Here is a 91,247-nt window from a genome sequence, read left to right as displayed (position 1 = left end):
CGGTTTTGGGGGGGTCGTTCTTGGTTCTGGCGTTTGTTTGGGGGCTACTCCCTCAGACTTGGTCGCTCAAACGAGGGCGGCGGGGCGGGCGCCGGCCAACCCGGCCCGGCGCGCGGCGATTCCTATCCGACTGACTGACCGGCCATCGATGGGGCGGCGGGTTTCCGGGCGGTGTCGGTGTGCGGGCTTAGGCTGAGCGAGTGTCGGTACTACCTCTGATCTTCACCGCGGGCTGGGCCAGCGGGATCAACGCGTACGCGGTGGTATTTCTGCTCGGGTTGTTCGGGCGCATCGGCTGGGCCGGTGACGTGCCGCCGGGGCTGCAACGCACCGATGTGCTCGTCGCCGCCGGTGTGTTGTTCCTGATCGAGGCGGTCGCGGACAAGATCCCGTACCTGGACTCGTTCTGGGATGCGGTGCACACGGTGGTGCGGCCCGCCTCCGGTGCGATCGTCTCGGCGCTGATCGCGGGCCAGGATGATTCGCTGCCGACGATGTTCGCGGCGGCAGTCGGCGGAACAACCGCGTTGCTCAGCCATATCGTCAAAGCGGGCACGCGGATGGCGATCAACACCTCCCCGGAACCGGTCACCAATATCGCGATGAGTACCGCCGAAGACGTCACTGTCGGCGGTGTCATCACCCTGGCGGTGTTCTTCCCGGTGCTGGCGGCGGTGATCGCCGCGGTCCTGTTGGCTATCGGCCTGTGGGTGGTCTACCTGTGCGCCAGCCGAATCCGCCGTTATCTCCGACGGCGGCGAGAAGGCCGCGCAGCGCGGACCACCGGCATCGACTCCAGCCTCCAATAGAACTCCGCCTGCCGTGAATCCTCACCGTACCTGCGGCGCCACCTTCGTCCCGAGCAGGTCGATGCTGTGCAGAACCTGCTCCGGCGGCAGTGTTCCCACGCTGGTGTGCAGCATGAAGCGGTCGAGGCCGAGGGTGTCGCGGACCTCGGCGATCTTGCCCGCCACGTAGTCGGGGGTGCCGACGAACAGCGAACCACGCTGCGAGCGCAGGGCGTCGAACTGTTCGTGTGTCATCGGACCCCAGCCGCGTTCCCGGCCGATGGTCGACATCGCCAGGGCGTACGGCTCGTAGAACTCGGCAACGGCGCGCGCGTCGGTGTCGGCGAGATAGCCGTGCGCGTGCACCGCCACCGGCTGCTTCTCGTGACCGCCCTCGGCGAGCGCCCGGTGATACAGCTCGACCAGCGGCTTGAACCGTGCGGGCTCACCGCCGATGATCGCGATGGCGAGCGGCAGACCGAGCAGGCCTGCGCGGATCACCGATTCGGGGCTGCCGCCGACCGCGATCCACACCGGCAGCGGGCGATCGTCGGTGCGCGGATACACCGTCGCGTCGCGCAGCGGCGCCCGGAATCGGCCCGTCCAAGTAACCGGACCTTCCTCGCGCACACGCAGCAGCAGTGCCAGCTTCTCCTCGAACAGCGCATCGTAATCGGCCAGGTCGTACCCGAACAGTGGAAATGATTCCGTGAACGACCCACGCCCTGCCATCAACTCCGCGCGCCCGTTCGACAACCCGTCCAGCGTCGCGAAGTCCTGGTACACCCGTACCGGATCGTCGGAGCTGAGCACCGTCACCGCGCTGGTCAACTGGATACGCTCGGTCCGCGCGGCAGTGGCGGCGAGCACGACCGCGGGGGAGGACGCGGCGAAATCCCGGCGATGATGTTCGCCGACGCCGTACACATCGAGCCCCGCCGCCTCGGTCGCGACGGCCTCGTCGACCACCTGGCGCAGCCGCTCGGCGGCGGTCGGCGCAGGCCGGTCGCCGGTGGGGTACAGCTCGGCGAAGGTGGTGAGCCCCAGTTCCATGTGAACCTCTCTTCGGGATGCGGTCCTCTTCTAAACGGACTGCAGTCCGATAACATTCCCCGGTTTATGGATGGATGCGGATTATCTATGACAAAACTATAGTGAGCGGTATGACCGCACTGGCGACGACGCGCACCGAACCCGACCTGTCCTTCCTGCTCGACCGCACCAGTCACGTCCTGCGCACGCAGATGGCCGCGGCGCTGGCCGAGATCGGGCTGACGGCCCGCATGCACTGCGTGCTGGTTCACGCACTGGAAGCCGAACGCACGCAGGCCCAGCTCGCCGAGCTCGGTGACATGGACAAGACGACCATGGTGGTCACCGTCGACGCGCTGGAGAAGGCCGGTCTGGCTGAACGTCAACCGTCGAGCACCGACCGCCGTGCTCGCATCATCTCCGTGACGCCCGCGGGCGCGGAGCTCGCCGCGCGCAGCACCGAAATCGTCGACGGCGTCCATCAGCGCGCGCTCGGTTCGCTTTCGAAGGCGGAGCGGGAATCTTTGGTGCGGGCGCTGAATCACCTGGCGGAGGGGCATTTGTCGACGGTGGTGGAAGCTGCGCCCGCGCGTCGCGCCAGGCAATAGTCCGTTATAGATTGTCTATTACGGAACTATCTAGTACGGTCTCTCTTGTTCGCTTCTAGCAGGAGATGACCCATGACCAAGTCCCAGCGCACCGCCCTCGCGGTGCTGTCGGCCGCCATGCTGATGACCATCCTCGACGGCAGCATCGTCACCGTCGCCATGCCGGCGATCCAAGAGGACCTCGGCTTCTCGCCCGCCGGTCTGAGCTGGACCGTGAACGCCTACCTGATCGCTTTCGGCGGTCTGCTCCTGCTGGCCGGCCGCCTCGGCGACCTGATCGGCCGCAAGACGATGTTCGTCACCGGCAATATCGTCTTCACCGCGGCCTCGGTGCTGGCAGGCGTGGCGACCACCCCCGCCGTGCTGGTCGCGGCCCGATTCCTGCAGGGCGTCGGCAGCGCGATCGCCGCTTCGGTGGTGCTCGGCATCCTGGTGACGATCTTCACCGAACCACGTCAGCGAGCCACGGCCATCGGTGTTTTCAGCTTCACCGGGGCCGCGGGCGCCTCCATCGGGCAGGTGCTCGGCGGCGTGCTCACCGACGCGCTGAACTGGCACTGGATCTTCCTGATCAATGTGCCGATCGGCGTGCTCACCGTGCTCGTCGCGAGCAAGGCGCTGCCCGCCGACCGTGGACTCGGCTGGTCCGCCGGTGCCGATGTGCTCGGCGCCGCCCTGGTCACCGCCGGTCTGATGCTGGGCATCTACACCGTCGTCGAGGTCGAACGCTACGGCTGGGTCTCGGCACACACCCTCGGCCTCGGCGCGCTGGCCGCCGCACTGCTCGCCGCCTTCGTCATCCGGCAGGCCACCGCGGCCGACCCGCTGTTGCCGCTGCGAATCTTCCGTTCCCGCACGGTCTCCGGCGCCAATGTGGTCCAGATGCTCACTCTGGCAGCCATGTTCGCCTTCCAGATCATCGTCGCGCTCTACTTGCAGAAGGTGCTGGGCTACAACGCATTGCAGACCGGCTTGGCCATGCTGCCTGCCGCCGTCGCCATCGGCGGGGTGTCACTGTTCGCCTCGGCTCGCCTGATCACCCGCTTCGGCGAGCGGACCGTGCTGATCGCCGGTCTCGCCCTGCTGCTGGCCGGGATGTCGTGGCTGATGCGGCTGCCCGTCGACGCCGGTTACCTCACCGATGTGCTGCCGGTGATGGTGGCCATCTCCGGTGGTGGGCTGGTGCTGCCCGCACTCACCGCGCTCGGCATGTCGGGTGCTGAGGCCGACGACGCGGGTCTGGCCTCGGGGCTGTTCAACACCACCCAGCAGGTCGGCATGGCGATCGGCGTCGCGGTCCTTTCCACCCTCGCCGCCGCGCGGACCGGTACCGAACTGGTGGCCGGTGCCTCCGATCCCGTTGCCCTGACCAGTGGTTATCGGCTGGCGTTCACCGTCGCGGCCGGCCTGCTCGCGGCGGCCCTGGTCATCAGCGCCACTGTGCTCCGCAAGCAGCACACGGTCAAGGACGTGCCGGTCGCGCAGGCGGTCCCGGCCCTCTGACGCGACGAATCGCCGGGAACTACCCCTGCGATTCACCCCCCGGGTGGATGTCCGCCCGGGGGGTTCGGTGGTGTCCTCGAAGGATGCTGACCGATCGCACGACGTTGACCAAATTCCTCATCGAAGAGCGCCGCCGCCATCCCGGTTCCAGCGGTGAACTCAATTCCCTGATCCTCGACGTCGCGCTGGCCTGCAAGGCGATCTCCAAGCGCATCGCCTCGGGTGCGCTCACCGGCGTCCTCGGTGGTGCCGGAGTGGTGAACGTGCAGGGTGAGCAGCAGCAGAAGCTCGATGTGGTCGCCAACGACCTCTTCCTCCGTGCCAACGAATGGGGCGGTCAATTGGCGGGCATGGTGTCGGAGGAACTCGACGACCCCTACCCGATCCCGCCGGACTACCCGCGCGGCAAATACCTTCTGGCCTTCGATCCCCTCGACGGCTCGTCCAATATCGACGTGAATGTCGCTGTGGGCAGCATCTTCTCGATCCTGCGCGCACCGAACCCCGGCGTGCACGCGACGACGGCGGACTTCCTCCAGCCCGGCACCGAGCAGGTCGCCGCGGGCTATGCGATCTACGGCCCCGCAACGCAACTCGTGCTCACCGTCGGTACCGGCGTGCACGCCTTCACCCTCGATCCCGAGCTCGGCGAGTTCTTCCTGACCGGACAGAACCTGCGGCTGCCGGAGTCCACGTCGGAGTACGCGGTCAACAGTTCCAACCGCCGCTTCTGGGAACCGGCCGTGCGGCGCTACATCGATGAATGCCTGGCGGGCGCGACGGGCCCGCGCGAGAAGGACTTCAACATGCGCTGGGTGGCGTCGCTGGTGGTCGAGACCCACCGCATTCTGACCCGCGGCGGCGTGTTCCTGTACCCGCGCGACTCGAAGGACCCGGCCAAAGCGGGCAGGTTGCGCCTGCTCTACGAGGCCAATCCCATCGCCTTCCTGATCGAGCAGGCCGGCGGGCTCGCCTCGACCGGCCGTGACCGGATCCTCGAGGTCGCCCCCACCGAGCTGCACCAGCGGATCGCGTTCATTTTCGGTTCTCGCGACGAGGTAGCCCGCATCGTGAGTTACCACGCCGAAGCGGCCGAGGAGCCCGACGGCCCGTGGAGTCCGCTGTTCGGTCTGCGCGGTCTCTACCGGTCCACCACCTGAGGAGGAGATTCATGTCCGCCAAGCACCCTGTCGTCGCCATCACCGGATCATCCGGTGCCGGAACAACTTCGGTGATGCGCACGTTCGATCAGATCTTCCGCAGGGAAGGCATCGATGCCGCGTACGTCGAAGGCGACAGCTTCCACAAGTTCGACCGGGTCGGCATGAAGGAGGAGCTGGCGCGGGCACTGTCGGACGGCGACCACACCTTCAGCCATTTCGGGCCGGAGGCGAACCTCTTCGAAGAGCTCGAGAAGCTGTTCCGTGGCTACGGCGAGACAGGAACGGGTCGGGTGCGAAAGTACCTGCACGACAAGGAAGAAGCCGCTCCCTACGATCAGGACCCCGGCACGTTCACGCCATGGGAGGAGATCCCTGCCGGCACCGACCTGCTGTTCTACGAGGGTCTACACGGCGCGGTGGCCAACGAGCAGGTCGACGTGGCGCAGTACGCCGACCTGCTCATCGGGGTGGTGCCGGTGATCAACCTCGAGTGGACCCAGAAGCTGCACCGCGACAAGGACAAACGCGGCTACTCCACCGAGGCGGTGACCGAGACGATCCTGCGTCGCATGCACGACTACGTGAACTTCATGTGCCCGCAGTTCTCCCGCACCCATGTGAACTTCCAGCGGGTGCCGGTGGTGGATACGTCGAATCCGTTCGTCGCCCGCACGATTCCCACCCCGGACGAATCGATGCTGGTGATCCGCTTCGCCGACCCGCACGGCATCGACTTCCCGTATCTGCTGTCGATGCTGCACGATTCGTTCATGTCCCGCCCGAACACGATCGTGTGCCCGGGTGGGAAGATGGACCTGGCGATGCAGCTGATCTTCACGCCGATGCTGTTGCGGCTCATGGAACGTCGCGGCCGCACACGCTGACCGGATTCGACGACCACCTCACGCGAAGTGGTCGTCGAACCATGTCACCAGCTCCGGATCGTCGAGCCCATCGGCGACGAGCACCGCCGCCGACAGGTCGTCGGTGCGCGTGTAGGCGTTCTGCGCGGCCACGCACCGCAGCCCGGCGGCCACCGCGGACCGCACGCCGTTCGCCGAATCTTCCACGGCCACTGCCTGATCGGCGGACAGGCCGGTTTGGATCAGCACGTCCAGGTACACCGCGGGGCTCGGTTTCAGCACGGGCACTTCGGTTCCGGTGGTCACGGTGTCGAACGGCTCGCCGAAAGCGTGCTTCAGCAGGGGTTCGACCCACGCACGGGTGCCGGTGGTCGCCACATGCAGGCGAACACCCCGCGATCGGAGCCGTTCGATCAGCTCCAGCGCGCCCGGACGGGCACGAATCTGCCCGTCCGAGGCCATCTGCCGCATGATGCGGGTCTTGCAGCGGTGCACCTTGTGCGCGAGTTCGCGCGCTTCCTCGGCGGGCACGGCGTGCTGTTCGAACCAGAACGCCAGCCGCTGCGCGCCACCGGCGACCTTCAGTAGCCGCCCGTATTCCTCGACATCCCAGCGGTCGGGGAGCCCCGCCTCGGCGAATGCCGTGTTGAAGGCCACCCGATGGCCGTCTCGCTCGCTGTCGACGAGGGTGCCGTCGACATCGAAGATCACCGCGTGGAGCTGAGTCATCGTGCGCCGTCGAGGTATTCGCGGATCCGGTCGAGCACGACGCCGACGGTGAACCCGTGCTGGGCCATGACCTCGCCGCCCGGGCCGCTGTGCCCGAACTCGTCGATACCGATCGCCAGGTCGACCAGCCCCGCCCAGCCCGCGGTACTGCCCGCCTCGATGCTGACGGTGTGCGCCGATGAGTCCGCCGTGAAGCGCGAACGATCCAGTGCCGATACCACCCGCACGTCGCAACCTTCGGCCCGCAACTGATCGGCGGCAGCTGCCGCCAGCGCTACTTCCGAACCGGTAGCGACGATTTCGATCATGCGTGCGGTGGCAGACGATGGTTCGCGCGCCGTCGCGCCGAGGGCTCGGGCTGCAGGGGTGGGGCGGGCCGCCGCGCCTTCGTCCCCGGTGGTTCGTGCGCCGTTGGCGTCCAACTGGGGGAGCGACTGCCGGGAGAGGATCAGTGCGGTCGGCCCATCGACGCGGGTCAGCGCGAGTTCCCAAGCGAGAACGGTCTCCACATCATTCGCCGGTCGCAACACCTGCACCCCGGGAATCACCCGCAGCGACTCGACATGCTCGACGGGCTGGTGAGTCGGCCCGTCCTCGCCGACCGCGATCGAATCATGAGTCAGCACATAGATCACCGGCTGCCCCATCAACGCCGACAATCGCAGCGCGGGCCGCAGATAGTCGGCGAACACCAGGAAGGTGCTGCCGAAAACCCGGAACCCACCGTGCAGGCTCATCCCGTTCAGAACGGCCGCCATCCCGAATTCGCGAACGCCGAAAGCGATAGCGCCTGCGCTGAAGTCGTCGCGCCTCACCACATCGCCACACAGGGTGCCGGTCGACCCGGCGAGGTCGGCAGACCCGCCGACCAATTCCGGCATCGTCGACAGAGCCGCGGTCAGACACGCCTGTGAGGACTGCCGAGTGGCCCGGGGTGCTTGCGCCGCAACTGCTTCCAGCGCCGAGGGCAATTCCGCAGGCAGCAGTCGCGCACGGGCACGCCGGAACTCGGCGGCACGCTCGGGCGCGACAGCGTCGAACGCCGCGAATTCCTCTAGCCAGGTCGCATGCTGCTCGCTACCGATCGCGGCAAGCACGGCACATGCCGCGCCGACCTGCTCCGGCACCGCGAACGGCGGAAGAGTCCACCCCGCGAGCTCTTTGGCCTGCGCGAGCCGTTGCGCACCCAGCGGCGAACCATGCGCCTTCGAGGTGCCGGCGACACCGGGCGCACCATGACCGATCACCGTGCGCACCGCGAGGAAACTCGGCCGAGGATCATCCTTCGCCCGGGTGAGCGCAGCGTCGATCGCCGCGATGTCGGTCCCGTCGGCCACCACCTCGGTATGCCACCCGTAGGCCGCGAACCGTGCCACCTGATCGTCACCGCACGAACGCCCGACGGCGCCGTCGATGGTGATCTCATTGTCGTCCCAGAGCACGACCAACCCGCCGAGCCCCAAATGTCCCGCGAACGAGGCGACTTCGTGACTGATGCCCTCCATCAAACATCCGTCGCCGACGATCGCGTACGTGCGATGCCCGGTGATCTCCGGGTACCGGGCGGCGGTCATCCGTTCGGCGAGGGCCATCCCCACGGCCATCGCCAGCCCCTGACCCAACGGCCCGGTGGTGCATTCCACGCCGGGCGTGTCACCGAACTCGGGATGACCCGGCGTCCGCGATCCCAACTGCCGGAACCGCCGCAACTCCTCGACGGGCAGGTCGTACCCGAACAGGTGCAACAGCCCGTACAGCAGCGCGGAGCCGTGCCCGGCCGAGAGTACGAACCGGTCCCGATCGGCCCACTCGGGGTCGGCCGGATCATGGCGAAGGTGTCTGCTCCACAGCGTCCACGCCATCGGCGCCGCCCCCATCGGCATGCCGGGGTGGCCCGACTGCGCGGCCTCCACCATGTCGGCCGCGAGGAAGCGCAGGGTATCGACGGCGAGCAGGTCGGTCTCCGCCGACGGCACGAAAGCCGGTGGCGCGAGGTCGGTCAGCAGGCTGCCGCTCGCTGAATCGGCGGGCATTATGAGCGGCCGACGAACTGAGAACTCCGGCATGGCGCGGCCTTTCTGATCGGGTCCGTTCATCGGACCGCATCAGTGCCCTCGCCGCACTCCCCCTCGGGGGTGGGGACCCGGGTGAGATCTCGTCAATGCCGGTAACCCGGGTGCGGGTCGCCGTAGGGTGGAGGGATGCCGGAGTTACCTCCGACCCCGTTGAGGCTTGCGCTCGTCGACGATCACGAGATGGTGCTGCACGGGCTCGACGCCATGCTCGGTCACTTTCCCGACGAGGTCGTGATCGTCGGCCAGTCCACCACCGACACCGCCGCGCTGCGGATGGTGGCCGAACATCGGCCCGATATCGTCCTGTGCGATGTGCGCATCGGCAAGGCCAGCGGCCTCGACCTGTGCCGTCAGATCACCCTGCAATATCCCGAGACCAAGGTCGTATTGCTCACCGTGTACGACGACGAGCACTATCTGTATCAGGCGTTGCGTGTCGGGGCGTCGGGTTACATTCTCAAGCGGGTCGACGGCCGTGAACTCGTCGCCCAGCTGCGCCGGGTTCGTGAGGGTGAGACGGTGGTCGACGCCGCACTGGCCGGGCGGGTGGCGCTGGCCGCGGCCAGGCTCAGCGCGGGCCAGTTCTGGTCCGGTGCGCACCTGGGACTGACCCAGCGTGAATCAGAAGTGCTGGGGTTGTTGGTATCCGGTCACTCCAATCGAGCGGTCGCGAGCAAGCTGGTGGTCAGCGAGGACACCGTGAAAACCCATATTCGCGGTCTGTATCGCAAGCTCGGGGTCTCCGATCGCAGCGCGGCGATCGCGGTCGCGTTGCGCGAGGGGCTGTTTCGATGAGCATCGCCGGCGGCGCGGTCCCCACGGCGGCGGAGCTCGCCCCACTGCTCGGCGCCGACGGTGTGCTGCTCTACGCCATCGACGGCCAGGATCTGAGCATCGCGGATATGTGGCCCGCGCATCCCTCGGCGAGCTCGCTGCGGCTACAGGTCGGTTTCGGGGTGACCGGGCTGGTCGCCCGCACCCGCAAACCGGTGCTGCTCGACAACGACTCGCCACGTAATGCCCTGCACCGCAGACTTTTACGCCTGGAGCCCCAGCAGACGGTCGCGCGGATGTGCCTGCCGCTGCCGGGACTGGAAGGCGACGTAGTCGGCGTGCTCGCCGCGCACCGTGCGCCACGGAACCCGTTCGGGCAGCTTGACCTCGACGACGCGCGACAGTACGCCGCCGTGCTCGGTCTGTGGCTGCACGCGCAGCGCTTGTTCCGCACCGTCAACCGGCAGCGCACCGAGCGGGATCGCCTGGTCGAGCAGGCGATCACCGCCCAGGAAGCCGAACGAAGGCGCATCGCCTTCGACCTGCACGACGGCGTCACCACCGCACTGGCCTCGATGTCGTTCCACCTGTCCGCCGCCGACCTCACCGTCTCCGAACTCCTCGCCCACATCGACGTCACCGACGAGGCCAGCCTGCGCGACCTCGCCAGGGCCCGCGCCGAACTCGTCAGCGCCCGCGAGCTGGCCGACTTCGCTTACAACGAGACCAGGGCGGCGATCTCGGGCCTGCACAGCCTCGTCCTCGACGACCTGGGCCTGGTCGCCGCGATCGAATCGTTGGTGCGCAGTGTGAGCGGCGACGGGCCGCCGGCGATCGAGTTCCTCGTCGACCACGCCGCCGCCATCGACGAGATCCCCGACCACGCCGCGGCCACCCTGTACCGAATCGCTCAGGAATCCCTGGCGAATGCCGTGAAACACGCTGGGGCGCAACGGATCGTGCTGTCGTTGCGCCGGGTCGGCGACTCGGTGATCCTCGGATGTTCCGATGACGGTGAGGGTTTCGACCCAGCGCAGCGTCGCGCCAACCGCGCCGCCGACACCGACGGCGAACAGCACTTCGGCCTCACCTCGATCGCCGAGCGCTGCGCCATCATCGAAGCGTCGCTGCGCGTGGAGTCGATGCAGGGCCGCGGAACCACCTTGCTGGTGGACCTACCGCTGAGGTAGCCGATGTCGGCGGGCACCGTCCAACGAACGCAGCAGCGGTGCCCGAGGGGTGGCGCCGCTGCTGCGCGTTGCCGCCGCGCTCACCGAGGCGCTGCCGAGTCCATCGCGCCTAGGCGGTGTGCTCGGTGGCATCGGCGGCGTTGCGGCAGTTCTCGAGCAGAACCTGTTGTGCTGCGGCAACTTCGGAGTCTGATCCACTCCAAGTGTGCAGTGCCGCGCTCACGAGCGCGCGCCCGAAGGAGAATGTCACAGGCCACGGCCGCTCGTCGATGGCGGCAAGGTCGCTCAGGAATGCGCACACCCGTGTAGTCGGATGCCCACCGGACAGGAACGCGATCCCCGCCACCTCGGCGGGCACCAGGTCACGCAATACCGCGAAGGTGGCGGCCGCGACCTCGGCGGGCGGGACGGCCGCGGCATCCAGGCCGGGGGTGACGAAGTTCGGCTTGAGCACGATGCCGGTGAGATCCACCCCGGCATCGACGAGTTCGGTGAACACCGCGCTCAGGGCCAGACGCGTCGCCTTCTCCGAGGCCGCCAGGTCGTGGTCACCAGTGCACAGCACCTCGGGCTCGACGATCGGGACGATGCCGTGCTGCTGACACAGCGCCGCGTAGCGGGCCAGCGCGTGTCCGTTGGCGTCGGCGGCGTAAGGGGTGATCGTGTGCACGTCGAACACCGCGCGCCACTTGGCGAACGCGGCACCGCGATCGGCATAGGCGGCCAGCCGCCCGCCGAGTCCGTCGAGCCCTTCGGTGATCAGCGCACCACCATGGCCGGGCAGCGCGGTGGTGCCGGTGTCGACCTTGATACCGGGCAGGATGCCGAGTTCGCGCGCCGCGATCGGGAACGAGCGCCCGTCGGCGAGATCCTGGCCGAAGGTCTCGTCGCACAGGATGATTCCGCTGATCCACTCCGACAGACCGTCGGCGGTGAGCAGCAGTTCGCGATAGTCGCGACGGCTGGTCGCGCTCGCGGGCACCCCTTCCTGTTCCAGACGCGATGACATGGTTTTGATCGACTCGTCGGCGGCGAGAATGCCGCGGCCGCCGCTGGTCAGCTGTCGGGCGACGTCGGCGAGGGCGGTGGCGGGGAGTGTCGTCATGACCAACAGCATGTGAGCACCCCGCACCGCCGTCCTCACCCCTTCGGGCGAGACCGGGTGTGAAATGCCGCCGCGCCCACCTGCTCCGGATCGCACAGGTGGGCCACGAACAACCGGGTCGCCGAGGTGGGTTCCTGGGTCGTGCAGACGTGCCACGGCCGGTCGAGAGGTGTGCCCGGCACGCCGTAGGAGACCAGTTCCCCCGTGGCGAGCTGTTCGCGCGCCGCTTCCTCGTGCACGAGGGTGACCCCGAGCCCTTCCCGTGCGGCGGCCACGGCGGCGCCCGAGGTGCCGAGGGTGAGCAGCGGCGGCGCGGCCTGCAACCGGCTCAGCAACGACAGGGTGGTATCGCGGGTGCCGGAGCCGATCCCGGTGAGTAGCCATGGCGTGGTGAGCGGGTCGGCGACCAGTCCAGGCCGTCCGACCAGCAGCAGCCGGTTCGCCCGCCCGGCGGCGGTGACCAGCCCGGACCCACGCGGTGGTCGACCGGCCAGGGCGATATCGAAGACGTGGTCGGCGGCTCGGGCGAACAGCTCGCCGCGCGTCAGGACCGACAGCGACAGTTCGACCTGCGGATGAGCTTGCGCGAACGTGGCCATCAGCACCGGGAGCACGTATTCACTGGCCGTCGCGACCGCGCCGATCCGCACCCGCCCACGGTCGGCATCGTGCACCGCCCCCGCCGCTTCGGCGAGCAACCCGAGCAATTTGCGCACATATCCGGCGAAGATCTCGCCCGAATCCGTCGCCACGATGCCACGGCCGGACTTCCCGAACAGCCGGGTACCAAGCGCGTCTTCCAGCGCGGCGAGCGCCGCCGACACCGCGGGCGGCGTCACGTGCAACGTCTCGGCCGCGGCCCGCACGCTGCCGGTCTCGTACACGGCGAGGAAGGTGCGCAGCCGACCCCAGGTGGCGGCGGCCGGCAGGTCGGGGCTGGCGAACATCGTTCAATTATGTCTTAACAATGCTCAGGAAAGATTCCATTGTCGTTGAACAGTTTTCGCCCACACACTGAGAGGGCTTCACAGGCGTGACCCGAAAGGAACGGCGATGACGACGATCGACAACGACGGCACGGCGACCAAAGAGCGTTGGGATCCGGGCGTACAGAGCTACGCCGGAATGGGTTACTGGAACCCCGATTACATCCCCAAGGACACCGACGTTCTCGCCGTCTTCCGGGTCACCCCACAGGACGGCGTCGATCCCATCGAGGCCGCGGCCGCCGTCGCGGGCGAATCGTCCACCGCCACCTGGACGGTCGTGTGGACCGACCGCCTCACCGCCAACAGCCACTACCAGGCCAAGGCGTACCAGGTCGACGAAGTTCCCGGCAGGCCAGGCGAGTACTTCGCCTACATCGCCTACGACATCGACCTTTTCGAGGAAGGCTCCATCGCGAACCTGACCTCCTCGATCATCGGCAACGTCTTCGGATTCAAGCCGCTCAAGGCACTGCGCCTGGAAGACATGCGCATCCCCGTCGCCTACACCAAGACCTTCCAGGGCCCCGCCCACGGCATCGTCATGGAACGGGAGATGCTCAACAAGTACGGTCGCCCGCTGCTCGGCGCCACCATCAAGCCCAAGCTGGGCCTGTCGGCCCGCAATTACGGCCGCGTGGTCTACGAGGCCTGTCGCGGCGGGCTGGACTTCACCAAGGACGACGAGAACATCAACTCCCAGCCGTTCATGCGCTGGCGTGACCGCTTCCTCTACGCGATGGAGGGGGTGAACCGGGCGATGGCCGAAACCGGCGAGATCAAGGGCCATTACCTCAATGTCACCGCGGGCACGATGGAGGAGATGTACCGGCGGGCGAACCTCGCCAAGGAAATCGGCAGCGTGGTGGTGATGGTCGACCTCACCATCGGCTACACCGCCATCCAGTCGATGGCGCACTGGGCCCGCGAGAACGGCGTCCTGCTGCACCTGCACCGTGCCGGGCACTCGACCTACACGCGGCAGAAGACGCATGGCGTGAGCTTCCGGGTGATCGGGAAGTGGTGCAGGCTGATGGGTGTGGACCACGTCCACGCGGGCACCGTCGTCGGCAAGCTGGAGGGTGACCCGGCCACCACTCGCGGTTTCTATGATTCGTTGCGCGAGAACACCGTTCCCAGGAACCTCGGCAACGGCATCTTCTTCGACCAGGACTGGATCTCGATGCCCGGCGTGATGCCGGTGGCCTCCGGTGGCATCCACGCCGGCCAGATGCACCAGCTGCTCGACCTTTTCGGCGATGACGTGATCCTGCAGTTCGGTGGCGGCACCATCGGTCACCCGTACGGCATCGCCGCGGGCGCCGAAGCCAATCGGGTGGCGCTCGAGGCAGTTGTCAAGGCGCGCAACGAAGGTCGCGATCTGCTGATCGAAGGACCCGACGTGCTGCGCAGGGCGGCCAAGCACTGCACACCCCTGGAAGCGGCCCTGAACACCTGGGGCGACGTCACCTTCGACTACACCAGCACCGACGCACCCGATGTGGTCGCGACGCCGGTGCCCTCGATCTGACCAGGAGCACCTGATGAAACTTCGCTACGGAACCTTCTCCTACCTGCCCGATCTCACCGACGACGAGATCGCGGCCCAGGTGAAATACGCCCTCGATCACGGCTGGCCGGTATCGCTGGAGTACACCGACGACCCGCACCCACGCAATGTCTACTGGGAGATGTGGGGGCTGCCGATGTTCGACCTGGTCGAACCCGACGGCGTGCTCGCCCAGCTAGCCGCCTGCCGGGCCACCTTCCCCCAGCACTACATCCGGCTGCTGGCCTACGACGCGACCCTGGGCAGGCAGTCCACCGCGATGTCGTTCCTCGTCCAGCGCCCGGCCGAAGAACCCGGGTTCCTGCTCGAACGCGTCGAGGGCCCCGACCGCACCCAGCGGTACTCGGTGAAGTCCTACGCCACCACCCGTCCGACCGGCGATCGGTACGCGGGCGAGTGAACTGATGGACACACCAAAGGGATTCGGGTTCCATCGGCCGTCGGCAGGCGGCTCGGCACAGACCACGGCCGTCGAGGAACAGACGCCCGAGCCCGCGATTCTCGGCGACGACGAGGTGCTCGATCTCTCGGCCGACGAGGCCGCGGCCAGGGTGAGCGACACCCTGGCCGCACTCGACGCCGAACTGGTCGGGCTGGCCGCGGTGAAGCGCCGTGTCCACGAGATCGCCTCGCTGCTCCAGGTCGACCGGGCGCGGCGCCGGTTCGGGCTCACCACCACCCGACCCACCTTGCACATGAGCTTCACCGGTGGCCCCGGCACCGGCAAGACCACGGTCGCCCTGCGGATGGCCGCGATCCTGCACGCGCTCGGCTATATCAGGGCGTCACGGGTGCACACCGTCACCCGCGACGACCTGGTCGGCCAGTTCATCGGCCACACCGCGCCCAAGACCAAGGAGGCGATCGCCCGCGCGGCCGGGGGAGTGCTGTTCATCGACGAGGCCTATTACCTGTTCCGGCCGGAGAACGAGCGGGACTACGGGCAGGAGGTCATCGAGATCCTGCTCACCGAGATGGAGAACGAGCGCGGTGATCTGGTGGTGATCTTCGCCGGCTACCCCGATCGGATGGCGACGTTCTTCGCCGCCAACCCGGGCCTCAGCTCCCGGGTGCCGCACCATCTCACCTTCGAGGACTACGACCACGCGGAGCTGACCCAGATCGCGGGCCTGATGGTGGAGTCGGAAGGGTTCGCTTTCGACGACGACGCCCACAAGGCGTTCGCCGAGTACCTCACGCTGCGCATGGACCAGCCCCGGTTCGCCAACGCCCGCAGCGTGCGCAACGCCATCGAACGCTGCCGGCTGCGGCAGGCCCGCCGATTGGTCGCGCTCGACCGGCCACTGGGCAAAACCGACCTCGTCACCCTCACCGCCGAGGACGTTTACGGCAGCAGCGTGTTCGAGCCGGACTGAGTCCTCGTAGGCCGACCAGGAGGCCCGATAACCGACATCTATCAGGTGATCGGGCTTCCTGCTTTGACAAGGGTGGACAATGTGGGAAGCCTTTTGTCAGATGTCGGCGCGCACGATGCCGCGGAACTGAGGAGAGCGGATACATGACCTCGATCCAGGACCCAGCAGATGATCTGAAGGTGACCCCGCCCAAGACCTGGGCGGTCGGCGTTCCCGCGGTGGTGCACGCGATCGAGTACTCGCTCTCGCAGAACTCCCCAGCGCGCACCGCGCTCACCTTGCTGAACATCAATCAGACGAAGGGCTTCGACTGCCCGGGGTGTGCGTGGCCGGAGCCGAAGCACCGGGTCATGAACGAGTACTGCGAAAACGGTGCCAAGCACATCAATGACGAGGCCACCACCCGCCGTGTGACCAGGCAGTTCTTCGCCGAGCACCCGGTCGCCGAACTCGACACCATGTCGGACTACTGGCTCAATCAGCAGGGCAGGCTCACCGAGCCGATGGTGAAGCGCCCCAGCGCCACCCACTACGAGCCCATCGCCTGGGACGATGCCTTCGATTTGATGGCACGCGAACTGCGCGGCCTGGCCACCCCCGACGAGGCCCTGTTCTACACCTCGGGGCGGCTCAACAACGAGGCCGCGTTCCTGCTGCAACTGTTCGCCCGCGCCTACGGCACCAACAACCTGCCCGACTGCTCGAACATGTGCCACGAGTCGAGCGGTTCCGCGCTGACCCAGACCATCGGCGTCGGCAAGGGCACCGTGTCGCTCGATGACATCTACGAAGCCGACCTGATCTTCGTCGTCGGTCAGAACCCGGGCACGAACCATCCGCGGATGCTGACGGCGCTGGAGCAGACCAAACGCAACGGCGGCAAGATCGTCGCGGTGAATCCGCTGCCCGAGGCCGGGCTGATCCGGTTCAAGAATCCGCAGAAGGCGCGCGGCGTGATCGGTCGCGGCACCGAGATCGCCGATATCTTCCTCAAGATCCGCCCCGGTGGCGACCTCGCCCTGTTCCAGATGCTGAACAAACTGCTCCTCGACGCCGAGGACGCGGCGCCGGGCACGGTGCTCGATCACGAGTTCATCGCCGCGCGGACCACCGGTTTCGACGCCTTCGCCGAGCATGCCAGGACGGTGAGCTGGGACCACACGCTCACCGCGACCGGGCTGGCGCGCGAGGAGATCGAGGCGGTTCACCGACAGGTGCTCGGGAGCAAGAAGATCATCGTGTGCTGGGCGATGGGGTTGACCCAGCACAAGCACGGCGTGCCGACCATTCGCGAGATCGTCGACTTCCTGCTGCTGCGCGGCAATCTCGGTCGCCGGGGAGCCGGGGTGTGCCCGGTGCGCGGGCACAGCAATGTCCAGGGCGACCGCACCATGGGTATCTGGGAGCGGATGCCGCAGTGGTTCATGGACGCGCTCGGTAAGGAATTCGATTTCACCCCGCCCGTCGAACACGGCCTCGACTCGGTCGGTTCCATCCGGGCCATGCGCGACGGCGAGGCGAAGGTATTCGTCGGTGTCGCAGGCAATTTCGCGCGTGCGACCCCCGACAGTGAGGTCACCGAGGCGGCGCTGCGTCAGTGCGCACTGACCGTGCAGATCTCCACCAAGCTCAATCGCTCCCACACGGTCTGCGGCGAGACGGCGCTGATCCTGCCGACCCTCGGCCGCAGCGATCGCGATATCCAGGCCACCGGCGAGCAGTTCTACACCGTCGAGGACTCGATGAGCGAAGTCCACGCCTCGCGCGGGCGCCTCGACCCGGCCTCACCCGACCTGCTGAGCGAGGTGGCGATCATCTCCCGGCTGGCGCGCGCCACGCTGGGGGCGGAGTCCGCGATTCCGTGGGAGGAGTTCATCGCCGACTACGGCACCGTGCGCGACCGCATCTCCCGGGTCGTGCCCGGTTTCGAGAACTTCAACGAACGCGTCGCCGAGCCGGGCGGGATGCTGCTGGTCAATCCGGTCAACCAGGGCATCTACCGCACCGCGAGCGGCAAAGCCGAGTTCACCCGCAACGACTTCGACATGATCGACGCACCGCCGGGATACCTTGTGCTGCAGTCGCTTCGGTCCCACGATCAGTGGAACACCATTCCCTACGCCGCCAACGACCGCTATCGGGGCATCCACAACGCGCGACGGGTGGTGATGGTGAACCCCGACGACCTGGCGGAGCGTGGGATCGCCGACGGTGATGTGGTCGACATCGTGAGCATCTGGCACGACGGCACCGAACGGCGGGCGGAGAAATTTGTCGCCGTCGGGTATCCGGCCAGCCGTGGGTCGGCGGCCGCGTACTACCCGGAGACCAATGTGCTGGTTCCGCTCGACAGCACTGCCGACATCAGCAACACGCCGACGTCGAAAGGCATCATCGTGCGTTTGGAGCCTGTGGTCTGACGCACAGCTGCTCCCCAGCAGGCGCGGTGCCCGCCGCGAGCACGGGCTGTGACGCACGGCAACGTGGGCGCATAGATACACTGCCCTTATGTCCGTGCGCACCCGTCAGCCACTAGTTCCCGGCACCCAGTCGCCGATCCGGGAAGTTCCCCGCTCCATCGAGCGTCCCGAATATGTGTGGAAGAAGACCGCGAACGAGGGCAACGAGCCCTGGGTGCAGACCGCCGAGACCATCGAGAAGATGCGGATCGCGGGCCGGATCGCGGCGCGGGCACTCGAAGAGGCGGGCAAGGCAGTCGTGCCCGGTGTCACCACCGACGAGCTCGACCGGATCGCCCACGAGTACATGTGCGACCACGGCGCCTACCCGTCGACGCTGGGCTACAAGGGTTTTCCCAAGTCCTGCTGCACCTCGCTCAACGAGGTCATCTGCCACGGCATCCCCGACTCGACGGTGGTCGAAGACGGTGACATCGTCAATATCGACGTCACCGCCTTCATTCACGGCGTGCACGGCGACACCAACAGGACCTTCCTCGCCGGTGATGTCGACGAGGAGGTGCGGCTGCTGGTCGAGCGCACCGAAGAGGCCACCAACCGGGCGATCAAGGCGGTCAAGCCGGGTCGCGCCCTGAACGTGGTCGGTCGTGTCATCGAGGCGTACGCCAACCGCTTCGGTTACGGCGTCGTGCGCGACTTCACCGGCCACGGCGTCGGCCCCACCTTCCACAGCGGTCTGGTGGTCCTGCACTACGACCAGCCCAATATCGAGTCGGTGATCGAGCCCGGCATGACCTTCACGATCGAGCCGATGATCAACCTCGGCGGCATCGACTACGACATCTGGGACGACGGCTGGACCGTGGTCACCCAGGACCGCAAATGGACCGCGCAGTTCGAACACACGCTGGTCGTCACCGAGACAGGCGCGGAAATCCTGACTCTGCCGTGAGTCCGGCGGGCACTCGCGCTGATCCGGCCGCTGTGGGTGGCGTGGCGCTGCGCGGGGCGCTGCTCATCGCGGGTACCACCTCCGACGCCGGGAAAAGCGTGGTCGTGGCGGGTATCTGCCGGATGCTGGCGCGGCGTGGGGTCCGGGTGGCGCCGTTCAAGGCGCAGAACATGTCGAACAACTCGGTCGTCACCCTCGACGGCGGGGAGATCGGGCGTGCGCAGGCTTTGCAGGCGCGGGCCTGCGGGCTCGAACCGAGTGTGCGGTTCAACCCGGTGCTGTTGAAGCCCGGCAGCGATCGCCGCTCGCAGTTGGTGGTTCGGGGCAAGGCTGTCGGAACTGTCGGCGCACGTGACTATTTCACGCGTCGGCAGGAATTGCGCGAAGTCGTCGCGGCCGAATTGGCCTCGTTACGTGACGAATTCGATGTGGTGATCTGTGAGGGGGCTGGCTCACCGGCCGAAATCAATCTCCGGGCCACCGATCTCGCGAATATGGGGTTGGCGCGTGCTGCCGATATCCCGGTCCTGGTGGTCGGCGACATCGACCGGGGTGGCGTCCTTGCTCACTTGTTCGGCACCGTCGCGGTCCTGGAACCCGAAGACCAGCAGCTCATCTCGGGATTCGTCATCAACAAGTTCCGCGGTGATGTGTCCCTGTTGCAACCCGGACTGGACCAACTCGTCTCCCTGACCGGCCGCCCCACCTTCGGTGTCATTCCGTTCGCCGAAGACCTCTGGCTGGACGCCGAAGACTCCCTCGGCACCATCTCCGGCGCCCCCGTGGGCCGACCGGCTCCACCCCACGGCACCGACTGGCTCACCGTAGCCGCCATCCGCCTTCCCCGAATCTCCAACTCCACCGACATCGAAGCCCTGGCCTGTGAACCCGGCGTAGCGGTCCGCTGGGCCGACAGCCCCCACCAACTGGCCACCGCCGACCTGGTGGTCGTGCCGGGTTCGAAAGCGACCGTCTCGGACCTGGAGTGGCTGCGCGCCAACGGAATAGGCGAAGCCCTGCGCGCCCGCGCCGCGGCGGGCCGCCCCATCCTCGGCATCTGCGGTGGCTACCAGATGCTCGGCCGACGCATTGTCGACGGCGTCGAGTACCGGGCCGTGGAATCACCGTCGCCCACCGGGGCACAGGATCACGCAGGTGTCGAGATCCCGGCGAGCGCGCGACCGTATGTGGTGGACGGCCTCGGTCTCCTCGACCTCGACATCGAATTCGCGGACCCGAAGATCGCCCGCCAGGTGACCGGCATCGCGGGCCCGATTCCTGTGCACGGCTACGAGATCCACCACGGCAGAGTCGCCCACACCGCCGATCCCGCCTGGCTGACCATCGATGGCACCCCTGAAGGTAGTGCGCGAGAAGCGATCTGGGGCACCCACGTCCACGGCCTGCTCGAATCCGACGGGTTCCGCCGCACCTGGCTCACCGAAGTCGCGGCCCGAGCCGGGCGCACCGGCTTCACCGTCGCCCCCGACATCTCGGTCGCGGCCGTCAGATCCGCACAGCTCGATCTGCTCGCCGACCTCATAGAGCAACACCTCGACCTCTCCGCGCTGGATGACCTGATCCGCGACGGTGCCCCGGCAGACATCCCGGTGATCCACACCGCCCGATGACCGGCAGGGCGGAGTCGCCGCCGATGGTGGGCGCCCGGTGATCACGTCGTGGCGCCGGTCGCTGCGGACACGGTGGTGTGCGGCCCGTCTCGCCTCACAGTTCGCGGTGCGCCGTTGTGACAGGTTCGGCAATTTCGGTGTCACCGGCAGTGAAAGCCCAGTACACGGAGGTAGGGCCATCGGCAGGGCGCGCCGGAACAGGCCGCGTTGTTCAGTCCGGCCGTGTACCGTAACCCGGCATGAAATCTCGGCAGATCACGGTCGGTGACCAGGCCTGGACGGTGCGGGTCGACGGGCCCTCCTCGCGGCACAATGTGCTGCTGCTTCCCGATGCGGACGACCCTGCCGATGTGTTCGACACGGTGTGCACGCGGCTGCACGAGTCCGATTTGCAGACCATCGTCGTGGAGTCGGTCGAGGGGCTCGATCCGGCGGGAGTGCTCACGATTCTCGACGAGCTCGAACTGCCCTACGTGAATGTCGCCGGGCGTGGGTCGGGCGCGGAGCTGGCGTGGCGGGTGTGCGCGGGCCGGTTCGGGCGGTTCATGAGCCTGGTCGTCGCCGACCATGGGCATCCGGCGGTTCCCGACGCCGACGGCAAGGTCCCCGACCCGTCCTGCCCGCCGCTGGAGTTGCCCGTCACCATGCTGGTCACCAAGAGCCTGCCCCGCGCCACCGCCGACGCCTCCGGCCGCTATGTCTACGGCGAATTCCGGGTCGTCCCATTGGAAGTCGACAACATCGCGACCGAGGCGGGCCACGAATTCGCCACTGAAATCGTCCTGCGCACCAGCCTCTGGTAGACGCGGATCGTTCACCAGGCTCTCACGCAGATCGCCACTCGCGATGGGTGCCCGAGAGCCTGGTGAACGTCGGTCGAAGATCAGGACTTGCGGTAGGCCGCCAACCAGTCGAGCCAGCTGTCGGTTTCCTGGAAAGCGTTGGCGCGCACGGCTTCCGAGGACAGGAACACGTCGTGGCGGGCGCCCTCGATCGGGACGATCGAGGTGCGCTCGCCCAGGCAGCCCGCCCAGCGCTGGATCTGCTTCACATCGAGCACGGCATCGGCCACGTCGACGGCGGGGGAGTGCTCGCGGGCGAACTTGGTGATCCGTGAGCGCAGGATCAGCGCGGGCACACCGATGGTCAGGCCCTGGTGCAGGCGCGCTTGTCCTCGGCGAATGGCGCGCAGCCAACCCAGCCGCACCGGTTCACCGCTGAGCGGCTTCCAGTCCAGGTTGTAATCCCACTCACCCGCGCGGCTGTTGTGCAGGCTGTCGCCGTAAGCGGTGCTGACACCGGCGGGCAGCTGGGCGAAGGCGCGGAACCGGCCGACCGTGTTGATGACGGGGGTGCCGACGGTGCGGTAGAACGACGGTCCCTGCAGGTCGAACCAGGGACTGTTGAGGACGACCCCGACCACACCCGCCGCCGCGCTGCCACCCGCCGCCTCGAGCCGGTCCAGCCACAGCGGCACGATCAGGCCACCGGTCGAATGCGCGACGATCAGCACATCGTTGCCGGTCTCCTCGCGCGCGATCCGCAGCGCCTCGCTCAGCTCATCGTCGTAGAAAGCCAGGTCGCTGACGTAGTGCGCGCTCTGCCCGGCCCGCCGCGAACGTCCGCATTTACGCAGGTCGAGCGCATAGAACCGGTGCCCGCGCGCCGCGAAGTGCTCGGCCAGGTGCTCCTGGAAGAAGTAGTCGGTGAACCCGTGCACATAGAGCACGGTCGGCTCGACGGCCGGTGCCGTGGCATCGGGCAGATAGCGCACGAGCGTGGCCACCACCTCGCCCTCACCGTCGGGGTCGATACCGAGTGGGAGGGTCCGCTGTTGATAGGCGGTCCCGAGAACATCGGGCTGCCACTGCTCGTCGGTCCGGTCGGCGAGGGTTTCGTTCGTCACACTGCTCAATCTATCCCGGGGTCGCGGTGACGTGCAGGCTTGGTTTTCATCACATTCGGGAGGTCCGTTGCAGAAGTGTGCTCGGCTGAGGTGCACAATTGGCATCAGGTGAACGACGGGTAACCTACCTCCCGGCGATTCACCGCGAGTCGCATGAACACCGCCAAAGCGCCCGCGCCAAGCGAACTCACCCGCCGGTGGGTAGCTGAGAAGGACAAGGAAGTCGATCTACCCGTGCCGAACGCTGCGAAGAGTGAAAAGACCGATGTAGTTCTCATCGGCGCAGGCATCATGAGTGCCACGCTGGGCGCGCTGCTGCGGCAGCTACAGCCGGACTGGACGATCTCGGTGTTCGAGCGGCTCGACGCCGCCGCCGCGGAGAGCAGCGACCCGTGGAACAACGCGGGTACCGGCCACTCGGCGCTGTGCGAGCTCAACTACAGCCCCCAGAACGCCGATGGCTCGGTCGACGTGAGCAAGGCCGTCGACATCAACGAGCGCTTCCAGGTCTCGCGCCAGTTCTGGGCCTCCGCCGTCGACACCGGCGTGCTGGACGACCCCGCGGGCTTCATCAACCCCATCCCGCACGTCAGCTTCGTGCACGGCGCCGACAACGTCGACTACCTGCGCAAGCGCTACGAGGCGCTGGCGCCGCACCCGCTGTTCCGCGGGATGGAGTACATCGACACCCCCGACGAGTTCGCCGCGCGCCTGCCGCTGATGGCCAAGGGCCGCGATTTCAGCGACCCGATCGCGCTGAACTGGTCCGACGGCGGCACCGATATCGACTTCGGCGCGCTCACCAAGCAGCTGCTCGCCTACATCGGCTACTCCGGCGGCGAGATCGCCTTCGGCACCGAGGTCCGCAATCTCGACAAGCAGTCCGACGGTTCCTGGAACGTCACCGTCCGCAACCTGCGCACCTACCAGTCGCGAACCATCAACGCGAAGTTCGTCTTCGTCGGCGCCGGTGGTGGCGCGCTGCCGCTGCTGCAGAAGGCCGGCATCAAAGAGGCCAAGGGCTTCGGTGGCTTCCCGATCAGCGGCCAGTTCCTGCGCTCCACCAACCCCGAGCTGATCGCCGCCCACGAGGCCAAGGTCTACGGCAAGGCCGCAGTCGGCGCGCCGCCCATGTCGGTGCCGCACCTCGACACCCGCGTGATCAACGGCAAGAAGGGCCTGCTGTTCGGCCCGTACGCCGGCTGGACCCCCAAGTTCCTCAAGGACGGCTCCAACGCCGACCTGTTCAAGTCGATCAAGCCGAACAACATCGGTTCGCTCGTCGGCGTCGGTCTCACCGAGCTGGGTCTGACCAAGTACCTGGTCGAAGAGCTGCTCAAGTCGCAGAACGGCAAGGTGGGCGTGCTCGGGGAGTTCCTGCCGCGCGCGCAGGGCCGCGACTGGGAGCTGATCACCGCCGGGCAGCGTGTGCAGGTCATCCGTCGCAAGGGCATCGGTGGCGTGCTCGAGTTCGGCACCGCGGTCATCTCCGCAGAGGACGGCTCCATCGCCGGTCTGCTCGGTGCGTCGCCGGGTGCGTCGACCTGTGTCACCGCCATGCTCGACGTGATGCAGCGTTGCTTCCCGCAGCAGTACGCGGGCTGGACGCCGCAGCTGCAGCAGATGATCCCCTCGCTCGGGCAGAAGCTGTCGGAGAACCAGGCCCTGTTCCAGGAAGTCTGGGACTGGACCAGCAAGTCGCTGAAGCTGGACGGCCACAACGCGCCCGCGCACGAGCAGATCGCGAGCTACGCGTAGGCGTGAGCGTCGAACTGAGACGGTCGTGGGCGGCGGATCTCGACGCCGCCACCCTCTACCGGCTGTTGCGACTTCGCGTTGATGTGTTCGTCGTCGAGCAGGAATGCGCCTATCCGGAGCTGGACGGGCGTGACCTGCTGGCGTCGACCCGGCATTTCTGGCTCGATGACGGCTCGGTTCTCGGCACCCTGCGCCTGCTCGAAGAGGTCGTCGACGGTGCGACGAGCTACCGCATCGGCCGGGTGTGTATCGCGCCGCTCGCTCGCAAACACGGGTACACCACCCGGCTGATGCGGGCCGCGCTGGCCGAAATCGGTTCGGCCACCGTGCGATTGGATGCCCAGTCGCACCTGGTCGATATGTACGCGAAGTTCGGTTTCGCCGTCGACGGGCCGGAGTACGACGACGACGGCATCATGCACACGCCGATGCGGCGCGGTTAGAACTCTTTCGCCGGGGTCGGCGTCCACGGGGTGCTGATGCCCGGGGGCAGGAGCCGATCACCGCCCGCATAGAGTTGGTGTGTGCCTGGTTTTGCTGATGTTGCCGCTGGTCCGCACACCGTCGCGCGTGCGGCGGGTGAGGCGGGGTTCCCGTTCTCCGCTGTGGTGGGGCAGGAGCGGCTGCAGCTGGCGTTGATCTTGTCGGCCGTGCACCCCGGGATCGGTGGGGTGCTGGTGCGGGGCGAGAAGGGCACGGCGAAGTCGACCGTGGTGCGCGCGCTCGCGCAGTTGCTGCCACCCGTGGTCGACGAGACCGGAGCCAGGCCCGCGCGGCTGGTGGAACTGCCGGTCGGCGCCACCGAGGACCGGGTCGTCGGCTCGCTGGATCTCGAGCGGGTGCTGCGCGACGGCGAACAGGCGTTCCGTCCGGGGTTGCTGGCCGCGGCCCATCACGGCGTGCTCTACGTGGACGAAGTGAACCTGCTGCACGACCATCTGGTGGACGTGCTGCTCGACGCGGCGGCGATGGGGCGGGTGCACGTCGAGCGTGACGGTGTCTCGCACTCGCATCCGGCGCGATTCGTTCTGGTCGGGACGATGAACCCCGAAGAGGGGGAGTTGCGGCCGCAGTTGCTCGACCGGTTCGGGCTCACCGTCGACGTGGCGGCCTCGCGCGAGGTCGACGTGCGGATGGCGGTGGTGCGCCGCCGCCTGGACTACGAGGCCGACCCCGCCGCGTTCGCCGCCCGCTATGTCGACGCCGATCAGGTGGTGGCCGAACGCATTCTGACCGCGCGGGACCGGTTGCCCGAGGTCGCGCTGGACAATTCGGAGCTACGTCGGATCGCGGCGCTGTGCGCGTCCTTCGATGTCGACGGGATGCGCGCCGACCTGGTGGTCGCCAGGACCGCCACCGCGCACGCGGCGTGGCGTGGACGGGATCGGGTCACCGAGGATGACGTACGGATCGCCGCGGAACTCGCACTGCCGCATCGTCGTCGGCGAGATCCGTTCGACGAGCCGGGGATCAGCGAGCAGCAGCTCGATGAAGCGATGGACGCCGCGGCCGCTGAGGTCGAAAAGGCTTCGGGGGACGACGAATTCGACGGTCCGCGCGGATCGGGCGATCAAGGCAACGGCCGCCGGGACGAGGACGAACTCCAGGCCGACGGCAGTGATTCGGGCCGCCAGGATGGGGTGGATCCCAGTGACCCGGATGATGAGAGGTCGCGGGGCAGTGGCGGCCCGGATGGCGAAGGTCCGGACGACGAGGGGCCTGATGGTGGCCCCGACGGCGATGGTCCCGGCGGCGGCCCGGACGGATCGGGCCCGGAAGGTGGGGGACCGAACGGTGCCGGTTCCGGCGACCGGTCGGACGGCTCCAGCCATGACGGCACCGGGAACGGTTCGCGACCCGGGCCCGAAAGGTTCTCGGGCACACCGACTTCGGCAGCCAAGCCTGCCCCACGCTGGGAGGTCCCCGGAATCGGCGAGGGTGCCCCCGGCCGACGTTCGCGCGCCCGGACCCGCACCGGCCGCACCGTCCGCCCCGACGCCGACCCGTCCACGGGCCTGCACCTGCTCGGCACGGTGTTCGCGGCCGCGCCGAAGCAGTTCGAGCGCGGCAGGTTCAGCGGCCCACTCGCCCTGGCGGCCGAAGACCTACGGGGCGCGTATCGCGAAGGCAGAGAAGGCAATCTGGTCGTTTTCGTCGTCGACGCGTCCGGCTCGATGGCCGCCCGTGACCGCCTCACAGCCGTGACCGGCGCCATCGTCACCCTGCTGCGCGACGCCTACCAGCGCCGCGACAAGGTGGCGGTGATCAGTGTCCGCGGCAGTGAAGCCGAACTCGTCCTGCCGCCCACCTCCTCGGTCGACATCGCCGTCCGTCGGTTGGCCGGGATGCGCACCGGCGGCAAAACACCGCTCGCCGCGGGCCTGCTGAAGGCGCGCGAGGTGATCGCCCGCGAACACGTCCGCGACCCCCGCCGCCGCCCCATGCTGGTCCTGCTCACCGACGGCCGCGCCACCGGCGGCATCGATCCCCTCCCGCGCGCCCGCACCGCCGCCGCACTGCTGGCCGCCGAAGGCCACACCGCGATGGTCATCGACTGCGAACGCGGCATGATCCGGCTCGGCCTGGCCGCCGAACTGGCCCGCGACCTGCGCGCCCGCTACCTGCGCTTGAACGAACTCACCGGCGAGACGGTGGCCGACGTAGTCCGGGCCACCGGCCTACCCGCCCGCGCGGCGTAGAGCGTGTGAGCGCCACGGGCGCACCCTGATAGAAATGGTGACGAACTGGCCCCGGGGCCACCGTGCGCCGCGAACACGCGCGTCAGTGCGAAAAATGACGAGGAGTGACCAGTGCCCAAAGGTGTTCCCGAGAGTGTGCCCGAGGACGGCATGACGACCCGTCAGCGGCGCAATCAGCCGGTCCTGGCCGTGCACACGGGACCGGGTAAGGGCAAGTCCACCGCGGCGTTCGGGATGGCGTTGCGAGCCTGGAATCAGGGCTTCGACGTGGCGGTCTTCCAGTTCGTGAAGAGCGCCAAGTGGAAGGTCGGCGAAGAAGCCGCGTTCCGCACCCTCGGCACCCTGCACGAGGAGACCGGCGTGGGTGGCGCGGTCGAGTGGCACAAGATGGGCGAGGGCTGGTCCTGGACCCGCAAGCACGGCACCGAGGAAGACCACGCGGCCGCCGCCCTGTCCGGCTGGCAGGAGATCTCCCGCCGCCTCGCCGCCGAACAGCACCGCTTCTACGTCCTCGACGAGTTCACCTACCCCCTCAAATGGGGCTGGGTCGACATCGACGAGGTCGTCGACACCCTCACCAATCGCCCCGGTAACCAGCACGTGGTCATCACCGGTCGCGACGCACCCCAGGCCCTGATCGAGGCCGCCGATCTCGTCACCGAGATGACGAAGGTGAAGCACCCCATGGACGCGGGCCGCAAGGGCCAGCGCGGTATCGAATGGTGAGCGCCCCCGCAGTGGTGATCGCTGCCCCGGCATCGGGAAGCGGGAAGACCACGCTGGCCACCGGGCTGATCGGTGCGCTGCGGCGGGCCGGGCATCAGGTGGCGCCGTTCAAGGTGGGGCCCGACTACATCGACCCCGGCTATCACGGGCTCGCGGCCGGGCGGCCCGGACGCAACCTCGATCCTGTTCTGGTGGGCGAGGATCGGGTCGTTCCGCTGTATCGGCACGGCGCGCAGGGCTGCGATATCGCGATCGTCGAGGGCGTGATGGGCCTGTTCGACGGCCGGATCGACGAGAACCGGAGCGACGCGATCGCCGAGGGTTCCACCGCACAGGTGGCCGGGCTGCTCGGGGCACCGGTGGTTCTGGTGGTCGACGCCCGCGGTCACTCCCAGAGTCTCGCAGCGCTCCTGCACGGTTTCGCCACCTACGACTCCTCGGTCCGCCTCGGCGGTGTGATCCTCAACCGCGTCGGCAGCGAACGCCACGAACAAGTCCTGCGCGCGGCCTGCGACCGCGTCGGCCTCCCTGTCCTCGGCGCCCTGCCCCGCATGGCCGAACTGGAAGTCCCCTCACGCCATCTCGGCCTCATCCCCGCCGTCGAACACGGCACCGCCGCCACCGCCGCCGTCGACGCGATGACCGAACTCGTTGCCGCACACGTGGATCTGCGCGCGATCGTTGCCCTGGCGGGTGGCTCGGTGCAGGGTCCCGCGTGGGACCCGCAGGTCGAACTCGCCGACGCCCACCATCAATCGATCTCGTTCGATACCGCGCCGGAATCCGCTGCCGAGTCGTCGACCGTGCGCCCAGATGTTGTCTCGGGCAGGGATCCATTGATCGCGATGGCGGGCGGTCCGGCATTCACCTTCGGCTATGCCGAGCATCGAGAACTCCTGGCCGCGGCCGGTGCCCGAGTGACAGTTTTCGATCCGCTCTCCGACGAACTCCCTTCAGACACAGCGGGATTGGTACTTCCCGGCGGCTTTCCGGAAGAGCATGCCGGGCAGCTTTCCGCCAACGAACGCCTGCGCACCGCAGTGGCCGACGGTGCCGCGAGGGGCCTGCCGATCCACGCCGAATGCGCGGGCCTGCTCTACCTCACCCGCTCCCTCGACGGCCACCAGATGGCAGGGGTCATCGATGCCGACGCCGAATTCGGCCCGCGCCTGACGCTCGGCTACCGCGACGCCGTCGCCCTGCACGACTCGGCACTGTGGCGTGCAGGGGACCGGGTGCGTGGTCACGAATTCCACCGCACCCGCCTGTCCCGCACCGGCGCGGAGAACGCTGCCTGGGGTTGGCGGACAACAAGTTCCATGACCGAAGGTGCCGTGATTCGCCAGGTGCACGCCTCCTACCTACACACCCATCCGGCGGGAAATCCCGCCGCCATCACCCGATTCGTCAGCGCCGCAAGACGATTCGACCGCTGACGGCACACGGCGACGATGACGACCTCCGACGGCGAGCGACAACCGACGACCGGTGACGCGCCGTCCGGTTCGGCGCCGGCCGTCGGCATCGGCGTACGGCCGGGAACCGAGGCGGAGCGGATCGTTCGCGCGGTGCGGGCGGTCGTCGGCGACACCACCATCGCCTGCTTGGCGACACTCGATCGGCGAGCGAGGGAACCCGGCATTCTTTCCGCCGCAGCGACTCTCGGTGTGGCAGTCGTGGCGTTCACCGCCGAGCAGTTGGCCGAAGTCGACACCGAGCACAGTTCGGACCGTGTATCGGCAGCGGTCGGCACCCCCAATGTCGCGGAAGCGGCGGCGCTGCTCGCGGGCGGCGGTGAACTCGTCCGAGGGAGAACAATCGTCGATGGGATAGTCGTCGCAGCGGCATCGCTATCGCGTCGACCCTGATGCCCGAATCACTTCGCTGGGCAAGATCGACCGACCGCAGTGCTCGATCCGCTGGGATCGAGCACGGCCGCGATCTGCGCGAAGCTCGCCGATCCGGCGCGGCTGCGCAAGGCTCGGGTGCACCCGGTGCGGCCGCGTAAGAAAATCGGAGCCGCCGCGACCTCGTTGTCGCGGCGGCGCCTTTTCTTCTCGCGCGAAAGTCCGTCAAGGGGCGACGGAGGACCAATCGGCGAAACCTGTGGGGTCGTGGCGGCCCATGGAGGCGTGTTCGAACAGGCCCCACCCTTCGGCGTCACCGCAGCGGGCGTGGCCGATGTGGTCGATCACGCCGTAGGGGGTGCGGCCCTTGATCGCGGGGTCGGTGAGGTCGTAGGCGCTCGACAGCGACCAGTTCTCGCCCATCCAGCGGCCGTGGGTCCAGTCGGGGTCGGCGCCGTAACCGCAGCCGACGTGCAGGGCGATGCCGGGACGGGATTCGACCTCGACCTCGAGCGGTTTCCCGTCGGGCGTGGTCATGTCGAGGCGCACCGACTTCGGGTGCCGGGTGCCCGGCTCGTAGGTCCAGTGCATGCGGGGCCAGCCGAGCTGTTCCTTGCGGCCGTCGTTCCAGATCCGGACGGCATTGTTGAGCGTGCGGGTGCCGTCGGGTTCTTCCTGCACGATCACCACGATCGAGAAGTCCTGGAACCGCAGCGGCGCGTACAGCCACCAGAAACCGTCCATGCCGGTCGGCCGACCGGCGGGTTCCGGCTCACCGGAGGGCCGGATGCCCCATGACCGGTCGCGACTGCCCGTCCAGACCGCCGGGTCGACCGTGTAGTCGATGCCGTCGACGGCGAGCGTGCCCTCCCACGAACCCAATTGGGCGAAGCGTGAGGCCTCGATGATCGGTCGCGTGCCGGACAGGATCAGGTGTGGCTGCTCCTGTACCGCGCGCTGCGCGCCGGTCCAGGTCAGGTCGAAACCGAGGTCGTCGTGCTCACAGACCACACGCAGTTTCTGCAGCGGCTCGATCACCTCGATCCGGTACCCACCGACGGCGGTGTTCAGATCCCGCGAGGTGAGCGCGTCGGAGAACCGCACGCTGCGCTGGGCGTCACCGTGGCGCACCGTCGCGAACGCGTCGACGACACCCAGATTCGGGTACACACCGAAACCGGTGATCAGCATCGCCTCGCCCGCGGGGTCGAAGGCGTTGAAGTAGTAGCGGTCGTAGAAGTTCCGGTCGCTGGTGGCCACCCTGGCCAGCGACAGCGGGGTCTGATGGACCGGGTATTCGTCCAGCGGGACGGGCATGATCGCGCTCATAGTCAGTCCCACTCGTAGGTGCCGTCGAGCAGCGCCTCGAGGCTGAGGCGATGCATCACGTAGTCGTCGAGGTCGTCGGGCACGGTGTCCTCACCGAAGTGGATCATCCGGCGCTTGATCCGTCCCATCACGATCGCGTGCCGCAGCGCGGCGTAGATGATGTAGAAGTCGAGATTCTGGACCGAATGCCCGGTCAGCTCCTCGTATTTCGCGACCACCGCGTCGCGGCGCAGGAAGTCGGGCAGGCCGGGCTGATCGAAGCGGGTGGCGATGTCCTGGAAGAAGCGGTGGATGAAGATCACCCAGCCCAGATCCAGCTCGCGCGGGCCGAAGGTGGCCATCTCCCAGTCCAGGACCGCGGCGGGGGTGAAGCCGTCGAACAGGATGTTGCCGGGGCGGGCGTCGCCCCAGTTGAGCACCTCGGGGCCGGTCTCGGCGGGCCAGTTCGCTTCCAGCCACTCGAAAGTCCGCTCGATCAGCGGGATCTCGACACCGTCGTCGGTGAGCGCCCACTTGTACCAGGCGCGCTGGGCCTCGAAATGCCTGCGCAGCGCGGAACCTTCGCCGTCGAGCGACGGGAACCGCGCGGCGATGTCGTCGATCGCGTGCACCTGCGCGATCACCTCGACGGTGGAGTCGGCGATCTGCTCGCGCTCGGCCACGGTCGCGTCGAAAACCCAGCCGAAGAACACGTACGGCGGATTGTCGGCAGGCACGCGGCCCTCGACCTTGTCCATCACGAAAAAAGGTGTGCCGAAGAGGGATTCGTCGAGTTCGAGCCAGCGCAGCGGCGGTACCGCGACATCCGACCCCGCGGCCACACCGGCCATCACCTGGTGCTGCAGCGACAGGTCATAGGACTGGAACACCGGGAACGAACCGTCCTCGGGAGCCATCCGCGCGACGAACGAACCGCTCTCGACCACACCGCCCACCGACCACTCGGCATCGAAGAGGATGGTGGTGCTCGACATGCCGCCGGTGGTCGGCTTGCTCAGGTCGGTGACCTTCGCGGGTGTGTCGGCGCCGACCCTGCCCGACAACCACTGCGACAACTGCTCGGCGAGCTCGTCGAGATCACGCTCGGTGACGGTGAGCGAGTGTTGCGCGGTGTGGTCCGGATCGTCGGACATAAGTGCGTTCCCCTTTTCGACGATTTATAACGCGTTGCAGTACTGGCGTACCGGAAGACCGTCCGGAATGTAAGCCTGGCGTCGGTGAGTGAGATTCAGGGTTGACAGGGTAAAGATCGGGGTTTTCCCGGAAGCGTCCGGAGAGGGCGCCGATTAGCTTCGGTATCAAACGATCTCGATGGGGAGGCACGAGTGTCCGCAGTGACCACGGAGCGTACGCACGACGAAATAGCGAGCGCACCGCCACCGGCCCCGACCTGGCATCCGGTCACCCGGCTCGCGTTCCGTTTCAGTGTCGCCTACCTCGGTCTGTTCTGTTTGTGGATGGCCCAGATCACCTTCGTCTTCCTCGGCGTCTTCGCGCTGTGGTTGCCAGAGGAGGTCATGCTCTGGCAGATGATCGCGCTCGAGCCGGTGAGCGGCTGGATCGGCGAGCACGTGTTCGGGGTGCAGGCCGAGCTGGCCATGAACGGCAGCGGTGACCAGGCGGCGATCTGGATTCAGTGCGGACTGCTCCTGGTGGTCGCGGTGCTGATCACGGTGGCGTGGTCGGTGCTGGACCGGCGCAGGCGCGCGTATCCACGGCTGCTGAGCTGGTTTCTCACCGCGATGAGGTTGTTCGCGGGCGGGCAGATGCTGTTCTACGGTTTCGCGAAGCTGATCCCGACGCAGATGCCGGAACCCTCGCTGATCGTCCTGCTCACTCGCGTCGGTGATCTGACACCGATGGCGATGTTGTGGACGCAAGTCGGATCCTCACCCGCCTACGAGATCGCCCTGGGCGCGGCCGAAGTACTCGCCGGGCTGCTGCTGTTCTGGCCGCGCACGGCGACGCTGGGCGCCATGCTGAGCGTGATCAGCATGGCGCAGGTGTTCCTGCTCAACCTCGCCTTCGACGTCCCGGTGAAGATGCTGGCCGGGCACCTGCTGCTGATCGGGCTGGTGCTGCTCGCCCCGCAAGCCCGCAGGCTGGCGAATGTTCTGGTGCTGGAACGAGATTCGGGACCTGCTGTGCAACCACCGCTGTTCTCGTCCCGGCGGGCGAACCGGTGGGCCGCCGTGGTGCAAGTCGCGGTCGGGCTGTGGATCACCGTGGGGATGATCTATGCCGGGACGGAGAGCTGGCGCGAATACGGCGGCGGCGCACCGAAACCCGAGCTCTACGGCATCTGGGAAGTCAGCGAGTTCAGCGTCGGAGGGGCCACGGTCCCGCCGCTCACCACCGATCCGGTGCGCTGGCAACGCCTCGTCATCGACGTGGGCTCGGCGGGCTACCAGCGGATGGACGACACCATCGTGCCGGTGCTGGCCACGACCGACCTGGCGGCGAACACGATGACGCTCGCCGCCGCACCCACCGGCCCCGATGAAACCCCCGCGCCCTACGCGACATTCACCATCGAGCGGGCCTCCGACGACATGCTGACCCTGCGCGGTGAACTCGACGGCCGCCCCGCCGCGGTCACCCTCACCCGTACCGATCTCGAGCGCTTCCCGTTGCGCGGCACGGAATTCCGCTGGGTACAGAACCAGCCGTACTTCGGATGATCTCGCGCCCGGGGTGTCAGCCGATGGTGATGGCGTCCAACCGGATACGCAGGAAATCGGCCGATACCACCGGCGGCCCCTGCTCCACCAGCCCGATCGGTGGGGCGAGCGGAGTCACCACCGCGTCGTGGTCGAGCTCGTAGAAGTAGATGAGCGAGACCAGGTCCTCCTCGGGTGCGTCGGGCTGCGGCGGCAGCACGCGATGGCGGCCCGACGGCCAGCGCGCACCGCTCCAATAGGCGAGCAGGTCACCGATATTCACGGTCAGCGCCGCCGGATCGTAGGGAGCGTCGGCCCACCCTTCGGCCTCGGTGTACACCTGCAACCCGCCCGCGCCGGGCTCGCGGTCCAGCACGGTGACGGTGCCGAAATCGGTGTGCGGGCCGATCCGGAACTGGCCGGGCTCCGGCGCGCCGACGTCGGTCAGCGGGGGATAGTGGTTGATATTGCAGGTCCAGGTCGGCAGTGCGGCCAGGTCGGCGAACGGGTTGGCCGGTAGGGTGAGTGCCGCGGCGAACAGGGCGAGCAGTTCGTCGGACAGGGTGCGCATGGCGGCGGTGTACTCGGTGAGCAGTGCGCGCAGCTCCACCACCTCGGCGGGCCAGACATTGGGCAGGAACCACATCCGGTCGACCGCCGGATCGCCCGTCGCGGTGTCGGCGCCGACGGCGAAGGTCTCCTTGAGATCGGGCGGGGTCTCGGTGCCCTCGGCGTAGCCGTTGGCCTCGCGCCCGGGACCGATCCAGCCGCGGCCGCCGACCGTCACCGCGTACCGCTGCTTCACCTCGTCTGGCAGCGCGAAGAACCGGCGTGCGGCCGCCCGGACCGCGCCGGGCAACGCGGGATCGATGCCGTGACCGTGGACCAGGAGGAACCCCGCCCGGCGCAGGCCTTCGTCGACCTCGTGTTCCACGGCCCGCGCCGCGTCGCCGCCCGCGCGCCAGCTGGCCAGATCGACCGAGGCGATGCCGCTCATGCGGGTGTCTCCTTCGTCGGTGCGACACCGATGTCCTCGAACCACAGGTCGGGGCGCTCGGCGATGAAGTCGGTCATCAGCGACACACAGCGCGGGTCGTCGAGGACGATCACCTTCACCCCGTGTTCGGCCAGCCAGTCGTGGCCGCCGTGGAAGGTCCGCGCCTCGCCGATGATCACGGTGCCGATCCCGAACTGGCGGACCAGCCCGCTGCAGTACCAGCACGGGGACAGCGTGGTGACCATGATCGTCGGCCGGTAGTCGCGGCGGCGGCCCGCGGCGCGGAAGGCATCGGTTTCGGCGTGCACGCTCGGGTCGTCGTTCTGGACGCGGCGATTGTGGCCGCGCCCGAGCAGGGTGCCGTCGGCGTCGAACAGGGCGGCGCCGATGGGGACACCACCCTCGGCCAGCCCGAGCAGGGCTTCGTCGTAGGCCACGTCCAGGAGTGCGTGCGGCTGGGTCATGGCCTCCACTGTCCTACCTGCCGGCACTGAGCGCACACCGCGCCGCGACACGATGGGCAGCAGCGGGGGCTCCACCGTCGATCCGCGATGTGTCTGTCGGCGGGTGCGTTCGGGCCGCGGCGAGCCAGGAACTAGGCTGGGACACTGTGCCGAACACCGCTGACACCGCATCGACCCCGCCCGCAGGCGACCCGAACTACCTGGTCGGGCTCGATCTTCGTGGACGCAGAGTAGTCGTGGTCGGCGGCGGCACCGTTGCCCAGCGCCGACTCGGGCTGCTCGTGGCCGCCGGTGCGGATGTGCACGTGATCAGCCGCGCGGTCACCCCGGCTGTCGAGGGCATGGCTACGGCGGGGCAACTCGGTGTCGAACTGCGCGCCTACGCCGACGGCGATCTCGACGGCGCCTGGTACGCGATGGCCTGCACCGACGAACCAGAGACCAACGCCGCCGTGGTTGCCGAAGCCACCGCAAAGCGCATCTTCTGCGTCCGCGCCGACATCGCCCGTGACGGCACCGCGGTCACCCCCGCGACCGCCCGCTACGACGGGCTGTCGCTGGGCGTGCTCGCCGGCGGCGCGCACCGTCGCTCGGCCGCGGTGCGCAACGGTCTGCTCGAAGCGCTGCAATCCGGTGTGGTGACCGATGATTCGGAACCGGTGCCCCCCGGCGTCGCGCTCGTCGGCGGCGGCCCCGGCGATCCCGACCTGATCACCGTGCGTGGTCGCAGGCTGCTCGCGCGCGCCGATCTGGTCGTCGCCGATCGGCTCGCCCCGCCGGAACTGCTCGCCGAACTCGGCCCGCACGTCGAGGTGATCGACGCCGCCAAGATCCCGTACGGCCGGTCGATGGCGCAGGAGGCGATCAATCTCGCGCTCGTGGAGGGTTTCAAGGCGGGCAAGTTCGTGGTCCGGCTCAAGGGCGGCGACCCGTATGTGTTCGGCCGTGGGTACGAGGAACTCGAGGCGTGCACCGCGGCCGGTATCCCGGTGACGGTGGTGCCCGGCGTGACCAGTCCGATCTCGGTCCCCGGCGCGGCCGGTATCCCGGTGACCCATCGCGGGGTGACCCACGAGTTCGTCGTCGTGAGCGGACACGTCGCCCCCGAGCACCCCGATTCGCTCGTCGACTGGTCGGCGCTGGCCAAACTGCGCGGCACCATCGTGCTGATGATGGCGGTCGAGCGGATCGACAAGTTCGCCGCCGCCCTGCTCGAAGGCGGTCGCCCGGCCGATACGCCTGCCGCAGTCATCCAGGAGGGCACACTGCGCACCCAACGGGTGGTGCGCGCCGACCTCGCCACGGTCGCCGACCGGGTCAAGGAAGAGGGCATCCGCCCGCCAGCGATCATCGTCATCGGCCCCACGGCGGGCTTCGGCCTCGACTAGCTTCACCGACGGCGCGCCCACTCGTTGCCGGTGCGCCAATTACACTGCCTGACTGTGCTCGATAAACCCGCTGCGACGATGCAGTATCCGGTGAAGCAGCGGGCGTTCGGCCTGGCCATCCTCGTGCTGAGCGGTCTGCAGTTCATGGTTGTGCTGGACGGCACCGTCGTGATCTTCGCGCTGCCGCGCCTGCAGCAGGACATGGGGCTGTCCAGTTCGGGTAGCGCTTGGACGGTGACTGCCTACGGCCTCACCTTCGCGGGGTTGATGCTGCTCGGCGGCAGGCTCGGCGACGCGTTCGGCCGCAAACGCATGCTGATCTACGGCGTCGGCCTGTTCACCGCGGCCTCGCTGGCGTGCGGTCTGGCCAACGGCGAGGCGATGCTGCTGATCTCGCGCGCCCTCCAGGGCGCGGGTGCCGCGATCGCGGCACCGACCGCGTTCGCACTGGTCGCGACGACATTCGCACCCGGACCCGCCAGGAATCAGGCGATCGCGATCGTCGGCTCGATGGCCGGCATCGGTTCGGTCGGTGGTCTCATCGTCGGTGGTGCGCTGACCGAGGTCGGGTGGCGTTGGATCTTCCTGATCAACGTCCCGATCGGCGCGCTCATCGTGCTCGGCGCGATCTACACGCTCACCGACACCGCCCACCACCGCACCCCGCTCGACATCAAGGGCGCGATCCTGGGCACCCTGGCCTGCGCGACGATCGTGTTCGGCGCTACCGAAGGCCCGGCCATGGGCTGGACGAGCCCACTGATCCTCGGTTCGCTGATCGGCGGTTTCGTCCTGCTGGTGGTCTTCGTCCTCGCCGAGCGCCGCGAATCCGATCCGCTGCTGCCGTGGTCGCTGTTCGACAGCCGCGACCGGGTCGCCACCTTTGTCCTGATCTTCCTGGCCGGTGCGGTGCTCGGTGCGATGACGTTCTTCGTCGCCCAACTGCTGCAGAACGTGCTCGGCTACAGCCCGCTGCTGGCCGGTGTCGCCTCGATCCCGTTCACCATCGGCATCGGCGTCGGCGGTGCCGTGGCGTCCAAGGCCGCCTTGGTGATCGCGCCGCGCTGGTTGCTCGCTGCCGCGGCGGTGGTGCTCGCCGCGGGCCTGCTGTTCGGGTCGACGCTGGACCGGCACGTGCAGTACCTGCCGACCCTGTTGCCGCTGCTGCTGGTGATCGGCTTCGGCGTCGGGGTGGCGATCGTGCTCGCTCCGCTCTGCGTGCTGGTCGGGGTTCCGCCGTCGAACATCGGCCCGCTCTCGGCGGTGGGCCAGATGTTCATGAGCTTGGCGACGCCGATCGCGATCGGTCTGCTCAGCCCGATCGCGGCGTCGCGCACGCTGTCTCTCGGTGGCAGCGACGCCCCCGGTGCGAACAAGACGCCCGCTCAGATCGAGGCCCTCAACAGCGGCTATACGCTGGTGCTGTTCATCTGCGCGGTCATCGCCGCCGCCGCCGCGCTCGTCGCACTCACCGTGCGCTACAGCCCACAACAGCTGGTGCAGGCGCAGCACGCGCAGGAAGAGGCCCAGCGGAGCTGACCTCCGCCGGGCGCGCGACTCACAAGCGTCCGGTGATCTTGGTCGGGGTGACGCGGATGACGACTCGTTCGGCATCGTTCACCGATGCCGGGTTGAACTCGCGATACGGCTTGCCGGTGTATTTGAGCGACATCTCGTCCGGCAGCGCCCGTTCGGGATCCGGTGTGGTGGTAGCGGTTCCGCGGACCTCGGCATAGAGGAACGGCCGTTCCGGCGGGTTCACCATCACGGTGATCCGCGGGTCGCGCACCAGGTTCTTGGCCTGCTGCCGCGAGACGGTGGTGGAGAACAGCAGATCATCGCCCTCGCGTTTGATCCAGACCACGGTCAGATGCGGATGCCCGTTGGGCCCGACCGTGGCGACGGTCGCGTAGACCTTCTCCTCGTCGAGGTAGGACTTCAGCTCGTCGGAAAGCACTGCGGTATCGGTCACGCTCTTCGACAACGCCTGGTCCGGTCCGGGAATTCCGGCGCCGATCCGATCCGGTAGCCCGGCGGCGTTTCTCGTTCAGGTGGGGGCGATGCCGACTTCCTCGGCGGCGCGGTGCCGGTGGGTCCGCGTCGTGGCGTGGTAGACGTTGCGGCCATGAGTCGCACGGTGGTGTGGGTACTGGAACTGGGGCTGACCGCCCTCGGCGTCGTCTGGCTGCTGCTGTTCTCGTGGACCAGCGGCGGGATCGGCCTGCTGCTGGTCTGGAATCTCTTCGCGGTGGCCTATGTCGCGGCAGGATGGCTGCTGCTGCACCGCGACCTACCCGACGACTCCGTCGAGTGGATCGGTCCACGCTGGTACACAACCACTTTCGCGATGGTGGCCAGCGGTGCCGGGCTGGCGGCGGGGATGATCATGATCGGTTCCCGCGACAGCGAGGCCGACAATGCTGTCGCGGCGGCCACGGTGCTGATGTCGTGGTTGCTCCTGCACACCGCGTTCGCGCAGATCTACGCGCAGGCCCAGTTCGCCGACGGGGGACTGCGGTTCCCGGAGTGCCCGGTGCCGCAGCTGGCGGAGTTCGTGTACTTCTCGTTCACGATCGGCACCTCGTTCGCGGTGTCGGATGTGACGGTGGTGAATCGGTCGATGCGCCGGCGCGTCACCGCCCACGCCGTGCTGAGCTTCTTCTTCAACGCTGCCGTCGTCGCCATCGCGATCGACTGGCTGAAGGGGTAGCGACGGGAATCACGCACGTGGCGGGCGCATTACGCCCGCCGCGTGCCGGGTCAGACTGTGTGCGCGTCGGCGACGGTGAGTGCCTGGTCGAGGATGGCGAGCCCTTCCTTGGTCTCGGCTTCGGTGATCACACAGGGCGGGACCACGTGCAGGCGGTTGAAGTTGACGAACGGCAGCAGGCCGCCTGCGCGGCAGGCGGCGACCAGTTCGTTCATCGCGGGGCTGGTGCCGCCGTAGGGGGCGAGCGGTTCGCGGGTGGTGCGGTCGCGGACCAGTTCCAGTGCCCAGAAGACGCCGAGCCCGCGGACTTCACCGATGCTCGGATGCCGTTGCGCCAGTTCGCGAAGGCCGGGTCCGATGACCTTCGCCCCGATGTCGGCGGCGTTCTCGACGATGCGCTCGTCGGTCATCGCGTTGATCGTCGCGACGGCCGCGGCGGTGGCGAGGGGATGGCCCGAGTAGGTGAGCCCGCCGGGATAGGCCCGGTTGGCGAAGGTCGCCGCGATGGCCGCGCTGATCGCCACGCCACCGAGCGGGACATAGCCGGAGTTCACACCCTTGGCGAAGGTGATCAGATCGGGCACGACATCGAAATTGTCGATGGCGAACCACTTTCCGGTCCGCCCGAAGCCCGACATCACCTCATCGGCGATGAACACGATGCCGTGCTTGTCGCACAGCTCGCGCACCCCACGCATGTACTCCGGGGTCGGCACCATGATGCCCGCGGTGCCCGGCACCGACTCCAGGACGATCGCGGCGATGGTGGCCGGACCCTCCATCTCGATGGTGCGCGAAAGGTGCTCCAGTGCGCGCTCGGTTTCCTGCGCCTCGTCGGTGGCATGGAATTCCGAGCGGTACAGGAACGGGCCGAAGAAGTGCACGGTGCCGGTGTTGCCGTGGTCGTTGGGCCAGCGGCGCGGGTCGCCGGTGAGGTTCACCGCGGTCTCGGTGCCGCCGTGGTAGGAGCGGTAACGCGAGAGCACCTTGTAGCGGCCGGTGTGCAGTCGCGCCATCCGGACGGCGTGCTCGACCGCGTCGGCGCCGCCGTTGGTGAAGAAGATCGTGTCGAGGTCACCGGGAGTGCGTTCGCTGATCAGGCGGGCCGCCTCGGAGCGCGCGTCGTTGGCGAAGTGCGGTGCGACAGTACACAGTGTGGCCGCCTGCTCCTGGATCGCGGCGACGACCTTCGGATGCTGGTGGCCGATATTGGTGTTCACCATCATCGAGGAGAAGTCGAGCAGGCGATTGCCCTCGCCGTCCCACACGTAGCAACCCTCGGCGGCGGTGAGCACCATCGGCGTGAGAGCCGCTTGCGCGGACCAGGAATGGAAGACATGGCGGCGGTCGAGTTCGTAGGCGCGAGCGGCCTCGTCGGAAAGCGTCATCGTGAGTCTCCTGTTTTCTTGGCGGCTGGCGCCGCAGTTCCCGACCCTGTAACCCCGACTCTTCCCTCCCTACGGGTACTCCTTCGTCGCACCCTCCGGTCAGTCCAGAGTCGGGGGCGGGTCGAGAACGGTTACTTGTTCTGCGGGAAGCCGAGTTCCAGCCCACCGTGGCTGGGGTCGAGCCAGCGGGCGGTGACCGCCTTGGTGCGGGTGAAGAAGTGCACGCCGTCGGTGCCGTGCGCGTGCGAGTCGCCGAACAGGGAGTTCTTCCAGCCGCCGAAACTGAAGTAGGCCATCGGCACCGGGATCGGGACGTTGATGCCGACCATACCCACCTCCACCTCGTGCTGGAACCGGCGTCCCGCGCCGCCGTCGTTGGTGAAGATGGCGGTGCCGTTGCCGTAGCGGTTCGCGTTGATCAGTGCCACCGCCTCCTCGTAGGTGCCGACCCGCACGACCGACAGCACGGGGCCGAAGATCTCGTCGGTGTAGACGCTCATGGTGGGCGTGACTTCGTCGAGAATCGTCGGGCCGAGCCAGAATCCGTCCGGCGCACCGTCGACGGTGAGGTTGCGACCGTCGAGAACCACACGGGCACCGGCGTTTTCGCCCGCGTCGATGTACTCGGCCACCCGGTCCCGGTGCGCGCGGGTGATCAGCGGGCCCATCTCGGCACCGCTGGTGCCGTCGCCGGTGACGATGCTCGCGGCCCGCTCACTGATCTTGGCGATCAGTTCGTCGGCCACCCCGCCGACAGCCACGACCACGCTGATCGCCATGCACCGCTCACCCGCCGATCCGAAACCGGCGTTCACGGCGGCGTCGGCGGCCAGGTCGAGATCGGCGTCGGGCAGCACCACCATGTGGTTCTTCGCGCCGCCGAGCGACTGCACCCGCTTACCCGCCACGGTGCCGCGCTGGTAGACGTACTTGGCGATCGGGGTAGAGCCGACGAACGACACCGCCTTGATCCCCGGGTTGTCCAGGAGTTCGTCGACGGCGACCTTGTCACCCTGCACGACGTTGAACACACCGTCGGGCAGCCCGGCCTCCTGCCACAGCCGCGCCAGCCACAGCGCCGCCGACGGATCCTTCTCGCTCGGCTTGAGCACCACCGTGTTGCCCGCGCCGATCGCGAGGGGGAAGAACCACATCGGCACCATGGCGGGGAAATTGAACGGCGTGATGATCGCGACCGGGCCGAGCGGCTGACGGATCGAGTAGATGTCGACCTCGGTCGAGGCGTTCTCGGTGAACCCGCCCTTGAGCAGATGCGGAATGCCACAGGCGAATTCGACGACCTCGAGACCGCGGGTCACCTCACCGAGCGCGTCGGCGGCCACTTTGCCGTGTTCGGCCGTGACAACCGCGGCCAGTTCCGTTCTGCGTTCGGCGAGCAGCTCACGGAACCGGAACAGCACCTGGGTGCGGCGCGTGAGCGAGGTGTCACGCCAGGACGCGAAGGCCACCGTCGCGGCGTCGATCGCGGCGCGGGTATCGGCCACATTCGCCAGCGCCAGCTCGCCGGTGACGACACCGGTGGCGGGATTGGTCACCGGCGCGGTGGACTCGCTGGTACCGCTCACCGATTTGCCGTCTATCCAATGGCCGATGGACTGCATGGATGCCTCGTTTCGCCGAGTGGTGTGATGCTTCCACCCTGGTCTATCCCGAGGTCGGTATGGGGCGACGATTTGTACACAATTATGGGATTCGTATTACGATTCGTAAGTGCTGTTGACCGTGTTCGATGTGCTCGCGACGCCGGTGATGCAAGCCGGGCAACCCGAGGTCATCTGTGCCGCGAACCTGGACCGGCCGGTGCGCTGGGTGCATGTCAGCGACCAGGCCTCGGTGGCCGACCTCCTGGTCGGCTCGGAGTTGATCCTGACCACCGGGCAGGCACTCGCCGCTCCCGAGCAGGCGCGGATCGCCTATCTGCGATCCCTGTCCGCCGCCGGTATCGCGGGGCTGGTCGTGGAACTCGGCAGCTATGTGAGTGAACTCGGTCCTGTCGTCGCCGCCACGGCCGCCGAACTCGGGCTGCCGGTGATCGTGCTGCACCGGGTGACCCGCTTCGTGGAGATCACCGAAGCCGTCCACCGGGCGATCGTCGCCGACCAGTACGCCGAACTCGAGTTCGCGCGCACGGTGCACGAGACCTTCACCGAGCTGAGTGTGCGCCGCGCCGCGCTGGCCGAGATCGTGCAGACCGCCGCGAGCATGCTCGACGCGTCGGTGGTGCTGGAAGACCTCTCGCATCGAGTGCTGGCAGCCACTGCCCGCCACATCAGTTCGGCTGCGCTGCTCGAGGATTGGGAGTCGATGTCGCGGATGCTGCCCGACGGGTCCGGCGTGGTCGGCGTCGGCCCGCACACACAGCGCTGGGGCAGGCTGATCCTGCGCACCGGCCGTGCCCATACCGCGCGGGTCGCCATGGTGCTCGAACGCGCCGCGCAAACCATCACCCTGCACCGGATGATCGACAAGGACCGCTTCGGGCTGCACCGGCAGGCCCAGACCGGCCTGATCGCCGACCTGGTGGAAGGGCGGGTCACCGACGAGCGCGACGCACAGGCGCGCGCTGCCGCCCTCGGGCTGCACCGGCGTGCCCGCTACGTGCCGTTGGCGATCGAGATCGACACCGAGTCGACGACGGATCCGGTGGCGGCGCAACGACGGAGCGAGTCGATCGTCGAAGCGGTGACGCACGCTCTCGGCCTGGCCGACGCGTCGGCGCTCAGCGCGGCCGAACACCGGCGAACGCGCGGTGGTACCGACGGGGAGCAGGTCACCGTCATCCTCGCGGTGTCGCGCGGCGGCGATGTCGATGATCGTCTGGTACCGGTGTGTTCCGCGGTACTGGCCGAGATCCGCCGGGTCGAGGGCGTGCGTCGTGCGGTCATCGGTGCCGGCGCCGATTCCGATTCTCTGCTCGATACCGCGGGCAGGCTCGCGCACGCGGCGGGTGTTGCCGAGGTGGCCAAGTCGATGACGACGGTGCCGAGCCGAATGTTCTTCCGCAGCGCCGATATTCGCCTGCGCGGCCTGCTCTCGTCGATCCGCGACGAGCCGGGCGTGCAGAGCTTCGCCGAGGCCGAACTCGGCGCGCTCCTGCGCTACGACATCCGCCACACCGCCGACCTCACCGGCACCCTGCGCCGCTTCCTCGATCTGGCAGGCAACAAGACCGAACTTGCCAAGGCGCTCGCGATCAGCCGACCCACTCTCTACGACCGCCTCGACCGCATCGAACGCATCCTCGCTGTCGACCTCGACGACGGTGAATCGCGCACCTCACTGCACGCGGCGCTGCTCGTGCGCGACCTCACCGCGGGCGGCGACAAACTCTAGGCCGCGAACCCGGGGCTCCGGGTCAGCGAGCGAGGACTCCATTCGATTCGACGGCGGCGACGATCAGGTCCGCGACGCCGCGCTGCCCGGCGAGGGTGGGGTGATAGGGGAGCAGGGTCTGATCGGCCAGAATCGGATCGAACCAGCGGGTCGCCGGATCGGCGCACATCCCGAACTCGCGCGAGGCGGCGACGGTATCGATGTACACGGCGCCGTGGGCGGCGGCCGCCCGCGCGACGACGGTGTTGAGGCGTTCGAACTTGGACTGGATGTAGGCGGCATCGGCGGGGAGCAGGCCCAGCATGGCCGGGCAGCTGGTGTTCGTGAGATAGGTGGGCCAGCCGTCGACGAAGACGGTCGCGTTGGGCGCGAGCCGGGTGATGTCGGCCAGTGCGGCGGCGTAGGCGGGCGCTATCGCGTCGATCTTGTTGTCCCACTCCGGATCCGCCTCGGCGGCGCACCCACCGCTGAGTGCTCCCGCATGACAATGGCCGAGGATGAACTCGGTCATGTCGGCATCGTTGGCGCCCATGTGCAGCGTGACGATCTCGGTGGCCGGACCGAGCGCGTCGAACTGCGGGGCGATCCCCGCGCCCTGCGAGGTGTACAGATCAGGAATCTTCGCCGAGCTGCAGGTCCGGTCGTCCAGCGCCAGCCCGAGCCTCTCGGCGACCAGTTTCGGTGCGTTGGACGTGGAACGGACGCAGCGCAGCGGTGCGGCGAGGTCGAGATCGACCGCACCCGTCGTGGCTGCCCCGGAATCACCGAGCGCGACGTAGACGGCACCCGGTCGCGGCTCGGCCTGCGCCACGGCGTGCGTCGACACCGAGAACATCAGCGCTACAGCACCGGCGAGCAGCAAGCTCTTCATCGAACATCCTGACGGTCGTAGTTCAGTCTTTGCGGCCGGTGAGAGCCAGCGACGTGCCGAGCCCGATCATAACCAGGCCACTGGTACCGCCGACGGCGGCGAGGCGGCGCGGTGACCGGGCGAACCAGGACCGCGCCGACCCCGCCACGAGCGCCCAGAGCGAGTCGAAGATCAGGCCGAACACCGGGATGCAGAGCCCGAGGATCAGCATCTGTTGTGGCACCGAACCGCGTGTGGTGTCCACGAACTGGGGGAGCAGCGCCGCCAGGAAGACAATGGTTTTCGGGTTGGCCGCGCCGACGATCAATCCGTCCCGGAACGCCGTCATCGGACTGTGGAAATCCACGTTCTGTTCGGCATGAAAGGCCGTCCGCAGCGCGCCGCGATGCCGAATCGCCTGCACACCGAGATAGACCAGATAGGCGGCCCCGACGAGTTTGATCGCGGTGAACACCGCCGCCGACGCGGCCACCACCGCGCCCAACCCGAACGCGACAGCGATGACCTGTCCGTACACCCCGACCGAATTGCCCAGTACGGTCATCAGCGCCGATCGTCGTCCGACGGTGAGCGCACGGCCGATCGTGAACAAGACGCTCGGCCCTGGCACGATCACCAGCAGAAACGCCAAACCCGCGAACGAGGCCAGATGAGCCGAAGACACCATCGCCCCACGTTATCCGGCGGCTCGAGCGGTGACAATGGTCCACCTGAGCCGGGAACAACCGTGCGGTGGTGGCGGTTGTTCCGCGCATGACGACACTCGGATTGATCGGTAGCGGACATATCGGTTCCACCGTGGCGCGGCTGGCGGTGGACGCGGGCTATGACGTGGTGCTCAGCAACTCGCGCGGACCGGAGACCTTGGCGGATCTGGTCGCCGAGCTGGGTCCGCGGGCACGGGCGGCCACCCCGGCCGAGGCGGCGGCCGCCGGTGATCTCGTGGTGGTGACCGTGCCGTTGAAGGCGTATCGGGAGGTGCCGGTCGCACCGCTCGCGGGCAAGGTCGTGGTCGACACCAACAACTACTATCCCGACCGCGACGGTGCGTTCCCTGATCTCGACGCCGACGAGACCACCACCAGCGAACTGCTGCAACAACACCTTCCCGAATCGAAGGTGGTCAAGGCGTTCAACAACATCGTCTACGCCAACCTCGCCGAACTCGCCCGGCCCGCGGGCGCCGCGGATCGCTCCGCCTTGCCCATCTTCGGCGACGACCCCGACGCCAAGAAGCTGGCAGGCGATGTCATCGACACCATCGGCTATGACGTGGTCGACGGTGGCTCCCTCGCCGAAAGCCGCCGCTCCCAACGGGATACACCGGTCTACATCCATCCCTACGCCGTCGCCGACGGCAACTGGCCGCCCGCCTCGAAGCGTGGCAGCGCCGAGGAGGTACGTGCGGCCCTCGCCGCTGCCGAGGTCTGAGCCCTTTCGGGTGCGTACCAGGTAGGAATCGGGGGTTGTGGGCGTCGGTGCCGACGACGAAACTTGTTGTATGAGTGCGTTGTCGCAGAACCTGATCGACCGGTGGATCGCGTTGGCCGGGGTCGGAGCCGAACAAATCGGTGCCGGGGTGGTGGGGCGCTACAGCGAGCCGCACCGCCGCTACCACACCGGCACGCACCTGGCGGTGATGCTCGCTGCCATCGACGAATTCGCCGGTGCCGCAGCTGATATCGATGCCGTGCGGTACGCGGCGTTCTTCCACGACGCGATCTACGCCGTCGCTCGGGCCGACAACGAGGAGCGCAGCGCCGACCTGGGTCGCGACATCCTCGAATCACTCGGTGCGACAACGGCATTGGTCGAGGAGGTGGTGCGGCTCGTGGTACTCACCCGTGGGCACAACCCACAGCCGGGCGATGCGAACGGCGCGGTGCTCTGTGATGCCGACCTGGTCGTTCTCGGTGGCACACCAGAGGAATACGCCGCCTACACCACCGCGATCCGTGCCGAATACGCCCACGTCCCCGACGACCTGTTCCGGGCAGGTCGCGCGTCGGTACTGCGCAATCTCGCCAACCAGCCCCGCCTGTTCCGCACCGACCTCGCCCACGACCGCTACGAGGCGATCGCCCGTGCCAACCTCGCGGCCGAACTCGCCGAACTCACCGCGGTGATCAGCTGAGGTAACCGGCCGGTCGGTACAGCCTGTGCGACTTGTCAGAGAGCGGTGAGCATTTCGGCGGCCAGTGGGCTCGCGGAGGCGGGGTTCTGACCGGTGTAGAGATTGCGGTCGACCTCGATGTGCGGGGCCCACGGTTCGCCTTCGCGGTAGTCGACACCCAGTGCGACCAGCCGGTCCTGGAGCAGCCACTTCGCCTTGTCGGCGAAGCCTGCCTGAGTCTCCTCCGCATTGCTGAACGCGGTGAGCCGGTAGCCGGCGAAGGGGGAGCTGCCCGACTCCGCGGTGGCGAGCAGCGCGGCGGGGGCGTGGCAGACGATGCCGAGCGGTTTGCCGGAGGCGAGGGCGTCGTTGAGGAGCGTGCCGGAGACCTGGTCGACGGCCAGATCTTGCATCGGGCCGTGACCGCCGGGGTAGAAGACGGCGTCGTAGTCGGCGAGGTCGACCTTGTCGAGGGCGAGCGGACTCCGCAATGCGGTGGCGCCGGCGATGATCTCGGCGACCGCTGCCGCGCCGTCGGCGCCACCGTTGACCTCAGGGGCCAGGCTGGCCTGGTCGACGGCCGCGATCACGCCGTCCGGGGTCGCCACGGTGACGGTGTGCCCCGCCCCGGTGAAGGCCGCATAGGGTGCGGTGAATTCCTCGGCCCAGTAGCCGGTGGGATGTTCGGTGCCGTCGGCCAGTGTCCAATGATCGGCGCCGGTGAGAACGAACAGGATGTTTGCCATGGGAACAACGCTAGGGTCGATGGCATCTCCTGACCAATAGGATTGTCTATATGAGACATAGGTCAGCCGATGGCTCGATGGATCTGGTGCAACTGCGGACCTTCCTGGCCGTCTTCCGCACCGGATCGCTCACCGCGGGCGCGGCCCAGGTGGGGCTGTCCCAGCCGACCGTGACCACGCAGATCCAGGCGCTCGAACGGCACCTCGGCAGGCCGCTGTTCGAACGACTGCCCCGCGGGGTGTCGCCGACTGCCGCCGGTCACGAGCTCGCGGCCAGGGTGAGCGGCCCACTCGAGGCGCTGGAAACGGTCGTGAGCGGTGCGACGGCCGACCGTGTGGCGCCGCCCGAGCCGCCGGTGCTGCTCGGCGGACCGGCGGAGATGCTCGCCGCCAAGGTCGTGCCCGCGCTCGCACCACTGGTCGCCGACGGTGTACGGCTCACCGTCAGCACCGGGCTCACCGACGACCTGCTCGCCCGATTACAGTCGGGCGCGCTGGATCTGGTGTTCGCCACCACGCGCCCGCGGGGGCGGACCGTGCTGGCCGAACCGCTCGTCGACGAGGAATTCCTCCTTGTCGCCGCACCCTCGATCGCCGACCGCATCGACACCGAACGCCTGCGCGCCGACGGCCCGATCGCGCTGGCTGGCATTCCGCTCGTCAGCTACGCCGCGGATCTGCCGATCCTGCGCCGCTACTGGCGCCACGTCTTCGAGACCCGCCTGGAAACCGAGCCGGCTCTGATCGTCGGCGACCTCCGCGCGGTGCTCGCCGCGATCGTCGCGGAGGCGGGGATCAGTGTGCTTCCGCACTACCTGTGCGGCCGGGAACTGGCCGACGGAACGCTGGTGACGCTGCTCGATCCCGTCGACCCGCCGATCAACACCGGATTCCTCGCTCGCCGGGTCGGCGCGCCGTCGCGACCACACGTCGACCTGGTTCACGCCCGATTGGTGGAGGCGGCCCGAGGGTGGCGGGCGGGGTGCGGCGCATGACAGGCAAGCCACTGCTTGCGCTTGACAGGCAAGTGTGGGCTTGCCTATGGTTCGAGGGGAGTGAACGGAGCGTGCTCAGTGACCGATATTTTCACCGCACTGGCGGACTCGACACGACGCGCGCTTCTCGACGAACTGGCCGATCGCGACGGGCAAACCCTGTTCGAACTGTGCGCCCGCCTCGTGAGCAAGCACGACATCAGCTCGTCCCGCCAGGCGATCACCCAGCACCTCGGCGTGCTCGAGGACGCCGGTCTCGTACATACCCGCCGACAAGGCCGATACAAGTTCCATCACGCCGATTTCACGCCGCTGCGGGCGGTGTCGGCGCGATGGCCGATCTCTCAGGAGGACCCATGATCCGCATCGGAGTGACCAGCGTCTTCGTCGACGACCAGGCCAAGGCCGAGGCCTTCTACACCGACGTGCTCGGCTTCCAGGTCAAAGACAAGGTCCCGGTCGGTGAATACGACTGGCTCACCCTCGTCTCGCCCGCCGACGTGGACGGCATCCAGCTGCTGCTCGAGCCCGACCAGCACCCGGCGGCCAAGGCCTACAAAACGGCACTGAGCGCCGAGGGCATCCCCGTCATCGTCTTCACCGTCGACGACCTCGACGCCGAATACCGCCGTCTGCTCGACCGCGGCGTCTTCTTCACCCAGGCCCCCGCCCCCATGGGCCCGGTCAGCACCGCGGTCTTCGACGACACCTGCGGCAACCTCATCCAGCTCATGGCCTCCGTCAGCCAGTGATGATCAGAAGTTCGGTGGGGGAGGCGATTTCGGCTCGCAGGCCCGCTTTGGTGGCTACCCGGGCGACGCCGCGGATGTCGGTGGGATCGGCGCGGGTGAGGACGAGGGCGCGGGCGAGCAGGCCCTTGTGATGCTTGTTGAAGTGGCTGACGACGGTACGTGAGCCGTCGGGGTGTTCGGTGAGGACATTGGCGGTGATGGCGTCGGGGACTCGGCCGAGCTGCTGGTAGGTGCCCGAGCGAAGGTCGATCACGAGCTCGCCCGCGGCTTCCGCGTAGAGGGCGTCGGGCAACACATCGCGCCATACCGCCGAAAGTGTCGGCAGTCCTGGGAGTTTGGTGCCGCCGGAGAGGCGGTAGGCGGGAATGGGGTCCGCCGCGCGGACTGCGCCGAACAGGGCCGAACCGATCCCCAGCCGCGCGTAGGCCTTGGCGCGCTGCACCTTGGTGAACGATGTCGCGTCCAGCGCGTCGTAGAGGACACCGGTGTAGCGCTCCAAGGCCGGGCGCGTCGCCGACGTGCGCAGGCTCGCGTTGCGGGCAACCTCGGCGTCCGCGCCCTTGCCCAATCCGAGTACGGCCGCCGACTGCGCGGGGTCGGCCGCCAGCTGCACCACTTCGGTGATCAATTTGTCGCGGACCGCGCTGAGCTGCGGCATCGCGAGATCGTCGAGGTTCAACGGCGCGCCCGATCCGCCGTCGGATTTGGTTTCGGAGGGAGGCAGCAGCACCAGCACGATCGTCAACGGTAATCGCCGGAGAAACTGCCACCTCGCCCCGCCCCGCCCTGGACCGAGCTGCCGCTGTCGGCAGCCTCGCCCAGGGCAGGCAGAGGCACCGGCACCCGCCTCGAGTTGTGTTCAGCTGCCGCCGAGTTCAGCGCACCGCCTCCAAGAACTTACGAGTGCGCTCGTTGGTCGGCGCCTCGAAGATCTGTTCCGGTGGCCCTTGCTCGATGATCCGGCCGGAGTCGAACATCAGCACCCGGTCCGACACCTCGCGGGCGAAGCGCATCTCGTGGGTGACGATCAGCATGGTGATATCGGTGGTCTCGGCGATCGTGCGCAACACGTCGAGGACGTCACCGACCAGTTCCGGGTCCAAAGCCGAAGTCACCTCGTCGAGCAGCATGACCTTCGGGTCCATCGCGCAACACCGCGCGATCGCGACCCGCTGCTGTTGCCCGCCCGACAGCTGCGAGGGATGCGCGTCGGCCTTGTCCGACAACCCGACCACGTCGAGCAGATGCCGAGCACGTTCGCGCGCTTCGTCTTTCGACTTGCCGAGCACATGAATCGGCGCCTCGGTGATGTTCTCCAGCACCGTCATATTCGGGAACAGGTTGAACTGCTGGAACACCATGCCGATCTTGGTGCGCACCGCGCGCAGGTGTTTCTCCTTGGCGGGCACCAGCTTTCCGCCGCGCTCGGTATGGGTGAGCGGTGCACCGTCGACCCAGATCACGCCGTCGGTGATCGTCTCCAGGGTCATCAGCAGCCGCAGGATGGTGGTCTTGCCGGACCCGGACGGCCCGATCAGGGTGACCTTCTCGCCGCGCCGGACGCTGAAATCGAGTTCGTCCAGCACGGTGAGCGCGCCGAAGCGTTTGACCACCTGATCGAATCGGATCATCTCGTCATCAGTAGTAGGCAAGGCGCTTCTCCAGTCTTCTGATCAGCACAGACGTCGGGTAGCTGGCGACGAGGAAGAACACCCCGGCCATCGTGATCGACTCCAGGTACGCGAAGTTGCGTGCTCCGAATTGCTGTGCGGCGGTCACCAATTCGACGACCGAGATGGCGAACAGGAACGGTGTGTCCTTGAACATCGAGACGGCGTTGGTGCCGAGCGCGGGCAGGCTCGCCCGGATCGCCTGCGGCAGCACCACCGCACCCCAGGTGCGTGCAGGCGGCAACGACAGCGCGCGCGCCGCCTCCCACTGCCCCTTCGGCACCGCCTCGATCCCGGCCCGGTACACCTCGGCCAGGTAGCTCGAGTAGTGGATGCCGAGCACGACGACGCCGATCTGCAACGCCGAGAACTGCGTGAGCAGCGTGTAGGCGAACAGCAACTGCACGACCAGCGGGGTGAGGCGGATGAACTCGCTCACCGCGTGCACCGGTGCGGCGATCGGGCGCGGCATCGTGCGCCGGATCATCGCGATCGCCAGCCCGAGCACCGCGGCCAGCGCGAAGCCGAGCACCGTCGCCAGCAGCGTGATCTGGAAGCCGTCCCAGAGCACCGGCAGCGCTTCGCGGGCGCGCTCCCAACTCCATTCCGCGGTCATGGCGCCACCTTCGTGTCATCGGGGGCGAGGCTCAGCACTTCTTTGAGCGAGGCCCCGCGACCCAGCTTGGTCTTGGCACGGGTTTCGAGCAGGTTCATGCCGAGGGTGAGCAGGTAGCCAAGGACGAAGTAGATGACCAGGCCGACACCGAAGGAGAACAGGGTGTCGCTGGTGGTCTTGCGCAGGTCACCGATCTCGTAGGTCAGGTCGTGCAGGGTGATGTAGGACGCCACCGCGGTGCCCTTGAGCAGGTGGACCAGCAGATTGGTCAACGAGGGCAGCATCAGCGCCCACGCCTGCGGGAACAGCACCCTGCGCATCCGCTGCCACGGACTGAAATTCAGCGCGACCGCCGCCTCGAACTGCGCGCGCGGCACCGCGTTGAGTGCGCCACGCACCACTTCGGCACCGTAGGCGCCGTAGTTCAGGCCAAGCGCCAGGATGCCGCAGAAGAGCGGGTCGAGCTTGTAGCCGAGTAGCGGCAGCACATAGAACAGCCAGAAGATCTGCACCAGAAGTGAAGTGCCGCGGAAGAATTCGATCATGACCCGGGCACTGCCGCGCGCCGCGAGATTGCGCACGCGGGCGGTGGTACCAAGGGCGAGGGCGAGGACGAACGCGAGGAGCGCGCCGCCGATGGTCAGCTCCAGCGTGACGACGATGCCCTTCCACAGCGCGGGAAGGGCATCGCGTACCGCGTCGAAATTGCTCATGCGTGGATCAGATTTCGCCCTTGCACAGCTTGGCCGTCGTGTACTTCGGATCCGGCAGCTCACGTTCGGTGAACCCGAACTTCCCGACGATCGACAGGTACTTGTCCTTGTCGCCGGTGATCTTGGTCAGCTCGGCGTTGTAGGCGGCGAGCAGATCGGGATCGGTGGTGCGGAACACGGTGCCACCGGCGCCGACCTGCGGCTTGCCGTCGATGACGGCCACGAACGACGGTGTCACGTCGACCGCGGCGTTGGGGGTGTGGCTCTTGAGCCAGTTCAGCGAGATCGCGGTGAGCGCGAACACGTCGGCGCGCCCGGAGGTGACCGCGTCCATGCCGTCCTGGGGGGTACCGACCTGGGTGGCGTCGATGCCGAGCGAGCTGGCGTAATCGGATTCGATGGCGCCGGTCATCGCGGCCATCTTCGCGCCGCTCGACTTGATCGATTGCATATCCGTCAAATTCATCGGATTACCGGGTTTCACCATCAGCGCGGTGGTGTACATGAATTCCGGTTCGCTGAAAGATGCCTGTTCACAGCGTTTCGGCAAGATCGACATACCGGCGCTGACCGCATCGAATCGATTGGCCTGCAAGCCGGGGATCAGGGCGCCGAACTCGGTCTGCACACCGTCGACGGTCTTGATGCCGAGGTTGGCGAAGATCTCCTTGTGCAGGGCCACGGTCGCGCCGGTGAGCTGGCCTCCGTCTTCGAACGAATAGGGCGCCTCACCGGCGAAACCCACGGTGATCGTGCCCTTGTCCTTCAGTGACTGCAGGAGCTGACCGCTCTCGGTGGTCTCGGTCTTGGTGCATCCGGCGAGGGCCGCGGCCACCAACGCGGCACCGGCGAACACTGCTGTACAGCGCTTCGACATGGATTTCGTCTCAGCCATTGTGACCTCTCGCAAGGGTAGCGTCGCCGCCACCAATTTTCTGTTGTAAGTGCGTAATTGACTTATCGGGAAAATCTAGTCATCTCGGAATTGCGATATGCGGTTACGTTATCAGGTTGTTATCTGATGATTGAAATAGATTCGTAATGGGTAACCTGATATGCGCTCAATTGCCGGAACCGCTTTTCGGGGTCTGGCGCAGCGCCCAGGTGGTAATCGGCTGTCGCCCGGCCCGGACCAGGGACTACCCTGTGCATCCGTGATCACCCGCCTCTCCCGCCTGTTCCTGCGCACCCTGCGAGACGATCCCGCCGACGCCGAGGTGCCCAGCCACAAACTGCTCGTTCGCGCCGGCTACGTCCGCCGGGTCGCCCCCGGCGTGTACTCGTGGCTGCCGCTCGGTCTGCGCACGCTGCGCAAGATCGAGGACGTGGTGCGCCAGGAGATGGACGCCACCGGCGCCCAGGAGATCTCGCTGCCCGCGCTGCTGCCGCGCGAGCCCTACGAGACCACCAACCGGTGGACCGAGTACGGCCCCGGCCTGTTCCGGCTCAAGGACCGCAAGGGCGGCGACTACCTGCTCGGGCCCACCCACGAGGAGCTCTTCGCGCTCACCGTGAAGGGTGAGTACAACTCCTACAAAGATCTGCCGGTCACCCTCTACCAGATCCAGACCAAGTACCGCGACGAGGAACGGCCCCGCGCGGGCATCCTGCGCGGCCGCGAGTTCGTGATGAAGGACTCCTACTCCTTCGACATCGACGACGACGGTCTGACCAACAGCTACGCCACCCACCGCAAGGCCTACGAGGCGATCTTCGAGCGGCTCGGGGTCGAGTACGTGATCGTGGCCGCCACCTCTGGTGCCATGGGCGGCAGCGCGTCCGAGGAGTTCCTCGCCGCCAGCCCCGTCGGTGAGGACACCTACGTGCGCTGCGTCGAGTCCGGCTACGCGGCGAACGTGGAAGCCGTGGTCACGCCCGCGCCCGCGCCGCTGCCCATCGAGGGCCAGGCCGACGCGGTCGAGTACGACACCCCGAACACCCCCACCATCGCGACGCTGGTCGACTGGGCCAACGAGGCGAAGGTCCTCGACCGCACCGTGACCGCCGCCGACACGTTGAAGAACGTGATGGTGAAGCTGCGCCACCCCGACGGCAAGACCGAGATCCTCGGCATCGGCGTCCCCGGCGACCGCGAGGTCGACGACAAGCGTCTCGGCGCCGCCGTCGAGCCCGCCGAGGTGGAAATGCTCACCGAGGCCGACTTCGTCGCCAACCCGTTCCTCGTGAAGGGCTACATCGGCCCGAAGGGCCTGGCCGCCAACGGTGTTCGCTACCTCGTCGACCCCCGCGTCGTCGACGGCACCGCGTGGATCACCGGCGCCGACGTCAACGGCAAGCACATGGTCGGCCTGGTCGCCGGTCGTGACTTCACCCCCGACGGCACCATCGAGGCCGCCGAGGTCCGCGACGGCGATCCCTCGCCCGACGGCGCCGGCCCGCTGGTGTCCGCGCGCGGCATCGAGATCGGTCACATCTTCCAGCTCGGCCGCAAGTACACCGACGCCTTCGACGTCGACGTGCTCGGCGAGAACGGCAAGCCGGTCCGCCTCACCATGGGCTCCTACGGCATCGGCGTGTCCCGCATGGTCGCGGTGATCGCCGAACAGCAGCACGACGAGAAGGGCCTGCGCTGGCCCGCCGAGGTCGCCCCGTTCGACGTGCACGTGGTGATCGCCAACAAGGACGCCGCCGCCCGCGACGGCGCCGAACACGTCGTCGCCGGCCTGGACGCCGAGGGCCTCGAGGTCCTCTTCGACGACCGCACCGCCTCACCCGGCGTGAAGTTCAAGGACGCCGAACTGCTCGGCATGCCCTGGATTCTCGTCATCGGCCGCGGCTGGGCCGAGGGCAAGGTAGAACTGCGCAACCGCTTCACCGGCGAAGCCGAGGAGATCCCGGCCGAAGACGCCGTCAGCGCGGTCACCGCCAAGATCCGCGGCTGAACTGATTTCACGAATCGCGCTGTCCCACTTCCTGTGGGGCAGCGCGATTTGCTGTCTCCGGCGCCGAGGTCAGCTGAAACTCGCTGGAACCGAACGGGTCTACGGCGCGTCTAATCCAGTGGACGGAGCCGAAAGAACGCCCTGAGATTTGCGTGGTGTGTGCTTCGTTGACAGAGTCTGGTCCGACAGTTCGTCGTTAGGGGGAGGTACAGATGGTCGGCTTCGATCCGAGCCGTGCAGCAGAGGAACTATCGCAGTTCGCAGCCGATTTGGAGCAGAAGGTCCAGCGGTACGAGGAGCTGCAGGGGCAGATGGCGATGACATCGGTGTCCGCGTCGAGCGCGGGCGGGCGCGTGAGCGTCACGGTGGACAGCACCGGGGTGCCGACGGCGATCGGCCTGGGACCGGGTACGCGGAGCATGGACCCCGACGCACTGTCGGCGGAGATCCTCTCGTGTATGCGCAAGGCGCAGGCGAAGATGCGGTCCGAGGTCGCCGATGTCGTGCATCGGGTTGTCGGCGAGGATGCGGCGGGCGCATCGATCCTTGACATTCTCGCCGAGCGATTCCCGGACGTCGAGTCAGAGCCTGCGGGCGAGCATGTTCCGCCCCAGCCCACGTATGCGCCCGCGCCGCCCAGTTCCGCGCCGTCGACGCAGTCGACATGGGAACCGCCTGCCCCTGGGACGTTCAGCCGGAAGCCGGATCGGAATCAGATCGTCACGCCTGACGAACCGGATGACGATGACGAGTACTTCAGCAAGAAGTCATGGCTGGAATGAGGACTTAGATGTGGAACAGCGATGATGTCGTCGTCAAACCCGAGAGCGTCCGTGCGCACGCCGGCGCGGTCGAATCGACGCTCGGGAGCGTCAGCGCAGCCAAGCAGGCCGCCGACTATCTAGCGAAGTTGGATGACGGCTACGGATTGTTGGTCGGGTTGTATGCGGATGCGATAATGAGCTCGCTGCACGATCGGATTACCGACGGCCTGCAGAAGATCGTCGAAACGACCGAGACGCTGCCGAAAACGCTGCGGCACTGCGCGGATACCTTCGAAAACCTCGATGCCGACCGCAAAGCCGCGATCGAGCGTCAGCAAAACCAGATCAAATAGGGGGAACTATGCCGTTCAATGACGCCGCGCCGCCTGCGGGTAATGACTTGATCGACAAGAAAGTCGACGACGACGAGGCTTATGGTTTCGATCAGAAGGCTCTACTCCCCAGGATAACCAGCGACGGTGCCGAATCAGGTCTGGCCAAAGGCACACCGGTCGGAGATGGCTGGGAAGCCGTTGGGCTCGTCAAGGAAGCGTTGAACGGGGAAGACCCGGTCAAGAATCTGTATGGCGCAGCCCTCAAAGCTTCTGCGGTTGCCGTCGCCGCGGCGGACGTGTTGGAGTACCAGAAGCGCATGGCCACAGGGGTTCCCCTGGCGAAGTTCGACCCGTTCAACATTGTGGGCGCGCTGCTGATGGGTTGGATGTTGGAGAATATCGAACCAATGCGCAAGACACTCGATTGGCTCATGGGTAACCCGGATATGGTCAAGGCGTATTCCGCTTCCTGGGAGAACATTTCCAAAGAACTGACCAAAGCCGCCGCGACCTGGAACACCGAACTCCAGAAAGATGTCAGCGAATGGGCCGGAGCCGCCGGCACGGCCTACAAAACCAAGGCTGATGCGTTCATGGCAGACATCGAGGCTAAGTCATCCCTCGCCTCCTCTCTGAGTAAAGTAAATGCAGCGCTCGGCGACATGGTCGAGGGGTTTCGCGGGATGCTGATCGAAGTCCTGAACTGGCTGGCCGGAGTGCTGGTCGAGGCTGCGGCGATCATCATCTGCACCGGGGGAACAGCATCTTTCGGGGCTGTCGCCCGCGCCAGTGTTGGCATTTCGGGCGCGGGTTCAAAGACGGCGCAGATCGTCCGCGCGGTCGTTCTGGAAGCGTCGTCGCTCCTCGGCATGGTGCCGAAACTCATTCAGGCGGTGGAGGGTGCAACGGAGGCCGGCATCAGATCCGCGACCGCGTAGGTCGATAAGATCGCAGAAGGAGATCTGATGGGTAGGTACCGGAGTACATCCGACTTGCCGTTACCGGCGGATTGGAAACGAAAGGCGTTCGGCGCGTACCGTTATATAGTGCTGCCGTTCGCGTGCGCGCTGGCCTTTTGGCCGATGGTGTTCAGCGCGATCTTGGTGATGGTGACGGAATCGGTGGCGGGCGGATTCTTCATACTCGCGCTGATCGGCCCACTGGCCGCCGCGTTGACCTGGTGGGGATTGTCGGAGCTGCCACGAACCGCTCCGGTGGCCGCTGACATTCGTGCCACCGATACGGGTCCCGCACTCGCGTTGCCCGTGGCGCGCCCGTCCTCGGCCGGACGTTTGGTGTGCGTAACGTACGGAGTGGTCGTTCTCGGGGCTGGGTTGTGGCACTTCATCGCATCGTTGAACGATGACTGGTCGATGGGAGCCGCGTACTTCTTCATGATTTCCTTGCCCGCATTGGTCGCTCTACTCATCGGCTTCGGCATCTACCAGCCCCCTCGAAAGACCCTCGGCAACGTCGGCATCGTGCTTACGCCGCAGGACATCGCGATCGACTACGGCAAGGGTCCGACCAGCGTTGCCTGGCAGGACGTCACGGCGGTCGGCGCCCAAAGCCGCAAGGAGTTCCGATTCGGCAGCGGCACCAACGTGATCACCCTTGTCACCGGAGATGCCGATACCGGCTACCGAACCATCGATATCGAACACACCGACCTCGAGACCGACCCGACCCGTCTCTATCACCTGTTCGTCTTCTACGTGCGCAACCCTGGGAGGCGAGGGGAGCTCGGGACCGAACTCGGGCTGGATCGCTTCCTGCGTGCCGGATATGTGGGCGAATACCCCACCCCGGCCACGCTGTGATCGCCCCAGCGCTGGGTGTCATCGAACAGGGCGCCGGGCGGTTCGAACTTACGGCTACGTAGGCGAAAGTGCTGGTAGCGGGTGCGAGGGTCGGCGTGGCGAGTGGGCGGCGCTGATAAGTTAACGGCATGACGAGTTCGCCCAGCCTGCTGTTCAACCCGGCCACCTACGACCCGCAGCATTTCGATGCCGAGACGCGGCGGCTGCTGCGCGCCACCATCGAGTGGTTCGAGTCCAAGGGCAAGGCGCAGCTGCTGGTCGAGGATCGCGACGCGGTGTGGACCTCGGAGTTCCTCGAGTTCGTGGGCAAGGAAAAGCTGTTCGCGACCTTCCTGACCCCGGCCGCCTACGCCGACGGCGACCCGAACAAGCGCTGGGACGCGGCACGCAACGCGGCCCTGGCGGAGATCTTCGGGTTCTACGGGCTGGCGTACTGGTACGCCGAGCAGGTCACCATCCTGGGCCTGGGCCCGATCTGGCAGAGCGACAACGAGATCGCCAAGCGCAAGGCCGCCGCCGACCTCGACGACGGTCAGGTGATGGCGTTCGCGCTGTCCGAGCGCGACCACGGCGCCGACATCTACAACACCGACCTCATCCTCACCCCGAGCGAGCCGGGCAGTGCCGACGCCGAGGCGGGCATCCTGTTCCGGGCGAGCGGCGAGAAGTACTACATCGGCAACGGCAACGTCGCCTCGATGGTGTCGGTGTTCTCCCGGCGCGGTGATGTCGAGGGTCCCGAAGGCTACGTCTGGTTCGCCGCCGACAGCCGCCACGACGACTACCACCTGATCGAGAGCGTCATCCACGGTCAGATGTATGTCAGCCACTTCCGGCTGGAGAACTACCCGGTGACCGCCGCCGACCTGCTCCACGAAGGGCCCGAGGCCTTCTCGGCCGCGCTCAACACCGTCAATGTCGGCAAGTTCAACCTCTGCCACGGCGGCATCGGCATGGTCGAGCACTCGTTCTTCGAGGCCATCACACACGCCAACAACCGCATCCTCTACGGCAACCCGGTCACCGACTTCGCCCATGTGCGAGGTAATTTCGTCGACGCGTACTCGCGGTTGATCGCGATGAAGCTGTTCAGCGACCGCGCCGTCGACTACTTCCGCAGCGCCTCGCTCGAGGACCGCCGCTACCTGCTGTTCAACCCGATGACCAAGTCCAAGGTCACCTCCGAGGCCGAGGTCGCGATGACCCTGCTGCTGGATGTGCTGGCGGCCAAGGGTTTCGAGAAGGCCACCTACTTCGCGCAGGCCTCGCGCTACATCAACCACCTGCCGCGCCTCGAGGGCACCGTGCACGTGAACGTGGGCCAGATCCTGAAGTTCATGCCGAACTACCTGCTCAACCCGAAGGAATACCCGGCGATCGGCACCAACCTCGAAGCCGGTGACCAGCCGTTCTTCTGGCAGCAGGGTCCGGCACGCGGCGCGGGCAAGGTGCAGTTCGCCGACTGGACCCCCGCCTACGAGCAGGCAGCCGAGGTCCCGAATGTCGGCCGGTTCTACGAGCAGGCTCGAGCGCTGCGCAGCCTGCTGCTCACCGCGGCCCCCGACGCGGCCCAGCAGAAGGACCTGGACTTCATGCTGACCATCGGCCACCTGTTCTCCACGGTGGTCTACGGCCAGCTGATCCTCGAGCAGGCCGAGCTCACCGGGCTCGACCGCGATGTGCTCGACCAGATCTTCGACTTCCAGATCCGCGACTTCAACACCCACGCCACGGCGGTGCTCGGCAAGCCGTCGGTCACCGAGGCTCAGCGTGCATGGGCGATCGGGGCACTGCGCAGCCCGGTCGCCGACGCCGAACGGTTCGACCGGGTGTGGCAGCAGGTGGCGGCCTACGACGGCGTGTACGCGATGCGCCCGTAGCAGGCGACCGGTCCCGGGTGGGTCGCTGGATCCACCCGGGACTTCTGTCCGATCCGGCGGACATCGATGAGCGGTGGCCGGGCGCCCGCGAGGGGAGCCGTCGCCTAGGCGCGGCCGGGGAAAGTGACCGTGACCGGCGTCGCCCCCAGAATCGTCTGCCAGCGGGCACGGCGGACAGCGGCTTCGGTGAGCGCTTCCGTCGCGGTGGCACGCACCGATTCGTCGGTCGCGTTCTCGACCACCGCGTACCACGCTGCGGCGCAATCGGATTCGACGCTCACCGCCAGATGTGCCGCCGGGATCGGGTCGTCGACCGGTGCGGGCGGGGTATAGGCGGCGCCGGGGGCGCCCGGTGCCGTGCCGTCAGCTTCGAGCAGCTCGACCGTGGCGTCGCGGCGTGCTCGATGCGCGGCGCTGAACTCCGCGACCAGGCGGGCCCGGTCGGAATTGGCGTACGCGGCGATCAGGCCGTAGGAGTAGACGGCGGCGTACTCGGCATCGAGCGCGTTCTGCAGGAACTTTCGCTGTTCGGTCATGTCAGCAGGACTCCTGCCTGGGTGGCGCAGGCCGCACTGATCGACGCGAGAAGTCCTGCGCGATAACCGGATTCGGTGCGGGCCAGGGTGGCGGCGGACTGTTGGGAGCGGACCAGCTGATCACGCAGCTGTGCGACGGTGGCAGGCTGCGCGGCCGCTGTCTCGACTTCCGAGGCGGGCACCGGGGAACCGTCGGGGCCGGGCACGGTCAGCGACCCCGTGCGATGGACGGGGGTGGTGCCGTCGCCGTAGACGCCGATCACCCGGTCGATTTCGGTGCGCAACGCGTCGGCATGGGCGGTGCGCTCGGTGGCGATCGTGCTCAGCGCGGCGTTCGACTGCGGCGCCAGCGCGATCGCGGCCGTCGCGGCGGCGGCATCGGCTCGGGCCAGAACCTCTTGCGCGGCAAGAGGATCCGGCGCGTGCACGGTATCGTCCTCGGCGCAGGCGGCCAGCGTGGCCACCGCGGGAATGCTGATCGCGCTCGCGCCGACCAGTCGGAGCAGTGTGCGGCGGCGCCAGGTCGACCGTGTGTCGGCCGGAGCGGGCGCCGATGATGAAAGCTGCTGCACCGGTGTGGGATGCGGCACTATGGCGGATAGGTGCGACGGGGTCGCGCCGGTGGGAGCCGGCGTCGACCCGGCGAGGTGCGCGGTGGCAGGCTCGACCCGCAAGTGCTGGGGTTCGTGCCGGTCGGAGCGCATGCCGGAAGGTCGCCCGGCTCTCGGCGGGACGGTATGGCGGTGGGGCACGTGCACCATCGTGCCAGATCGCGCGCGGGTAGCTCGCGCGCGCGGCGACACACCTCGGGCACGCCGAGCCGGACCGGTGCGCAGCGCCCAGCGCCTGGTCCTTTACACTCTCTGAGCGCGTTACGCTAGACCTTCGGCGTAGATATTTCCGATCGCGTCACAACTGAACCAGGAGCCGCCCATATGCCGATGCCCACCGAGGAAAGGGTGAGCCAGCTTGTCGCTGAGCTCGTCGCACGCCGGGGATTCGACCTCGAGGGCGTCGCGATCGTGGCTGCGGGCAACGGCGAGTTGGCTCCGGTTCGGGTGAAGGTCACCGTCGACAGCGACGGCACGGCGAACCTGGACGCCATCGCCGCGCTCAGCCGCGAGATGTCCGAACTTCTCGATGCCGCAGGCGATTTCGGCGAATCCGCCTATCTGCTCGAAGTGACGACGCCCGGCGTGGAGCGCCCGCTCACCACCGAACGGCACTGGCGGCGCGCACAGGGCCGCAAGGTCCGCGTCAAGCTGGCCGACGGTGCCGAGCGGATCGAGGGCAAGGCCCGTTTCGACGCGCGCGTCGGCCTGCTCGCCGACGACGCCACCACCATCGCACTCGTCATCGGCGGCAAGGCGAAGCCGCATCGCGTTCCTGTTCGGATCGCCGATATCGCCGAGGCTGTCGTCCAGGTCGAATTCAACGCACCGGGCGCCGCCGAACTCGAACTCGCCGGCGGCATCGCGCCGGGCCGCCCGGTACCGGGCGAAGAGCCCGCCGACCTGGCCGCGCCAGGACAACACCTTGACACTCCCACCGAAGGGGTTGCGGAATGAATATTGAAATCGAAGCCTTGCGGGCGATTGTCGCCGACAAAGGCATCTCGATCGAGACCGTGATCTCGGCGATCGAGTCGGCGCTGCTCACCGCCTACCGGCACACCGACGGCCACGAGGCCAACGCGCGCATCGACATCAACCAGAAGACCGGTGTGGTGCGGGTGATGGCGCGCGAACTCGACGCCGACGGCAACCTCGTGTCCGAATGGGACGACACCCCGGAGGGGTTCGGCCGCATCGCCGCGACCACCGCCCGCCAGGTGGTGCTGCAGCGGCTGCGTGACGCCGAGAACGAGAAGTCCTTCGGCGATTTCGCCACCCATGAGGGCGAGATCGTCGGCGGTGTGGTCCAGCGCGACGCCAGGGCCAATGCCCGCGGCATCGTGGTGGTTCGCATCGGCAGCGAGGCCAACGGCGCCGAGGGCCTGATCCCGCCCGCCGAACAGGTGCCGGGGGAGACCTACGAGCACGGCGACCGGATCAAGTGCTACGTCTACGGCGTCTCGCGCGGCCCGCGTGGCCCGCAGATCCAGCTCTCGCGCACCCACCCGAACCTGGTGCGGCGGCTGTTCTCGCTCGAGGTGCCCGAGATCGCCGACGGCTCCGTCGAGATCGTCGCGGTCGCCCGCGAGTCGGGACACCGTTCCAAGATCGCCGTGCAGTCCACCGTGCCCGGCGTGAACGCCAAGGGCGCGTGCATCGGCCCGATGGGCCAGCGCGTGCGCAATGTGATGAGCGAACTGGCGGGCGAGAAGATCGATATCATCGACTACGCCGAGGATCCGGCGACCTTCGTCGGCAATGCGCTCTCGCCGTCGAAGGTGGTATCGGTCACTGTCGTCGACCCCGACGCCAGGGCTGCCCGCGTGATCGTGCCGGACTTCCAGCTCTCCCTCGCCATCGGCAAGGAGGGCCAGAATGCCCGCCTGGCCGCCCGTCTGACGGGCTGGCGCATCGATATCCGCAGCGACGCGGCTCCGCAACCGGACGACTCCACCCGGCCGGAAGCGCACCGTAGTTGATCCAGGCACATCGAATCCCTGCCTGCGGATGACATGTTGGTAACTTCCGGAGGGGAGGGGTTCGTTGTTATGACCGGGTCACCGGTAGAGTGGGTACAGGACCGGCCCGCGCAATCCGTTCGCACCTGTATCGGATGCCGTCAGCGTGAGCCATCTGCCGACCTGTTGCGGATCGTTGCGCAGCATCGGAACACCGATGTCGCGATTGTTCCCGATCCGCGGCGCAGACTTCCCGGACGGGGTGCCTGGCTGCACCCCGTTTCAGCTTGTTTGCGTTCCGCAGAGCGGCGCCGAGCATTCGGCAGAGCCCTACGAGTGTCCGGAAATCTGGATATCTCAGCCCTGGAGCAGTACCTCGAGAACAGGCACGAGCACTCATGAGCACACCGTGAAGCACCAACGATGAACGTCCGTCGGAGATAACCCGAGGTCGTGCGGGCCCGCCTTACCTAGGCGGCGTCACTGCTCGGCCTCTCAGTGAGGAGAGCAGTGGCAGGCAAGGCCCGCGTGCACGAGTTGGCTAAAGAGCTCGGTGTCACAAGCAAGGAACTACTCGCGAAGCTCAAGGAGCAAGGCGAGTTCGTGAAGTCGGCGTCCTCGACGGTGGAAGCACCCGTCGCACGTCGTCTGCGCGAATCTCTGGCGTCGAAGTCCGCTCCGGCGGCCGATGCCAAGTCGGCGGCCCGTCCCGGCCCGTCGTCGGCAGCAGCAGCCCGTCCGGCTGCCAAGCCCACCCCCGGTGGCCCCCGCCCCGGTCCGCGTCCGGCTCCGGCCGCTCCCGCCCCGGCAGCTGCTGCTGCCGCGCCGGCTGCGCCGAAGGCCGAACCGGCCGCTCCGGTCGAGGCGAAGCCCGCTGCTCCGGCACCCGCGAGCCCCGCTCCGGCCGCCGCGCAGTCGGCTCCGGCCGCCAAGCCCGCAAGCGCCCCCGCGCCCGGTCCGCGTCCGGCTCCCGCCGCGCCGCGTCCGGCACAGGCTCCCGCCGCGGGTCAGACCCGTCCGGGTCAGGCAACCCCCGGTGCGGCCGCACCGGGTCCGCGGCCGGCAGGTCCCGGCCCGAAGCCGGGGCCCAAGGCTCCGCGCGTCGGCAACAACCCGTTCAGCTCGGCGCCCGATCGTGAGCGTCCGGCACCGCGTCCCGCCCCGCAGGGTGGTCCGCGGCCGACTCCGGGTCAGGGCGGTCCCCGTCCGGCTCCCGGTCAGGGTGGCCCGCGTCCGGCTCCCGGTCAGGGCGGTCCCCGCCCCGGTCAGGGTGGCGGCCAGGGTCAGCGTCCGGCCGCCGCGCAGGGCGGTGCCCCGCGTCCCGGTGGTCCCCGTCCCAACCCGGGTTCGATGCCTCCGCGTCCGAACCCCGGTGCCATGCCCGCGCGCTCCGCACGTCCCGGCCCCGCGGCCGGTGGCCGTCCGGGTCGTCCCGGTGGCGCTCCCGGCGGTGGCGGCGCAGGCCGTCCCGGTGGTGGCGGCGGTGGCGGCTACCGCGGTGGCGGTGGCGGTGCCCCCGGCGCTCCCGGCGCCGGTGCCGGTGCTCCCGCGGCCGGTGGTTTCCGTGGTCGTCCCGGTGGCGGCGGCGGTCGTCCCGGTGGTCCCGGTGGCCGTGGTGGCGCGGCAGGCGCGTTCGGTCGTCCCGGCGGCGCTGTCCGTCGTGGTCGCAAGTCGAAGCGGGCGAAGCGCGCCGAGTACGAGAACATGCAGGCTCCCGCCGTCGGTGGCGTGCGGCTGCCCCGCGGCAACGGCGAGATCATCCGTCTCGCCCGCGGCGCGTCGCTGTCGGACTTCGCCGAGAAGATCGACGCGAACCCCGCTGCTCTCGTGCAGGCACTGTTCAACCTCGGCGAGATGGTCACCGCGACCCAGTCGGTGAACGACGAGACCCTCGAGCTGCTCGGCGGCGAGATGAACTACGTCGTCCACGTGGTCAGCCCCGAGGACGAAGATCGCGAACTGCTGCAGTCGTTCGACCTCACCTACGGCGAGGACGCCGGCGGCGAGGACGACCTCGAACACCGTCCGCCGGTCGTGACCGTCATGGGTCACGTCGACCACGGTAAGACCCGACTGCTCGACACGATCCGTAAGGCCAACGTCGCTGAGGGCGAGGCCGGTGGCATCACCCAGCACATCGGTGCCTACCAGGTGCTCACCAACCTCAACGAGGAAGAGCGCCTGATCACCTTCATCGACACCCCGGGTCACGAGGCGTTCACCGCCATGCGTGCTCGTGGTGCGAAGGCCACCGATATCGCGATCCTCGTGGTCGCGGCCGACGACGGCGTCATGCCGCAGACGGTGGAAGCGATCAACCACGCGCAGGCCGCTGATGTGCCGATCGTCGTCGCGATCAACAAGATCGACAAAGAGGGTGCGAACCCGGACAAGATCAAGCAGCAGCTCACCGAGTACGGCCTGGTCACCGAGGAGTACGGCGGCGACACCATGTTCGTCAACATCTCGGCCAAGCAGGGCACCAACATCGATCAGCTGCTCGAAGCGGTGCTGTTGACCGCGGATGCCTCGCTCGACCTGCGGGCCAACCCGGACATGGACGCCCAGGGTGTCGCCATCGAGGCGCACCTCGACCGCGGCCGTGGCCCCGTGGCCACCGTGCTCATCCAGCGCGGCACGCTGCACGTCGGTGACTCGATCGTGGCGGGCGACGCCTACGGTCGCGTCCGTCGCATGGTCGACGAGCACGGCGAGGACGTCCACGCGGCGACCCCGTCGCGCCCGGTCCAGGTCATCGGTTTCACCTCCGTCCCCGGCGCTGGTGACAACCTGATCGTGGTCGAGGAAGACCGCATCGCCCGTCAGATCGCCGACCGCCGCAATGCGCGCAAGCGCAACGCGCTGGCCGCTCGCAGCCGCAAGCGGATCAGCCTGGAAGATCTGGATGCCGCCCTGAAGGAGACTTCGGAGCTCAACCTGATCCTCAAGGGCGACAACTCCGGTACCGTCGAGGCCCTCGAAGAGGCCCTGCTCGGTATCGAGATCGACGACGAGGTGCGTCTGCGCGTCATCGACCGCGGTGTCGGTGGCGTCACCGAGACCAACGTCAACCTGGCGTCGGCCTCCAACGCGATCATCATCGGCTTCAACGTCCGCGCGGAGGGCAAGGCCACTGAGCTGGCCAACCGCGAAGGCGTGGATATCCGGTACTACTCGGTGATCTACCAGGCGATCGACGAGATCGAGAAGGCCCTCAAGGGCATGCTCAAGCCGATCTACGAAGAGGTCGAGCTGGGCCGCGCCGAGATCCGCGCGATCTTCCGTTCGTCGAAGATCGGCAACATCGCCGGTTGCATGGTCACCTCCGGCTCGGTCAAGCGCAACGCCAAGGCGCGCCTGATCCGTGACGGTCGAGTGGTCGCGGAGACGATGACCATCTCCTCGCTCAAGCGGGAGAAGGACGACGCTCCTGAGGTTCGCGAAGGTTTCGAGTGCGGTATGACCGTCACCTACAGCGACATCAAGGACGGCGACATCATCGAGGCTTACGAGCTTCGTGAAAAGCCGCGCGACTGATCAACGCAATATCGCCGCACCCACGCCGCATCCGATTCCTCGGGTGCGGCGTGGGGTCTTGCGGTAACCCCATCTACCAGGAGGTGAGCACCGCTGTTCATCGGTGCGCTCGAATTCGATCTACTGCTCGGTGACGTGCATTCGCTCAAGGAGAAGCGGTCGGTGATCCGGCCGATCCTCGCTGAGCTGGGAAAGCGCTTCGGCGTGAATGCCGCCGAAGCCGGAGATCAGGACCTGCACCGCCGGGCACTGCTCGGGGTGGCCATGGTCAGTGCGGAAGCGGGACACCTGAACGAGGTGCTCGACAAGTGTGAGCGGCACGTTGCCGCGCGTCCGGAGATAGAGTTGCTGGCAGTACGCCGCCGGATCTTCGGACCCGAAGACTAGAGGCAGCGGCACGGGTGTCAAGGCCCGGAGGCGGAAGCCTGCGTAACCACGTAGGGCCTCACCCGTGCCGCCGAAGAGAGGAGCACTCCCATGGTGGATCAAGCCAGGGCACGCCGACTCGCCAAGCGGATTTCCGCGATCGTGGCTACCGCGATCGAATACGAGATCAAGGATCCGCGGTTGCGGTTCGTCACCGTCACCGATGCCAAGGTGACCGGCGATCTGCGCGAGGCGAACGTGTATTACACGGTGATGGGCGAGACCATCGACGCCGAACCCGACTACGTCGAAGCCGCCGCCGGGCTGGACGCGGCCAAGGGTGTATTGCGGTCCAAGGTGGGCGCGGGTACCGGAGTGAAGTTCACCCCGATCCTGTCTTTCACTCTCGATAAGGTGCCCGAGGTGGCTCGCGAGATGGAAGAGTTGCTCGCCAGGGCTCGCGCCATCGACGACGAGGTGGCCAAGGTCGCCGCCAACGCCAAGCACGCCGGCGAGGCCGACCCGTACAAGGCCGATCGCGACGACGAAGACGAGTAGGCAGGCATGTCCGGTCATCGCCCGGGGGCGGTAGCCCGAGTGACCACGCGGGGCGCCGAGTCCTGCCCGGCGGGCACCGCCGTGTCCGGCCGAGGACCGGCCGACGTGGACGCCGGATGACCAGCGTCCGAGATGGGATCGAACTGGGCGCAGCCGTCGCCGCTTTGGCGGCGGCGCGTTCGGTGACGATCCTGTGCCACGTGCAGCCCGATGCCGACACCGTCGGTAGCGGGCTCGCGCTGGCGTTGGCGCTGCACCGGCGCGACGTCCCGGTGTGCGTGTCCTTCGCCGAGCCCGCCGAGCTGCCCGCTTCGCTGCGCACGCTGCCCGGAGTGCGGCTGATCGTGCCACCGGCGCAGGTGCCGCACGAAGTAGACCTGCTGATCGTCGTCGACTGCGGCGCCCGCAACCGTCTCGGTGCTCTCGCGGACCGATTACCCGGTGCAGCAACCACATTGGTGATCGATCACCATCGCGCCAACGACGGGTTCGGCACCGTCGACCTGATCGACGAATCCGCGGCCTCGACCACCGAATTGGTGACCCGGCTACTCGATGCCTGGGGCGCGGAGATCGACGCCGATATCGCGCACTGTCTGTTCGCGGGCCTGGTCACCGATACCGGCTCGTTCCGCTGGGCCCGCCCCGGCAGCCACGCCATGGCCGAGCGCCTGCTCGCCACCGGCATCGATGGCACCGAGATCACCCGTGTCCTGCTCGACACCCACCCCTACGCCTGGCTCCCGATGCTGGCGAAGGTGCTGTCCACCGCCGTGGTCGTACCATCCGCCGCCGGTGTCGGACTCGTCTACGCGCTGGTCCGCGCCGCCGACACCCACGACGTGGGCCCCGAAGAGGTCGAAAGCGTCATCGACGTCATCCGCACCACCGCCGAAGCGGGCATCGCCGCGGTCTTCAAGGAAGCCCGCGGCCACAACGACCGCTGGACCGTCTCCCTGCGTTCGCGCGACTCCGCCCCCGGCCGCACCGACGGCGTCGACGTCGCCGCGGTCGCCAGCGGTTTCGGCGGTGGCGGCCACCGCTTCGCCGCCGGCTACACCACCTACGGCAATGCCGAAGACGTTGTGCGCGCGCTGATTACCGCGCTGGGCTGATCCTCGTGCCAGGTCGCGGCTCGTCGCGGCGTAGGCGCAGCGCGAGTGCGACGCCGAGGATCGTGGTGACGGCGCAGAGGGCGAAGGCCAGGGACGGGTGGTCTACGAGGACGCCGGTCAGGCCTGCCACGACGAGGCCGCCGAGGTTGCCGGTCATCCAGATGAGGCCCGCGGCGGTGCCGTCGGCGGCGCCGGTGTGGCGTTCGGCCATGGCCAGGACGATCGGGAGGGCGGGGAGCAGGGTCAGGCCGATGAGGACGAAGGCCAGGAAACCCGTTGCCAGGCCGGGAGCGAGGGCGACGAGCAGGCAGGCGGCGGCGCTGGCGGTGAGGCCCACCATCACGGCGGGCAGTTCGATGCCGCGGCGCAGGACCGCGACCGGTATCACCGCGCAGCCGACCACGCCGGCGAGAACATTCACCAGCAGCGCGATGCTCGCCGCGTCGGCGCTGACACCGGACGGTTCGAGCAAGGCCTGGCCGAAGGTCGCCAGCGCGACGAAAGTGCCGAAGGGGAAGAACACGGCGACGCAGAGTCGGCGCACATAGCGGTCGCCGACGGTCGCTCGCAGCGCGGTGAGCGAGGTCGAGGTGCTCGCCGCGGGCCCGGTGCCCGCGCGCATCAACTCGATGGTGAGCGCGATCGCGGCCAGCGCGGCGAAGATGGTGCCGACCGCGGTGAGTGTGGTGAGCTGGCTTTCCGCGGGGAGCGCGGCGCCGAGCACGAACGCCGCCGCCATACCGGCGAAGGTGCTCGCGGTACCGACCGCGATGCCGGTCGGCCGGTCCTTCTCGTCGAGATAGTGCCCGGAGATGCCGGTGATCGCGTTGAGCACCAGCGGTTGCGCGATCGCGACGACGGTCTGACCGATGAGCACGATCGCGAAACCACCGTCGAGCAGGCGCAGCGCGGCACCGATCGCGGTGAGTGCCGCGCCTGCGATCAAGCTGGGCCGGAACCAGCGATCCAGCGCGATCCCAGCGGGAACGGCCAGCACGACGTAGAGCAGCGGGAACATGTTCGCCAGCCACCCGACCGCGGACTCGGAGACACCGAAGTGCTCCGCCGCCACGGTCGTCACCGGCGCGTAGGTGAGCCACACCAGCTGGGTCGCCGCGCCGACCAGGGCGAACGCCGTGATCACCCGCCATCGCTGTACAAACACCATGGTCGATCCTGAGTTATTTCGGGCGAACCGTGCGTTCGCGGCGTGACATCGTCCACCGGAGCTGGGCGGACGACCAATATTGCCGCTCATCCTGCCCGCCGTCCACACTTCGGATCCGCGATTCATGCTGATCGGTTGGTGTGTCCGCGGTTCCGGCCGCCGGACGCCGACTTCGATGGGAAGTCGTGTGGTGGCGGCATGCCGAGAACTCGACTGCCGCGCGGCGATCATGCCCGGTGGTCGGCGAGATGGTCCTTGTGGCGATGCGCGCGATGGGCGATGTTGTCGGTGGCGTGTGCCACCATCGGCAGGTCGGCAGCGCGTTCGCGCCCAATTGTTCGTGGTGACCGTGGGAGGTCGGTGTGGGGTCCGCTGAACCGATGGATGAAGCCTTGACCGGCGAGGTCGACCGGGCCGGGCCACGGCGCATTCTCGGCATCGCCGTGCCCACACTGGGTGTGCTGGTTGCCGAGCCGTTGTATCTGCTCTTCGACATCGCCGTGGTCGGCAGGCTGGGGGCCCTGGCCCTGGCCGGGCTGGCGGTCGGCGCGGTGATCCTCGGAACGGTGAGTACCCAGCTGACGTTCCTGTCCTACGGGACGACCGCGCGCGCGGCCCGCAGACACGGTGCGGGGGACCGGACGGGCGCGGTCGAGGAAGGCGTGCAGGCCAGTTGGGTGGGTGTCGCGGTCGGTCTGGTGATCGTCGCGGTGATCCAGCTGTTCGCGGTGCCGTTGTGTTCGGTGCTGTCCGGCGGTGGTGAGATCGCCGACGAGGCGCTCAGCTGGGTACGGATCGCGCTGTTCGGCGTGCCGTTGATCCTGCTGTCGATGGCGGGCAACGGGTGGATGCGCGGCGTGCAGGACGTTCGCCGACCGCTGACCTATGTGGTTGTGGGACTGGCACTCTCGGCGGTGCTGTGTCCGGTCCTGGTGTACGGACTGCTCGGTGCGCCGCGGATGGAACTGGCCGGTTCCGCGGTGGCCAATCTCGTCGGCCAATCGGTCTCCGGCGTCCTGTTCGCCTATGCCCTGCTGCGTGAACATGTTTCGCTGCGCCCGCGACTCGCGGTGATGCGCGCTCAACTCGTGCTCGGCCGCGATCTCATCGTCCGCAGCCTGTCCTTCCAGATCTGCTTCGTCTCCGCCGCCGCGGTGGCCGCCCGTTTCGGCGCCGCGTCCGTCGCTGCCCACCAGTTGGTCCTGCAACTCTGGAATTTCCTTGCCCTGACCCTGGATTCGCTCGCCATCGCCGCCCAGACCCTGGTCGGCGCGGCCCTCGGGGCGGGAAACGCGCACGGCGCCAAGGGCATCGCGCGTCGGGTCACCGGCTGGTCGGAGATCTTCGCCCTGGTCCTTGCCGGAGCGTTCGCCGCGGGCTACGGAGTGATTCCGCTCCTGTTCACCGACGACCCGGAAGTCCTCGACCGCACCCACGTCATCTGGTGGTTCTTCGTCGCCATGATCCCGGTCGCGGGCGCGGTCTTCGCCCTCGACGGCGTTCTGCTCGGCGCGGGCGACGCCGCCTTCCTGCGCACCGCCACCCTCGTCGCCGCACTGGGCGGCTTCCTTCCTCTGATCTGGCTCTCCCTCGTCTTCGACTGGGGAGTGGCCGGGATCTGGTCGGGGCTGGTCGTCTTCATGCTGGCACGGCTGGTCGCGGTGGTCCTGCGAGCGCGGTCGGGGAAGTGGGCGCAGGTCGGGTCCGAGGTGCCCGGGAAACTGGCCTGACCGCTAGTCGGGATCCTTCTTCACCGAGCCGTAGATGATCGCGGCCCCGACCAGGGCGAGCGGGACGAAGCAGAAGAGCCCGAGGAAGTCGCCGCGCTCGTTGATATCCGCCTGTTCGTCCCGGGTATGGCGGAGTGTGTGGTCGGTGACGCAGACGTCGTCGGCATCCATCACCTCGGTGCCGCATTTGACCCCGGAGTCTCCGGACTCGGGGAGGCTGATGAGCGCGAGGGCACCGAAGAAAAGCAAGATCGCGAGACCCATCAGGACACCGGCGATCCGACTACCCGGACTCAGCGATTCGTCGCCGCCGGTCGGGGCGGGCGCGCCAGTTGGTCCAGGAGTACTCGGGCGGCCGAAGTCGGGTGCTGAACCCGTCGTCTCGTCGGCCGATCCATGGCCGGGGTCGGGCGGCGTCGGCAGCGAGAGTCCGATGTCGTGCGCGAGGCCGACGATCCCGTTCGCATAGCCTTCGCCGAGGTGTCGAATCTTCCATCGGTCCTGATGGCGATACAGCTCGACCGCCATGACCAGCGTCTCGGCGGAGAATCCACTGCTCACCGCGACGATCTCCTCGCCATCGTCGCGCACGACGGTCCGGATCTCGGTGCCCGCGAACCCGCGGTCACCCGCGCTGACGACGGCGACCACCCGTGCGATTCCGGGGTCGACCCGGGTGGGGTCGATCCGCACCGCACCATCCACGACCTCGACCGCGCCGTCGGCCGAGCGTTCGCTGGGGACGACCAGGTCGGGCCCTGCGCGCAGTCGACCGGTGTCGTCGAGGCACACCGCGAACAGCTGCGGAAGTGGGCCGTTCAGCAGGCCGAGGTGAACCTCGACCCGTCCGCCGGACAGCACACGATTGCCCCCTTTTGCCAGCAACACAAGATCCCCCGAAATTGAAGTGACGCAACGCTATCAGGAAAACCCTAACCGCTGCGTCGTGCCCTGGCACGGCGTGCGGTCGCCACCTCGTTCGCGGTGCTCGGCCGCCGCTGACCGACCGGAATGGACCGGCGGCGAACTGCCCGGCGGTGCGTGTGCCACTGTGGACAGGTGATTCCGAAGTTGATGGCGGTCAGCGATGTGCATGTGGGGCATCAGGGGAACAAACCTGTGGTGGAACAGATCGTTCCCGATTCGCCCGAGGACTGGTTGATCGTCGCCGGTGATGTGGGGGAGAAGGCCGAGGAGGTGCGGTGGGCGCTGGAGTTGTTGCGCGGCCGCTTCGCCAAGGTCATCTGGGTGCCGGGCAACCACGAGCTGTGGACCACGCCGAAGGACCCGGTGCAGATGCACGGCGCCGCCCGCTACGACTATCTGGTGGCGATGTGCCGTGACCTCGATGTCGTGACCCCGGAGGACCCGTTCCCGGTGTGGACGGGTTCGGGTGCCGAGAAATACGGCGGCCGGGTCACCCTGGCGCCGATGTTCCTGCTCTACGACTACTCGTGGCGACCGGCGGGCACGAAAACCAAGGCGGAGGGTTTGGCGCTGGCGCGCGAACGCAATGTCGTCGCCACCGACGAGTTCCTGCTGACCCCGGACCCGTACCTCACCCGCGATGCCTGGTGCCACGCCCGCGTCCAGTACACCCAGCGCCGCATCGACGCGCTGCCCCCGGGAACCCCGCTGGTGATGATCAACCACTTCCCCCTGGTCCGCCAGCCCACCGACATCCTGTTCTACCCGGAGTTCTCGCTGTGGTGCGGCACCGACCTGACCGCCGACTGGCACACCAGCTACAACGTGGTCTGCTCGGTCTACGGCCACCTCCACATCCCCCGCACCACCTACTACGACGGCGTCCGCTTCGAAGAGGTCTCCCTCGGCTACCCCCGCGAATGGAAACGCCGAGGCATGCCGAACCCGCTCCTGCGCCAGATCCTGCCCGACCCGGTCTACGCCGAAGGCGACCTGAACGCCTGGGGCGGCCACTTCAAGGTAACCCCGGAGATGGAAGCCGCAGCAGCGGAGATGCGCGAAAAAGCCGAACGCAGACGAGGCATCTAAAGGCAAATTTGCAAGAGATCGCTACGCCTGATTTCGTAAGAACATCGGTAACTCACCGGGCACGAGCAAACCGCCCATCCCGGTACCGCCAGACGCCAACGCTGACCGACCAGCGCCTAGATCTGGCCTAAATACGCGGAGAGGCGGAACAGCACTTGCTGGAGAGGATTTTGCCGAGGAGTGTGGCTTCGGCGGAGTTGCTGGTGTTTCCGGAGGACATGACGGCGCATCCCGCCGAGGAGCACCTCATCGCCAAATCCGTGGAGAAGCGCCGCCGCGATTTCATCGGTGCCCGGCACTGTGCTCGCCTCGCCCTCGAACAGCTCGGTGAGCCGCCCGTCGCGATCGGCAAGGGGGAGCGCGGAATGCCGCTGTTCCCGCGCGGCATCGTCGGCAGCCTCACCCATTGCGACGGCTATCGTGCCGCGGCGATGGCGCACGCGCTGCGTTTCCGTTCGGTCGGCATCGACGCCGAACCGCACGACACCCTGCCCGAAGGCGTGCTCGATTCGGTCAGTCTGCCCGCCGAACGCGAGTGGCTGTCCGACACGCCCGGCGAGGGCCTGCACCTGGATCGGCTGCTGTTCTGCGCCAAAGAGGCCACCTACAAGGCCTGGTTCCCGCTGACACTGCGCTGGCTCGGTTTCGAGGACGCGCATATCACCTTCGAGATCGATTCCCGCACAGACGATTCGGGCTCGGGTACCTTCCACACGAAGCTGCTCGTGCCCGGCCTGACGAACGACGGCGGCGCCGCGCTGACAGAGTTCGACGGCACCTGGCTGATCGCCGACGGGCTGATCCTGACCGCGATCGCGCACGTCTGATGGCGGCACGGGTGTCGCGGGTCGGCGAGCTCGGCGGTCTCGTGATCGTCGACAAGGACAGCGGGCTCACCAGCCACGATGTCGTGGCGCGCAGCCGGAAGCTGTTGCAGACCAAGAAGGTCGGCCACGCGGGCACGCTCGACCCGATGGCCACCGGTGTGCTGGTGCTCGGGGTGGAACGGGCCACCAAACTGCTCGGTCAGCTGCTCCTCACCACCAAGGCCTACACCGCGACGATCCGCCTCGGTCAGGCCACGAACACCGACGACGCCGAGGGTGACGTCATCGAGACCACCTCCGCGTCGCACGTCACCGACGACGAGATCGCGGCCGGTGTCGCGGCGCTGACCGGTGACATCGAGCAGGTTCCCGCCACGGTGAGCGCCATCAAGGTCGACGGTGAACGTGCCTACGCGCGCGTGCGTGCCGGCGAGGAGGTGCAACTGGCCGCCCGCCCGGTGACGGTGTCGCGCTTCGAGGTTCTCGCCCGCCGCGACATCACCGACGGCGAATTCGTCGACCTCGACGTCGCGGTCGAATGCACCTCCGGCACCTACATCCGCGCCCTGGCTCGCGATCTGGGCGCAGCCCTCGGTGTAGGTGGTCACCTGACAGCCTTGCGCCGCACCAGGGTTGGTCCCTTCACCCTCGAACACGCCCGCACCCTCGAAGAACTCGCGGCGGCCGCCGAAGCCGAGCAGCCCCTGCTGAGCCTCGATATCGACACCGCCGTCCGTACCGCCTTCCCCCTCCGCGACATCGACGAATCGCAGGCCACCGACCTGCGCACCGGCCGCTGGCTCGAACCTGTCGGCATCAAGGGCGTCTACGCCGCCATCGACCCACGGGGCCGGGCCATCGCACTCCTGGAGGAAAGCGGCAAACGCGCGGGCTCTGTCATGGTGGTGCGCCCGAGGGGAATCGGCGACTGACCGGTGAGCCTGTCGCCTGCCGATGCGGCGACGGGCGATGCCCGCTTCGGGCTACCGTGACCGGGCGCGGTCAGGGTCCTTGGCCGCGAATTCGCCGCTGGCAGAGGTCAGATGCTCATCGTCGCGGACGCTGCCTCTCGTCGGAGTTCCGGATTCCTTCGTCAGGTGCTCGGCCAGCATCGCCGCTTCGGCGGCGAGGCCGGGCGGATTCGTGGCGATGAACATCGAATCCGCTGCCAGGTTGCCGAGGACGTGCCAGGTGTCGGTGTGCAGTGCGCGGGTACGTGGTTCGGCGCGCAGGCCACCGGTGGGTGCGAATTCCGCTGTGCCGTCGTCGAGTAGGCGTGCCATCAGTGTTTCGGTGTCCTGTGGGGTGACGTAGGCGGGTGGGTTCACGGCGTTGATCACGACGTCTGCCGGCCAGGTGGATTCGTCGGTCACCGTGAACGCGGTGTTGTCCGCGGTGATCGTGGTGATTCCGGTTCGCAACCTGACCTGACCCGAATCCAGCAGGCGCAGCAGGATTTCCGCGTTGTGCGGGACCATCGGTGAGCTGAGGCTGCTGATCGTGCGGTGATGATCGGTGCGCAACATCATCCGGTCGCCCTCGGTCATGGCGGGCCACAGGATCGGGCCCATCGTGCGAATCGCCATGGTGAGCAGACGCCGGCCGAGCAGTGTGGAATCGACATCGGTGAGCTGGCGGCGCAGTCGGTGGGTCGGGTCCTCGGTGCCGGTGGCGCGGATCTCGGCGGCGAACTCGTCGAAATCCTCACCCAGGTCGGCCAGTTCGGCCCGCAGCAGCGCGACCACGTCGGCGAACTCGACCGGACCGCGTGCTGCCAGGTCGAGCGCGGCGGCCGGGGTGAGGTGCCGCGGTGTGAGTGGTCGTGGGCGTTGCTGGACGAACGGCAGGATGCCGCTGCGCGACAACAACGTGATCGGACCTCGATGGCCGTTCGCGCTCAGCGCCGCGGTGATGTCGACGGCGGTCAGGCCGCTGCCGATCACGGCGACCCGAGCCTCGGGGTCCACCTCGGTGAGGGTATGTGCCAGTGGATACGGCTCGTCGATGTAGCCGGGTGCGCCGGTCAGCCCGTACTGGTCACGGGGGCGGCCGCTGCCGACACAGAGCACCACGCGATCTACCGGATGCGTCGACCCGCCCTCGGTGCGCAATACCACCGGCTGCTCTGGGGCGAGGCCGCTCACCCGGTCGTTCACGACGCTGACCTGCCATCCGTCGCGGCGTAACCGGTCGATCGACGCCCGCGCCGATTGTTCCAGATACTCCCCGTACATCGCGCGGGGCACGATCGGCTGTCCCAGCCCATGGTCCAGGAAGCGCACCGCATCCGGGTGCTGCATCACCCACCGCTCGAAATGCCCACGATCGTTCGCCCGGACCGACATCAACCCCGGCGGGGCGTTCACCCGCACCGCGGGCACGTCGTGCTGGTAGGCACGGCCACGCCACAGCGCCGACGTCCCCTCGAACACCGTGATCGTGCCCGGTTCCCGGTCGGCGGACGCGAGCGCGTCGAGCAGTCCGACCGCGGCCACTCCCGCACCGATGATCCCGATTCGCATATCGACTCCTGACGTCAGACGGCATTGCCACACAAGCTCATTCGACGGCGTGACGACGGCTAGCCGATTGTCGTGCACGCTCCTCGATCAGCGTGGTCGTGCGCGGACCGCTGCGAAATCCCACGTTTGCGGGATGCGCCTACCGAATCCGCCGCTTCCCCCTCGATTGCGGGATGGTCCCGAGTGCGGAACCCGATGACAATGGGTGCATGACCGCCCCGGCTTCGCCCTCGATGACCGCCCTGCTCACCGGGATCGCCGCCGCGCCGGACGCGCACGAGTTGTTCGCGCAGACCTCTACCCGACTGCGCCGGACAGTGGGGTTCGACGCCGCGGTGTGGGTGGCCACCGATCCGGTCAATGGGCTCACCACCGCGCCGGTGCGGGTGGAGAACCTGCACGAGGGTGGCTGCGGGATCTACTGGGAGTCGGAGCTGTTCGCCGAGCACGTCAACTTGTTCCGCGATCTCGCGCTGGCACCGGTACCGGTCGCCGGATTGCGCGCGGTGACAGGCGACCGGCCGACACTGAGCCCGCTGTATCGAAACTTCATGCGGCCGCGTGGTTTCGGTGACGAGTTGCGGGCCGTGCTCCGGGTGGACGGGCAAGGCTGGGGGCAGGTGAGTCTGTTCCGGGAACGCGGCAGGAAGGCATTCGCCGCCGCCGATATCGCTGTGCTGCGAGCACTGTCGGTCCCGATGGCGCGTCGGCTGCGCGGCTTCGCGCGACCGGCGACCGCGGGCTCGGACGGCATCCACGCGCCCGGCCTGCTGCTGTTCGGCGCCGACGGCGCATTGCTCTCGGTCAACGACGAAGCACGTGCCCTGCTCGCGCTGATGCCGCCCGGCCCGGCGACGACGACCGACTCGGGCCTCGAATTGCCGTTGCCTGTCTGGATTCTCAGCACGGCGGGCCGCGCGCGGCTCACCGGCGACAGCGCCCGCATCCGCATTCGCACGCTGACCGGGCAGTGGCTCGTCTGCCACGCCTCGTGCCTGCGTGACTCGAACGGCGAACCGAGTACGACGGCGCTGGTGATCGAACACGCGACCCCGTCGGACGTCGCCGCCCTCGTCGTCGCGGCCTATGAACTGACCCGGCGCGAACTCGAGGTCACCGAACTCATCGCGGCGGGACTGTCCACGGCCGCCATCGCCCGGCACCTGCTGGTCTCCGCCCACACCGTGCGCGACCATGTGAAGTCCATCTTCGACAAGACGGGCGTCACCAGTCGTGGTGAGCTCGTCGCTGCCCTGTTCACCGAATTCCGGCAACCGGTGGCCGAATCGGTCACGCTGCGTGTGCTCGACGGGCACGCGAGCTGAGCCGCGCCCACCGAATCCGTGGAGTCGTCGGTGACGCCGGCTGTCAGTGGCACTGGACGCGCGGCTAACGCCCTGTCCGAAACAGGCGATAGCGAAGATATACAGCTTTCGCGGCGGAGGGGCAGACCATGACTGCGATCAGGAAGACCTGGATCGGTGTCGTCGCCGGTGTGACGGTGGTGCTCGCGGGCTGTGGCAGCGGTGATCCGCAGGGGCAGGGATCGCCGCGTCCGACGACCACGATCGCCGCGCCGAAATCGCTCGCCACTCCCAGCGCCGCTCCAGCGGTCACCCAGGCCGGGCCGCCGGTCGCCGCTTCTCCGGCCGGACCGTCGAATTCCGTGGGTGCCTCCACTGCCCCCGCGGTGACCGCGAGGCCACCCGAACCCGCGACCGGCACTGTCGTCCTGCGCACCGTGACCCTGTCCGGCATCCCCGTTCCCGGTGTGCCGGTTCACCTTTCGCTGCAGCAGCCGTGCGATCCGTCGAGCAACGACATCCCTGTCGGAGAAACGGTGGAAACGGTGCGCCGCGACGGTGTCACCGACGAGCAGGGCCGGGCGGCCTTCATCACCGAAATCGGTTGCTATCGCTTCGGGATGACGGCGCCCTCGGGAACGAATCCGGTCCCCGAGGGGATGCACACGCTGTTCCTGGTCACCCCGGGTGGCACGGCCACCGGCCAACTGCGCTTCCAGGACACTGCACCCGAACCAGCCCCTGCCTGCGCCGAATCCACCATCGAATCCGAACTCGGCGTCGATCCAGGACCCACCGCGACCATCCCGGACTGCGACGGCCGGTGGGCTGTCATCCGCTGGGATACCCCCGGCGACAACCAGCGCGTCATCACCCGCACATCAGGAACCTGGACCACCTACGTCAGGTTCCCCCATGACACCTGCTGGTCCAGGGCCTCCGCCGACGGCGTACCGGACCGCCTCCGCACCTACTTCAACTGCTGATCCAGGGAACTACGCGGTCAGCCAAATGGCTTCGGCGGCAAGGGTTCCCAGCTCGGTCGGGGTTTCGGCCGAGGCGATGCGGACGGCGATGGTGCCGGCGAAATCGCGGCGTTCGGCTACCTCGATGGTGGTGTCGAGGGCGATGCCGACGGAGTCGAAATAGCGCAGCATGGCGGGGTCGGAATCGGAGATGCGGGCCACCCGGCCGACTTCGCCCGCGGCGAAGTCGCTGAGCTGGCGGGCGGGGGGAGTGGGGACGGCGCCGTCGGCGGAGGGGATGGGGTCGCCGTGTGGGTCGCGGTCGGGGTAGCCGAGTTTCGCGTCGATGCGGGTCATGAGCAGGTCCGAGACGGCGTGTTCGAGGACCTCGGCCTCGTCGTGCACCTCGTCCCAGCCGTAGCCGAGTTCGTTCACCAGGAACGTCTCGATCAGGCGGTGCCTGCGCACCATCGCGACCGCGGCGCGACGGCCGTGTTCGGTCAGGGTGATCGCGCCGTAGCGGGCGTGTTCGACCAGACCCTGATCGGTGAGCTTGCGCACCGCCTCCGACACCGTCGAAGCCGACACGCCGATCCGCTCGGCCAGCAGCTTGGTCGACACCTTCTCCTGCGACCACTCCTGGGCGGTCCAGATGACCTTCAGATAATCCTGTGCCACCGCCGATAAGTCGGGCGCGATGGTGGCGGCGAGTTCGGCCTGCTCGGCGGGCTGCGTCAGCGCGCTACGGGTCGCGACATCTCGTTTAGCTGGCACATCACCAATGTTAGGCATCCCTGGCCGGAATGACACATCGGCGAACCGGCACGGCGCGCACCGGTGATCCGGTCAGACCGGAATTCTGTTCGGGCACCGCTTTGCGTAGGCTTCGCTCTGTGCAGAGATGGCGAAGTCTCGACGACGTGCCCGCGGACTGGGGGCGTTGCGTTCTCACGATCGGCGTGTTCGACGGGGTACATCGGGGGCACGCGCAGCTGATCAGCCGCGCGGTCGCCGCGGCGGGCAAGCGTGGGGTTCCTTCGGTTCTGATGACCTTCGATCCGCACCCGATGGAAGTGGTGCGACCCGGTTCGCATCCCGCACAGCTCACCACGCTGACCCGCCGCGCGGAGCTGGCCGCCGAACTCGGGATCGACGTGTTCTGCGTGATGCCGTTCACGCAGGATTTCATGAAGCTCACCCCGTCCGAATACGTGCACGACCTGCTGGTCGAACGTCTGCATGTCACCGAGGTCGTGGTCGGCGACAACTTCACCTTCGGCAAGAAGGCCGCGGGCACCGTCGACACGATGCGCGACCTCGGTGCGCGGTTCGGCTTCGAGGTCGACGGAGTGACCCTGCTCGGCGAACACGCCGTCACTTTCTCCTCCACCTATATCCGCGCCTGTGTCGACGCGGGCGATATGGCCGCGGCGGCCGAGGCGCTCGGACGCCCGCATCGTGTCGAGGGTGTCGTCGTGCACGGCGACGGCCGTGGTCGCGGGCTCGGCTTCCCGACCGCCAACGTCGCCCCGCCGATGCACGCCGCGATCCCGGCAGACGGGGTGTACGCGGGCTGGTTCACCGTGCTCGGGTCAGGTCCGACCATCGGTCGGGCCGCACCCGGCGAGCGCGCGATGGCCGCGATCTCGGTCGGCACCAACCCCACGTTCTCCGGCCGCTCCCGCACCGTCGAAGCGTTCGTCCTCGACGGTGAGGCCGACCTCTACGGCCAGCACGTCGGTGTCGATTTCGTCGAACAATTGCGCGGGATGCGCAAATTCGACTCCATCGACGATCTGGTCGAGGCCATGGGCCGCGATGTCGAGGCCGCGCGCAAAATCCTCACCGCCGCGGACGCCTGAGCCCGATTTACCTCGGCTGTTAAGAGTCAAGTAGAGTGGCTCCTCGGGTTTGCTGCGGTCCGCGGTGGCGCCCATCCCGGGTAACCGGACCTTCGAGCGCGGAACTGAAAATAGGAGTCGAGCCACATGGCGCTGACCACTGAGCAGAAGTCGGCAATTCTCGCCGAATACGGCCTGCACCCCACCGACACCGGCTCGCCGGAGGCGCAGATCGCGCTGCTGTCGAAGCGGATCTCGGACCTGACCGAGCACCTGAAGCAGCACAAGCACGATCACCACACCCGTCACGGCCTGCTGGCCCTGATCGGTCGTCGTCGCCGCCTGTCGAAGTACCTGCAGGCCAACGACATCAACCGCTACCGTTCGCTCATCGAGCGTCTCGGCCTGCGCCGCTGATCTGCTTCGACACGCCTCCTCGCTGAGGCGGTCGCCACGACGCCAACGGGAAGAAGTACACTTCTTCTCGTTGGCTATTCGTGTATTCGGGGACCATCGGGTTCCCGGCTGCATTACAACATGTGACAGCCGTATGCATTCGTCCGCGTGGCGTCGGTCTTCGGTAGTGGCCTTTCGGCAGGCGTTTGTCTCGCCGCCGTCGGGCTTCGATCGATGACCGCCTCCGCGTCGCCGCTTCCAAGGGGATACGGCCGGGTGCTGCGCGTGGACGCCAGGAGGGTTTCCACGTGTCCGTGTCCGGTACGGCTGACGACAGCTGGGTTCGCGCCCACCAGGGGACAAAGTACGCCTGGAAACGGCAGCGCGACCAGCGAGACGAGAGGTCGAGAGAAGAGAATATGACGCAGACAACTGAACGCCCTTCGACTGCGGTCGAGGTCGAGCCCGGAGTTTTCGAGTCGGTCGCGCTGATCGACAACGGTAGCTTCGGCACCCGCACCATCCGCTTCGAGACCGGCCGTCTGGCCAAGCAGGCCGCGGGTTCCGTCGCCGCCTACCTCGACGACGAGACCATGCTGCTGTCGGCGACCACCGCAGGCAAGTACCCCAAGGACCAGTTCGACTTCTTCCCGCTGACGGTCGATGTCGAAGAGCGCATGTACGCCGCGGGTCGCATCCCCGGCTCGTTCTTCCGTCGTGAGGGCCGCCCCTCCACCGACGCGATCCTGACCTGCCGCCTGATCGACCGGCCGCTGCGCCCGACCTTCATCGACGGTCTGCGCAACGAGATCCAGGTCGTCGTCACGGTCCTGAGCCTCAACCCGGCCGACCTCTACGACGTGGTGGCCATCAACGCCGCCTCGGCGTCGACTCAGCTGTCCGGCATCCCGTTCTCCGGCCCGATCGGTGGCGTCCGCGTCGCCCTCATCGGTGGCCAGTGGGTCGCGTTCCCGACCGTCGAGCAGCTCGAAGGCGCCGTGTTCGACATGGTCGTCGCGGGCCGCGTCACCGACACCGGCGACGTCGCCATCATGATGGTCGAGGCCGAGGCCACCGACAAGGTCATCGCGCTGATCGAAGACGGTGCGCAGGCCCCGACCGAGGCCGTGGTGGCCGAGGGTCTCGAAGCCGCCAAGCCGTTCATCGCGCGTCTGGTCCGCGCCCAGGCCGACCTGGCCGCGCTGGCCGCCAAGCCGACCCAGGAGTTCCCGCTCTTCCCGCCGTACGGCCCCGACGTGTTCGAGGCTGTCGAGGGTACCTCGAAGGTCGAGCTGAACCAGGCGCTGAGCATCGCCGACAAGCAGGCCCGCGAGGCCCGCATCGACGAGATCAAGGCCGAGGTGCTCGCCCGTCTGGGTGATGACTTCACCGGTCGCGAGAAGGAACTGGGTGCCGCGTTCCGCTCGGTCACCAAGAAGCTGGTTCGCCAGCGCATCCTCACCGACGGTTTCCGCATCGACGGCCGCGGCCTGGCCGACATCCGTCAGCTCTCCGCCGAGGTCGACGTGATCCCGCGCGCCCACGGTTCGGCGATCTTCGAGCGTGGCGAGACCCAGATCATGGGTGTCACCACTCTCGACATGGTGAAGATGGCGCAGCAGGTCGACTCGCTCGGCCCGGAGACCTCCAAGCGCTACATGCACCACTACAACTTCCCGCCGTTCTCCACCGGCGAGACCGGTCGCGTCGGTTCGCCGAAGCGTCGCGAGATCGGCCACGGCGCGCTCGCCGAGCGTGCGCTGATGCCCGTGCTGCCTTCGCAGGAGGAGTTCCCCTACGCCATCCGTCAGGTCTCGGAGGCGCTGAGCTCCAACGGCTCCACCTCGATGGGTTCGGTCTGTGCCTCGACCCTGTCGCTGCTCAACGCCGGTGTGCCGCTGAAGGCGCCGGTCGCGGGTATCGCCATGGGCCTGGTCTCCGACACCATCACCAACGACAAGGGTGAGGACGAGGTCCGCTACGTCGCGCTCACCGACATCCTCGGTGCCGAGGATGCCTTCGGCGACATGGACTTCAAGGTCGCGGGTACCCGTGACTTCGTCACCGCCCTGCAGCTCGACACCAAGCTCGACGGCATCCCCTCGCAGGTGCTCGCCGGTGCGCTGAACCAGGCGCACGACGCCCGCACCACCATCCTGGATGTGATGGCCGAGGCCATCACCGATCCGGACGAGATGAGCCCCTACGCCCCGCGCGTGACGGCCATCAAGATCCCGGTCGACAAGATCGGCGAGGTCATCGGGCCCAAGGGCAAGATGATCAACCAGATCACCGAGGAAACCGGCGCCAACATCTCCATCGAGGATGACGGCACCGTGTTCGTCGGTGCGACCGATGGGCCGTCGGCCCAGGCCGCGATCGACATGATCAACGCCATCGCCAACCCGCAGCTGCCCAAGGTCGGCGAGCGCTTCCTCGGCACGGTCGTCAAGACCACCGCCTTCGGTGCGTTCGTCTCGCTCCTGCCGGGCCGCGACGGTCTGGTGCACATCTCCAAGCTGGGCAGCGGCAAGCGCGTCGCCAAGGTCGAAGACGTGGTCAACGTCGGCGACAAGCTGCGCGTGGAGATCGCCGATATCGACAACCGCGGCAAGATCTCGCTGATCCCGGTCGAGGACGAGGCCGCTGCCGCCGAGCCGGCCGCCGTCGAGGAGACCACCGAAGCCGAGTAGGCCTCGCTCCAGCTGACTGACGAAACCCCCGCCGTTGTACGGCGGGGGTTTTGTCGTTTCCGGCGCCGAACGTGTTCGTGATCTGGATCACGATGATGCAACGGTGATGCAACGTTGTCTCGCTTAGTGTGTCCGGACACAGTAAGAATCTGTGTCGACAGCCGTGACGCCGCCCATCGGGAGCTGCGCGCCGACCGCTGTCGGCTCGGCGTACGCGGTCGGATCGCTGGACCGTTCTCAGCGTCGAAAAGTGGGTCGCCCAGCCGTGATTTTGACTGAATCTGGTCCGGTTTATTATTGAAACGAATACGCTTCTCCTCGTGTTCGGACGCGTGTTTCAGGTGTCGTGGTTGACGATGGAGGTCGGGAGATAACCGAGTCATTGCTGGTTGCGTGGCGGCGAGCCGGATTGCCGCGATCGTGTCATAGCCGATCGCACTGAATCCGGTGTGAGCGGGTGGATTTCGGGCAGGGTGCCCGAGGTTGGCCACCCCCGCGCCGATCCACCTCACCCCAGGTGCGAGCCGGGGAGTTCCGAGAGTTTGTTGCGGCCGCGTGGCGTTACCCGCGGCCGGTAATGGAAGGCAGTGTGCGATGACCAACCCCACTCCGGCGCGCGCGGAAACAGAACAGCTGGCAGCGCTGGTGGCGACGGTCGCGGCGATGGATCCGGCGCGGATCGCGGTCGAGTTCGACGGCACCGCGGTGTCCTATGCCGATCTCGATGCCCAGCTCACGCTGATGGCCGAGCTCACCGGTGGGGCACTGGACGCGGACACGCTCGTGCAGGTGGTGCTCGCCGAGCTGTTCCCCGGCGTGGTCGATGCCGCCGAGGGGACCTTCGGTGTGCTGCTGGATTCGCTGGCCGGTGATGCGATGGCCGCGTTGGGGATGGAGGTGGTGGCCGCCGCGACACTGGTCGATCGGTTCGCCGCGCAGGTGGCTCGGACGCCCGATCGGGTCGCGGTGCAGTTCGTTGACGATGTGCTGACCTACGCGGAATTCGATGCCAGGGTGCGGGTATTGGCGGCGCGGCTGGTCGAGTTGGGTGTCGGTCCCGAGACGCTGGTCGGACTGGCGCTGCGACGCAGCGTCGAATTGATCGTCGCGGTGCACGCGATCGTGCGGGCGGGTGGTGCGTATGTGCCGTTGGATCCCGATCATCCGGTGGACCGGCTGCGCTATGTGCTCGAGGTGGCGCGGCCGGTGGTGGTCGTGACGCGTGCCCGCGATGAACCGGATCTGAACGGCGCGCCGGTTCTGCGCACCGATGACATCGACTGGGACGCGGCGCCCGGCACAGTGGTTTCCGGGGTGCGCGCCGGCAATACGGCCTACGTCATCTTCACCTCCGGTTCCACGGGCCGTCCGAAGGGCGTGGCGGTGACCCACGCGGCGATCGTGGCGAACCTGGATTGGCGGCAGCGCTGCTACGGCATGACCGATGCCGACGTGGTGTTGCAGAAGACGCCCTACACCTTCGATGTGTCGGTGTGGGAACTGTTCTGGCCCTTGCAGATCGGCGCTCGGCTCGTTGTCGCCGAACCGGGTCGTCACGGTGATCCCGCGTATCTGGCGTCGTTGATCGCGGCGCATGGCGTCACTGTGACTCACTTCGTGCCGTCCATGCTGGCCGCGTTCGTCGGTGAACTGGGTCCCGAGGTGGATCTGTCGTCGTTGCGGATGGTGTTCGCCTCGGGCGAGGCGCTGCCCGCTGCCACCGCCGCGCGGCTGCGCAAGCTGTCGTCGACCGCGCTGCACAACCTGTACGGGCCCACCGAGGCGGCGGTCGACGTCACCGCGCACGAGGTGACCGCGCTCGACGAGGTGTCGGTGCCGATCGGTGGCCCGGCCGATGACACCGGGCTGCTGGTGCTCGACGAGAACCTCGATCGGGTGCCCGTCGGGGTTGTCGGCGAGCTGTACCTGTCGGGTGTTCAGCTGGCGCGCGGTTATGTGGCGCGGCCGGGCCTGACCGCGGACCGGTTCGTCGCCAACCCTTACGGTGTGGCCGGTGAGCGCATGTATCGCACCGGTGACCTGGTGCGTGAGTCGCGTGGTGAGCTGGAGTATCTGGGGCGCACCGACTTTCAGGTGAAACTGCGTGGTCTGCGGATCGAGCTGGGGGAAATCGAGGCCGTGTTGGCCGCCCATCCGCGGGTCGGCAATGCCGCGGTGGTGCTGCATCAGCACGCCGCGGGGGAGGCGCTGGTCGGCTATGTGGTGAGCGTCGACGGTGCGGCCATCGACGAGGCCGAGTTGATCGCGCACGCCAAGGCGTCGATGCCGGAGTACATGGTGCCGTCGCTGCTGGTGCGGCTGGACGCGATGCCGATCAATGCCAGCGGAAAGCTGGACCGGAAAGCGTTGCCGGAACCCGACTTCCGGGTTGCCGCCGCGGCATTCCGGGAGCCCCGCACCGCGACCGAACGTTCGGTCGCCGCGTTGTTCGCCGAGCTGCTCGGGGTGCAGACCATCGGATTGGACGACGACTTCTTCCGCCTCGGCGGCAACTCGCTGATCGCCACCAGGGCCATCGGCCGGTTGCAGGCGAATTTCGGTGTGCGTGTGGATGTTCGCGACTTCTTCGACAGCCCGACCGTCGCGGTACTCGCGAAGCTGGTCGAGGGTGGCGTGGTCGACGACCGGCCCGCGCTCGTCGCGGGCCCGCGACCTGATGTGGTGCCGCTCTCGCCTGCTCAGCAGCGGATGTGGTTCCTGAACCGGTTCGATACCGAGGCCGGTGCCTACAACATCCCGATCGCGGTGCGGTTGTCGGGTGTACTGGATCAGGCGGCGTTGCGGGCGGCGGTCGGGGATCTGATCGCTCGGCACGAGGTGCTGCGCACGGTGTATCCCGAGGTCGATGGTGTGGGCACGCAGCAGGTGCTCACTTCCGCTGACGCACTCGAAATGCTTGTCGCCGAGTCGAACTCGGAGCTCTTTGCGACCGACGCCGGTGAGGCGGTCGGCGCGGGTGGTGGAATCCGCGCTGCTGGCACGGGGGGCTTCGATGGTGAGGCAAACCTGCTGGTCAACGGTGTGGCGAGGTACCTGGCCCCGGTCAGTGTCGGTGCTCGAGAACTTCCGGGTGTGCTGGCCGCCGTGATCCTGCGCGGATTCGACGTCACTGCCGCACCGCCGATTCGGGCCAGGTTGTTCGAGGTCGACGGTGATCACGTATTGGTGCTGGTGGTGCATCACATCGCCTCCGACGGTTGGTCGGCCGGTCCGCTGGTGCGTGACACGATGGCTGCCTACTACGCGCGTACCGAAGGCGCGGCGCCGCAGTGGGCGCCGTTGCCGGTGCAGTACGCCGACTACACCCTGTGGCAGCGTGCTGTCCTCGGCGAGGAAGGCGATGCCGACTCGCGGGCCGGGCGGGAGATCGCGTTCTGGCGTGAGGCGCTGGCCGGGTTGCCGGACGAGTCGAGCCTGCCGACCGACCGGCCTCGCCCCACCGTCGCGTCGATGCACGGGCGCCGGGTCGAGTTCGAGCTCGACGCCGAGGTGGTCACCGCGCTGAATGCTGTTGCGGCCGAACACGGTGCGACGCTGTTCATGGTGCTGCACGCGGCGCTGTCGGTGCTGATCGCCCGGCTGTCGGGCAATGCCGATGTGGCGATCGGCAGTCCGGTTGCCGGACGCGGTGCGGCGGAACTCGACGATGTCATCGGTATGTTCGTCAACACCGCTGTGCTGCGCACCCAGGTGCGCGGCGCGGAACCGTTCGCCGAACTGCTCGGCCGCATTCGCGCCGGGGATCTGGCCGCGTTCGACCACACCAGCCTGCCGTTCGAGCGGCTCGTCGAGGTGCTCACGCCGTCGCGTTCCGCTGGTCGCCATCCGCTGTTCCAGGTCGCGCTGTCGCTACAGAACCTGCCGTCGACGACCTTCGAACTGCCCGGTCTGCGCGCCGCCGCGGTCGACATGCCTTATGACATCGAGAAGTTCGATCTTTCGGTGACAGTGCGTGATTCCGCGGCCAACGGGCTGTCCGGCGAATTCTCCTACGCCACAGATCTATTCGACGAGCCGACCGTCATCGCTATGGTGCGCCGCTTCACCGGTTTGCTCGCCGCGATCGCCACCGCCCCGCAGACTCCCGTCGCCGATCTGCCCTTGCTGATCGACACCGAGCTCGATGAGCTGACCACCCGCTCCGGCGGCCCGTCGACGCCAGCCCCCTTGCTGCCGGAAGTGCTGTCTCGCGCCGCCGCCGACCCCACCGCTATCGCGATCCGTGACGGCGCCCGCACCCTGACCTACGGCGAGCTCGACGCCGTTTCCACACGTCTGGCCGCCCGCCTCACCGATCTCGGCATCGGCGCCGGTGACCTTGTCGCCGTGAGTATTCCGCGTTCCGCCGACTCGGTCACCGCTGTCTGGGCTGTCGTGAAGTCCGGCGCGGGGTTCCTTCCGGTCGACCCGAACTACCCTGCTGACCGCATCGCGCACATGCTCGCCGATTCCGGCGCGGCGGCGGGCATCACCATCGATGCGGTGGTGGCGGATCTGCCCACCACGGTGAACTGGCTCGTGGTCGATCCGCTGGCGCCCACTGCCGCGATCGCTCGTGGTGAAGCGGCCGAACAGGGTGTCGGAGCCGGTCATTCGACAGCCTCGGATAGCACCGATGCCGATGCAGCTGTCGGCGATCGTCTCGGTGGCGTCGACGACGCGATCTCGCCAGGTGATGACACCGTCTCGAACGGCGTGGCGGGTGGACGTGCGGTGGATCCGCTCGATCCGGCATATGTCATCTACACCTCCGGAACCACCGGTCTGCCCAAGGGTGTCGTGATTCCGCACGGTGCGGTCGCGGCATATCTGCCGGTGCAGGCGGGGCGGTATCTGGCGTCGGCGGATTCGCGAGTGCTGCATGTGGCGTCGCCGTCGTTCGACATCTCCGTAGCCGAGCTGCTGCTGACGGTGACCGAAGGGGCGACGATGGTTGTCGCGCCCGCCGGCGTGTTCGGTGGGGCGGAGCTGGGTGAACTGCTGCGGGTCGAGCGGGTGACCCACGTGGTCATCACGCCCTCGGCGCTGGCGACGGTGAACCCGGAGGGGCTCGACGAGCTGCGGGTGGTGGTGGTCGGTGGTGAGGCGTGCCCCGTGGAACTGGTGGCACGCTGGACCGCCGCGATTCCGGGGCTGACCTTCCGCAACGGATACGGTCCGACCGAGACGACCATCGTCACCAATATCAGCGAACCACTCAGCGCAGCAACACCTGTCACCCTCGGCGTGCCCGTGGAGGGCACCACCGAACTGGTGCTCGACGAGCGGCTGCGACCGGTGCCGGTCGGCGTCGTCGGCGAGCTGTACATCGCCGGTGCGCAGCTCGCGCGCGGCTACCACCGCAGGCCCGCGCTCACGGCGGGCCGGTTCGTCACGAATCCCTTCGGTGCGCCCGGTGATCGGATGTACCGCACGGGCGACACCGTGCGCTGGGTGCGCCGTGATGGTTCGTTCGACCTGGAATACCTGGGCCGCAACGACTTCCAGGTGAAGGTGCGCGGTTTCCGGATCGAGCTCGGCGAGATCGACGCGATTCTCGCCCGCCACCGGGCCGTCGATTTCGCCGCGACCATCGGCCATCGCACCGATGCGGGCGCGACCCTGCTGGTGTCGTACGTGGTCCCCGTCGCCGGAGCCACGATCGACACCGCGACCCTCATCGCGCACACCGCCGCGCACCTGCCCGCGCACATGGTGCCCGCCGCGATCGTCGCCCTCGACGCCGTGCCGTTGACCCCGGTGGGCAAGCTCGACCGGTCCGCACTGCCCGCGCCGATCTTCGAGGCCGCCGTCTACCGCGCGCCCGAAACCGGCGCGGAGCAGGTCGTTGCGGCGGCCTTCGCCGAGGTACTCGGCCTGGACCGGGTCGGTCGCGACGACGACTTCTTCGACCTGGGCGGCAACTCGCTGCTCGCCACCCGGTTGATGGCACGCATCGGCACCGACCTCGACATCCGCATCCCGATCCGCCAGCTCTTCGATACCACGACCGTGCTGACCCTCGCCGCGGCGGCCGACCGTCTGCGTGGAACGGGCACCGGCCCCGCGCTGGTGGCAGGACGCCGCCCGGATCCGCTTCCGCTCTCGCCCGCCCAGCAGCGCATGTGGTTCCTGAACCGCTTCGACCCCGGCTCGGCCACCGACAACATCCCGATGGCCGTCCGACTCACCGGCACCCTCGACATCGCCGCACTCCAGGCGGCGATCGTCGACGTGCTGGACCGGCACGAGGTCCTGCGCACCCGCTACCCGGAGCGCGACGGCAGCGCCATCGCCGAGATCCTCCCCGCGACCGGCCTCCTCCCCGAGGTTCACCCCCACATCGTGGGCGCGGCCGAGCTGTCCGACGCCGTACGCACCTTCGCCGCCACCGGCTTCGACCTCACCGTCGATGCCCCGACCCGCGCGACCTTGCTCCGCGTCGCCGCGAACACAGTGGCAACACATGCTGATTCAGCGGGGAATGCGGCTGCGGAGTATGTGCTGGTCATCGTGTTGCATCACATCGCGGCCGATGGGTTCTCGTTCGGACCGTTGATCCGGGACGTGCTCACGGCCTACAGCACGCGAGCCGTCGGTGAGGTCCCGAGTTGGGTGCCGTTGGAGGTGCAGTACGCCGACTACGCCGTGTGGCAGCATGCCGTGCTCGGCGATGCGGCCGATCCGGAATCGGTGGCGGCGAAGCAGCTCTCGTTCTGGCGTGACGCGCTGGCCGGGGTGCCCGAGCAGTTGGAATTGCCCACCGACCGGACCCGGCCTGCGGTCGCTTCCCGGCGCGGTGCGATGCACGGCGTCGAGATCGATGTCGCGACCCATCGGGCACTGGCGGAATTCGCTCGTGCGCAGGGGATCACGGTGTTCATGGCCGCGCACGCGGTGTTCGCGGTGCTGCTGGCACGGCTGTCGGCGAC

General features: G+C 67.8%; 80 protein-coding genes. 53 read left to right on the top strand and 27 right to left on the bottom strand.

Features of this window, described 5'->3' with window-relative positions:
• The first annotated feature begins 200 nt into the window (after nucleotides 1-200).
• On the top strand, nucleotides 201-809 hold the full coding sequence (locus tag ACFWPK_RS00400) for a DUF4126 domain-containing protein (RefSeq protein ID WP_378912356.1): 609 nt from the start codon (nucleotides 201-203) through the stop codon (nucleotides 807-809).
• Nucleotides 810-830: 21 nt separating this feature from the next.
• On the opposite strand, the gene ACFWPK_RS00395 is transcribed toward ACFWPK_RS00400, so the two are convergent.
• A complete protein-coding gene (locus ACFWPK_RS00395) occupies nucleotides 831-1,841 on the bottom strand; it encodes an LLM class flavin-dependent oxidoreductase (protein WP_378912355.1) in 1,011 nt (336 codons plus the stop codon).
• Nucleotides 1,842-1,951: 110 nt separating this feature from the next.
• On the opposite strand from ACFWPK_RS00395, the gene ACFWPK_RS00390 reads away from it, so the two are divergent.
• The 4 genes from ACFWPK_RS00390 (at nucleotide 1,952) to ACFWPK_RS00375 (ending at nucleotide 5,978) form a co-directional block, all read left to right on the top strand.
• The gene (locus tag ACFWPK_RS00390; protein WP_378912354.1) at nucleotides 1,952-2,428 is read left to right on the top strand and encodes a MarR family winged helix-turn-helix transcriptional regulator; all 477 of its coding nucleotides are present in this window, start codon (nucleotides 1,952-1,954) and stop codon (nucleotides 2,426-2,428) included.
• Between the two features lie 72 nt (nucleotides 2,429-2,500).
• Entirely contained in the window at nucleotides 2,501-3,931 is a 1,431-nt protein-coding gene (locus ACFWPK_RS00385; protein WP_378912353.1) for an MFS transporter, read from the top strand.
• Nucleotides 3,932-4,014: 83 nt separating this feature from the next.
• On the top strand, nucleotides 4,015-5,091 hold the full coding sequence (locus ACFWPK_RS00380; protein ID WP_378912352.1) for a class 1 fructose-bisphosphatase: 1,077 nt from the start codon (nucleotides 4,015-4,017) through the stop codon (nucleotides 5,089-5,091).
• An 11-nt stretch (nucleotides 5,092-5,102) separates the two neighbouring features.
• Nucleotides 5,103-5,978, top strand: coding sequence for a phosphoribulokinase (locus ACFWPK_RS00375; RefSeq protein WP_378912351.1), 876 nt, complete (start codon nucleotides 5,103-5,105; stop codon nucleotides 5,976-5,978).
• An 18-nt stretch (nucleotides 5,979-5,996) separates the two neighbouring features.
• Here ACFWPK_RS00375 and ACFWPK_RS00370 read toward each other — a convergent pair whose 3' ends face one another.
• Entirely contained in the window at nucleotides 5,997-6,686 is a 690-nt protein-coding gene (locus tag ACFWPK_RS00370) for an HAD-IA family hydrolase (RefSeq protein ID WP_378912350.1), read from the bottom strand.
• On the bottom strand, nucleotides 6,683-8,782 hold the full coding sequence (gene tkt / locus ACFWPK_RS00365) for a transketolase (RefSeq protein WP_378912348.1): 2,100 nt from the start codon (nucleotides 8,780-8,782) through the stop codon (nucleotides 6,683-6,685). Before tkt ends, ACFWPK_RS00370 begins: the two co-directional genes overlap by 4 nt.
• 105 nt (nucleotides 8,783-8,887) lie before the next feature.
• Here tkt and ACFWPK_RS00360 point away from each other — a divergent pair, with 105 nt between their 5' ends.
• Nucleotides 8,888-9,556 carry a response regulator gene (locus tag ACFWPK_RS00360; protein ID WP_378912347.1) on the top strand — a complete coding sequence of 223 codons (669 nt, stop codon included), beginning with the start codon at nucleotides 8,888-8,890 and terminating at the stop codon, nucleotides 9,554-9,556.
• Nucleotides 9,553-10,725, top strand: coding sequence for a GAF domain-containing sensor histidine kinase (locus tag ACFWPK_RS00355; protein ID WP_378912346.1), 1,173 nt, complete (start codon nucleotides 9,553-9,555; stop codon nucleotides 10,723-10,725). Before ACFWPK_RS00360 ends, ACFWPK_RS00355 begins: the two co-directional genes overlap by 4 nt.
• A gap of 109 nt (nucleotides 10,726-10,834) precedes the next feature.
• Here the strand turns inward: ACFWPK_RS00355 and ACFWPK_RS00350 are convergent, their stop codons facing one another.
• Both ACFWPK_RS00350 and ACFWPK_RS00345 read right to left on the bottom strand, forming a co-directional pair.
• Complete coding sequence (locus ACFWPK_RS00350; protein WP_378912345.1) at nucleotides 10,835-11,830, bottom strand: class I fructose-bisphosphate aldolase; 996 nt, start codon at nucleotides 11,828-11,830, stop codon at nucleotides 10,835-10,837.
• A gap of 35 nt (nucleotides 11,831-11,865) precedes the next feature.
• The gene (locus ACFWPK_RS00345) at nucleotides 11,866-12,777 is read right to left on the bottom strand and encodes a LysR family transcriptional regulator (RefSeq protein ID WP_378912344.1); all 912 of its coding nucleotides are present in this window, start codon (nucleotides 12,775-12,777) and stop codon (nucleotides 11,866-11,868) included.
• Nucleotides 12,778-12,883: 106 nt separating this feature from the next.
• Between ACFWPK_RS00345 and ACFWPK_RS00340 the strand changes: the two genes are divergently transcribed.
• The 7 genes from ACFWPK_RS00340 to ACFWPK_RS00310 all read left to right on the top strand — a co-directional run bounded on the left by ACFWPK_RS00340 (nucleotide 12,884) and on the right by ACFWPK_RS00310 (nucleotide 21,568).
• Nucleotides 12,884-14,347, top strand: coding sequence for a form I ribulose bisphosphate carboxylase large subunit (locus ACFWPK_RS00340; RefSeq protein ID WP_378912343.1), 1,464 nt, complete (start codon nucleotides 12,884-12,886; stop codon nucleotides 14,345-14,347).
• Between the two features lie 13 nt (nucleotides 14,348-14,360).
• Nucleotides 14,361-14,786, top strand: a complete 426-nt coding sequence (locus ACFWPK_RS00335) for a ribulose bisphosphate carboxylase small subunit (protein ID WP_378912342.1) — start codon at nucleotides 14,361-14,363, stop codon at nucleotides 14,784-14,786.
• Nucleotides 14,787-14,790: 4 nt separating this feature from the next.
• The gene (locus ACFWPK_RS00330; protein WP_378912341.1) at nucleotides 14,791-15,762 is read left to right on the top strand and encodes an AAA family ATPase; all 972 of its coding nucleotides are present in this window, start codon (nucleotides 14,791-14,793) and stop codon (nucleotides 15,760-15,762) included.
• A gap of 143 nt (nucleotides 15,763-15,905) precedes the next feature.
• Entirely contained in the window at nucleotides 15,906-18,182 is a 2,277-nt protein-coding gene (locus tag ACFWPK_RS00325) for an FdhF/YdeP family oxidoreductase (RefSeq protein ID WP_378912340.1), read from the top strand.
• A gap of 88 nt (nucleotides 18,183-18,270) precedes the next feature.
• Nucleotides 18,271-19,134 (top strand): type I methionyl aminopeptidase, encoded by an 864-nt coding sequence (map, locus tag ACFWPK_RS00320; protein WP_378912339.1) that lies wholly within the window; start codon nucleotides 18,271-18,273, stop codon nucleotides 19,132-19,134.
• A 47-nt stretch (nucleotides 19,135-19,181) separates the two neighbouring features.
• Nucleotides 19,182-20,765, top strand: a complete 1,584-nt coding sequence (locus ACFWPK_RS00315) for a cobyric acid synthase (protein ID WP_378912738.1) — start codon at nucleotides 19,182-19,184, stop codon at nucleotides 20,763-20,765.
• A 239-nt stretch (nucleotides 20,766-21,004) separates the two neighbouring features.
• Nucleotides 21,005-21,568, top strand: a complete 564-nt coding sequence (locus ACFWPK_RS00310) for an alpha/beta hydrolase (RefSeq protein WP_378912338.1) — start codon at nucleotides 21,005-21,007, stop codon at nucleotides 21,566-21,568.
• An 80-nt stretch (nucleotides 21,569-21,648) separates the two neighbouring features.
• On the opposite strand, the gene ACFWPK_RS00305 is transcribed toward ACFWPK_RS00310, so the two are convergent.
• Nucleotides 21,649-22,671, bottom strand: a complete 1,023-nt coding sequence (locus ACFWPK_RS00305) for an alpha/beta hydrolase (protein ID WP_378912337.1) — start codon at nucleotides 22,669-22,671, stop codon at nucleotides 21,649-21,651.
• 153 nt (nucleotides 22,672-22,824) lie between these two features.
• On the opposite strand from ACFWPK_RS00305, the gene mqo reads away from it, so the two are divergent.
• The 6 genes from mqo (at nucleotide 22,825) to ACFWPK_RS00275 (ending at nucleotide 29,722) form a co-directional block, all read left to right on the top strand.
• Nucleotides 22,825-24,429 (top strand): malate dehydrogenase (quinone), encoded by a 1,605-nt coding sequence (mqo, locus tag ACFWPK_RS00300; protein ID WP_378912336.1) that lies wholly within the window; start codon nucleotides 22,825-22,827, stop codon nucleotides 24,427-24,429.
• Between the two features lie 2 nt (nucleotides 24,430-24,431).
• Entirely contained in the window at nucleotides 24,432-24,872 is a 441-nt protein-coding gene (locus tag ACFWPK_RS00295; protein ID WP_378912335.1) for a GNAT family N-acetyltransferase, read from the top strand.
• Nucleotides 24,873-25,034: 162 nt separating this feature from the next.
• Nucleotides 25,035-27,128 carry a VWA domain-containing protein gene (locus ACFWPK_RS00290; RefSeq protein WP_378912737.1) on the top strand — a complete coding sequence of 698 codons (2,094 nt, stop codon included), beginning with the start codon at nucleotides 25,035-25,037 and terminating at the stop codon, nucleotides 27,126-27,128.
• 111 nt (nucleotides 27,129-27,239) lie between these two features.
• A complete protein-coding gene (gene cobO / locus ACFWPK_RS00285; protein WP_378912334.1) occupies nucleotides 27,240-27,854 on the top strand; it encodes a cob(I)yrinic acid a,c-diamide adenosyltransferase in 615 nt (204 codons plus the stop codon).
• Nucleotides 27,848-29,290 (top strand): cobyrinate a,c-diamide synthase, encoded by a 1,443-nt coding sequence (locus tag ACFWPK_RS00280; protein WP_378912333.1) that lies wholly within the window; start codon nucleotides 27,848-27,850, stop codon nucleotides 29,288-29,290. Before cobO ends, ACFWPK_RS00280 begins: the two co-directional genes overlap by 7 nt.
• A 15-nt stretch (nucleotides 29,291-29,305) precedes the next feature.
• Nucleotides 29,306-29,722: a cobalamin biosynthesis protein gene (locus ACFWPK_RS00275; protein ID WP_378912332.1), complete on the top strand. Its 417-nt coding sequence runs from the start codon at nucleotides 29,306-29,308 to the stop codon at nucleotides 29,720-29,722.
• 204 nt (nucleotides 29,723-29,926) lie between these two features.
• On the opposite strand, the gene ACFWPK_RS00270 is transcribed toward ACFWPK_RS00275, so the two are convergent.
• On the bottom strand, nucleotides 29,927-31,030 hold the full coding sequence (locus ACFWPK_RS00270) for a hypothetical protein (protein ID WP_378912331.1): 1,104 nt from the start codon (nucleotides 31,028-31,030) through the stop codon (nucleotides 29,927-29,929).
• 2 nt (nucleotides 31,031-31,032) lie between these two features.
• A complete protein-coding gene (locus ACFWPK_RS00265) occupies nucleotides 31,033-32,163 on the bottom strand; it encodes a phosphotransferase family protein (protein ID WP_378912330.1) in 1,131 nt (376 codons plus the stop codon).
• A 201-nt stretch (nucleotides 32,164-32,364) separates the two neighbouring features.
• Between ACFWPK_RS00265 and ACFWPK_RS00260 the strand changes: the two genes are divergently transcribed.
• The gene (locus ACFWPK_RS00260) at nucleotides 32,365-33,711 is read left to right on the top strand and encodes a DoxX family protein (RefSeq protein ID WP_378912329.1); all 1,347 of its coding nucleotides are present in this window, start codon (nucleotides 32,365-32,367) and stop codon (nucleotides 33,709-33,711) included.
• Nucleotides 33,712-33,727: 16 nt separating this feature from the next.
• Here ACFWPK_RS00260 and ACFWPK_RS00255 read toward each other — a convergent pair whose 3' ends face one another.
• Together ACFWPK_RS00255 and ACFWPK_RS00250 are read right to left on the bottom strand one after the other, a co-directional pair.
• Complete coding sequence (locus ACFWPK_RS00255; protein WP_378912328.1) at nucleotides 33,728-34,687, bottom strand: isopenicillin N synthase family dioxygenase; 960 nt, start codon at nucleotides 34,685-34,687, stop codon at nucleotides 33,728-33,730.
• Nucleotides 34,684-35,151, bottom strand: a complete 468-nt coding sequence (locus tag ACFWPK_RS00250; RefSeq protein ID WP_378912327.1) for a nucleoside deaminase — start codon at nucleotides 35,149-35,151, stop codon at nucleotides 34,684-34,686. The genes ACFWPK_RS00255 and ACFWPK_RS00250 overlap by 4 nt, the downstream gene beginning before the upstream one ends.
• Nucleotides 35,152-35,297: 146 nt before the next feature.
• Between ACFWPK_RS00250 and cobA the strand changes: the two genes are divergently transcribed.
• Both cobA and ACFWPK_RS00240 read left to right on the top strand, forming a co-directional pair.
• Nucleotides 35,298-36,539, top strand: a complete 1,242-nt coding sequence (cobA, locus tag ACFWPK_RS00245; RefSeq protein ID WP_378912326.1) for a uroporphyrinogen-III C-methyltransferase — start codon at nucleotides 35,298-35,300, stop codon at nucleotides 36,537-36,539.
• Between the two features lie 78 nt (nucleotides 36,540-36,617).
• A complete protein-coding gene (locus tag ACFWPK_RS00240) occupies nucleotides 36,618-38,078 on the top strand; it encodes an MFS transporter (RefSeq protein ID WP_378912736.1) in 1,461 nt (486 codons plus the stop codon).
• A gap of 19 nt (nucleotides 38,079-38,097) precedes the next feature.
• Here the strand turns inward: ACFWPK_RS00240 and ACFWPK_RS00235 are convergent, their stop codons facing one another.
• Nucleotides 38,098-38,511 carry a PPOX class F420-dependent oxidoreductase gene (locus ACFWPK_RS00235; RefSeq protein ID WP_378912325.1) on the bottom strand — a complete coding sequence of 138 codons (414 nt, stop codon included), beginning with the start codon at nucleotides 38,509-38,511 and terminating at the stop codon, nucleotides 38,098-38,100.
• A gap of 153 nt (nucleotides 38,512-38,664) precedes the next feature.
• On the opposite strand from ACFWPK_RS00235, the gene ACFWPK_RS00230 reads away from it, so the two are divergent.
• Nucleotides 38,665-39,249 carry a DUF1345 domain-containing protein gene (locus ACFWPK_RS00230; RefSeq protein WP_378912324.1) on the top strand — a complete coding sequence of 195 codons (585 nt, stop codon included), beginning with the start codon at nucleotides 38,665-38,667 and terminating at the stop codon, nucleotides 39,247-39,249.
• A 50-nt stretch (nucleotides 39,250-39,299) separates the two neighbouring features.
• Here ACFWPK_RS00230 and ACFWPK_RS00225 read toward each other — a convergent pair whose 3' ends face one another.
• Nucleotides 39,300-40,637: an aspartate aminotransferase family protein gene (locus ACFWPK_RS00225; protein ID WP_378912323.1), complete on the bottom strand. Its 1,338-nt coding sequence runs from the start codon at nucleotides 40,635-40,637 to the stop codon at nucleotides 39,300-39,302.
• A gap of 131 nt (nucleotides 40,638-40,768) precedes the next feature.
• Nucleotides 40,769-42,259, bottom strand: a complete 1,491-nt coding sequence (locus ACFWPK_RS00220) for a CoA-acylating methylmalonate-semialdehyde dehydrogenase (RefSeq protein ID WP_378912322.1) — start codon at nucleotides 42,257-42,259, stop codon at nucleotides 40,769-40,771.
• A 109-nt stretch (nucleotides 42,260-42,368) separates the two neighbouring features.
• Here ACFWPK_RS00220 and ACFWPK_RS00215 point away from each other — a divergent pair, with 109 nt between their 5' ends.
• The gene (locus tag ACFWPK_RS00215; RefSeq protein ID WP_378912321.1) at nucleotides 42,369-43,991 is read left to right on the top strand and encodes a PucR family transcriptional regulator; all 1,623 of its coding nucleotides are present in this window, start codon (nucleotides 42,369-42,371) and stop codon (nucleotides 43,989-43,991) included.
• A 22-nt stretch (nucleotides 43,992-44,013) separates the two neighbouring features.
• Here the strand turns inward: ACFWPK_RS00215 and ACFWPK_RS00210 are convergent, their stop codons facing one another.
• Both ACFWPK_RS00210 and ACFWPK_RS00205 read right to left on the bottom strand, forming a co-directional pair.
• Nucleotides 44,014-44,862: an SGNH/GDSL hydrolase family protein gene (locus tag ACFWPK_RS00210; RefSeq protein ID WP_378912320.1), complete on the bottom strand. Its 849-nt coding sequence runs from the start codon at nucleotides 44,860-44,862 to the stop codon at nucleotides 44,014-44,016.
• A gap of 22 nt (nucleotides 44,863-44,884) precedes the next feature.
• Complete coding sequence (locus tag ACFWPK_RS00205; protein WP_378912319.1) at nucleotides 44,885-45,529, bottom strand: LysE family translocator; 645 nt, start codon at nucleotides 45,527-45,529, stop codon at nucleotides 44,885-44,887.
• An 86-nt stretch (nucleotides 45,530-45,615) separates the two neighbouring features.
• Between ACFWPK_RS00205 and ACFWPK_RS00200 the strand changes: the two genes are divergently transcribed.
• The gene (locus ACFWPK_RS00200; RefSeq protein WP_378912318.1) at nucleotides 45,616-46,293 is read left to right on the top strand and encodes an NADPH-dependent F420 reductase; all 678 of its coding nucleotides are present in this window, start codon (nucleotides 45,616-45,618) and stop codon (nucleotides 46,291-46,293) included.
• Between the two features lie 70 nt (nucleotides 46,294-46,363).
• The gene (locus ACFWPK_RS00195; RefSeq protein WP_378912317.1) at nucleotides 46,364-46,996 is read left to right on the top strand and encodes a metal-dependent phosphohydrolase; all 633 of its coding nucleotides are present in this window, start codon (nucleotides 46,364-46,366) and stop codon (nucleotides 46,994-46,996) included.
• Nucleotides 46,997-47,031: 35 nt separating this feature from the next.
• Here ACFWPK_RS00195 and ACFWPK_RS00190 read toward each other — a convergent pair whose 3' ends face one another.
• On the bottom strand, nucleotides 47,032-47,721 hold the full coding sequence (locus tag ACFWPK_RS00190) for a type 1 glutamine amidotransferase domain-containing protein (protein WP_378912316.1): 690 nt from the start codon (nucleotides 47,719-47,721) through the stop codon (nucleotides 47,032-47,034).
• Between the two features lie 50 nt (nucleotides 47,722-47,771).
• On the opposite strand from ACFWPK_RS00190, the gene ACFWPK_RS00185 reads away from it, so the two are divergent.
• From ACFWPK_RS00185 to ACFWPK_RS00175, 3 genes are all read left to right on the top strand, one after another.
• Nucleotides 47,772-48,716, top strand: a complete 945-nt coding sequence (locus tag ACFWPK_RS00185; RefSeq protein ID WP_378912315.1) for a LysR family transcriptional regulator — start codon at nucleotides 47,772-47,774, stop codon at nucleotides 48,714-48,716.
• A 78-nt stretch (nucleotides 48,717-48,794) separates the two neighbouring features.
• Nucleotides 48,795-49,076 carry an ArsR/SmtB family transcription factor gene (locus ACFWPK_RS00180; RefSeq protein ID WP_378912314.1) on the top strand — a complete coding sequence of 94 codons (282 nt, stop codon included), beginning with the start codon at nucleotides 48,795-48,797 and terminating at the stop codon, nucleotides 49,074-49,076.
• The gene (locus tag ACFWPK_RS00175) at nucleotides 49,076-49,468 is read left to right on the top strand and encodes a VOC family protein (protein WP_378912735.1); all 393 of its coding nucleotides are present in this window, start codon (nucleotides 49,076-49,078) and stop codon (nucleotides 49,466-49,468) included. Before ACFWPK_RS00180 ends, ACFWPK_RS00175 begins: the two co-directional genes overlap by 1 nt.
• On the opposite strand, the gene yaaA is transcribed toward ACFWPK_RS00175, so the two are convergent.
• From yaaA to ehuB, 5 genes are all read right to left on the bottom strand, one after another.
• Nucleotides 49,458-50,204, bottom strand: a complete 747-nt coding sequence (gene yaaA, locus ACFWPK_RS00170) for a peroxide stress protein YaaA (protein WP_378912313.1) — start codon at nucleotides 50,202-50,204, stop codon at nucleotides 49,458-49,460. The two genes, ACFWPK_RS00175 and yaaA, sit on opposite strands and share 11 nt — an antisense overlap.
• A 139-nt stretch (nucleotides 50,205-50,343) precedes the next feature.
• A complete protein-coding gene (gene ehuA, locus ACFWPK_RS00165; RefSeq protein ID WP_378912312.1) occupies nucleotides 50,344-51,099 on the bottom strand; it encodes an ectoine/hydroxyectoine ABC transporter ATP-binding protein EhuA in 756 nt (251 codons plus the stop codon).
• 7 nt (nucleotides 51,100-51,106) lie between these two features.
• The gene (gene ehuD / locus ACFWPK_RS00160; protein WP_378912311.1) at nucleotides 51,107-51,754 is read right to left on the bottom strand and encodes an ectoine/hydroxyectoine ABC transporter permease subunit EhuD; all 648 of its coding nucleotides are present in this window, start codon (nucleotides 51,752-51,754) and stop codon (nucleotides 51,107-51,109) included.
• The gene (gene ehuC / locus ACFWPK_RS00155) at nucleotides 51,751-52,467 is read right to left on the bottom strand and encodes an ectoine/hydroxyectoine ABC transporter permease subunit EhuC (protein WP_378912310.1); all 717 of its coding nucleotides are present in this window, start codon (nucleotides 52,465-52,467) and stop codon (nucleotides 51,751-51,753) included. Before ehuC ends, ehuD begins: the two co-directional genes overlap by 4 nt.
• 7 nt (nucleotides 52,468-52,474) lie before the next feature.
• Nucleotides 52,475-53,362, bottom strand: a complete 888-nt coding sequence (gene ehuB / locus ACFWPK_RS00150; RefSeq protein ID WP_378912309.1) for an ectoine/hydroxyectoine ABC transporter substrate-binding protein EhuB — start codon at nucleotides 53,360-53,362, stop codon at nucleotides 52,475-52,477.
• A gap of 259 nt (nucleotides 53,363-53,621) precedes the next feature.
• On the opposite strand from ehuB, the gene ACFWPK_RS00145 reads away from it, so the two are divergent.
• From ACFWPK_RS00145 to ACFWPK_RS00120, 6 genes are all read left to right on the top strand, one after another.
• A complete protein-coding gene (locus ACFWPK_RS00145) occupies nucleotides 53,622-55,370 on the top strand; it encodes a proline--tRNA ligase (RefSeq protein ID WP_378912308.1) in 1,749 nt (582 codons plus the stop codon).
• Nucleotides 55,371-55,582: 212 nt separating this feature from the next.
• On the top strand, nucleotides 55,583-56,152 hold the full coding sequence (locus ACFWPK_RS00140) for a YbaB/EbfC family nucleoid-associated protein (protein WP_378912307.1): 570 nt from the start codon (nucleotides 55,583-55,585) through the stop codon (nucleotides 56,150-56,152).
• A gap of 8 nt (nucleotides 56,153-56,160) precedes the next feature.
• The gene (locus ACFWPK_RS00135; RefSeq protein WP_378912306.1) at nucleotides 56,161-56,487 is read left to right on the top strand and encodes a type VII secretion target; all 327 of its coding nucleotides are present in this window, start codon (nucleotides 56,161-56,163) and stop codon (nucleotides 56,485-56,487) included.
• Between the two features lie 8 nt (nucleotides 56,488-56,495).
• Nucleotides 56,496-57,407, top strand: coding sequence for a hypothetical protein (locus ACFWPK_RS00130; protein WP_378912305.1), 912 nt, complete (start codon nucleotides 56,496-56,498; stop codon nucleotides 57,405-57,407).
• A 108-nt stretch (nucleotides 57,408-57,515) separates the two neighbouring features.
• Nucleotides 57,516-58,289 (top strand): hypothetical protein, encoded by a 774-nt coding sequence (locus ACFWPK_RS00125; protein WP_378912304.1) that lies wholly within the window; start codon nucleotides 57,516-57,518, stop codon nucleotides 58,287-58,289.
• A gap of 128 nt (nucleotides 58,290-58,417) precedes the next feature.
• On the top strand, nucleotides 58,418-60,169 hold the full coding sequence (locus ACFWPK_RS00120; RefSeq protein ID WP_378912303.1) for an acyl-CoA dehydrogenase family protein: 1,752 nt from the start codon (nucleotides 58,418-58,420) through the stop codon (nucleotides 60,167-60,169).
• Between the two features lie 104 nt (nucleotides 60,170-60,273).
• On the opposite strand, the gene ACFWPK_RS00115 is transcribed toward ACFWPK_RS00120, so the two are convergent.
• The gene (locus tag ACFWPK_RS00115) at nucleotides 60,274-60,705 is read right to left on the bottom strand and encodes a ferritin-like domain-containing protein (RefSeq protein ID WP_378912302.1); all 432 of its coding nucleotides are present in this window, start codon (nucleotides 60,703-60,705) and stop codon (nucleotides 60,274-60,276) included.
• Nucleotides 60,702-61,457, bottom strand: coding sequence for a hypothetical protein (locus tag ACFWPK_RS00110; RefSeq protein ID WP_378912301.1), 756 nt, complete (start codon nucleotides 61,455-61,457; stop codon nucleotides 60,702-60,704). The genes ACFWPK_RS00115 and ACFWPK_RS00110 overlap by 4 nt, the downstream gene beginning before the upstream one ends.
• Nucleotides 61,458-61,640: 183 nt before the next feature.
• Between ACFWPK_RS00110 and rimP the strand changes: the two genes are divergently transcribed.
• The 7 genes from rimP (at nucleotide 61,641) to ACFWPK_RS00075 (ending at nucleotide 68,853) form a co-directional block, all read left to right on the top strand.
• The gene (gene rimP / locus ACFWPK_RS00105) at nucleotides 61,641-62,273 is read left to right on the top strand and encodes a ribosome maturation factor RimP (RefSeq protein ID WP_378912300.1); all 633 of its coding nucleotides are present in this window, start codon (nucleotides 61,641-61,643) and stop codon (nucleotides 62,271-62,273) included.
• Nucleotides 62,270-63,298: a transcription termination factor NusA gene (gene nusA, locus ACFWPK_RS00100; protein WP_378912299.1), complete on the top strand. Its 1,029-nt coding sequence runs from the start codon at nucleotides 62,270-62,272 to the stop codon at nucleotides 63,296-63,298. The genes rimP and nusA overlap by 4 nt, the downstream gene beginning before the upstream one ends.
• Nucleotides 63,299-63,367: 69 nt before the next feature.
• Nucleotides 63,368-63,679 carry a YlxR family protein gene (locus ACFWPK_RS00095; protein WP_378912298.1) on the top strand — a complete coding sequence of 104 codons (312 nt, stop codon included), beginning with the start codon at nucleotides 63,368-63,370 and terminating at the stop codon, nucleotides 63,677-63,679.
• A 108-nt stretch (nucleotides 63,680-63,787) separates the two neighbouring features.
• The gene (infB, locus tag ACFWPK_RS00090; RefSeq protein WP_378912297.1) at nucleotides 63,788-66,814 is read left to right on the top strand and encodes a translation initiation factor IF-2; all 3,027 of its coding nucleotides are present in this window, start codon (nucleotides 63,788-63,790) and stop codon (nucleotides 66,812-66,814) included.
• A 93-nt stretch (nucleotides 66,815-66,907) separates the two neighbouring features.
• A complete protein-coding gene (locus ACFWPK_RS00085; protein WP_358105906.1) occupies nucleotides 66,908-67,201 on the top strand; it encodes a DUF503 domain-containing protein in 294 nt (97 codons plus the stop codon).
• 90 nt (nucleotides 67,202-67,291) lie between these two features.
• On the top strand, nucleotides 67,292-67,738 hold the full coding sequence (rbfA, locus tag ACFWPK_RS00080; protein ID WP_378912296.1) for a 30S ribosome-binding factor RbfA: 447 nt from the start codon (nucleotides 67,292-67,294) through the stop codon (nucleotides 67,736-67,738).
• Nucleotides 67,739-67,854: 116 nt separating this feature from the next.
• Nucleotides 67,855-68,853 carry a bifunctional oligoribonuclease/PAP phosphatase NrnA gene (locus ACFWPK_RS00075; RefSeq protein WP_378912295.1) on the top strand — a complete coding sequence of 333 codons (999 nt, stop codon included), beginning with the start codon at nucleotides 67,855-67,857 and terminating at the stop codon, nucleotides 68,851-68,853.
• On the opposite strand, the gene ACFWPK_RS00070 is transcribed toward ACFWPK_RS00075, so the two are convergent.
• Nucleotides 68,837-70,021 (bottom strand): MFS transporter, encoded by a 1,185-nt coding sequence (locus ACFWPK_RS00070; protein ID WP_378912294.1) that lies wholly within the window; start codon nucleotides 70,019-70,021, stop codon nucleotides 68,837-68,839. The two genes, ACFWPK_RS00075 and ACFWPK_RS00070, sit on opposite strands and share 17 nt — an antisense overlap.
• A 380-nt stretch (nucleotides 70,022-70,401) precedes the next feature.
• Between ACFWPK_RS00070 and ACFWPK_RS00065 the strand changes: the two genes are divergently transcribed.
• Nucleotides 70,402-71,751, top strand: coding sequence for an MATE family efflux transporter (locus tag ACFWPK_RS00065; RefSeq protein WP_378912293.1), 1,350 nt, complete (start codon nucleotides 70,402-70,404; stop codon nucleotides 71,749-71,751).
• Nucleotides 71,752-71,754: 3 nt separating this feature from the next.
• Here the strand turns inward: ACFWPK_RS00065 and ACFWPK_RS00060 are convergent, their stop codons facing one another.
• Nucleotides 71,755-72,636: a TerD family protein gene (locus tag ACFWPK_RS00060; RefSeq protein WP_378912292.1), complete on the bottom strand. Its 882-nt coding sequence runs from the start codon at nucleotides 72,634-72,636 to the stop codon at nucleotides 71,755-71,757.
• Between the two features lie 174 nt (nucleotides 72,637-72,810).
• Here ACFWPK_RS00060 and ACFWPK_RS00055 point away from each other — a divergent pair, with 174 nt between their 5' ends.
• The 3 genes from ACFWPK_RS00055 to truB all read left to right on the top strand — a co-directional run bounded on the left by ACFWPK_RS00055 (nucleotide 72,811) and on the right by truB (nucleotide 75,526).
• Entirely contained in the window at nucleotides 72,811-73,767 is a 957-nt protein-coding gene (locus tag ACFWPK_RS00055) for a metallophosphoesterase family protein (protein WP_378912291.1), read from the top strand.
• Nucleotides 73,768-73,922: 155 nt separating this feature from the next.
• Nucleotides 73,923-74,594 carry a 4'-phosphopantetheinyl transferase Npt gene (npt, locus tag ACFWPK_RS00050; RefSeq protein WP_378912290.1) on the top strand — a complete coding sequence of 224 codons (672 nt, stop codon included), beginning with the start codon at nucleotides 73,923-73,925 and terminating at the stop codon, nucleotides 74,592-74,594.
• Complete coding sequence (gene truB, locus ACFWPK_RS00045; protein ID WP_378912289.1) at nucleotides 74,594-75,526, top strand: tRNA pseudouridine(55) synthase TruB; 933 nt, start codon at nucleotides 74,594-74,596, stop codon at nucleotides 75,524-75,526. The genes npt and truB overlap by 1 nt, the downstream gene beginning before the upstream one ends.
• A gap of 51 nt (nucleotides 75,527-75,577) precedes the next feature.
• Here truB and ACFWPK_RS00040 read toward each other — a convergent pair whose 3' ends face one another.
• Entirely contained in the window at nucleotides 75,578-77,116 is a 1,539-nt protein-coding gene (locus ACFWPK_RS00040; RefSeq protein WP_378912288.1) for an FAD/NAD(P)-binding protein, read from the bottom strand.
• Nucleotides 77,117-77,325: 209 nt separating this feature from the next.
• On the opposite strand from ACFWPK_RS00040, the gene ACFWPK_RS00035 reads away from it, so the two are divergent.
• Nucleotides 77,326-78,441 carry a LuxR C-terminal-related transcriptional regulator gene (locus ACFWPK_RS00035; RefSeq protein ID WP_378912287.1) on the top strand — a complete coding sequence of 372 codons (1,116 nt, stop codon included), beginning with the start codon at nucleotides 77,326-77,328 and terminating at the stop codon, nucleotides 78,439-78,441.
• Between the two features lie 128 nt (nucleotides 78,442-78,569).
• The gene (locus ACFWPK_RS00030) at nucleotides 78,570-79,406 is read left to right on the top strand and encodes a hypothetical protein (protein ID WP_378912286.1); all 837 of its coding nucleotides are present in this window, start codon (nucleotides 78,570-78,572) and stop codon (nucleotides 79,404-79,406) included.
• A 9-nt stretch (nucleotides 79,407-79,415) separates the two neighbouring features.
• Here ACFWPK_RS00030 and ACFWPK_RS00025 read toward each other — a convergent pair whose 3' ends face one another.
• The gene (locus tag ACFWPK_RS00025) at nucleotides 79,416-80,177 is read right to left on the bottom strand and encodes a metal-dependent transcriptional regulator (protein WP_378912285.1); all 762 of its coding nucleotides are present in this window, start codon (nucleotides 80,175-80,177) and stop codon (nucleotides 79,416-79,418) included.
• Nucleotides 80,178-80,278: 101 nt separating this feature from the next.
• On the opposite strand from ACFWPK_RS00025, the gene ACFWPK_RS00020 reads away from it, so the two are divergent.
• From ACFWPK_RS00020 to ACFWPK_RS00005, 4 genes are all read left to right on the top strand, one after another.
• Nucleotides 80,279-81,247, top strand: coding sequence for a bifunctional riboflavin kinase/FAD synthetase (locus tag ACFWPK_RS00020; protein ID WP_378912284.1), 969 nt, complete (start codon nucleotides 80,279-80,281; stop codon nucleotides 81,245-81,247).
• Nucleotides 81,248-81,373: 126 nt separating this feature from the next.
• Nucleotides 81,374-81,643 carry a 30S ribosomal protein S15 gene (gene rpsO / locus ACFWPK_RS00015; RefSeq protein ID WP_056811493.1) on the top strand — a complete coding sequence of 90 codons (270 nt, stop codon included), beginning with the start codon at nucleotides 81,374-81,376 and terminating at the stop codon, nucleotides 81,641-81,643.
• Nucleotides 81,644-82,041: 398 nt separating this feature from the next.
• Nucleotides 82,042-84,315, top strand: a complete 2,274-nt coding sequence (locus ACFWPK_RS00010; RefSeq protein WP_378912283.1) for a polyribonucleotide nucleotidyltransferase — start codon at nucleotides 82,042-82,044, stop codon at nucleotides 84,313-84,315.
• A gap of 594 nt (nucleotides 84,316-84,909) precedes the next feature.
• Nucleotides 84,910-91,247 (top strand): amino acid adenylation domain-containing protein (locus tag ACFWPK_RS00005; RefSeq protein WP_378912282.1); only part of this gene is annotated, 6,338 nt, incomplete at its 3' end.

This window comes from Nocardia sp. NPDC058519 (assembly GCF_042719755.1).
Lineage (GTDB): Bacteria > Actinomycetota > Actinomycetes > Mycobacteriales > Mycobacteriaceae > Nocardia.
This window is presented reverse-complemented; position numbering and strand designations above follow the sequence as displayed.

Excerpts from the sequence above, each read along its gene's own strand:
- ACFWPK_RS00210 (WP_378912320.1), bottom strand. The coding sequence starts at position 44,862 with ATGAAGAGCTTGCTGCTCGCCGGTGCTGTAGCGCTGATGTTCTCGGTG.
- ACFWPK_RS00255 (WP_378912328.1), bottom strand. The coding sequence starts at position 34,687 with ATGAGCGGCATCGCCTCGGTCGATCTGGCCAGCTGGCGCGCGGGCGGC.
- ACFWPK_RS00380 (WP_378912352.1), top strand. The coding sequence starts at position 4,015 with ATGCTGACCGATCGCACGACGTTGACCAAATTCCTCATCGAAGAGCGC.
- ACFWPK_RS00350 (WP_378912345.1), bottom strand. The coding sequence starts at position 11,830 with ATGACGACACTCCCCGCCACCGCCCTCGCCGACGTCGCCCGACAGCTG.
- ACFWPK_RS00135 (WP_378912306.1), top strand. The coding sequence starts at position 56,161 with ATGTGGAACAGCGATGATGTCGTCGTCAAACCCGAGAGCGTCCGTGCG.
- tkt (WP_378912348.1), bottom strand. The coding sequence starts at position 8,782 with ATGAACGGACCCGATCAGAAAGGCCGCGCCATGCCGGAGTTCTCAGTT.
- ACFWPK_RS00030 (WP_378912286.1), top strand. The coding sequence starts at position 78,570 with ATGACTGCGATCAGGAAGACCTGGATCGGTGTCGTCGCCGGTGTGACG.
- ACFWPK_RS00195 (WP_378912317.1), top strand. The coding sequence starts at position 46,364 with ATGAGTGCGTTGTCGCAGAACCTGATCGACCGGTGGATCGCGTTGGCC.
- ACFWPK_RS00240 (WP_378912736.1), top strand. The coding sequence starts at position 36,618 with ATGCAGTATCCGGTGAAGCAGCGGGCGTTCGGCCTGGCCATCCTCGTG.
- ACFWPK_RS00385 (WP_378912353.1), top strand. The coding sequence starts at position 2,501 with ATGACCAAGTCCCAGCGCACCGCCCTCGCGGTGCTGTCGGCCGCCATG.
- ACFWPK_RS00225 (WP_378912323.1), bottom strand. The coding sequence starts at position 40,637 with ATGACGCTTTCCGACGAGGCCGCTCGCGCCTACGAACTCGACCGCCGC.
- map (WP_378912339.1), top strand. The coding sequence starts at position 18,271 with ATGTCCGTGCGCACCCGTCAGCCACTAGTTCCCGGCACCCAGTCGCCG.
- ACFWPK_RS00390 (WP_378912354.1), top strand. The coding sequence starts at position 1,952 with ATGACCGCACTGGCGACGACGCGCACCGAACCCGACCTGTCCTTCCTG.
- ACFWPK_RS00075 (WP_378912295.1), top strand. The coding sequence starts at position 67,855 with ATGACCAGCGTCCGAGATGGGATCGAACTGGGCGCAGCCGTCGCCGCT.
- ACFWPK_RS00335 (WP_378912342.1), top strand. The coding sequence starts at position 14,361 with ATGAAACTTCGCTACGGAACCTTCTCCTACCTGCCCGATCTCACCGAC.
- ACFWPK_RS00115 (WP_378912302.1), bottom strand. The coding sequence starts at position 60,705 with ATGACCGAACAGCGAAAGTTCCTGCAGAACGCGCTCGATGCCGAGTAC.
- ACFWPK_RS00355 (WP_378912346.1), top strand. The coding sequence starts at position 9,553 with ATGAGCATCGCCGGCGGCGCGGTCCCCACGGCGGCGGAGCTCGCCCCA.
- ACFWPK_RS00010 (WP_378912283.1), top strand. The coding sequence starts at position 82,042 with ATGACGCAGACAACTGAACGCCCTTCGACTGCGGTCGAGGTCGAGCCC.
- ACFWPK_RS00095 (WP_378912298.1), top strand. The coding sequence starts at position 63,368 with ATGACCGGGTCACCGGTAGAGTGGGTACAGGACCGGCCCGCGCAATCC.
- rpsO (WP_056811493.1), top strand. The coding sequence starts at position 81,374 with ATGGCGCTGACCACTGAGCAGAAGTCGGCAATTCTCGCCGAATACGGC.
- ehuC (WP_378912310.1), bottom strand. The coding sequence starts at position 52,467 with ATGAGCAATTTCGACGCGGTACGCGATGCCCTTCCCGCGCTGTGGAAG.
- ehuD (WP_378912311.1), bottom strand. The coding sequence starts at position 51,754 with ATGACCGCGGAATGGAGTTGGGAGCGCGCCCGCGAAGCGCTGCCGGTG.
- ACFWPK_RS00340 (WP_378912343.1), top strand. The coding sequence starts at position 12,884 with ATGACGACGATCGACAACGACGGCACGGCGACCAAAGAGCGTTGGGAT.
- ACFWPK_RS00205 (WP_378912319.1), bottom strand. The coding sequence starts at position 45,529 with ATGGTGTCTTCGGCTCATCTGGCCTCGTTCGCGGGTTTGGCGTTTCTG.
- mqo (WP_378912336.1), top strand. The coding sequence starts at position 22,825 with ATGAACACCGCCAAAGCGCCCGCGCCAAGCGAACTCACCCGCCGGTGG.
- rimP (WP_378912300.1), top strand. The coding sequence starts at position 61,641 with ATGCCGATGCCCACCGAGGAAAGGGTGAGCCAGCTTGTCGCTGAGCTC.
- ACFWPK_RS00035 (WP_378912287.1), top strand. The coding sequence starts at position 77,326 with ATGACCGCCCCGGCTTCGCCCTCGATGACCGCCCTGCTCACCGGGATC.
- ACFWPK_RS00345 (WP_378912344.1), bottom strand. The coding sequence starts at position 12,777 with ATGTTCGCCAGCCCCGACCTGCCGGCCGCCGCCACCTGGGGTCGGCTG.
- ACFWPK_RS00310 (WP_378912338.1), top strand. The coding sequence starts at position 21,005 with ATGAAATCTCGGCAGATCACGGTCGGTGACCAGGCCTGGACGGTGCGG.
- ACFWPK_RS00375 (WP_378912351.1), top strand. The coding sequence starts at position 5,103 with ATGTCCGCCAAGCACCCTGTCGTCGCCATCACCGGATCATCCGGTGCC.
- ACFWPK_RS00120 (WP_378912303.1), top strand. The coding sequence starts at position 58,418 with ATGACGAGTTCGCCCAGCCTGCTGTTCAACCCGGCCACCTACGACCCG.
- ACFWPK_RS00040 (WP_378912288.1), bottom strand. The coding sequence starts at position 77,116 with ATGCGAATCGGGATCATCGGTGCGGGAGTGGCCGCGGTCGGACTGCTC.
- truB (WP_378912289.1), top strand. The coding sequence starts at position 74,594 with ATGGCGGCACGGGTGTCGCGGGTCGGCGAGCTCGGCGGTCTCGTGATC.
- ehuB (WP_378912309.1), bottom strand. The coding sequence starts at position 53,362 with ATGGCTGAGACGAAATCCATGTCGAAGCGCTGTACAGCAGTGTTCGCC.
- ACFWPK_RS00275 (WP_378912332.1), top strand. The coding sequence starts at position 29,306 with ATGACGACCTCCGACGGCGAGCGACAACCGACGACCGGTGACGCGCCG.
- ACFWPK_RS00270 (WP_378912331.1), bottom strand. The coding sequence starts at position 31,030 with ATGAGCGCGATCATGCCCGTCCCGCTGGACGAATACCCGGTCCATCAG.
- ACFWPK_RS00360 (WP_378912347.1), top strand. The coding sequence starts at position 8,888 with ATGCCGGAGTTACCTCCGACCCCGTTGAGGCTTGCGCTCGTCGACGAT.
- ehuA (WP_378912312.1), bottom strand. The coding sequence starts at position 51,099 with ATGATCCGATTCGATCAGGTGGTCAAACGCTTCGGCGCGCTCACCGTG.
- ACFWPK_RS00185 (WP_378912315.1), top strand. The coding sequence starts at position 47,772 with ATGAGACATAGGTCAGCCGATGGCTCGATGGATCTGGTGCAACTGCGG.
- ACFWPK_RS00330 (WP_378912341.1), top strand. The coding sequence starts at position 14,791 with ATGGACACACCAAAGGGATTCGGGTTCCATCGGCCGTCGGCAGGCGGC.
- ACFWPK_RS00140 (WP_378912307.1), top strand. The coding sequence starts at position 55,583 with ATGGTCGGCTTCGATCCGAGCCGTGCAGCAGAGGAACTATCGCAGTTC.
- ACFWPK_RS00190 (WP_378912316.1), bottom strand. The coding sequence starts at position 47,721 with ATGGCAAACATCCTGTTCGTTCTCACCGGCGCCGATCATTGGACACTG.
- ACFWPK_RS00130 (WP_378912305.1), top strand. The coding sequence starts at position 56,496 with ATGCCGTTCAATGACGCCGCGCCGCCTGCGGGTAATGACTTGATCGAC.
- ACFWPK_RS00250 (WP_378912327.1), bottom strand. The coding sequence starts at position 35,151 with ATGACCCAGCCGCACGCACTCCTGGACGTGGCCTACGACGAAGCCCTG.
- ACFWPK_RS00325 (WP_378912340.1), top strand. The coding sequence starts at position 15,906 with ATGACCTCGATCCAGGACCCAGCAGATGATCTGAAGGTGACCCCGCCC.
- ACFWPK_RS00070 (WP_378912294.1), bottom strand. The coding sequence starts at position 70,021 with ATGGTGTTTGTACAGCGATGGCGGGTGATCACGGCGTTCGCCCTGGTC.
- ACFWPK_RS00265 (WP_378912330.1), bottom strand. The coding sequence starts at position 32,163 with ATGTCCGACGATCCGGACCACACCGCGCAACACTCGCTCACCGTCACC.
- ACFWPK_RS00230 (WP_378912324.1), top strand. The coding sequence starts at position 38,665 with ATGAGTCGCACGGTGGTGTGGGTACTGGAACTGGGGCTGACCGCCCTC.
- ACFWPK_RS00395 (WP_378912355.1), bottom strand. The coding sequence starts at position 1,841 with ATGGAACTGGGGCTCACCACCTTCGCCGAGCTGTACCCCACCGGCGAC.
- ACFWPK_RS00370 (WP_378912350.1), bottom strand. The coding sequence starts at position 6,686 with ATGACTCAGCTCCACGCGGTGATCTTCGATGTCGACGGCACCCTCGTC.
- ACFWPK_RS00200 (WP_378912318.1), top strand. The coding sequence starts at position 45,616 with ATGACGACACTCGGATTGATCGGTAGCGGACATATCGGTTCCACCGTG.
- rbfA (WP_378912296.1), top strand. The coding sequence starts at position 67,292 with ATGGTGGATCAAGCCAGGGCACGCCGACTCGCCAAGCGGATTTCCGCG.
- ACFWPK_RS00220 (WP_378912322.1), bottom strand. The coding sequence starts at position 42,259 with ATGCAGTCCATCGGCCATTGGATAGACGGCAAATCGGTGAGCGGTACC.
- nusA (WP_378912299.1), top strand. The coding sequence starts at position 62,270 with ATGAATATTGAAATCGAAGCCTTGCGGGCGATTGTCGCCGACAAAGGC.
- ACFWPK_RS00280 (WP_378912333.1), top strand. The coding sequence starts at position 27,848 with ATGGTGAGCGCCCCCGCAGTGGTGATCGCTGCCCCGGCATCGGGAAGC.
- ACFWPK_RS00025 (WP_378912285.1), bottom strand. The coding sequence starts at position 80,177 with ATGCCTAACATTGGTGATGTGCCAGCTAAACGAGATGTCGCGACCCGT.
- ACFWPK_RS00065 (WP_378912293.1), top strand. The coding sequence starts at position 70,402 with ATGGATGAAGCCTTGACCGGCGAGGTCGACCGGGCCGGGCCACGGCGC.